The 114,224-nt window shown below is 28.5% G+C and carries 123 protein-coding genes, 1 tRNA gene and 1 other RNA gene (1 of these 125 only partly in view); 54 read left to right on the top strand and 71 right to left on the bottom strand.

Annotated features, from left to right (window positions below):
* Nucleotides 1-789, top strand: the 3' portion of a protein-coding gene (locus AABJ49_RS06425) for an aspartyl protease family protein (protein WP_338377128.1). 552 nt of this gene lie to the left of the window's left edge; the window shows 789 of its 1,341 coding nt (coding positions 553-1,341); its start codon lies beyond the left edge, outside the window; its stop codon occupies nucleotides 787-789.
* A gap of 30 nt (nucleotides 790-819) precedes the next feature.
* On the opposite strand, the gene AABJ49_RS06430 is transcribed toward AABJ49_RS06425, so the two are convergent.
* Nucleotides 820-1,245, bottom strand: a complete 426-nt coding sequence (locus AABJ49_RS06430; protein WP_338377130.1) for a DUF1573 domain-containing protein — start codon at nucleotides 1,243-1,245, stop codon at nucleotides 820-822.
* Between the two features lie 291 nt (nucleotides 1,246-1,536).
* On the opposite strand from AABJ49_RS06430, the gene AABJ49_RS06435 reads away from it, so the two are divergent.
* The gene (locus AABJ49_RS06435; protein ID WP_338377132.1) at nucleotides 1,537-4,164 is read left to right on the top strand and encodes a valine--tRNA ligase; all 2,628 of its coding nucleotides are present in this window, start codon (nucleotides 1,537-1,539) and stop codon (nucleotides 4,162-4,164) included.
* A 93-nt stretch (nucleotides 4,165-4,257) separates the two neighbouring features.
* Here the strand turns inward: AABJ49_RS06435 and AABJ49_RS06440 are convergent, their stop codons facing one another.
* Genes AABJ49_RS06440 through AABJ49_RS06450 form a run of 3 tightly spaced genes read right to left on the bottom strand, consistent with a single transcriptional unit; the run spans nucleotide 4,258 to nucleotide 5,702 of the window.
* Nucleotides 4,258-4,701 carry a sensor of ECF-type sigma factor gene (locus AABJ49_RS06440; RefSeq protein WP_338377133.1) on the bottom strand — a complete coding sequence of 148 codons (444 nt, stop codon included), beginning with the start codon at nucleotides 4,699-4,701 and terminating at the stop codon, nucleotides 4,258-4,260.
* Nucleotides 4,702-4,703: 2 nt separating this feature from the next.
* Nucleotides 4,704-5,129 carry a hypothetical protein gene (locus AABJ49_RS06445; protein ID WP_338377135.1) on the bottom strand — a complete coding sequence of 142 codons (426 nt, stop codon included), beginning with the start codon at nucleotides 5,127-5,129 and terminating at the stop codon, nucleotides 4,704-4,706.
* A gap of 30 nt (nucleotides 5,130-5,159) precedes the next feature.
* Nucleotides 5,160-5,702 carry a sigma-70 family RNA polymerase sigma factor gene (locus tag AABJ49_RS06450; protein ID WP_338377137.1) on the bottom strand — a complete coding sequence of 181 codons (543 nt, stop codon included), beginning with the start codon at nucleotides 5,700-5,702 and terminating at the stop codon, nucleotides 5,160-5,162.
* Between the two features lie 102 nt (nucleotides 5,703-5,804).
* On the opposite strand from AABJ49_RS06450, the gene AABJ49_RS06455 reads away from it, so the two are divergent.
* Complete coding sequence (locus AABJ49_RS06455; protein ID WP_338377139.1) at nucleotides 5,805-6,461, top strand: HAD family hydrolase; 657 nt, start codon at nucleotides 5,805-5,807, stop codon at nucleotides 6,459-6,461.
* Here AABJ49_RS06455 and AABJ49_RS06460 read toward each other — a convergent pair whose 3' ends face one another.
* From AABJ49_RS06460 to AABJ49_RS06470, 3 genes are read right to left on the bottom strand one after another with little or no spacing between them, the layout of a single operon-like run.
* Nucleotides 6,462-7,748 (bottom strand): deoxyribodipyrimidine photo-lyase, encoded by a 1,287-nt coding sequence (locus AABJ49_RS06460; RefSeq protein ID WP_338377141.1) that lies wholly within the window; start codon nucleotides 7,746-7,748, stop codon nucleotides 6,462-6,464.
* Nucleotides 7,749-7,799: 51 nt separating this feature from the next.
* A complete protein-coding gene (locus AABJ49_RS06465) occupies nucleotides 7,800-8,498 on the bottom strand; it encodes an SDR family oxidoreductase (RefSeq protein ID WP_338377144.1) in 699 nt (232 codons plus the stop codon).
* 4 nt (nucleotides 8,499-8,502) lie between these two features.
* Nucleotides 8,503-8,970, bottom strand: coding sequence for an SRPBCC family protein (locus AABJ49_RS06470; RefSeq protein ID WP_338377146.1), 468 nt, complete (start codon nucleotides 8,968-8,970; stop codon nucleotides 8,503-8,505).
* Between the two features lie 140 nt (nucleotides 8,971-9,110).
* On the opposite strand from AABJ49_RS06470, the gene AABJ49_RS06475 reads away from it, so the two are divergent.
* Nucleotides 9,111-9,968, top strand: a complete 858-nt coding sequence (locus tag AABJ49_RS06475; protein ID WP_338377147.1) for a DUF2911 domain-containing protein — start codon at nucleotides 9,111-9,113, stop codon at nucleotides 9,966-9,968.
* 55 nt (nucleotides 9,969-10,023) lie between these two features.
* On the opposite strand, the gene AABJ49_RS06480 is transcribed toward AABJ49_RS06475, so the two are convergent.
* The 10 genes from AABJ49_RS06480 to AABJ49_RS06525 form a co-directional block, all read right to left on the bottom strand.
* On the bottom strand, nucleotides 10,024-11,703 hold the full coding sequence (locus tag AABJ49_RS06480; protein ID WP_338377148.1) for a sodium:solute symporter: 1,680 nt from the start codon (nucleotides 11,701-11,703) through the stop codon (nucleotides 10,024-10,026).
* Nucleotides 11,704-11,881: 178 nt separating this feature from the next.
* Nucleotides 11,882-14,332, bottom strand: a complete 2,451-nt coding sequence (locus AABJ49_RS06485) for a PIG-L family deacetylase (RefSeq protein ID WP_338377150.1) — start codon at nucleotides 14,330-14,332, stop codon at nucleotides 11,882-11,884.
* Between the two features lie 185 nt (nucleotides 14,333-14,517).
* On the bottom strand, nucleotides 14,518-14,838 hold the full coding sequence (locus AABJ49_RS06490) for a hypothetical protein (protein WP_338377152.1): 321 nt from the start codon (nucleotides 14,836-14,838) through the stop codon (nucleotides 14,518-14,520).
* A 115-nt stretch (nucleotides 14,839-14,953) separates the two neighbouring features.
* On the bottom strand, nucleotides 14,954-16,786 hold the full coding sequence (locus AABJ49_RS06495) for a hypothetical protein (protein ID WP_338377154.1): 1,833 nt from the start codon (nucleotides 16,784-16,786) through the stop codon (nucleotides 14,954-14,956).
* Nucleotides 16,787-16,855: 69 nt separating this feature from the next.
* Nucleotides 16,856-18,364, bottom strand: a complete 1,509-nt coding sequence (locus AABJ49_RS06500) for a rhomboid family intramembrane serine protease (RefSeq protein WP_338377156.1) — start codon at nucleotides 18,362-18,364, stop codon at nucleotides 16,856-16,858.
* Between the two features lie 18 nt (nucleotides 18,365-18,382).
* Nucleotides 18,383-18,919 carry a mechanosensitive ion channel family protein gene (locus AABJ49_RS06505; protein WP_338377158.1) on the bottom strand — a complete coding sequence of 179 codons (537 nt, stop codon included), beginning with the start codon at nucleotides 18,917-18,919 and terminating at the stop codon, nucleotides 18,383-18,385.
* Complete coding sequence (locus tag AABJ49_RS06510) at nucleotides 18,912-19,493, bottom strand: Maf-like protein (protein ID WP_338377160.1); 582 nt, start codon at nucleotides 19,491-19,493, stop codon at nucleotides 18,912-18,914. The genes AABJ49_RS06505 and AABJ49_RS06510 overlap by 8 nt, the downstream gene beginning before the upstream one ends.
* Complete coding sequence (locus AABJ49_RS06515) at nucleotides 19,486-20,418, bottom strand: geranylgeranylglycerol-phosphate geranylgeranyltransferase (protein ID WP_338377162.1); 933 nt, start codon at nucleotides 20,416-20,418, stop codon at nucleotides 19,486-19,488. The genes AABJ49_RS06510 and AABJ49_RS06515 overlap by 8 nt, the downstream gene beginning before the upstream one ends.
* 102 nt (nucleotides 20,419-20,520) lie before the next feature.
* The gene (locus AABJ49_RS06520; RefSeq protein WP_338377164.1) at nucleotides 20,521-21,048 is read right to left on the bottom strand and encodes an HAD-IIIA family hydrolase; all 528 of its coding nucleotides are present in this window, start codon (nucleotides 21,046-21,048) and stop codon (nucleotides 20,521-20,523) included.
* Nucleotides 21,032-21,790, bottom strand: a complete 759-nt coding sequence (locus AABJ49_RS06525) for a Rossmann-like and DUF2520 domain-containing protein (protein WP_338377166.1) — start codon at nucleotides 21,788-21,790, stop codon at nucleotides 21,032-21,034. Before AABJ49_RS06525 ends, AABJ49_RS06520 begins: the two co-directional genes overlap by 17 nt.
* Nucleotides 21,791-21,870: 80 nt before the next feature.
* Between AABJ49_RS06525 and AABJ49_RS06530 the strand changes: the two genes are divergently transcribed.
* Nucleotides 21,871-22,389 (top strand): NUDIX domain-containing protein, encoded by a 519-nt coding sequence (locus tag AABJ49_RS06530; protein WP_338377168.1) that lies wholly within the window; start codon nucleotides 21,871-21,873, stop codon nucleotides 22,387-22,389.
* A 56-nt stretch (nucleotides 22,390-22,445) separates the two neighbouring features.
* Here the strand turns inward: AABJ49_RS06530 and lpxD are convergent, their stop codons facing one another.
* Together lpxD and AABJ49_RS06540 are read right to left on the bottom strand one after the other, a co-directional pair.
* Nucleotides 22,446-23,435, bottom strand: a complete 990-nt coding sequence (lpxD, locus tag AABJ49_RS06535; protein WP_338377170.1) for a UDP-3-O-(3-hydroxymyristoyl)glucosamine N-acyltransferase — start codon at nucleotides 23,433-23,435, stop codon at nucleotides 22,446-22,448.
* 226 nt (nucleotides 23,436-23,661) lie between these two features.
* A tRNA-Arg gene (locus tag AABJ49_RS06540) sits at nucleotides 23,662-23,735 on the bottom strand.
* A 69-nt stretch (nucleotides 23,736-23,804) separates the two neighbouring features.
* On the opposite strand from AABJ49_RS06540, the gene AABJ49_RS06545 reads away from it, so the two are divergent.
* Nucleotides 23,805-24,317: an adenine phosphoribosyltransferase gene (locus tag AABJ49_RS06545; RefSeq protein WP_338377172.1), complete on the top strand. Its 513-nt coding sequence runs from the start codon at nucleotides 23,805-23,807 to the stop codon at nucleotides 24,315-24,317.
* A gap of 1 nt (nucleotide 24,318) precedes the next feature.
* On the opposite strand, the gene AABJ49_RS06550 is transcribed toward AABJ49_RS06545, so the two are convergent.
* The 4 genes from AABJ49_RS06550 to AABJ49_RS06565 form a co-directional block, all read right to left on the bottom strand.
* Nucleotides 24,319-24,459, bottom strand: a complete 141-nt coding sequence (locus AABJ49_RS06550; protein ID WP_338377174.1) for an SsrA-binding protein — start codon at nucleotides 24,457-24,459, stop codon at nucleotides 24,319-24,321.
* A gap of 90 nt (nucleotides 24,460-24,549) precedes the next feature.
* Complete coding sequence (locus AABJ49_RS06555) at nucleotides 24,550-26,664, bottom strand: M56 family metallopeptidase (RefSeq protein WP_338377177.1); 2,115 nt, start codon at nucleotides 26,662-26,664, stop codon at nucleotides 24,550-24,552.
* A gap of 4 nt (nucleotides 26,665-26,668) precedes the next feature.
* Nucleotides 26,669-27,025, bottom strand: coding sequence for a BlaI/MecI/CopY family transcriptional regulator (locus tag AABJ49_RS06560; RefSeq protein WP_338377179.1), 357 nt, complete (start codon nucleotides 27,023-27,025; stop codon nucleotides 26,669-26,671).
* An 87-nt stretch (nucleotides 27,026-27,112) separates the two neighbouring features.
* Nucleotides 27,113-28,351: an MFS transporter gene (locus tag AABJ49_RS06565; RefSeq protein WP_338377181.1), complete on the bottom strand. Its 1,239-nt coding sequence runs from the start codon at nucleotides 28,349-28,351 to the stop codon at nucleotides 27,113-27,115.
* Nucleotides 28,352-28,432: 81 nt separating this feature from the next.
* Between AABJ49_RS06565 and AABJ49_RS06570 the strand changes: the two genes are divergently transcribed.
* From AABJ49_RS06570 to AABJ49_RS06580, 3 genes are read left to right on the top strand one after another with little or no spacing between them, the layout of a single operon-like run.
* The gene (locus tag AABJ49_RS06570) at nucleotides 28,433-29,029 is read left to right on the top strand and encodes a DUF1684 domain-containing protein (protein WP_338377183.1); all 597 of its coding nucleotides are present in this window, start codon (nucleotides 28,433-28,435) and stop codon (nucleotides 29,027-29,029) included.
* Complete coding sequence (locus AABJ49_RS06575) at nucleotides 29,029-29,685, top strand: TatD family hydrolase (protein ID WP_338377185.1); 657 nt, start codon at nucleotides 29,029-29,031, stop codon at nucleotides 29,683-29,685. Before AABJ49_RS06570 ends, AABJ49_RS06575 begins: the two co-directional genes overlap by 1 nt.
* 28 nt (nucleotides 29,686-29,713) lie before the next feature.
* Nucleotides 29,714-30,430: a tRNA threonylcarbamoyladenosine dehydratase gene (locus AABJ49_RS06580; protein ID WP_338377187.1), complete on the top strand. Its 717-nt coding sequence runs from the start codon at nucleotides 29,714-29,716 to the stop codon at nucleotides 30,428-30,430.
* Nucleotides 30,431-30,440: 10 nt separating this feature from the next.
* Here the strand turns inward: AABJ49_RS06580 and AABJ49_RS06585 are convergent, their stop codons facing one another.
* From AABJ49_RS06585 to AABJ49_RS06605, 5 genes are all read right to left on the bottom strand, one after another.
* Nucleotides 30,441-30,899, bottom strand: a complete 459-nt coding sequence (locus tag AABJ49_RS06585; protein ID WP_338377363.1) for an RNA methyltransferase — start codon at nucleotides 30,897-30,899, stop codon at nucleotides 30,441-30,443.
* 48 nt (nucleotides 30,900-30,947) lie between these two features.
* The gene (locus AABJ49_RS06590) at nucleotides 30,948-31,637 is read right to left on the bottom strand and encodes a DUF4339 domain-containing protein (protein WP_338377189.1); all 690 of its coding nucleotides are present in this window, start codon (nucleotides 31,635-31,637) and stop codon (nucleotides 30,948-30,950) included.
* Nucleotides 31,637-31,957 (bottom strand): hypothetical protein, encoded by a 321-nt coding sequence (locus AABJ49_RS06595; RefSeq protein WP_338377191.1) that lies wholly within the window; start codon nucleotides 31,955-31,957, stop codon nucleotides 31,637-31,639. The genes AABJ49_RS06590 and AABJ49_RS06595 overlap by 1 nt, the downstream gene beginning before the upstream one ends.
* A gap of 132 nt (nucleotides 31,958-32,089) precedes the next feature.
* A complete protein-coding gene (locus tag AABJ49_RS06600; RefSeq protein ID WP_338377194.1) occupies nucleotides 32,090-32,983 on the bottom strand; it encodes a phospholipase A in 894 nt (297 codons plus the stop codon).
* A gap of 43 nt (nucleotides 32,984-33,026) precedes the next feature.
* Nucleotides 33,027-33,698, bottom strand: coding sequence for a response regulator (locus AABJ49_RS06605; RefSeq protein ID WP_338377196.1), 672 nt, complete (start codon nucleotides 33,696-33,698; stop codon nucleotides 33,027-33,029).
* A gap of 78 nt (nucleotides 33,699-33,776) precedes the next feature.
* Here AABJ49_RS06605 and AABJ49_RS06610 point away from each other — a divergent pair, with 78 nt between their 5' ends.
* The 4 genes from AABJ49_RS06610 to AABJ49_RS06625 all read left to right on the top strand — a co-directional run bounded on the left by AABJ49_RS06610 (nucleotide 33,777) and on the right by AABJ49_RS06625 (nucleotide 37,031).
* Nucleotides 33,777-34,472, top strand: a complete 696-nt coding sequence (locus AABJ49_RS06610; protein ID WP_338377198.1) for a LytTR family DNA-binding domain-containing protein — start codon at nucleotides 33,777-33,779, stop codon at nucleotides 34,470-34,472.
* A 277-nt stretch (nucleotides 34,473-34,749) separates the two neighbouring features.
* Nucleotides 34,750-34,956, top strand: a complete 207-nt coding sequence (locus AABJ49_RS06615; RefSeq protein ID WP_338377200.1) for a hypothetical protein — start codon at nucleotides 34,750-34,752, stop codon at nucleotides 34,954-34,956.
* 47 nt (nucleotides 34,957-35,003) lie between these two features.
* Nucleotides 35,004-36,578 (top strand): ATP-binding protein, encoded by a 1,575-nt coding sequence (locus tag AABJ49_RS06620; RefSeq protein ID WP_338377202.1) that lies wholly within the window; start codon nucleotides 35,004-35,006, stop codon nucleotides 36,576-36,578.
* A 24-nt stretch (nucleotides 36,579-36,602) separates the two neighbouring features.
* Nucleotides 36,603-37,031 carry an ATP-binding protein gene (locus tag AABJ49_RS06625; protein ID WP_338377204.1) on the top strand — a complete coding sequence of 143 codons (429 nt, stop codon included), beginning with the start codon at nucleotides 36,603-36,605 and terminating at the stop codon, nucleotides 37,029-37,031.
* A 472-nt stretch (nucleotides 37,032-37,503) separates the two neighbouring features.
* On the opposite strand, the gene AABJ49_RS06630 is transcribed toward AABJ49_RS06625, so the two are convergent.
* The 3 genes from AABJ49_RS06630 to AABJ49_RS06640 all read right to left on the bottom strand — a co-directional run bounded on the left by AABJ49_RS06630 (nucleotide 37,504) and on the right by AABJ49_RS06640 (nucleotide 39,893).
* A complete protein-coding gene (locus AABJ49_RS06630) occupies nucleotides 37,504-37,932 on the bottom strand; it encodes a hypothetical protein (RefSeq protein WP_338377206.1) in 429 nt (142 codons plus the stop codon).
* Nucleotides 37,933-38,539: 607 nt separating this feature from the next.
* A complete protein-coding gene (locus AABJ49_RS06635; protein WP_338377208.1) occupies nucleotides 38,540-38,914 on the bottom strand; it encodes a hypothetical protein in 375 nt (124 codons plus the stop codon).
* 496 nt (nucleotides 38,915-39,410) lie between these two features.
* Nucleotides 39,411-39,893: a hypothetical protein gene (locus AABJ49_RS06640; RefSeq protein ID WP_338377210.1), complete on the bottom strand. Its 483-nt coding sequence runs from the start codon at nucleotides 39,891-39,893 to the stop codon at nucleotides 39,411-39,413.
* A 340-nt stretch (nucleotides 39,894-40,233) separates the two neighbouring features.
* Between AABJ49_RS06640 and AABJ49_RS06645 the strand changes: the two genes are divergently transcribed.
* The 4 genes from AABJ49_RS06645 (at nucleotide 40,234) to AABJ49_RS06660 (ending at nucleotide 45,011) form a co-directional block, all read left to right on the top strand.
* Nucleotides 40,234-41,277 carry a VapE domain-containing protein gene (locus AABJ49_RS06645; RefSeq protein WP_338377212.1) on the top strand — a complete coding sequence of 348 codons (1,044 nt, stop codon included), beginning with the start codon at nucleotides 40,234-40,236 and terminating at the stop codon, nucleotides 41,275-41,277.
* A 424-nt stretch (nucleotides 41,278-41,701) separates the two neighbouring features.
* Nucleotides 41,702-43,072, top strand: coding sequence for a DNA phosphorothioation system sulfurtransferase DndC (gene dndC, locus AABJ49_RS06650; RefSeq protein WP_338377213.1), 1,371 nt, complete (start codon nucleotides 41,702-41,704; stop codon nucleotides 43,070-43,072).
* Nucleotides 43,073-43,093: 21 nt separating this feature from the next.
* Entirely contained in the window at nucleotides 43,094-44,158 is a 1,065-nt protein-coding gene (locus AABJ49_RS06655; RefSeq protein WP_338377215.1) for an HNH endonuclease domain-containing protein, read from the top strand.
* On the top strand, nucleotides 44,151-45,011 hold the full coding sequence (locus AABJ49_RS06660; RefSeq protein WP_338377217.1) for a bifunctional class I SAM-dependent methyltransferase/HIT family protein: 861 nt from the start codon (nucleotides 44,151-44,153) through the stop codon (nucleotides 45,009-45,011). Before AABJ49_RS06655 ends, AABJ49_RS06660 begins: the two co-directional genes overlap by 8 nt.
* A 22-nt stretch (nucleotides 45,012-45,033) precedes the next feature.
* On the opposite strand, the gene AABJ49_RS06665 is transcribed toward AABJ49_RS06660, so the two are convergent.
* The 7 genes from AABJ49_RS06665 to AABJ49_RS06695 form a co-directional block, all read right to left on the bottom strand.
* Nucleotides 45,034-45,294, bottom strand: coding sequence for a hypothetical protein (locus AABJ49_RS06665; RefSeq protein ID WP_338377219.1), 261 nt, complete (start codon nucleotides 45,292-45,294; stop codon nucleotides 45,034-45,036).
* A gap of 114 nt (nucleotides 45,295-45,408) precedes the next feature.
* Nucleotides 45,409-45,681: a hypothetical protein gene (locus AABJ49_RS06670; protein WP_338377223.1), complete on the bottom strand. Its 273-nt coding sequence runs from the start codon at nucleotides 45,679-45,681 to the stop codon at nucleotides 45,409-45,411.
* A 40-nt stretch (nucleotides 45,682-45,721) separates the two neighbouring features.
* Nucleotides 45,722-45,928, bottom strand: a complete 207-nt coding sequence (locus tag AABJ49_RS06675) for a helix-turn-helix transcriptional regulator (protein WP_338377224.1) — start codon at nucleotides 45,926-45,928, stop codon at nucleotides 45,722-45,724.
* An 82-nt stretch (nucleotides 45,929-46,010) separates the two neighbouring features.
* Nucleotides 46,011-49,955 carry a DNA phosphorothioation-dependent restriction protein DptH gene (gene dptH, locus AABJ49_RS06680; RefSeq protein ID WP_338377226.1) on the bottom strand — a complete coding sequence of 1,315 codons (3,945 nt, stop codon included), beginning with the start codon at nucleotides 49,953-49,955 and terminating at the stop codon, nucleotides 46,011-46,013.
* Nucleotides 49,927-51,396 (bottom strand): DNA phosphorothioation-dependent restriction protein DptG, encoded by a 1,470-nt coding sequence (gene dptG, locus AABJ49_RS06685; RefSeq protein ID WP_338377228.1) that lies wholly within the window; start codon nucleotides 51,394-51,396, stop codon nucleotides 49,927-49,929. Before dptG ends, dptH begins: the two co-directional genes overlap by 29 nt.
* On the bottom strand, nucleotides 51,396-53,132 hold the full coding sequence (gene dptF / locus AABJ49_RS06690) for a DNA phosphorothioation-dependent restriction protein DptF (RefSeq protein WP_338377230.1): 1,737 nt from the start codon (nucleotides 53,130-53,132) through the stop codon (nucleotides 51,396-51,398). Before dptF ends, dptG begins: the two co-directional genes overlap by 1 nt.
* Before the next feature lie 21 nt (nucleotides 53,133-53,153).
* Nucleotides 53,154-53,366, bottom strand: a complete 213-nt coding sequence (locus AABJ49_RS06695) for a helix-turn-helix transcriptional regulator (RefSeq protein ID WP_338377232.1) — start codon at nucleotides 53,364-53,366, stop codon at nucleotides 53,154-53,156.
* A 267-nt stretch (nucleotides 53,367-53,633) separates the two neighbouring features.
* Between AABJ49_RS06695 and AABJ49_RS06700 the strand changes: the two genes are divergently transcribed.
* The 6 genes from AABJ49_RS06700 to AABJ49_RS06725 all read left to right on the top strand — a co-directional run bounded on the left by AABJ49_RS06700 (nucleotide 53,634) and on the right by AABJ49_RS06725 (nucleotide 62,938).
* Nucleotides 53,634-53,933, top strand: coding sequence for a helix-turn-helix domain-containing protein (locus AABJ49_RS06700; protein ID WP_338377234.1), 300 nt, complete (start codon nucleotides 53,634-53,636; stop codon nucleotides 53,931-53,933).
* Between the two features lie 361 nt (nucleotides 53,934-54,294).
* A complete protein-coding gene (locus AABJ49_RS06705) occupies nucleotides 54,295-58,443 on the top strand; it encodes an AAA domain-containing protein (protein WP_338377236.1) in 4,149 nt (1,382 codons plus the stop codon).
* A gap of 1 nt (nucleotide 58,444) precedes the next feature.
* On the top strand, nucleotides 58,445-59,806 hold the full coding sequence (locus tag AABJ49_RS06710) for a hypothetical protein (protein ID WP_338377238.1): 1,362 nt from the start codon (nucleotides 58,445-58,447) through the stop codon (nucleotides 59,804-59,806).
* Complete coding sequence (locus AABJ49_RS06715) at nucleotides 59,806-61,251, top strand: phospholipase D-like domain-containing protein (RefSeq protein WP_338377239.1); 1,446 nt, start codon at nucleotides 59,806-59,808, stop codon at nucleotides 61,249-61,251. Before AABJ49_RS06710 ends, AABJ49_RS06715 begins: the two co-directional genes overlap by 1 nt.
* The gene (locus AABJ49_RS06720; RefSeq protein WP_338377241.1) at nucleotides 61,251-61,826 is read left to right on the top strand and encodes a hypothetical protein; all 576 of its coding nucleotides are present in this window, start codon (nucleotides 61,251-61,253) and stop codon (nucleotides 61,824-61,826) included. The genes AABJ49_RS06715 and AABJ49_RS06720 overlap by 1 nt, the downstream gene beginning before the upstream one ends.
* Complete coding sequence (locus tag AABJ49_RS06725) at nucleotides 61,826-62,938, top strand: DUF1887 family CARF protein (RefSeq protein WP_338377243.1); 1,113 nt, start codon at nucleotides 61,826-61,828, stop codon at nucleotides 62,936-62,938. The genes AABJ49_RS06720 and AABJ49_RS06725 overlap by 1 nt, the downstream gene beginning before the upstream one ends.
* A 1,409-nt stretch (nucleotides 62,939-64,347) precedes the next feature.
* On the opposite strand, the gene ssrA is transcribed toward AABJ49_RS06725, so the two are convergent.
* Nucleotides 64,348-64,744: a transfer-messenger RNA gene (gene ssrA / locus AABJ49_RS06730) on the bottom strand.
* Between the two features lie 156 nt (nucleotides 64,745-64,900).
* On the opposite strand from ssrA, the gene AABJ49_RS06735 reads away from it, so the two are divergent.
* Together AABJ49_RS06735 and AABJ49_RS06740 are read left to right on the top strand one after the other, a co-directional pair.
* The gene (locus AABJ49_RS06735; protein WP_338377245.1) at nucleotides 64,901-66,103 is read left to right on the top strand and encodes an NAD(P)-dependent oxidoreductase; all 1,203 of its coding nucleotides are present in this window, start codon (nucleotides 64,901-64,903) and stop codon (nucleotides 66,101-66,103) included.
* 22 nt (nucleotides 66,104-66,125) lie between these two features.
* The gene (locus tag AABJ49_RS06740; protein ID WP_338377247.1) at nucleotides 66,126-66,707 is read left to right on the top strand and encodes a hypothetical protein; all 582 of its coding nucleotides are present in this window, start codon (nucleotides 66,126-66,128) and stop codon (nucleotides 66,705-66,707) included.
* 421 nt (nucleotides 66,708-67,128) lie between these two features.
* On the opposite strand, the gene creD is transcribed toward AABJ49_RS06740, so the two are convergent.
* Genes creD through AABJ49_RS06765 form a run of 5 tightly spaced genes read right to left on the bottom strand, consistent with a single transcriptional unit; the run spans nucleotide 67,129 to nucleotide 70,360 of the window.
* The gene (creD, locus tag AABJ49_RS06745) at nucleotides 67,129-68,481 is read right to left on the bottom strand and encodes a cell envelope integrity protein CreD (RefSeq protein ID WP_338377249.1); all 1,353 of its coding nucleotides are present in this window, start codon (nucleotides 68,479-68,481) and stop codon (nucleotides 67,129-67,131) included.
* A gap of 57 nt (nucleotides 68,482-68,538) precedes the next feature.
* On the bottom strand, nucleotides 68,539-68,841 hold the full coding sequence (locus tag AABJ49_RS06750; protein WP_338377251.1) for a hypothetical protein: 303 nt from the start codon (nucleotides 68,839-68,841) through the stop codon (nucleotides 68,539-68,541).
* Between the two features lie 19 nt (nucleotides 68,842-68,860).
* Entirely contained in the window at nucleotides 68,861-69,316 is a 456-nt protein-coding gene (locus tag AABJ49_RS06755) for a hypothetical protein (protein WP_338377253.1), read from the bottom strand.
* Nucleotides 69,317-69,371: 55 nt separating this feature from the next.
* Complete coding sequence (locus AABJ49_RS06760; RefSeq protein WP_338377255.1) at nucleotides 69,372-69,668, bottom strand: transcriptional regulator; 297 nt, start codon at nucleotides 69,666-69,668, stop codon at nucleotides 69,372-69,374.
* 56 nt (nucleotides 69,669-69,724) lie between these two features.
* A complete protein-coding gene (locus AABJ49_RS06765; protein WP_338377257.1) occupies nucleotides 69,725-70,360 on the bottom strand; it encodes a hypothetical protein in 636 nt (211 codons plus the stop codon).
* Between the two features lie 83 nt (nucleotides 70,361-70,443).
* On the opposite strand from AABJ49_RS06765, the gene AABJ49_RS06770 reads away from it, so the two are divergent.
* The 4 genes from AABJ49_RS06770 (at nucleotide 70,444) to AABJ49_RS06785 (ending at nucleotide 73,778) form a co-directional block, all read left to right on the top strand.
* A complete protein-coding gene (locus tag AABJ49_RS06770) occupies nucleotides 70,444-70,695 on the top strand; it encodes a hypothetical protein (protein WP_338377259.1) in 252 nt (83 codons plus the stop codon).
* The gene (locus tag AABJ49_RS06775; protein ID WP_338377260.1) at nucleotides 70,692-71,042 is read left to right on the top strand and encodes a DUF1801 domain-containing protein; all 351 of its coding nucleotides are present in this window, start codon (nucleotides 70,692-70,694) and stop codon (nucleotides 71,040-71,042) included. Before AABJ49_RS06770 ends, AABJ49_RS06775 begins: the two co-directional genes overlap by 4 nt.
* Before the next feature lie 57 nt (nucleotides 71,043-71,099).
* Nucleotides 71,100-72,218 (top strand): VWA domain-containing protein, encoded by a 1,119-nt coding sequence (locus AABJ49_RS06780; protein ID WP_338377262.1) that lies wholly within the window; start codon nucleotides 71,100-71,102, stop codon nucleotides 72,216-72,218.
* Nucleotides 72,219-72,314: 96 nt separating this feature from the next.
* Nucleotides 72,315-73,778 (top strand): magnesium chelatase, encoded by a 1,464-nt coding sequence (locus AABJ49_RS06785; RefSeq protein WP_338377365.1) that lies wholly within the window; start codon nucleotides 72,315-72,317, stop codon nucleotides 73,776-73,778.
* A gap of 57 nt (nucleotides 73,779-73,835) precedes the next feature.
* Here the strand turns inward: AABJ49_RS06785 and AABJ49_RS06790 are convergent, their stop codons facing one another.
* The 4 genes from AABJ49_RS06790 to AABJ49_RS06805 form a co-directional block, all read right to left on the bottom strand.
* A complete protein-coding gene (locus AABJ49_RS06790; protein WP_338377264.1) occupies nucleotides 73,836-74,681 on the bottom strand; it encodes a hypothetical protein in 846 nt (281 codons plus the stop codon).
* An 18-nt stretch (nucleotides 74,682-74,699) separates the two neighbouring features.
* A complete protein-coding gene (gene kdsA, locus AABJ49_RS06795; protein ID WP_338377266.1) occupies nucleotides 74,700-75,518 on the bottom strand; it encodes a 3-deoxy-8-phosphooctulonate synthase in 819 nt (272 codons plus the stop codon).
* A gap of 102 nt (nucleotides 75,519-75,620) precedes the next feature.
* Nucleotides 75,621-76,067, bottom strand: coding sequence for a 2-dehydro-3-deoxyphosphooctonate aldolase (locus tag AABJ49_RS06800; protein WP_338377268.1), 447 nt, complete (start codon nucleotides 76,065-76,067; stop codon nucleotides 75,621-75,623).
* Nucleotide 76,068: 1 nt separating this feature from the next.
* A complete protein-coding gene (locus AABJ49_RS06805; protein ID WP_338377270.1) occupies nucleotides 76,069-76,551 on the bottom strand; it encodes a DUF4199 domain-containing protein in 483 nt (160 codons plus the stop codon).
* A gap of 87 nt (nucleotides 76,552-76,638) precedes the next feature.
* Between AABJ49_RS06805 and AABJ49_RS06810 the strand changes: the two genes are divergently transcribed.
* The 3 genes from AABJ49_RS06810 (at nucleotide 76,639) to AABJ49_RS06820 (ending at nucleotide 78,117) form a co-directional block, all read left to right on the top strand.
* Complete coding sequence (locus AABJ49_RS06810; RefSeq protein ID WP_338377273.1) at nucleotides 76,639-77,196, top strand: YeeE/YedE thiosulfate transporter family protein; 558 nt, start codon at nucleotides 76,639-76,641, stop codon at nucleotides 77,194-77,196.
* A 1-nt stretch (nucleotide 77,197) separates the two neighbouring features.
* Entirely contained in the window at nucleotides 77,198-77,611 is a 414-nt protein-coding gene (locus tag AABJ49_RS06815) for a DUF6691 family protein (protein WP_338377275.1), read from the top strand.
* Between the two features lie 77 nt (nucleotides 77,612-77,688).
* Nucleotides 77,689-78,117, top strand: coding sequence for a lipocalin family protein (locus AABJ49_RS06820; protein ID WP_338377277.1), 429 nt, complete (start codon nucleotides 77,689-77,691; stop codon nucleotides 78,115-78,117).
* A 52-nt stretch (nucleotides 78,118-78,169) separates the two neighbouring features.
* Here AABJ49_RS06820 and AABJ49_RS06825 read toward each other — a convergent pair whose 3' ends face one another.
* Complete coding sequence (locus AABJ49_RS06825) at nucleotides 78,170-78,445, bottom strand: ATP-dependent Clp protease adaptor ClpS (protein WP_338377279.1); 276 nt, start codon at nucleotides 78,443-78,445, stop codon at nucleotides 78,170-78,172.
* 49 nt (nucleotides 78,446-78,494) lie between these two features.
* A complete protein-coding gene (gene prmA, locus AABJ49_RS06830; RefSeq protein ID WP_338377281.1) occupies nucleotides 78,495-79,328 on the bottom strand; it encodes a 50S ribosomal protein L11 methyltransferase in 834 nt (277 codons plus the stop codon).
* Nucleotides 79,329-79,439: 111 nt separating this feature from the next.
* Between prmA and AABJ49_RS06835 the strand changes: the two genes are divergently transcribed.
* On the top strand, nucleotides 79,440-80,027 hold the full coding sequence (locus tag AABJ49_RS06835; protein WP_338377283.1) for a glutathione peroxidase: 588 nt from the start codon (nucleotides 79,440-79,442) through the stop codon (nucleotides 80,025-80,027).
* Between the two features lie 16 nt (nucleotides 80,028-80,043).
* The gene (locus AABJ49_RS06840) at nucleotides 80,044-80,652 is read left to right on the top strand and encodes a hypothetical protein (RefSeq protein WP_338377285.1); all 609 of its coding nucleotides are present in this window, start codon (nucleotides 80,044-80,046) and stop codon (nucleotides 80,650-80,652) included.
* Here the strand turns inward: AABJ49_RS06840 and AABJ49_RS06845 are convergent.
* A complete protein-coding gene (locus tag AABJ49_RS06845) occupies nucleotides 80,649-81,149 on the bottom strand; it encodes an N-acetyltransferase family protein (RefSeq protein ID WP_338377287.1) in 501 nt (166 codons plus the stop codon). The two genes, AABJ49_RS06840 and AABJ49_RS06845, sit on opposite strands and share 4 nt — an antisense overlap.
* 136 nt (nucleotides 81,150-81,285) lie before the next feature.
* Between AABJ49_RS06845 and menD the strand changes: the two genes are divergently transcribed.
* Both menD and AABJ49_RS06855 read left to right on the top strand, forming a co-directional pair.
* On the top strand, nucleotides 81,286-82,938 hold the full coding sequence (menD, locus tag AABJ49_RS06850) for a 2-succinyl-5-enolpyruvyl-6-hydroxy-3-cyclohexene-1-carboxylic-acid synthase (RefSeq protein WP_338377289.1): 1,653 nt from the start codon (nucleotides 81,286-81,288) through the stop codon (nucleotides 82,936-82,938).
* A gap of 48 nt (nucleotides 82,939-82,986) precedes the next feature.
* Nucleotides 82,987-83,328, top strand: coding sequence for a DUF2853 family protein (locus tag AABJ49_RS06855; RefSeq protein ID WP_338377291.1), 342 nt, complete (start codon nucleotides 82,987-82,989; stop codon nucleotides 83,326-83,328).
* Nucleotides 83,329-83,393: 65 nt separating this feature from the next.
* Here AABJ49_RS06855 and AABJ49_RS06860 read toward each other — a convergent pair whose 3' ends face one another.
* From AABJ49_RS06860 to AABJ49_RS06875, 4 genes are all read right to left on the bottom strand, one after another.
* A complete protein-coding gene (locus tag AABJ49_RS06860; RefSeq protein WP_338377294.1) occupies nucleotides 83,394-84,155 on the bottom strand; it encodes a TIGR02757 family protein in 762 nt (253 codons plus the stop codon).
* Nucleotides 84,148-85,770 (bottom strand): hypothetical protein, encoded by a 1,623-nt coding sequence (locus tag AABJ49_RS06865; protein WP_338377295.1) that lies wholly within the window; start codon nucleotides 85,768-85,770, stop codon nucleotides 84,148-84,150. Before AABJ49_RS06865 ends, AABJ49_RS06860 begins: the two co-directional genes overlap by 8 nt.
* Nucleotides 85,770-86,432: an ABC transporter ATP-binding protein gene (locus tag AABJ49_RS06870; RefSeq protein ID WP_338377297.1), complete on the bottom strand. Its 663-nt coding sequence runs from the start codon at nucleotides 86,430-86,432 to the stop codon at nucleotides 85,770-85,772. Before AABJ49_RS06870 ends, AABJ49_RS06865 begins: the two co-directional genes overlap by 1 nt.
* Before the next feature lie 145 nt (nucleotides 86,433-86,577).
* The gene (locus tag AABJ49_RS06875) at nucleotides 86,578-86,739 is read right to left on the bottom strand and encodes a DUF1328 family protein (RefSeq protein ID WP_338377299.1); all 162 of its coding nucleotides are present in this window, start codon (nucleotides 86,737-86,739) and stop codon (nucleotides 86,578-86,580) included.
* Nucleotides 86,740-87,081: 342 nt separating this feature from the next.
* Here AABJ49_RS06875 and msrA point away from each other — a divergent pair, with 342 nt between their 5' ends.
* The gene (gene msrA, locus AABJ49_RS06880) at nucleotides 87,082-87,627 is read left to right on the top strand and encodes a peptide-methionine (S)-S-oxide reductase MsrA (protein ID WP_338377366.1); all 546 of its coding nucleotides are present in this window, start codon (nucleotides 87,082-87,084) and stop codon (nucleotides 87,625-87,627) included.
* Nucleotides 87,628-87,676: 49 nt separating this feature from the next.
* Complete coding sequence (locus AABJ49_RS06885; RefSeq protein WP_338377301.1) at nucleotides 87,677-87,985, top strand: hypothetical protein; 309 nt, start codon at nucleotides 87,677-87,679, stop codon at nucleotides 87,983-87,985.
* 35 nt (nucleotides 87,986-88,020) lie between these two features.
* Here the strand turns inward: AABJ49_RS06885 and AABJ49_RS06890 are convergent, their stop codons facing one another.
* The 5 genes from AABJ49_RS06890 to serC form a co-directional block, all read right to left on the bottom strand.
* Complete coding sequence (locus AABJ49_RS06890) at nucleotides 88,021-88,344, bottom strand: DUF6787 family protein (protein ID WP_338377303.1); 324 nt, start codon at nucleotides 88,342-88,344, stop codon at nucleotides 88,021-88,023.
* A 4-nt stretch (nucleotides 88,345-88,348) separates the two neighbouring features.
* Nucleotides 88,349-88,777, bottom strand: coding sequence for a DUF6146 family protein (locus AABJ49_RS06895; RefSeq protein ID WP_338377305.1), 429 nt, complete (start codon nucleotides 88,775-88,777; stop codon nucleotides 88,349-88,351).
* 82 nt (nucleotides 88,778-88,859) lie between these two features.
* Nucleotides 88,860-89,507, bottom strand: coding sequence for a DUF937 domain-containing protein (locus AABJ49_RS06900; protein ID WP_338377307.1), 648 nt, complete (start codon nucleotides 89,505-89,507; stop codon nucleotides 88,860-88,862).
* Nucleotides 89,508-89,548: 41 nt separating this feature from the next.
* Nucleotides 89,549-90,505, bottom strand: coding sequence for a D-2-hydroxyacid dehydrogenase (locus tag AABJ49_RS06905; protein WP_338377309.1), 957 nt, complete (start codon nucleotides 90,503-90,505; stop codon nucleotides 89,549-89,551).
* Between the two features lie 53 nt (nucleotides 90,506-90,558).
* Nucleotides 90,559-91,632: a 3-phosphoserine/phosphohydroxythreonine transaminase gene (gene serC / locus AABJ49_RS06910; protein ID WP_338377311.1), complete on the bottom strand. Its 1,074-nt coding sequence runs from the start codon at nucleotides 91,630-91,632 to the stop codon at nucleotides 90,559-90,561.
* A 228-nt stretch (nucleotides 91,633-91,860) separates the two neighbouring features.
* Between serC and AABJ49_RS06915 the strand changes: the two genes are divergently transcribed.
* Nucleotides 91,861-92,427, top strand: a complete 567-nt coding sequence (locus tag AABJ49_RS06915) for a fasciclin domain-containing protein (protein WP_338377313.1) — start codon at nucleotides 91,861-91,863, stop codon at nucleotides 92,425-92,427.
* Nucleotides 92,428-92,488: 61 nt separating this feature from the next.
* On the opposite strand, the gene AABJ49_RS06920 is transcribed toward AABJ49_RS06915, so the two are convergent.
* A complete protein-coding gene (locus AABJ49_RS06920; RefSeq protein WP_338377315.1) occupies nucleotides 92,489-93,547 on the bottom strand; it encodes an acyl-CoA reductase in 1,059 nt (352 codons plus the stop codon).
* Nucleotides 93,548-93,674: 127 nt separating this feature from the next.
* On the opposite strand from AABJ49_RS06920, the gene AABJ49_RS06925 reads away from it, so the two are divergent.
* Nucleotides 93,675-94,025, top strand: a complete 351-nt coding sequence (locus tag AABJ49_RS06925; protein ID WP_338377316.1) for a 4Fe-4S dicluster domain-containing protein — start codon at nucleotides 93,675-93,677, stop codon at nucleotides 94,023-94,025.
* A 51-nt stretch (nucleotides 94,026-94,076) separates the two neighbouring features.
* Here the strand turns inward: AABJ49_RS06925 and AABJ49_RS06930 are convergent, their stop codons facing one another.
* A complete protein-coding gene (locus AABJ49_RS06930) occupies nucleotides 94,077-94,610 on the bottom strand; it encodes a hypothetical protein (protein ID WP_338377317.1) in 534 nt (177 codons plus the stop codon).
* Nucleotides 94,611-94,863: 253 nt separating this feature from the next.
* On the opposite strand from AABJ49_RS06930, the gene AABJ49_RS06935 reads away from it, so the two are divergent.
* Both AABJ49_RS06935 and ychF read left to right on the top strand, forming a co-directional pair.
* Nucleotides 94,864-95,991: a hypothetical protein gene (locus tag AABJ49_RS06935; protein ID WP_338377318.1), complete on the top strand. Its 1,128-nt coding sequence runs from the start codon at nucleotides 94,864-94,866 to the stop codon at nucleotides 95,989-95,991.
* Nucleotides 95,992-96,076: 85 nt separating this feature from the next.
* On the top strand, nucleotides 96,077-97,171 hold the full coding sequence (ychF, locus tag AABJ49_RS06940) for a redox-regulated ATPase YchF (RefSeq protein WP_338377320.1): 1,095 nt from the start codon (nucleotides 96,077-96,079) through the stop codon (nucleotides 97,169-97,171).
* A 57-nt stretch (nucleotides 97,172-97,228) separates the two neighbouring features.
* Here the strand turns inward: ychF and AABJ49_RS06945 are convergent, their stop codons facing one another.
* Both AABJ49_RS06945 and AABJ49_RS06950 read right to left on the bottom strand, forming a co-directional pair.
* Nucleotides 97,229-98,305 carry a GyrI-like domain-containing protein gene (locus tag AABJ49_RS06945; RefSeq protein ID WP_338377322.1) on the bottom strand — a complete coding sequence of 359 codons (1,077 nt, stop codon included), beginning with the start codon at nucleotides 98,303-98,305 and terminating at the stop codon, nucleotides 97,229-97,231.
* 38 nt (nucleotides 98,306-98,343) lie between these two features.
* On the bottom strand, nucleotides 98,344-98,538 hold the full coding sequence (locus tag AABJ49_RS06950; RefSeq protein WP_338377324.1) for a hypothetical protein: 195 nt from the start codon (nucleotides 98,536-98,538) through the stop codon (nucleotides 98,344-98,346).
* A gap of 83 nt (nucleotides 98,539-98,621) precedes the next feature.
* Between AABJ49_RS06950 and AABJ49_RS06955 the strand changes: the two genes are divergently transcribed.
* Nucleotides 98,622-99,005, top strand: coding sequence for a nucleoside triphosphate pyrophosphohydrolase family protein (locus AABJ49_RS06955; RefSeq protein WP_338377326.1), 384 nt, complete (start codon nucleotides 98,622-98,624; stop codon nucleotides 99,003-99,005).
* Between the two features lie 87 nt (nucleotides 99,006-99,092).
* Here AABJ49_RS06955 and AABJ49_RS06960 read toward each other — a convergent pair whose 3' ends face one another.
* Nucleotides 99,093-100,160 carry a branched-chain amino acid aminotransferase gene (locus AABJ49_RS06960; RefSeq protein ID WP_338377328.1) on the bottom strand — a complete coding sequence of 356 codons (1,068 nt, stop codon included), beginning with the start codon at nucleotides 100,158-100,160 and terminating at the stop codon, nucleotides 99,093-99,095.
* A 168-nt stretch (nucleotides 100,161-100,328) separates the two neighbouring features.
* Between AABJ49_RS06960 and AABJ49_RS06965 the strand changes: the two genes are divergently transcribed.
* The 4 genes from AABJ49_RS06965 (at nucleotide 100,329) to AABJ49_RS06980 (ending at nucleotide 102,304) form a co-directional block, all read left to right on the top strand.
* A complete protein-coding gene (locus AABJ49_RS06965; protein WP_338377330.1) occupies nucleotides 100,329-100,826 on the top strand; it encodes a DUF4920 domain-containing protein in 498 nt (165 codons plus the stop codon).
* Between the two features lie 11 nt (nucleotides 100,827-100,837).
* Nucleotides 100,838-101,275 (top strand): hypothetical protein, encoded by a 438-nt coding sequence (locus tag AABJ49_RS06970; protein WP_338377332.1) that lies wholly within the window; start codon nucleotides 100,838-100,840, stop codon nucleotides 101,273-101,275.
* Between the two features lie 4 nt (nucleotides 101,276-101,279).
* The gene (gene mnmD / locus AABJ49_RS06975) at nucleotides 101,280-101,942 is read left to right on the top strand and encodes a tRNA (5-methylaminomethyl-2-thiouridine)(34)-methyltransferase MnmD (RefSeq protein WP_338377334.1); all 663 of its coding nucleotides are present in this window, start codon (nucleotides 101,280-101,282) and stop codon (nucleotides 101,940-101,942) included.
* 167 nt (nucleotides 101,943-102,109) lie between these two features.
* Nucleotides 102,110-102,304, top strand: coding sequence for a hypothetical protein (locus AABJ49_RS06980; protein ID WP_338377336.1), 195 nt, complete (start codon nucleotides 102,110-102,112; stop codon nucleotides 102,302-102,304).
* A 34-nt stretch (nucleotides 102,305-102,338) separates the two neighbouring features.
* Here the strand turns inward: AABJ49_RS06980 and AABJ49_RS06985 are convergent, their stop codons facing one another.
* Nucleotides 102,339-103,280: a LysR substrate-binding domain-containing protein gene (locus tag AABJ49_RS06985; RefSeq protein ID WP_338377338.1), complete on the bottom strand. Its 942-nt coding sequence runs from the start codon at nucleotides 103,278-103,280 to the stop codon at nucleotides 102,339-102,341.
* A gap of 104 nt (nucleotides 103,281-103,384) precedes the next feature.
* Here AABJ49_RS06985 and AABJ49_RS06990 point away from each other — a divergent pair, with 104 nt between their 5' ends.
* The 6 genes from AABJ49_RS06990 (at nucleotide 103,385) to can (ending at nucleotide 107,996) form a co-directional block, all read left to right on the top strand.
* Entirely contained in the window at nucleotides 103,385-103,864 is a 480-nt protein-coding gene (locus AABJ49_RS06990; protein WP_338377341.1) for a Dps family protein, read from the top strand.
* A gap of 101 nt (nucleotides 103,865-103,965) precedes the next feature.
* Nucleotides 103,966-104,244, top strand: coding sequence for a hypothetical protein (locus AABJ49_RS06995; RefSeq protein ID WP_338377343.1), 279 nt, complete (start codon nucleotides 103,966-103,968; stop codon nucleotides 104,242-104,244).
* Between the two features lie 60 nt (nucleotides 104,245-104,304).
* Complete coding sequence (locus tag AABJ49_RS07000; RefSeq protein ID WP_338377344.1) at nucleotides 104,305-105,897, top strand: SulP family inorganic anion transporter; 1,593 nt, start codon at nucleotides 104,305-104,307, stop codon at nucleotides 105,895-105,897.
* Nucleotides 105,898-105,907: 10 nt separating this feature from the next.
* Nucleotides 105,908-106,537, top strand: a complete 630-nt coding sequence (locus AABJ49_RS07005; RefSeq protein WP_338377345.1) for a carbonic anhydrase family protein — start codon at nucleotides 105,908-105,910, stop codon at nucleotides 106,535-106,537.
* Between the two features lie 11 nt (nucleotides 106,538-106,548).
* Nucleotides 106,549-107,232, top strand: coding sequence for a DUF2490 domain-containing protein (locus tag AABJ49_RS07010; RefSeq protein ID WP_338377347.1), 684 nt, complete (start codon nucleotides 106,549-106,551; stop codon nucleotides 107,230-107,232).
* A gap of 128 nt (nucleotides 107,233-107,360) precedes the next feature.
* Nucleotides 107,361-107,996: a carbonate dehydratase gene (gene can / locus AABJ49_RS07015; protein WP_338377349.1), complete on the top strand. Its 636-nt coding sequence runs from the start codon at nucleotides 107,361-107,363 to the stop codon at nucleotides 107,994-107,996.
* A 46-nt stretch (nucleotides 107,997-108,042) separates the two neighbouring features.
* On the opposite strand, the gene AABJ49_RS07020 is transcribed toward can, so the two are convergent.
* Entirely contained in the window at nucleotides 108,043-109,221 is a 1,179-nt protein-coding gene (locus AABJ49_RS07020) for an LETM1-related biofilm-associated protein (protein WP_338377351.1), read from the bottom strand.
* A 765-nt stretch (nucleotides 109,222-109,986) separates the two neighbouring features.
* Between AABJ49_RS07020 and yaaA the strand changes: the two genes are divergently transcribed.
* Nucleotides 109,987-110,745, top strand: a complete 759-nt coding sequence (gene yaaA / locus AABJ49_RS07025) for a peroxide stress protein YaaA (RefSeq protein ID WP_338377353.1) — start codon at nucleotides 109,987-109,989, stop codon at nucleotides 110,743-110,745.
* A gap of 68 nt (nucleotides 110,746-110,813) precedes the next feature.
* On the opposite strand, the gene AABJ49_RS07030 is transcribed toward yaaA, so the two are convergent.
* The 4 genes from AABJ49_RS07030 to trpA all read right to left on the bottom strand — a co-directional run bounded on the left by AABJ49_RS07030 (nucleotide 110,814) and on the right by trpA (nucleotide 114,166).
* Nucleotides 110,814-111,761: a tRNA-dihydrouridine synthase family protein gene (locus tag AABJ49_RS07030; protein WP_338377355.1), complete on the bottom strand. Its 948-nt coding sequence runs from the start codon at nucleotides 111,759-111,761 to the stop codon at nucleotides 110,814-110,816.
* 56 nt (nucleotides 111,762-111,817) lie between these two features.
* Complete coding sequence (locus tag AABJ49_RS07035) at nucleotides 111,818-112,492, bottom strand: hypothetical protein (protein ID WP_338377357.1); 675 nt, start codon at nucleotides 112,490-112,492, stop codon at nucleotides 111,818-111,820.
* 120 nt (nucleotides 112,493-112,612) lie between these two features.
* On the bottom strand, nucleotides 112,613-113,359 hold the full coding sequence (locus AABJ49_RS07040; protein WP_338377359.1) for a T9SS type A sorting domain-containing protein: 747 nt from the start codon (nucleotides 113,357-113,359) through the stop codon (nucleotides 112,613-112,615).
* Nucleotides 113,360-113,410: 51 nt separating this feature from the next.
* A complete protein-coding gene (gene trpA / locus AABJ49_RS07045; protein WP_338377361.1) occupies nucleotides 113,411-114,166 on the bottom strand; it encodes a tryptophan synthase subunit alpha in 756 nt (251 codons plus the stop codon).
* Nucleotides 114,167-114,224: the final 58 nt, after the last annotated feature.

Below are 114,224 nucleotides of genomic sequence, written 5' to 3' on the forward strand. Positions count from 1 at the left end.
AGCATAGAAGTAAAGGACGATAAGCCTTACATTAAAATTAATTCTGCAAGCAGACATAATAAACGAGAATTAAAGTTATTATTAGATACTGGTTTGAGTGATGGATTGTGGTTGTTTAATAAAAATGATATTTTCGATAAAAATCAAAAATTTATATCTGATGTTTTGGGAGTAGGATTGTCAGGAGAAATTTATGGAAAAAGATCAAGAATTGATAAATTAAACTTATCAAAATTTGATTTTAATGATGTATTAGTTGCTTATCCTGATAGCCTATCTTTTAAAAATATTAAAATTTTAGAAGACAGAGACGGGTCATTAGGGGGTGAAATTATTAAAAGATTTAATCTGTTTTTAGATTATAAGAACCATAACATCTATATAAAACCAAACAAAAATATAAACGATCCGTTCAATTATAATATGTCAGGTATAGATGTTCAACATGATGGTATTGAAGTCATAAAAGAAAAAATCACATTATATAATGGTATATATAGAGATGATACTGATTTTTTAGGTGAAAATGAAAAGTTAAAATACAATTATAGATTTGTTTTTCAACCAACATATAAAATTACACACATCAGAGAAAATTCTCCTGCAGCTTTTGTTAATTTAAAAGAAGGTGATAAAATTCTAAGTATCAATAAAAAGAGTGCTTACAATTACACTATCCAAAAAATAAACGACTTATTCCAATCTGAAGACGGAAAAAAAATAAAAATGGAAGTAGAGCGAGAAGGCAAAATAATAGAGGTAATTTTTTACCTTAAAAAAATCATATAAAAAAGCCTCAAATCCATGAGGCTTCTTTATTTATTGTTCTAAAATTGATTTCTTTTTTTCAAGAAGATTAACTTCTTTTTTCTCTACAACTGTACCTTTAATTCTCAAGGTAACCATTCCACTAGGAACATTTACAGCATTACTTTCTACAGTAATAGATTTACTAATTGGTCCAGGATTCATGTTATATTGAACTTCAATAAAATCAGATTTTCCAGGCATAATAGGAGCTGTTGGTTTTGTAGGAACCGTACAACCACAAGTTGATTTAACATTTTTGATTTCTAAAGGAGCATCACCTGTATTTGTAAACTCAAACTTACGTTTACCATCATCATCTCCTCTTGTAACTGTTCCATAATTTATTGTCTCTTCTTTAAACTCAATCTTTGGCCCTTGAGCAAAGGCAATGGTTGAAATAAACAATACTGCAACTAAATTAAGTAAATTTTTCATCATATTATTTTTTTAATTATTGTAAAATTAAACACTTTTGCAAAAAATACAAACAAATTAACTTTTTTTATTTTAGGTTATATTGTTACTTTTGCAAGTATAAATGTACAAAAACAATACCAAACTCATTTTTGCTTTTTGGAGCAATGTGGCTTGGGCATTTTTAGAAACCATTTTCCTGCTATTCATTATATCTTTTTTTTCAAAAAAGGATACCATTACTATCAGGGCTATTAATTTTTCATAAACCTTTTGTATAGTTTTAATTATAAATAAAATAACAAATCATAAATGATTCCATCTCAGTTTAATCCAAAAGAAGTAGAACAAAAATGGTACGATTACTGGATGAAAAACAACTATTTTCATTCAAAACCAGACCACAGAACTCCTTATACAATAGTAATTCCTCCACCAAACGTGACAGGAGTCTTGCATATGGGCCATATGTTGAATAATACCATACAAGATGTTCTAATTCGACGTGCTCGTTTAAAAGGATTCAATGCCTGTTGGGTTCCTGGAACAGATCATGCTTCTATAGCAACAGAAGCAAAAGTGGTTGCCAAACTAAAATCAGAAGGTATCAATAAAAGCGATTTAACACGTGATGAATTTCTAAAACATGCTTACGATTGGACTGACAAATACGGTGGAACAATTCTAGAACAACTAAAACAATTAGGTTGTTCTTGCGATTGGGATAGAACAAAATTCACCATGGATGAAGATATGTCAGCTTCTGTAATTAAATCATTTGTAGATTTATACAACAAAGGAATGATTTATCGCGGATATCGAATGGTAAATTGGGATCCAGAAGCAAAAACCACTTTGTCAGACGAAGAAGTAATTCACGAAGAACGTCAAGGAAAATTATATTACATCAACTATAAAGTAGAAGGTACAAACGATGTTTTAACTATCGCAACAACTCGTCCAGAAACAATTTTTGGAGATACTGCTATTTGTATCAATCCAAATGATGAACGTTTTTCACACTTAAAAGGTAAAAAAGCTATTGTTCCTATTTGTAATAGAGTGATTCCTATAATCGAAGATGAATACGTTGATATCGAATTTGGAACAGGATGTTTAAAAGTAACACCTGCTCACGATGTTAACGACAAAGAACTTGGAAATAAGCACAATCTTGAAATCATCGATATCTTTCATGAAGATGCTTCGTTAAACAGTTTCGGACTACAATTTGAAGGTCAAGATCGTTTCGTAGCACGTGAAAATGTTGCCAAAGAATTAGAAGAAACTGGAGTTTTAGTAAAAACTGAGATCCACATGAATAAAGTTGGAACTTCAGAAAGAACGAAAGCTGTCATCGAACCAAGACTGTCTGATCAATGGTTCTTAAAAATGGAAGAGTTGGTAAAACCTGCCATTAAAGCGGTTTTAGAAACGGAAGAAATTAAATTATATCCAAGTAAATTCAATAATACATATCGTCATTGGTTAGAAAATATCAGAGATTGGAATATTTCGCGTCAACTTTGGTGGGGACAACAAATTCCAGCTTATTTCTATGGTGACGGTAAAGAAGATTTCGTAGTTGCAGAAAACATTGAAGAGGCTTTGGTTTTAGCCAAAGAAAAAACTGCCAACTCATCACTGACCACTGAACACTTAAAGCAAGATGCTGATGCTTTAGACACTTGGTTCTCTTCATGGTTATGGCCAATGGCTGTTTTTGGTGGAATTTTAGATCCGGAAAATGAAGAGTTCAACTACTATTATCCAACAAATGATCTAGTTACTGGTCCAGATATTTTGTTTTTCTGGGTAGCTCGTATGATTATTGCAGGTTATGAATACACAGGAAAAAAACCTTTCAACAATGTATATTTAACAGGGTTGGTTAGAGATAAACAACGTCGTAAGATGTCAAAGTCACTAGGAAATTCTCCTGACCCATTAGATTTGATTGAAAAATTTGGAGCTGATGGTGTTCGTGTTGGATTATTGTTGAGTGCTTCAGCAGGAAACGACATCATGTTTGATGAAGAATTATGTAATAATGGTAAAGCTTTCGCTAATAAAATTTGGAACGCATTTCGATTAATCAAAGGTTGGGAAGTAGCTGATATTGCACAACCAGAAGCATCAAAAATTGCGATGGATTGGTACGAAGCGAAATTGCAACAAACTTTATCTGAAATTGAAGATAATTTCGAAAAATACAGATTGTCAGATGCTTTAATGAGTATTTATAAATTAGTTTGGGACGATTTCTGTTCATGGTTTTTGGAAATTATTAAGCCAGCTTATCAACAACCAATTGACAAAGTAACGTTTGACAAAGCCATTGAATTGTTAGAAGCTAATTTGAAGTTATTACATCCATTCATGCCTTTCTTAACGGAAGAAATTTGGCAATACATTGCAGAAAGAACACCAGAGCAAGCTCTGATTATTTCAGAATGGCCAACAATGAAAAATACAAATGCTGATTTAATCACTGAATTTGATTTTGCTGCTGAAGTAATTTCTGGAATTAGAACCATTCGTAAAGAGAAAAATATTGCTTTCAAAGATGTTATCGATTTAAAAGTTATCAACAACGAAAAAGTAGCGACTACTTTTGATTCGGTTATTCTTAAATTAGGAAATGTTGAAAGTTTAGAATACGTTAATGAAGCTGTTGATGGAACATTAACTTACAGAGCAAAATCGAATGAGTACTTTATTCCTATTGCCGGAAATATTGATGTAGCTGCAGAAATTGAAAAATTAGAAGCTGAATTAAAATACACTCAAGGTTTCTTAAAATCGGTTCAAGGAAAATTAAATAATGAAAAATTTGTGGCTGGTGCACCAGAACAAGTTATAGCAAATGAAAGAAATAAAGAAGCTGATGCTTTAGCTAAGATTGCTACAATTGAACAAAGTTTGGCTAGTTTGAAGTAAACAATATTTGTCATACTGAACTTGATTCAGTATCTAAAAAAATCCCGTTTAGTTGTAAAACCAAACGGGATTTTTTAAACAAACTAACCTAATTTATTTTTTATCTTTTCCTTTATATTGTTTAAAAAGAGTTCTTGTAAATTCTTCTTCTGCTTTTTTTAGTTGTAATACTTTTTTAGCACCAATGATTTCTTTTGCTTCTCTTGTGAATTTCTTTTTTAAAGCTACTAATTCTTCATCAATAGATTCCATGTCAGAAAGAATCGTTGAGGCTTCTTTATCAGATAATTTATCTAAACCATCACCTTTATATTTTTTCATGATGGTTTTCATTTTGTTATGACGTAACTCAAATTGCTTTTCGTCATAGGTATTGTAAATTGGCCAAAATTTTTCAGCTTCAGCAGTGGTTAAACTCAATTCTTTTGTAATATAAGCTACTTTTAAAGCTTTAACTTTTTCAATTTTTTCTTTGCTAGGTTGTGCAATCGACACCATCGAGAACAAAACAACTAAAAGGGTAATATACTTTTTCATTTTTATTCGTTTAAATATAAATCTACGTTTTGATAATTTTCTTCTAAATATAATTCTACCGCATCATCGTTTAATGCTAAACTTTCTTCTAATGAAGCAAAGTCCTCATTGGTCAATTCGGTTGCAATTTCATAATTTGTCATTGTTGGTTGCATTGCCAAATATGTTTCAATGGTTTCATCTTCAACAACATTTGTACTTGTGGCTGTGTCTTGCATTGAAAAATAAACAGGTAAAGCAATTGAAACTAATAATACAGCTGCTATACTTGTCATCCAAACTCTTTTATTTTTCCATAATGAAATTACTTTTGGTTCATTTGCAACCACTAATTGACTAAGCATTTTAGTTTCAAATTGTTCAAAATAACCTTCAGGAACTTTGAATCCTGATTTTATTTTTTCATTATTTAAATTAAAATCTGTCATACTATTAAGACTATTTTTTTTGTAAAAGGTTTAATTTGATTTTAAAAATTCTTCTATTTTCTTTGTTGCCAAATGATAACTTGCTTTTAAAGCACCTACAGAAGTATCGAGAATTTCAGACATTTCTTCATATTTTAATTCTTCAAAATATTTCATTTTAAAGACTAATTGTTGTTTTTCAGGTAAAATTGCAATAGCTTTTTGTAGCTTTAATTGAATTTCTTCTCCTTCAAAATACACATCACTTTCTAAATTATTAATAGCTTTACTTTGTAATTCTTCATTAGAAACACCACTTTTCTTGGCTTTTTGTTGCAAAAATGTCAAAGATTCATTAGTTGCGATCCGATACATCCAAGAATATAATTTGCTATCTCCTTTAAAATTTTTCACATTTGAAAACACTTTAATAAACGTATTTTGTAACACATCATCAGCATCATCATGGTTTAAAACGATGTTACGTATATGAAAATATAAAGGTTTCTGATATAACTCCAATAGCTTTTTGAACGCTTCGTTTTGCGTTTTAGGATTAGATAATTCCAATAAAAAAGCTTTTTCGTCTTGCAAGTTTTAAATCTTTTGTTGATAAGACTAAAGATAAGCAAAAAGGTTTAATATAATTTTTAAAAATCTTTTGTAGAATGTACCTTTGCCGCAAACAACACTACAATGATACAAACAGTAATTTTTGATATGGACGGTGTAATTGTTGATACAGAACCGGTGCATCATTACGCTTATTTTCAACATTTTAAACAGTTAAATATTGAGATTTCAGAAGAATTATATAGAACCTATACTGGAAATTCAACTCGAAATGTTTTTCAGAAAATAAAAGCTCAATTTAATTTACCCCATGAAGTTGAAGATTTAATTCAGACCAAAAGAAGTATATTCAATGATGCTTTTGATACCAAAGAGGATTTATATTTAATTGAAGGAGTAGAAGATTTAATCAAAGATTTACATGCCAACGGAATTCAATTAATTTTAGCCTCATCAGCTTCAAAAGTTACGATTGATAGAGTTTTTAATCGTTTTAATTTAAATCAATATTTCACCCATAAAGTTTCAGGAGAAGATTTTCCGAAATCAAAACCACATCCAGCTATTTTTGAACATGCAGCCAGTTTGTCTGTTGCTCCAAAAGAAAACTGTATAGTTATAGAAGACAGCACAAATGGAATTGAAGCTTCTGTTGCTGCAAATATTTATTGTATTGGCTATGATAGTTTACATTCCAAAGATCAAGATTTATCAAAAGCGAATATTTTAGTAAAACATTTTAATGAATTAAATGCTGAAATTGTAAAGAATTTGAAGTAGTTAAGCAACAGCTTCTTTATAAGTTTTCAAACAAAGTTCTCTAGCTTCTTTATGGTCAACAATTGGTTTTGGGTAATGAAGAGTTTCTAATTCTGGAACCCATTTTTTGATGTATTTTAAGTCTTTATCAAACTTCTTAATTTGTTCCGTTGGATTAAATATTCTGAAATAAGGAGCTGCATCAACACCTGATCCTGCTGCCCATTGCCAATTCCCAACATTACTCGACTGTTCATAATCTAACAGTTTTTGAGCGAAATAAGTTTCTCCCCATTTCCAATCGATTAGTAGGTGTTTGCATAGAAAACTGGCTACAACCATTCTTACGCGATTGTGCATGTGACCTGTTTTATTTAGTTCTCTCATTCCAGCGTCTACCATTGGGTAACCCGTTTTTCCTTGACACCATTTTTCAAATAATTCTTCATTATTTTTCCATTGAATGGCATCGTATTTTGGTCTAAAACTCGAATTTACAGTATAAGGAAAATGCCATAAAATTTGCATGAAAAACTCTCTCCAAATTAATTCTTTTAAAAACGTTTCATTTTGAAAAGTTGCTGCATGATTTACCATTTTTCGAATTGAAACAGCTCCAAAACGTAAATGAGCTCCAAGCATTGAAGTTCCGTTTTGAGCCGGAAAATTTCGAGTTTCTTCATAGTTTGAAATCACTTTATCGCCAATATCAAAAGGAGTTACTTTAATTTCAGAAATTTCAAAACCTATTTCTCTTACACTTAAAAAAGGGTAGGAGTGAATGGTTATTTTATTTAATTTACTTTCTGAATTATAATGCTTTAAGTTGATTTTAGAAAGAGCTTCTTTCCATTTTTTTGAATAAGGAGTGTACACTACATAGGGGTCACCATCATCTTTTACAACTTCACTTTTTTCAAAAATGACTTGATCTTTACTGGTTTTGAATTCTACATCATTGTCTTTAAATAACTGATTCATTTCCTTATCGCGTTTTCTAGCATAAGGCTCGTAATCGTGATTGGTATAAACCGTTTTTATCTTATTTTCTTGAATTAACTTTTCGAAAATTGCTTTTGGTTCACCATGAAAAACAGCTAGAGATTTTCCGTTTTCTTGCAGTTTGTTTTGAATTTTAGATAATAATTCATGTATAAATGATACACGAGCATCATCTTTTGGTAATTCGGATAATATTTTTTCGTCAAAAATAAAAATAGGTAATACTTCTTCCTTATCATTCAAAGCATGAAAAAGGCCTACATTATCTTCTACTCTTAAATCTCTTCTAAACCAAAATATATTCATATTCAATTACAATTACAAAAATCAAGCTCAATTACAATTTCAAAAATCTAATTATCCATTAACCAAAAGCGTAGACATTCCACCATCTACGTGTAAAATTTGACCACTCATCCAACTACTTTTTTCACTTAATAAAAAGCTAGCCATTTGAGCAATATCTTCGGGTTGTCCATATCGTTTTAACGGATGACGTTCTGATGACTTTTCCTTTTTCACTTCATTATTTAAGAATTTATCCGCTAAAGGTGTATCTGTTAAAGATGGAGCAATTACGTTCACTCTAATTTTCGGAGCATATTCAGCAGCTAAAGCTTTAGCAAAACCTTCAATAGCACCTTTTGAAGCCGCAACACTTGTATGAAAAGGCATTCCCATACTTGCAGCAACACTACTAAACAAAACAATACTAGAATGGTTTGAAGCTGTTAAATTAGGCAAAAGAGCTTGAATAACCTTCACCATTCCGATAAAATTGATTTGTAAATCGTTTTCAAAGACTTCAATTTTTAATCCTTTAAAGGGTCTTAAATTAATGCTTCCTGGTAAATAGACTAAACCATCTATTACTTCTGGTAATTTTGGAGTATCTAATGTATTAGATGTTACATCAAATGGAATATGAGTTACATTTAAATTTGCTAATTTTTCATTTGTTCTACTGGCCACAAATACTTTATTGTTCATTTGTAGTTCTTTGGCTAACGCTAAACCAATTCCGTATGAACCTCCAATTAATAGTATGTTTTTCATGTTTTTAATTTTTAAATTCCCCAAATAATTCTATTAATTTTTTTCTTCTGTATTCGAAGATTTCATTTAGTTTAGGTTGAACGATAAATGGATGCACCATTTGACCTAAAATTCCCATTGGGACTTTATAATCTACAATATCTTCCATTTCCACACCACCATCAATTTCTTTTAGAAAATGCTTGTGATGCCAAAGGGCATATGGTCCAAAACGTTGTTCATCTACAAAGAATTTTTTATCTACAACATGAGTGATTTCTGTTACCCATTTTGTTTTTATTCCTAAAACAGGTGTTACAATGTATTGAATTAATTGTCCAGAATACATAGGTCTATCTGCTCCAGAAAGTATTTCAAAACCCATATAATCTGGAGTTATTGTTTTTAAATTTCTAGGATTGGATAAAAAATCCCAAGCTTCTTCGATTGTAATGGGTAAGTTTTGTTTGCTGTGTAAAGTATAAATTTTCATGATTTATTTTTTGTAAAGGTAATTATTGTTTAACAAATTACGAAAATAATTAAACAAAATAATATAATTTTTAGATAGCTTTAACATAAATTTGATTGAATATTGCGTAAATTCGTGGCATTAAAAAAAAATAACCAAACATGAAAAAATTATTATTAGCTGCTATTTTTGCTTTTTCAAGCATTTTGGCTACTGCTCAAGTAAAAACACCACAGGCAAGTCCTAGTTCAAAAGTGGAACAAGTTGTCGGATTAACAACAGTTGAAGTTAATTATTCTCGTCCAAGTGCAAAAGGGAGAACGGTTTATGGAGAATTAGTTCCTTATGGTTCTGTGTGGAGAACTGGAGCTAATGCAAATACTACTGTAACATTTTCTGAAAATGTAAAAATTGAAGGAAAAGAGTTGGCAAAAGGAACTTATGCTTTATTTACAACTCCAAAAGCAGATAGTTGGGATGTGATTTTTTATAAAAATACTGATAATTGGGGAACACCTGAGAAATGGAATGATGCTGATGTAGCTGCCAAAGTTTCTGTTAAACCTGAATCAACTAACAGACACGTAGAAACATTTACTATTTCTGTCGATAATATTACCAATGATAATGCTGTTTTAAGTATCCAATGGGAAAAAACTATTGTTCCTGTTAAAATTGAAGTTCCTACAAAAGAAGTTGCAATTACAAGTATTGAAAATGCTTTAGCTGGACCAAAAGCAAGTGATTATTTTTCAGCAGCACAATATTTTTATCAATCAAACGGTGATATGAATAAGGCATTAACTTGGGTTAATAAAGCTGTAGAACTAGCAACTGCAAATGGAAAAGAAGCTCCATTTTGGTACTTACGTCAAAAATCTTTAATTCAAGCAAAATTAGGTGATAAGAAAGCGGCAATTGAAACAGCAAAAGCTTCTTTAGCAGGTGCAATTAAAGCAGGAAACAAAGACTATGAAAAAATGAATAATGATTCAATTGCAGAATGGTCGAAGAAATAAAAATGTACTTTTTAAGTAAAAATGAAAATGCCTTTCGATATTGAAAGGCATTTTTTTATTTTCTATTATTCAGAAAAGCTTGAACAGTCAAAGACAGTAGTAAGGTAAGAATTGCACCAATAAAATTCAACCAAAGGAAACTAACTATATCAATATAAAAAATGTAAAATATAGTCAGTTGACTAATACAAGCAGCAATAAAAATAGCTTTTCCTTTTACATAATGAATATAAAATCCTACAAGGAATATTCCTAAAACTGTTCCATAAAATATTGAACCGATTATGTTTACCAATTGAATTAAATTTTCAAAAAGCGAACTGATACATGCAAAACCAATAGCAACTAATCCCCAAAATAAAGTAAAATACTGAGTGGCATAAACATAGTGTTTGTCAGATTTATCACCTTTGTTTCTTTTGTAAATGTCTATTGTAGACGTTGCTGCTAATGAATTTAAACCAGAAGCACTTGAAGACATAGCTGCACTAAAAATTACAGCTAATAATAATCCTAAAATCCCTTTGGGTAAATGATGTAATATGAAATATAGAAACACATAATCTTTATCATTAGTTTCAGCTTTCGAATCTGATTTTGCGATTAAATTTTTTGCCTCTTCACGCAACTCTTTTTCTTGAGAAGTTAAGGTTTGCATTTTCTTTTTTAAGGCATTGTTATCGTAATCATAATTTAATTGCTCAATATAAATATGGTTAATGACATTTTTTTCTTCATTAATAACAGCTAATTTGTCTTCTAATTTGCTATAATCCTCTTTATATTTGGAATTTTCAATATTTGTAACATTTGTCGGATTAAAATGTAAAGGTGCACTGTTAAATTGATAAAAAACAAAGACCAAAACTCCAGTTAAAAGAATAAAAAACTGCATTGGAACTTTTAAAATTCCGTTCATAATCAAACCCATCTGACTTTCCTTGATTGACTTTCCAGAAAGATAACGTCCAACTTGTGATTGATCAGTACCAAAATAAGAAAGCATCAAGAAAAAACCACCTGTAATTCCACTCCAAAATGTGTATCGTGTTTCTGGATTATAAGAGAAATCTAGAATTTCCATTTTACCATTTGCTCCCGCTATTTTTAATACATTGAAAAAGTCTAATTGTTCAGGTAATTGGTTTAAAATAATTATAAATGTAATTACCATTCCACTAAAAATAACAAACATTTGCTGTTTTTGGGTAACATTAACGGCTTTGGTTCCACCAGTTACTGTGTAAATGATTACTAGGATTCCAATGATGATATTAAGAATAAATAGATTCCAACCTAATAAAGCTGAAAGAATAATTGCAGGTGCATAAATTGTAATTCCGGTTCCTAAACCTCTTTGAATTAAGAATAAGATTGCTGCTAATGTTCTAGTATTAATATCAAATCGTTGCTCTAAATATTCATATGCAGTGTACACTTTTAACTTATGATAAATAGGAATAAAAGTATAAGCAATCACAACCATAGCCAAAGGTAATCCAAAATAGAACTGCACAAAACCCATTCCGTCATGATAAGCTTGACCTGGTGTGGAAAGAAAGGTAATAGCACTTGCTTGTGTTGCCATTACTGAAATTCCAACAGTAAACCAAGGGGTTTCGTTGTTTCCTAAAATATAATCTTTAACGTTAGCACTTCCTTTTGTTTTTAATGCACCATAAATCACAATAAAAAGTAACGTAAACGATAGTACAATCCAATCTAAATTTGCCATATTATGTGAACATTTCCATTAATAAATAAAACACTAATATGTAAAGAGCATTGAGTACCAAAACGATACTGTAACTCATTTTCCATTTGTTTTTTTCTTTCTCCATAATTAAATATTTGCCGCTAAGGCTCAAAGTCACAAAGTTTTTTTCTGCCAACTAATAACTGAACACTGAGCACTATTCTAAACCAATCATATTTGCTAACAATCGATAAGCACCACTAACACCTTCAGGTAATTCTCTAAAGAAACTTAAACCTGTGTAAATGTAGTTTCCTTTTCCGTATTTTGCTATTAATAATGCTCCTTTTGTTGGGTTTTCTCCTTCATCGTTTGCTTGTAAAATTGGAGTAAATTCACTAGAAAATTCATCTGGATAATACAAACCTTGCTCTTGAACCCAACCTTCAAAATCTTTATTGGTAATTTTGTTTGGTGTGTTTAAGACAGGATGATTTGGAGCTAAAAACGTAACTCTTGCATTTTCATTAGTTACTCTATCTCTTGAAATTTTTAATTCAAAAGGAGCAACTTCTTCCGTTACTAAACCTCTATTAGTATTGTATTGAACGATTAAATTCCCACCATTTTTTACATATTCAAACAGAATTTTGTTCTTGAAAGCTAATTCTTCTACAACATTGAAAGCACGTATACCAATAATTATTGCATCATAATTTTGAAGTATATTAAAGGCAATTTCTGATGGATTTATTGTGGTGACTTTAAAACCTAAATTTTCTAGATTACTTGCAACTTCATCACCAGCACCTTTGATGTAACCAATGTTTTTTCCTTTGGTGTGAATATCTAATTTTACTAATTTAGAAGTTGAAGGTTGTAAAATGGTTTGTTTGGGAATATGTGGATAATTTATTTCAATAAGTTCTTGATTAAATTTTTTGCCATTCATTGATACTACAGCTTCTATTATTGAAGTTACTTCATTTTTAGGTGGAAAAATTTTAAAAGTTACAGTTCGTTCGTCATTCTTTTGAGGAATTTCAAAAGCAATTGAAGTTGGTTCAACTTTCCAATTTTTATCAACATTTAAAGATAAATTTCCTTTTGTGTTTTCCGTTTGTGAAATAATTTTTACCTGAATTTCTTTGGGCTGATTATCATTGAAAATAGATACTTTATTTACAAGGTTTGTAGTTACTTCTGGTAATACAGTAAAAGGTATATAGGTTTCTCCAAATTCGGGATCATTTTTCTTGTAGACTACATTTTTGACAAATTCAATTGTTGTTCCTTCAATATTTATAGAAAAAGTTATGGGAAATTGTAATGTTTCTTCGGGTAAAATTCTGATGGCTTTGTTAGAAACTTTGTACATTCCAACCGTTGGAGTTTCTTTTAACCAAAATAAATTGGAATAATCAAATTCAACAGCAATCTTGTTGTTTTCTAATTTTAAACTAATTTTTGAATTGTTTTTTAAAGTTACATTTTTTTCTGAAACAATCTTGTTTCCAAAGGAAACGGAATTCAATGTCATATTTGCATCACTTCGATTAATTGCTTCAATATTCAAAGAATAAATATCTGATTTCGTGACTTTTTCCGATGAACTAATAGCTTCTAAAAATAACCCAGAACAAGCTTCAATTAAACTAGAAAGTTCTTTTAATTTTATTTTTTTCCAATGGGAATCTTCTAATTTCTGCAATAATTTATAAGCTTCCACTAATTGTGGAATGTGTTTTTCAGGATTTTTAAAATTGAAATTTTCTTCGACTTTATTTAATATTTTTCCAATTGCTTCACCATCTTTTATACGATTCCAAGAAGTATCAATTCCTTCAAAAATATTATCTGAACTAGGTTTTGTTCCTTTTAAAAGTTCTAAATATTCAATTTCATCACCACGAGAACCTGTTGAACCAAACCCTTGACAACGGTGTTGACTTCGGCTTAAGGCAGCAATTTCAAAATTACTTTTTCCTAAAATAGGGAAGTAGACATTGGCATTAATTGCTACTAAATTACTTTTATCTGCTTTTTCAAAAGCTTCTTGACTTCCATAAAACCACCAAGAAGTATTGAAAAACAACCGTTGAGGTTTGTTTTTGATTAAATCATAAGCTTCCAAACTCAACATGGCACTTGCGGTGTGATGTCCATGAGTAGTTCCTGGTGAACGATGGTCAAAACGATTAATGATAATATCGGGTTGAAAAGTTTCTATAGTTTGAATTACATCGGCCAAAACTTCTTGCTTATTCCAAATCGTGAAAGTTTCTGAAGGTACTTTCGAATACCCAAAATCATTAGCCCGTGAAAAAAACTGTTGTCCTCCATCAATTCTTCGAGCGGCTAAAAGTTCTTGAGTTCTGATTGCTCCAAGTTGTTCTCTTAATTCTGGACCAATTAAATTTTGTCCACCATCACCACGAGTTAATGATAAATAGGCAGTTTGTGCATGGTAGTGATTAGAAAAATAAGAAATTAATCGTGTGTTTTCATCATCTGGATGAGCGGCTACATATAAAACAGAACCTAAAAAATTAAGTTTTTTTACTTGCTCATATATTTCTCCTGTGGAAGGTTTTTTAGGCTGTTGAGCGTTTACAACTATAAATGAAAAAAGAAATAATAGGACAAATTTGAATTGTGATTGATGCATTTTACTTTTTTATTGGCAATAGCTTCAAAAATAGTAATTATTAATTTGTCGTGATGCGTTTTCCAAAATTTTGGAATTTCTTTAACAAAAAATTAAGAGCAAAGACTTAAAAGTTTTTGCTCTTGATTAGTTAGTTAATTGTAGTTAACTAAAATGTTTATTTTCTGCATTTTGAGTTTTTGGTATTACAATAATAAAATTAAAAGTAGTATAATTATTATTATTGCACCAACAGATAAATAAACTCCATTACCGGTTGATCTTAATTCTTTTTTTATGGATCTTACTTCTTTTCTAAGCTCTTTTTTCTCAGCTCTAGTTAGATTTGATTTGTCCATTTCTTTAATTTCTTCCAAACGATCTAGCATAACTTGAACTTTTGCAGGAACTTCAGAATTTGGATTTGCGATTATTGTTTCGTTTGCGAATGTTAACGTTGGAATTAATGACATTATCAAGACCATAAATAACGTTGTAAATGACATTTTGTTGATAATAGTTTTCATAAAATATATGTATTAAGATTAGTTTTAATTTTCATTTTATTGAAGTTGTAAAGTTCAACAAAAGGAAAAAAAACACGTTACATAATTTTAAGACTTACTTATATAATTCTCATGACTATTTATATTCCACAATTCTTGGTTTAGATAAATCAAAGTTTTGAAAGCCTATATCTTCAGTTTTAAATGAATTGGTTTTAAGTATATTATTACCATCACCAGGAATACTAGGAAAAAATGAAAATGAAATTTGAAAACTGTCAAAAACTAAATAATCGTTACTAATTATTAGTCCAGCTCCAAATTGAGAATACATTTTGCTTTTGGTAAAGTGATCATTTTCATCACTGATCATTCCGAAAGTGTAACTTAAAAAAGGATTTAGACGAAAACCCCAAAGACTCCAAGGTGAATATCCTTGTGTTTGAAAAGTTATAAGTGCTTTCTTTGTTCCATACAGTATATCACTTCTAAAACCTCTAATTCCGTCGTTGTCATTTAATGTAACTCTATCGAATCTGGAATCAATTCTGTTGGTTCCAATTGTTAGTTCAGGTTTAATAAATTGTCTAAATTTCCATTTCCTACCTTCAATTAAATTAGTAAAATAAATTAGTTTAAGAGAAAGAGCTGTCTGTTCAGATGAGTTTCTATAGAAAGTTCCATATTCTAAATTAGAACTCAAATAGCCCCAATTATAAAATTTTCCTAAACTAAATCGACCCGCAAAATAATAGCGATATGCATTATTTTTACGTTGGTAACCACCTGTTATCCCATAGACAATTCCGGTTGGCACATCTTCAATAATTCCATAGTTGAAAATATATCTTTTTTGTTCAAATTGTCGAGATGCAATTCCAAAACCTATTAAATATAATTGTTCATCTGAAAAAAAATCAGCAGTATCATATAAAGGTGAAGCTTTTTCTAAATAATTTGTTCGGTAAAATCGAGCTGATGAAATGAAATTAGTAGTTCTATCTTTTTCGGTATCATTACCAAAAATTTGGAACGACCTTCCTAACCAAAAGTCTTGATTGTTGTATTTAAAATTTTGTTTATCGCTAATAAATGTTGTGTCAATAGGAATTTCGCTTCTAAAGAGTTGGCCAATTTTTATTCCACCAGCCCATTTTGTGAAGGCAGAAATAAATGGTCGCTCAATGTTGATATGCTTATCATAATTTTTATCTAAATCAATATCATAACTCAAAGTTGTACTGATATAAGTGTTTTTGAAATTGGGAACTATATAGTCAACACTATAAGCACTTTCATTATTAGTCAAACTTTTTTGGTATGAGTTCTTTAATTGGTGACCGAAACCTAAAAAATTGTATTCATTTAATTTAAATGTTGATCTATTTGTTGTAGTTGAAAAATCAGGAACTGTACTCCAAGCATCTAATACTTTAATATGAATATCAACAGAGTCTGATTTTTCGGCAATTAAAACGGCATCAATTTCAACTCTTCTAACATATTTTTGACTTCTAATAATACGTTTTGAATCTTTTAATAATAAAGTGTCTAGAGGTTTGTTTTTCTTAAAGAGTAATAAATTTTTAATGGTCCAATTACTTGTTTTATCATGAATCTTATTTCCTGTTCGCTCTACAAAATTATTTGGTTTTTGAGTACTATCTGTAACTGAAAACCCAAAAGGATCCATTACTTCAATGGTTATGTTTCTAACAATTTTACCATCATAACTCGAATAGTTTTTTTCAATTTGTTTTGTAATTACAGAGTTACCTTTATATCCTTTTTTTGTAGGTTCAAAAATGAGTTTGTGTAAAAACTTTGTAAAACCTCTTTTTTTGGAATAATCTTCAATATTTCGGTACATTTTGACCGTATCTTTCTCTTTAGGATTAGTTTGAGAAAAACCAATAGTACATAACAAAAACACCAAGAAAAAAAGTAATAAGTTTTTTTTACTATTCATTTTTCAAATTCGAATGATACTTGTTTCTAAAATTACTCATGTTTTAATGAAGACGTTATTTTTTATCTATTATTGTAATGAAAAAAGAATATTATCAATTTCTTGTTGTACTTCTATTAAATCTTTTTTATATCGTTCGGTTTCGAGATTGATGGTGTTATATAACATATCATTTTGCTTAATTCTAAGAATCACATATTTTTTGACTAATTTATTATGATCTAAAATTTCTTTTGGCAAACTATATTTTTCAATTTTTCTAACAATTTCTAAGTTTTCTTTCCAAAAATATAAACTTCTGTCTTTTATCTGATAGAGATAACTTTCTTTATTGTTTCCTTGAAAAGTAAACATCTCCATTGCCATAACTTCATTAGCTTCAAAATCTTTCATTTGAGTTTCATAAAGTTTAAAATATTTTAGGCCTGGTTCTTCAGTACTTGTTGATTCTTCTTCAAACTGGTAGTATTTTAATGGATTAGGAATAGACTCAATGACTAAAAACGAAGTTGAAACTCCTAGAAAGGATACGATTCCTAAAATCCAATAATTTAGGTCTCTATTTTCTTTATTTAACATGCCATAATAATATACATATCCAATCACAAATCCAGAAACTAAACCACCTAAATGCGCAGCCGCATCAATTCCTTCTTTTAATCCATTTATTAAATTTATTCCAATATATATTGAGATATAAATTAGCATAGGTTTTTTTACAGATTTTTCTATATGAGTAGTTGTTAAAAGTGCTAAAAACACACCAAATAAGCCAAAAATAGCTCCTGAGGCACCAGCACTTATTGCAAATGTATTCCAGTATAAACTTGCTGTGCTTGCAATAAATCCAGTTATTAGATAAGCAACGATAAACCTATTTTTGCCAATTAGAGGTTCCAACAACATTCCAATAAATATTAAGGCATATAAATTCATTAAAAGATGCAAGATTCCAATATGTATAAACATACATGAAACTAATCTCCACCATTCTCCATTGATTGTAAGCTCTCTAACATTTGCTCCCCAAAAAATTAATTTTTCTCCTTGAGGTTCTATTATGTTAGTTCCATCTATTGCCATAATTACAAAAAATAAAATATTTGCAATTATTAATAACGGTGTAAATATATAATCTTTGGTTGGGATGAAAATTGTAAAGAAATCTTTGAGAGACTTTTCTTTTTTTAGGCTATTGATTTTTAAATTGTCTTCTTTGAAATTTTCTGAATTTTCAGTTTCTAAATTATTAGAACTAATATTAATTTCGGTTTTTAAAAACTCAATTTTTTGAATTAAAAGTTCAACGTTTTCTTTGTTTTTGCCCCAATCTAATATTTGGTTACCAATACATTTGCTTGAAACTATTGCTTTGTTATCTAATAATGTAATATCAATTTGTTCACTCCAAGAGGATAAACTCATTGTGGTTGTTGCTTTGATATGGTTAGAGTTGATTTCTCCTATATTCCAGTTTAAATCTAAAATTGCTTTTGAGAAAAGCATTTGATAATAGGATTTAGCATCTATCGAATATTCAAATTCAATAATATACTCAGGCAGTAATTTATTATTCATAAGAAAATGAAAATAACGTTAATCAGTAAATTCTTGGTGCTCAGAATGGTTGTTTAGAACTGAAATCCCTTTTTGCATTAAAAGGTTATTTGGATAAGTAATATATTCATTATCTTCAGTTTTCAATAAAACATAGAACGCTTTTATATCTATTATTTCACCAGAAATAGGAAAATCTTTATCCAAAATTTTTATATGATCTCCAATTTTAAAAGGAAAAGAAAAAAATAATATTATTCCAGCTGTGATATTACTTAATAATGACCACTGTGCAAAAGCAGCTACACCAACAATGGTAAAAATGGATGAAGTGAATAGAAATAATTGGTCTTTTTTAACACCCCAAATTACTACAATAGTTATAATCGCTAATAAACTCAAAAGAATATTTACATACTTGATAACTAAATTTGTTCGATGTTCTAACGATTCATTTGACCTAGCATACTTGCTAATTCCTTTGGCTAAAAAATAGCGAAGAAGCAAAAACACAACTATAACTACAATGGTCGAAATTTCTTCGTGTAGATATTTATTTTGAATTGTATCAAACATATTCTTTTAATTTAGCATAAAGTTTATCAACGGGTAACCCTACAACATTTGGATAGGAACCTTCAATTTTTGAAATTCCAATTAAACCAATCCATTCTTGTATTCCATAAGCACCAGCTTTGTCAAATGGTTTGTAATTGGTAATGTAATAATCAATTTCCTCTTTGGTTAAATTTATAAAAGTTACTTTAGTAATGCTGTGAAAAACCTCTGATTTTAATTTTGTTTTAATACAAACAGACGTAATAACTTCATGGGTTTTTCCACTCATTGAATGTATCATTTCAAAAGCTTCTTGGTAATATTTTGGTTTACCTAAAGCTTTATTTTCATGCCAAACAATGGTGTCACTCGTAATTAAGATTTCGTTTTCAGCTAATTCGTTTTCAAAAGCATTGGCTTTTAATTCGGCTAAGAAATCAGTAATTTGATGATGCGTTAAATGTTCAGGATAAATTTCTTCGACTTCTTTTAATTGAATCGAAAAATCCAAGCCTAATTCTTTGCAATATTGTTGTCTTCTTGGTGAACCAGAAGCTAAAATGATTTTTTTATTTGATAGAAAATTATCCAAGAGTTGCTAAGTTATTTAAGTTATACGTAATTACAATTATCGATAATATTCCAGTAATCATTATGAATTTTAGAACTGTACTTAAATGATTGAAGTCTTTTTGGGTTTTAGCAGGCCAAAGTTTTACAATAAAATAAAGCATGGGAGCTACAACTAATCCTAAAACATAATAAATAACATATTCTAAATGAGTGAAATTTTCATTTAAATAATAGAGTAGTGCTAATAATGGAATGAAACTAATTCCAAAAATGACTTTTTGTGTTTTTTCTTTTCCTAATACAATTGGTAATGTATTCATTCCTGTTTTTAAATCTCCTTCATAATCTTCTATGTCTTTAACAACTTCTCTTATAAAAGTCAATAGAAATGCAAAAAGAGCATAATCGAGTATAATTTGAAAAAGTACATTCAAAAACTGACGATTTTCAACAGTAATCACTGGGTATAAATCAAAAACACCTACTAATATAATACTAAAAGCCACTAAAAATGAAACTAGAAAATTTCCAGCCAATAGACTCTGTTTAAATTGCGTTGCATACAAATACAATACAAACGAAACTACTATAAAAATAGCCGCAAAACTTTCTTTAAAAATAATATTAGCTAAAAAAAAGCCAAGAATAACACCAACAATATTAAAAGCTAAGTAATAATTGTAAGCTGTTTTTTCTGAAATATGTTTGCCAACAATGACTTTTTCAGGCTTTGAAATGGCATCTGTTTCTTGATCCACAATATTATTGATAATGTAACCAGCTGCAGCAATACAAACTGTTGCAAGTATTAATAATACAAATTCAATATCATTTAAAGCAAGTAGTAATTCGTCTTGTTGTTTTAAAAATCCAAAGTGAAAAACCGCTTGAACTAGTGCGATAATTAGTAGGTTTTGGTAACGTATTAGTTTTAGGAAATTCATTTTTTGTTATTAGAGTTTAGGGAATAGTTAAAAGGGATAAGTAATTCGGATTAAACATATTTAACTTATGCCTTATCCCTTATTACTTTTTACTAAATAAAATCAATCAAACTTCGCATCAAAATGCTCCATCCATTTGCCTTGCACTTTCATCACTTGCTCGATTACGTCTCTTACGCAACCTTTTCCACCGTTGATGTGCGAAATGTATTTACTTATGTTTTTGATTTCGGGAACAGCGTTTTGTGGACAGGTTGGTAATCCGACTAATTTCATCACATGAAAATCTGGAATATCATCACCCATGTATAAAACTTGTTCAGGTTTGATGTTGTATAATTCAGTGAATTCTTTGAAAGTTTCTACTTTATTGGGAACACCTAAATGAATATCTGTGATACCTAAATTGCGTAAACGAATACGAACACCTTCATTACTTCCACCAGAAATGATGCAAACCGTGTAGCCATTTTCTACAGCAGCTTTCATAGCGTATCCATCACGAATGTGCATATGACGAAGCATTTCTCCAGTTTGTGTAACGTGAATGGTTCCATCGGTTAAAACACCATCTACATCTAAAATAAATGTAGTGATATCGTTCATTAATTCTTTATAGCTTTTTGACATTTTGTATGGATAATGTTAGTTGTCTGTATAATTCTCTATAAGTTGGATTTTCTAAAGCTTCCAAATGTTTCTGAATCGTTGGTTCATCATTTCTAATGGCTGGACCAGTTTGTGCATCAGTTGGAGTTAGCGTTTTTATCTTATTAGCTGTTTCTTCAATTAAAGGCTGCAAGATAGCAAAAGGAACGTTATTTTCCTCACAAAGGGCATTGCCAATTTGATACATATGATTGACAAAATTAGAGACAAAAACAGCTGAAATATGTAAACTTTTTCGTTGTTCTCCATTGATTCGATAAACCGAATTGGATAAGCTTTTCGCTAAATTTTCTAAAAATTCGAAATCTTCTTCATGTTCAGTTTCTAGGCAAAAAGGAACCGATTTCATATCCACTTCTTTACTCTTTGAAAACGTTTGTAAAGGATAAAAAACACCACGTTTGTTTTTAGGATGCATCACTCTAAAATCCATTGTGCCAGAAGTATGCACCACTAATTTATCAGTAAACGGAATTTGATTAGAAACTTCTTCAATAGCTTTATCACTAACCGAAATTACATAAACATCAGCTTTTTTTAAATCAGCAAATGAAGTTGTGATTTTAGAGGAATCAATTAAGTTTTCAAGTGATTTTTTGGAACGAGCAAATACTTGAACTAAATCAATAGCACCATTGGCTTCTATTGCTTTTATAAGATGTGAAGCTACATTTCCTGAACCTAAAAGGACTACTTTAATCATTTGGCTAAATTACGTTAAAATTAAAAAACTAAGAATCTTATTAATCTAAAAATGTTATTTTTGATTAAATTAATTAAAAAATGTCAAAATCCTTTTTCAATTTTTGTCCAAATTGCAAATCAGAAGACTTTTCTTTTGAAAATGATTTCAAGTTTCATTGTAATTCTTGCGACTTTGTGTTGTATCATAACATCGCGGCTGCTGTAGCCGTAATTATTAAACACTATGAAAAAATTCTATTCACAGTCAGAAACGTTGACCCAGACAAAGGAAAATGGGATTTACCAGGTGGTTTTATAGATCCAAACGAAAATGCCGAAGAAGCTGCTTGTCGCGAATTAAAAGAAGAATTGGGAATTGATTTAACTCCTAAAGATTTAAAATACATCACAACTTCACCAAATAACTATTTATACAGAAATGTTCCTTATCGAACTATGGATATTTTTTATGAATATGAAGTCAATTCCGATCAAATAAGCATTACTGCTGAAGATGAAATTAACGAATTGATTTGGGTTACAAAAGAAAAAATCCAATTGGATAAAATTGGATTTGTTTCTATTCGAAAAGTTATTAAAGATAATTATGAATTGTAAATTATGAGTTATGAATTAGAAGAAGAAACTCATAATTTACAATTCATAATTCATAATTAACTCGTTGCCATTCTTTTTAAAATTGCCCATTGTTTCAAAGCAGTTCTAGCTTCCACTGCAGGATAACCCAACATGGTTACTTTAGCAGGAACGTCAGCAGTTACACCAGAACCAGCACCAATAATAGCACCATCACCAACAGTGATATGATCTTTTAGTGAAGCACTTCCTCCAATGATTACACCATTTCCTAAAGTCACAGAACCAGCTAAACTGCTATTTCCAGCCATTATACAGAATTTACCCATTTTTGAGTTGTGTCCAATTTGGACTAAATTATCAATTTTACAACCATCACCAATTACTGTTGAACTAAATTTTCCTCTATCAACACAAGAATTTGCACCAATTTCTACATAATTTCCAATTACTACATTTCCAATTTGAGGAATTTTAGCTAAACCTCTTTCCGGACAAGGTCTAAAACCAAATCCATCAGCACCAATTGTAGCATTTGGATGAAAAATACAATGACTTCCTATTTGACAACGCTCTCTAATTACGGTTCCAGACCAAATAGTGGTATTGTTTCCAACAGTACATTCATCTAAAATAGTAACGTTTGGATATAAAATTACATTTTCACCAATTACAGTATTTGGTCCAACATAACAATTTGCACCAATTTTTGTTCCTTTTCCAATTGTAGCCGAAGCATCAATGGTTGCTGTTGGATGAATTTCTTGGTGAAATAGTGGTGGAGCAGGAGCAAAGAGTTCCAAAACCTGCGACATAGCTAAATCAGCATTCTTAACTTTAATAAACGCTTTGTTTTCACCAGGTTCTATAGAAATATCTTCATTTACAACAGCAACAGAAGCATTTGATGTTTCCCAAAGTTTTTCATATTTTTTATGACCTATAAAAGTAATTTCGTTTTCTTTGGCAACTTCAATTTGTTCAGGAGCTGTAAGTATTAGGTTTGAGTTTCCTACTATTGTTCCTTTAAGTGCTTCGTTAATTTCTGCTAAGGAGATATTTTTCATTAAAATTTGAATTGGTTAGTTAGTTTTTCAAAAGTAATGAAATAAAAATTAAGTTTTCAATTGAATTTGAAATGGACACAAATTACTGTAATTAATGTTTTTATAATATTTCACGACCTGGATTTTGCTTCGCAGCATCCATCAAAGCTCCGCTTTGAAAACAGTATATAAAAGAAAAATCGCTCAAGTGAACTTGGCGATTTTTCTTTTATATACTGTTTATTCGTGACCTCGACTGGATTCAAACCAGTAACCTTCTGAGCCGTAATCAGATGCGCTATTCAGTTGCGCCACGAGGCCTTTTTTGTGGGTGCAAATATAAGTATATTTGTGTAACTTGCAAACCAAATTAAAAAAAATAATAAAGAAATGAATTTTGAAAACTATATAAGAAACATTCAAGATTTTCCTAAAAAGGGCATTAATTTTAAGGATATAACTCCTTTGCTACAAAATGCTGAAGCTACTCAGGCATGTTTAGATTTGTTAGTCAGTTCTTTAGAAGGAAAAAAGATTGATAAAGTCGTTGGAGTGGAAAGTCGTGGTTTCTTTTTTGGAATGCTTTTAGCGCAAAGATTAGGTGTTGGATTTATTCCTGTTCGTAAACCAAAAAAATTACCTTTTGAGACAATATCAGCTTCATATGAACTAGAATATGGTTCTGATGTGTTAGAAATGCATACCGATGCGATTGCAAAAGGAGAAAATATCCTAATTCATGATGATGTTTTAGCAACGGGTGGAACAATAAAAGCTGTTTGCCAACTGGTAGAACAATTAGGTGGAAATATAGTACAATGTAATTTCTTAATGGAAATTGCTTTCTTAAATGGTAGAGAAAAGATTTCTGAGTATGAAATTTTTGCAGCTTTGAAGTATTAGTTTAATCCAAACTTTTAACTGTTATAAAATAACGATAAGCCAATAAAGCTTTTTGCCATTTTTTAGCTTTTGTAATATCCAAACCACTTTTAGTCAGACTGGGTAAGATGAGCTTGTTAAGTTTAGCTAATAATTTATACATTTCTTTTTTTACAAATATAGGAAAAAACAAAACCACAAATCTTAACAAATTAATAAAGATTTGTGGTTTGGGTTTAGACTTTAAATAGAATTATTTTTTCTTTCTAATGATTATTTCGTTATTTTCTGTTCCAATAAAGTACTTGTCAATTGGTTCATCAGATTTTATTTTTAATTCTATATTTTCTAATCCTCTTTGTAAATATAACGATATTGTAACGATTTCATTTTTACTATTTCTTTTTATGTTTTTGTAAGAAAATTTAATATCGCTTTTTTCCAATGTATTTTTATAGAAAAGTAAATCTTCTTCTCTAGAATTTTTAGATATGATAAATCCTGAATTATTGTTTTCTAATTTAAAATCTACCTCTTTGTTTTTTGTTTCATTAACTAAAATTGGTGTTTCAGTATTTATAATAATTACTCCATCTTTTGCTTCTTGACCATACTTTTGAATAATTTTTTCGTTACCACTTAAAGAAATTATTTGCTTAATGCTATTTGATTCAATTTGGTCTAGTTCTTCATAAGTAATTTTTTTGTTATTCAAGAGTAGTAAAGCTTTTTTAAAGTCTATTGAGTTGTCTTCTTTTATTCTTGAAATATTTTCATCAGATGAATAGGTCTCTGTTTCATAAGTTAATCCAAAACCTGTTTGTGCTTTTTTTTCTTTGGTATTCTTTTTTTGAACTTCAGATATTTTTTTAGCTTCATCCCAACTAATACCCACTGTTTTTACAGTTTCAACTTCATAATAATATTTATTAGGATCTGCTTTTTTATTATATTTTTTTTCGAATTCAGTAGGAGTTAGTTCATTCATATCGCCTAATTCTTCATTTAACGGAATTTTTACTTTTTCAGTAGCTCCTTTTATTTTTCCGTTAATGATTAAGACAACTTCTTTCCCATTCTTAGTCATGTTATCCATGCTCCAATATTCTTGAGATGTTTTGGAAAAACCATTTACATTAATAGCATTTTCGTCTAAAACCTCTACATAAGCTGCTTTATTGTCAACTTCAATAAACCCACAAGTAATAGTATTATTGTTGTCTGAATTAACATAAATTTTAATATCCTTTATAGGTTCGGATGATTTTCGCTCTAAAATTTGATTGTATGTTTTTCCAGAATCAAAAGTTAGTTTTATTTCAATGATTTCACCCTTTTTATTGCGTTTTACTTTCGAAATAGCAAGCTTCTGATTTTCATTAGAAAACGTTTCTTCAAGCTCTTTAAGTTCTCTATCTGTTGTGTTTTTTGTAAGTATAGATGAATAATTTGAAGAAATAGCATAATTGGTTTCTTTGGCTACTTGTTCTTTAACTTGTGCCACAGTTTCTACTTGAAAAAGCAACATAAAAGCACTTAAAACAGGAAGTATTAAAGCATACTTCCACGAATTTTTTTGATGGGATGGATTGGTGTTTAACATAACGATTCGTTTTTTGATTAATGATTGATAAAATTGATTGGTAATACTTAGTTGGTGTTGATTAGTCACCACTTTTAATAAGGTTTTTTGATAATTTATTTTGTCTTGAGTTATTACTGAAGCTTTGGCATCTGCAATATATTCTAGATTTTGAAGCATTTCTTTCTGATAAAACCACATAATTGGGTTAGCCCAAAACAAAGCACAGAATATTTTTGAAACTAGTACATCAATAGAATGCTTTTCTTTTACGTGAATCTTTTCATGAGAAATAATATGTTGTAATTCTTCTTCAGTAAACATTCTCCTATTAAAAACAATATGATTAAAAAATGAAAAAGGATTTGCATTAGACTCGTTATCAATTAATAAAGCTTCATTTGTTTTGGTTCTATTTCCAAATTTTATAATTCTGAAAAAAGAAAGTATTTCGATTAAAATCTTAACCATAAATACTACTGAAATTCCTAAATAAACATAAAATAGAATTGAAATCCAGTCAATTGGTTCTTCAATAACTTTATTTTCTATTATGTAGGGAACAAAGTCAGTGGTAACAGTTTCATAAATAACCGGACTTGGATCAACCCAAATTGTTTTGGTAAAAGTGATTAAGGGTAAAACTAAAGAAGCAAATAATCCTAACAACAAAAACCATCTGTTCTTATTGAAAAAAGTCTCTTTTCGCAATAAAAAATAATAGGCCAAAAAGAAGGTTAACAGTAAACCATTGACTTTTATAAAGTAGGTGAATAATGCTTCCATAAGCTTATTTTTTTTCGATTAAATCTAAAATTTCACGAAGTTCTTTGGCTGAAATTTTTTGTTCTTCAGCAAAAAACGAAACCATATTTTTGTACGAATTATTGAAATAATTTTCAATAGCTGTATTCATAAATTCTTTGCGATAAGCTTCTTTGGTAACAATAGGGTAGTACTGATGTGTGTTTCCATAAGCTGTATAGGAAACATATCCCTTTTCTTCCAAATTCCGGATAATAGTTGATAAAGTATTGTAGTGAGGTTTATCTTCTACGATTTCAGCCAATACATCTTTTACGAACGCTTTTTTAAGGTTCCATAAAATGTGCATTATTTCTTCTTCTTTATTGGTAAGTTTTTGCATAGTCATAGTTTTTGTCTTACTGAGCCTGTCGAAGTACAAATGTATAACTATTTTTTTAGTTACGCAACTATTTTTATAGTTATCTAACTACTTTTTAAGTTGAAACTTTGTTTTTGTTTCTTTTTTAACCAATTTGAGTGCATAATAACCTAGTAAAACACCAATTAATCCTAAGCTTCCCATAAAAAACCAATTGGTTTGAAAATTAAAGCTGTCAATTAATTGCATACCCATTCTTGCACTTAAGATGTGAGCCATACTATAACTCATGGTAAAAATTGCCATATATCTTCCTTCATGACCTTTTGGTGCTCTTCCCATGGCAAATGAATTGGCAAAAGGAAACGCAAACATTTCTCCAAATGTCATGAACAACATCATAACAATTAAGATCCCAGACCAATAATTAACCATCATTAAAAACATACTTATTGCCATTGCCAAGCACCCATAAACCACAATTTTTAATCGATTTAGGTTGTGTTTTTCTATATAACTCACAATGGGCATTTCTAAGAAGAAGACTAAAACACCGTTTAATGTTAGTAGTAATCCGGTTTGTAATTCAGTTAAATTAAATTGTTCCTTATGATAAATTGGAATAGTTGTGAATAATTGAAAAAATAGAATTCCTGTAATTAAACACATTCCTAGAAAAACCCAAAATACATGGTCTTTAAAAACTGAAGCTCGCAAAACTTCACCAGGATGCTCTTTATCTTGATAAGGTGATTTCGCTTTTTCTTTTACCAAAAGGGCAAAAATAATGATTGCTAAAATGCAAGTTGTACCATCAACCCAAAATAAACCTTTATAACCCACATAAAGAATGATTAAACCACCTAATGCTGGTCCAGCAGCAAAACCTAAATTGATAGCTAATCTTACTAAAGTTAAAGCTCTTGTTCTGTTTTCGGGTTTTGCATAAGCTCCTAAGGAAACAAACATGGCTGGTCTAAACATATCCGCAACTGTCATGATAAGAAACATGGCAATTAATAATCCAACATAACTGGTAATAAATTGTAAACCAAAAAACATCAATCCACTAGTAAATAGACTAAAAATCATTATTTTATAAAAACCAATTTTGTCTGATAATTTTCCACCTAGCCACGAACCTGCCATTGAGCCAACTCCAAAACTTACTAAAACCCAACTTATTTGTTTTAAAGAAAAATGCAAGTCTTCTTTTAAATATAAAGATAGAAAAGGCAATACCATAGTTCCAGCTCTATTTATAAAAGTAACTAAGGTTAATATCCAAATTTCTCTAGAAAATCCTCTAAAATTATCAATATATTTATGGAAAGCTTTTTGTATCATATCTTTTGAAAGTACAAAAATACAAAAGCCGAAAAGAAATGAATGTAATTTAAAATATATATTTTTGTAAAAAATAATGAAATGAAAAAAATAATCTGCTTGTTTTTTATATGTACTTTAAATCTTTTTGCTCAAGAAGATAAAGTACAAACTAGTAAGGAATATCAAGAATCATTGAATCGTTCTTTTGCAGATTCATTGCATAGTCCGTTAACAGAAGAAGATAGATTGCATTTTGAAGGTTTAGATTTTTTTCCAATTGATGAAAAGTTTATTGTAAAAGCTAAATTTATCAAGCTAAAAAGACAAAAACCTTTTGAAATGCCTACTACAACAGCAAGAAAACCAAAATATATCAAATATGGAGAACTGCATTTTAGGATAGATTCAAAAGAATTGGTTTTAACGGTTTATAAGAATATTGATTTATCGAAAAGAAAAGGATTTAAAGATTATTTGTTTTTACCTTTTTTAGATGAAACAAACGGAATTGAAACCTATGGTGGTGGACGTTATTTGGATATGAGAATTCCAACTTCAGATGAGGTTATCATCGATTTTAACAAAGCTTACAATCCTTATTGTGCTTACAATCCTGAGTACTCTTGTCCGATTGTTCCTTTAGAAAATGAATTAGCAGTAAAAATAAACGCTGGAGTTAAAAAGTTTCACGATTAATGGAATTCATCAATTTACATACTCATTCTTATTCAAAAGAAAATTCAATTTTAGAAGTTGTCAATCAATATCCATGGGAATTTGATGATGCAATTCCGAATTATTCAATCGGAATTCATCCCTGGCATATTGACGAAAACAGATTGAATGATGACTTAAAATCAATCGATGAGAAATTAAAACTTTCAGAATGTTTAGCTTTAGGTGAATGTGGTTTAGATAAACGAATTGAAATTCCATTTGAAAAACAAACAACAGTTTTTCAGCAACAAATTGAATTAGTTAATAATACATCTAAACCAATAATTATACATTGTGTAGCTGCTTTTCAAGAAGTAATTTCGATTAAAAAAGAAATGAATGTTGAAAATCCAATGATCATTCACGGTTTTTCTAAAAACAAACAAGTGGCCAATTCACTTTTAGATAATGACTTTTACTTGTCTTTTGGGAAATATTTATTGCGAAATCCAGAATTGTCAGAAGTTTTTGACTACGTTCCAAATGATAGATTTTTTCTCGAAACAGATACTATAGAAGAAACAATTATCGATGTATATCAAAAAGCATCAAACATAAAAAATATAAAAATTGAAGAGTTAAAAGAAGTTATCAAAACTAATTTTAATCAAGTTTTCAATCAATTAAACAAATAAACAGTTAAACAATTCAACATATATAAAAATGGCAAAGTGGCAAGAAAGAGCAGAATTACTCTTTAAAGAAGAAGGAATCAATAAATTACAAAATTCCAACATATTAGTTGTCGGATTAGGTGGAGTAGGTAGTTTCGCAGCTGAATTTTTAGTAAGAGCAGGAATAGGAAAAATGACAATTGTTGATGGTGATACGGTTGATATTACAAACATAAATAGACAATTACCTGCTTTGCATTCGACGGTTGGACAACCTAAAGTTGAAATTGTAGCAAACCGATTATTAGATATAAATCCTGAATTAAGCTTAACTAAAATTGAAGAATTTCTTTCTCCTGAAAGGGCTTTAGAAGTTGTTACACCAGAATTTGATTATGTTTTAGATTGTATTGATAGTATAACTCCAAAACTAAATTTGATTATCGCTGCAAAACGTAAAAAGGTTAAAGTGGTTAGTTGTTTAGGTGCTGGTGGAAAATACGACTCTAGCAAAGTAATGGTTAAAGATATTAGCAAAACAAAAGTTTGTCCTTTGGCAAAGAATGTTAGAAAAAGGCTTAAAAATGCTAACATCAATAAAGGTGTAAAAGCTGTTTTTTCTGTTGAAGCACCTGATACGACTAGTATAAAAATGACTGATGGGAGTAACTTCAAAAAATCATTTTATGGTACAAATAGTTGGATGCCAGCACAATTTGGTTTACAAGCTGCAGAAACAGTAGTAAGGCATTTATTAGATAAATAATAGTTTCAATTTATGACCTTGGTTTATTTATTCCTCGGTCATAAAGAACAATGCTTCCGGCAACAGCTACATTTAAACTTTTTTCAGATTTAAACTTGACTAATGAATGACACTTTTCAATAGCTTTTTTAGACATGCCATGATCTTCTGCACCTAATAAATAAACACATCTTCTCGGATGATGAAAAGTTTCTAAGTTTTCAGCAGTTTCATCTAATTCTACACCGACTAATCGAGCACCTTTGGGTAAATTTTTATAAAAATCTTCAAAGGTCTCGTAATGAAAATAGGGCAGTGCTTTAACAACATCGTGGGTATCACAGGATTGTTTAGCATATCGATTTCCAATGGTAAAAATAAAACTAGCTCCTAAATTTTGAGCAGAACGCCAAAGAACCCCAAGGTTTTCTGGAGTTTTACCATTTTGGATTCCAATACCAAAGTACTCATTAGTGAAATTATCATTCATAAAGCAAAAATACAATGCCAGCAATTAAAGGGCAAGACTTTTTTAAGATTATTGATTTAAACGAATTTCAATTTCTCTTTTTTCTAGCTTTAAAAGTTCAATTTTGCGTTTCCAAATTTCAATTTCGTACTCTGCTTCGTTGATTTGTTGCTCTTTTTTCTTAGCGGAACGGAAGATTCTGTATCCTTTTGCTTTTTCTAAATCTTGTTTTGCTTCTTCCAATCCACTATAACTATTAGAAATTGCACTTAATATCTCTTTATAGGTTTCTTCATCAGCTTTTCTTCTTCCAGAATTGAAGCGTTCTTTTTCAAGTTGTTCTTTCTCAGTTAAGACTTTACTTTGTTCTTGTATTTTTAGCTTTTGTTTTTCAATCTCTTTTAAGTAATTTTCTTTTTGAATTTCCTTATTCGTTTTTTCAATGTCGATTATTTTCTGAGATTGATAATTCATCAATGTCAAAGTAATTAATAAAATCAGAAAAGCAGCCAAAACGACCAAGACACCTTTTCTGTTAAAACCTAGAAAAGTATTTTTTGGAACAGTAGTTAATTGTTCAGTTGGTGAAGGTAATTCAGTAACAATAGGTTTTAATTCTTCAATTTCTCCAGCGATTTTCCAGTTTTCAAAACCTTCACACCAAATAGGTGTAAAAGAAGTGATTTTTTTTTCTTTTAACTCTTCAATACTAAATGGACCAATGTTAACATTGTTTTCATGTAAGTAATAGATTTTCATTATGTTTTGTTTTTCTGAATGATAATTTGTTCTTCTTTTGTGGCAATTATTTCGGGTAAACCTTTATACATTTTTACAATTCCTGTTATGCAAACTGTTTTGTTTTTCAAGAATATAGCAGGGTCATATTTAAAATTTATCAAGTCCTTTTCAAAAATAACAACTACAAATTTGTGATTTGGATAGGGTTTTCCAAAATTAATAAACGTAGTTTTCTTTGATTTATTGGATACAAAAACACCTTGTACTTTTGCACAAACAGTTACTTTTTTACCTTCATAATACTGTAAGCTATCTATAGAAACAGTCTGTGATTCCATTAAATTGGTCACAAAAATAAAAAGTAATGTAAAAAAGGCTTTTTTCATTTCTAAAAGCAAATTGAATTTAAAAATAGTAAAATCTGATTAATTAAAATTGATTTTCGTTTAAATTTATAGATGTTTTTTATATTACCAATTTGCAAAAGATATACCAATTCCTATTGTAGTTTGTTTGTGATTGTAATCTAACAAAGTTTCTCCATAACCATGAAAAAATTGAGCTTGACCTCTAATATGCCCTTTAATTGGAAAGACATAATTTAGTTGAATTCCTCCTTTTTTAAAGGAAGTTAAAGGATGTGTTGCAATAGCATAAAATTCATGTTTTAAATAATGATATCCTACATAAAGTTCTGTGTCACCAATGTATTTAATGATTTCAGGATTTTCATCATCTTCATCTTTTAATCGAATCCAGGGTTTGAAATTTACAATCCAATCATCACTTTCATAACCAATATTAAAAATAATTCTATTCCAACTCCTGGAGTTTGGTAAATCTTTTCCGTTTGATTGATGATTTAAAGCAAAACCAACATTTCTGATATTTCCTGTAAACAGTTTTGTTTTTAGTGGAAAGTTAAAAATGATTTCGGGTTCATAATTAAGCTCTCTAAAAGCTCTTGAGAATTTTTTATTATAAACTTGCCAATGTGCTTTTTGGGTATAACCAACCCAAACATCACCTAACCCAAAAAAAGCTGATTGAAGAATTTTTGTTTTAAAACTAATTTGAAATTTTGCTTCATATTTATTATAATCATCAATTTCTGTAGCCGAATAATCTGGATTTTCGCTAAAAGGCAAGACATTTGGCTTGTTTGTCCATCTTCCTGCAGTAACATAAATAGGCTTATATGAAACTAATTTAAAGGTTCCTTTTTTATCGATACTGTCAAGTTCCCAGTCTTGAGATAAAGTTTTTTTAATAATTAAATTATCCAAAATACTTTGTCCGAAAAGCCCTTGAAGACTAAATATAAATACGATCAGCGAGAAAAAGAAATGATGAAGTTTAGACATTATTTTATCTTAAAATTTAAGAATTCAAAATTAGTTAATTTAATTATACTAAATTTAAGTTTTTTGCCACTTCAATTAGTTCACTATCAGTTCCTTTTTTTGCTAAAAGTTGGAGCTTTATATTGGCTTTTCTTTTTTCAATTGTACTTAATGATAAATCTATATATTTAGGTAATTCTTTCGTTTTAATTCCTTTTTTTAGTAACAACATAATTTGACTATCATATTCGTCCCAATTGATATTTTGTTTAAATAAAGTAACTAAAGACTCATAAATTGTTTTACTAATATATTGTTTGCTATTCAATATAGTAGAAAACATAGCTGGAAATGTTTGAAAATCAATATCATTTTTAGATAAAAAGCCTTCTGGATTTATTGTTTTGAAAATATCATTTAACAATAACGCTTCATGATGCATTGTAAGTATTATTATTTTACAAGATTTAAATTTCTCCCTTATCAACTTAGCAATATCTGTTCCTGAAGTAATTTTTTCATCACTAAAAGGAGGTAATCCGATGTCAATTATTGCTATATCTAAAGAATGTCCAATATTTGACATTTGTTCAATTTTTTTAAATGCGGTTTCGCAATCAATAGCCTTTTCAAAATTGAAATGCAAATCTTGTTTTGAAGTGGTAATTAAGTTTATATAAGCATCAGTCGTCATGGGATGATCATCAACAACAAGTATGTTTAGAGTTTTTGACATAAACCGTAAGTTTTTCACGAATAAACCGTAACGAATATTCACCAAAGGCTATTAATTTTGTATAAAATTAATCAAATAGTGCTAAATTCCTATATTATTATTGATTCAACTCAAACAGTTGAAAATCACATGTCTGATTTTCAGCAATTTGTTGATTTTGTTTGTTTAGGTATTTACACTGATTTTGAATCTGCCCTTAATGCAATAATTGAAAAAAAACCACAACTTGTTTTTTTTCATTTCACTGAGGATATTCCTCTTCATTTTCTTTTAGAATTACAACGTTATATTGAAGATGTGCCTTATGTAATAGCAATTAATAAAGAAGATAAAAATGCCTATAAAGCCATAAAATATGGAGTAATGGATTACATTTTATTGCCTTTAACTACAATTGAAATTAGGAAAGCCTTTATGAAATATAGTATGTTTTCTAAAAAAACAGTTCAAGAAAATTTATGTATTAAAACCAATAGCGACTACTATTTTATTCCTTTTGAAGATATAATGTATTTAATGGCTGATAATAATACGACAGATTTTTATTTAAAAAACGGTAAAGTAGTTTCAGGTTTTAAAACTTTAAAATTCTTTCAAGCCCAATTACCCTTTTATTTCTTTAGAATTCACAACAGCTATGTAGTCAATATTAATTATGTAAGCAGAATAAATACTAGTAAATCAGATTGTTATTTGTTTAATAATGAATACAAATTACCTTATTCTAGAACTTACAAAGACAATATTGAGACAATCATTAGACGAATTGGATAGTTCCAATTTGTCAGTTACATTAAAATAGATGCTACTTACTTAATCTGCTCTGTGACTTACTAACTAGAGCTGCTTTTCTTCTTTTGTTTACAGGAGCTTTTATAATTTTGGACTATCAAAACGATGAATATTTGATGATTCAAGTAGATATTAAGGAAAGGGAATTCTTTAATTTCATATATAAAAGTTTCCCTGCTTTTATATTGCTATTTGCTTCTAAGAATGAGTTTTGATATCCAAAAACAAAAAACAACAAACAAATCTTAAATTACCTATTATGAAGAAAATTTTAACATTAGCAGCTATTGCATCTGGATTATTTTTAGTATCATGTACAGCAGAAACTGAGTCAATTGAACCAATCCAAAATTTAGAAATCAACCAAAATATTGATGAGTCTTTATTTTCAAGAGGAGGAGACTCTATCGGAAACACAACAGATCCTAATGAAGGGGAGCCAATAATCAAAAAAGATAAGGACTAATTTATATTTGTTTCAATTAGATTTTATATATTTGATAAAAAGCAAAATTGAGACAAAAAACAATATCATTTATAATATTAGTATTACTTGTTTTTTTGAGCTCTTGTTCAAAAAATAAGAAAAATAATGATCTAATTGCCTATTTAGATTCAGAAAAATATGCTTTGTCTTCTAAGGAAGGCAAAGTATTTTTTTTAGATTCTATATCTCAAAAAATAGATAATATGCCACAAGATTCTTTAACAAGAAAGTTGGCATTCAAAGTATCCGCTGAATATTATTATTTGAAAGATAATGATAAGTCTTTCAAGTTAAGCAAAATAGCATATAATTTAGCCCATGAGCAATCAGATTCAATAGCTATGGGTAGAGCATTATACTATATGGGTGATTGTTATGAATTTACTCAAAAAGATAGTGCTTACTATTATTACAAAGAAGCAGAGAAAATTTTTAGATTAATTAATAATGAAGAACGCTTAGCAAAAGTATATTTCAATAAAGCCTATTTATTGTTCTACGAAGGCAACTTTGTTGAAAGTGAATTTGAAGTAATAAAGGCACTTAAAAATTTAAAAAATTCAACAAACTATAAACTAAAATATTCTTGTTATACGTTGCAAGGGTCTGTTCATAATGAATTAGAAGAATATGATAAAGCTTTAGAGTATTTTGTCTTAGCGGAGGAATCTTATTTCAATTTAGTTAAATATAATAATAGTGATGAATCCTTCTATGATTATTATGTTTTGAACCTAATAAATTTATCCAATGTTTATGATAACAAAGGTGAGTATAAAAAATCGATCACTGAGTTATCAAAAATAAATTTAACTTATTTAAAAGAGAATTGGCCTAATTTATATCCACAAATAATTGGAAATTTAGCCTATTCTAAAATGAAAAACGGTAATTTAACCGAAGCAAAAAAGTTACTTGAAGAAGCTATAAATTTAACTAAAACAAATAAATTAGACAGAGGTTATTTGTATAGGATGTTACATTACGGGGAACTTAATCTCATAACTAAAGATACATTAAAAGCCAGAGAAAACTTTACTGAAGCTTTGGCATTATCTAAAAAAATTAAAAATGGAAAAGAAATTCTGAAATCATTAGATTTCTTATCCAAAGCAGATGCTAAAAATAGTGCTTATTATAAAAGCGAATACATAAAAGTAAGTGATAGTATCATTAAAGCCCAAAGATCGAGTAGCAATAAATTTGCTAGAATTGAATATGAAACTAATAAGCTGGAAGATGCGAATGAACTTTTAACAAAAAGTAATTTTTATCTCTTTATTATAGGATCAATATTAATCATTACTTTTTTAATCATTTTAGGTTTCAGACATAGAAAAGCAAAGAAGAGAGAGATTGAATTTTTAGAATTAAGAAAAGCAGCAGACAATGAACTGTTTGATTTGATTAAAGATTACCAAATTCAATTGGTCAAAATGAAAGAAAATGTTCAAACTAGAATTGCAAAAGAATTGCATGATGGTGTAATGAATAATATTTATAGTGTACGATTAAATTTAGGATTTTTAAACAGTTCAGATGATGAAGAAATGAAAGAAAAACGTCTTCTATACATTACTGAACTACAAAAAATAGAATAAGAAATTAGAGAACTTTCGCATGATTTGAATCATGAAACTGATTTCAATCAAGCAGATTATAGATACTTGCTGCATAATTTAGTGCAATCTATTGATGAAGTTTCTCAAACAAACTATACTTGCACTATAGATTCTTCTATTGAATGGGACAGTTATTCATCTGTAACTAAAATCAATGTTTATAGAGTTTTACAAGAACTTTTTTCCAATGTAAATAAATATGCTCAAGCAGAAAAATGTAATGCTAAAATTAGTATTGAAGGTGATTTATTATTAATTACAGTTGTTGACGATGGAGTTGGATTTGACACTGCTCAAACTCCAAATGGTATTGGAATGAAAAACATTAAGGAGAGGATAAAAACTGTTAAAGGAAAAATAAATATAAAAAGCGTAATTGGTGAAGGAACATTAGTGTATATAGAAATCCCTCAAAAGAAGAAAACTAAGTAGAGTAGGTATTGCATATTAGCTTTTATGTAGAATAGATGAAAGCGTATGAATCCATTCATAATTGTATTAAATGGATTTGTGAAATTTAGAGCTATAATAATAACTTTTACCCGAAATTTGTAGTACTGTGATTTAAGCTTTATAATACACTTTTAATACTTTATCTATACCTTTGACCTACTTTTGATTTTCCAAATGACACTTCCTAAATTAACCATATAGATTATTAACTAAATCTTACTATAGTTAAACAGCTATGATGGCTAATCCTAAAATTTATTTTACAAGTGTTTTTTCATGGTAAAACTTTTTTTAAAGTTCTTCCATCTTTTGTTTAATTGTGGGCTATAAACAAATGTTGAAAATAATAGATGGTACTAAAATATGTAAAATAAGTGCTAATGCATAAGCACCTATTTTACAATAAAATAATACTAAGCTTTATTCAAAAACTCTACTATAGCCTTTATATTTAATTTACTATTATTGAACTCGTTGTCATTGTTCCTTTCTTTAAATCAACTGAGTAATGAGAAACACTTTTCCAAGTGTAACCTGTACTATTTTGAACAAATGCTTCAAAATAATATTTTGTTGGCGTTGTACTCGTTATCATTGTATTTAAATCAAAATAAACCAAACCATTGGCATCAGTTGTAACTTGCTTTTTTATTTCGGGTAAAGCAGTTGTAGATGTTATGGGTTGATCAAACATCATTATTATGTAATTTGGTTTAACCACTCCTGAAGAAGTAATCGCAGTTAATTTGACCCAAGTGGTAGTAGTTGATGTTGAATTACTACTACTTTCGGTTGAACTTGATTCATCGTCTTTGGAACAAGAAATTGTAAAAATTGCAACTAACATTAGCATCGTTACTTTAAAAAATTTTGTTTTCATTAATAGTATTTATTGTTGCTTACTTTATTGTATGCTTTTTTGGTGTAAAAAGTCATTTATGGCGTTTGGTTTTTCAGCTAATTTCCCACCATTAATTAAATTATAAGATTAAAATTTTTTCAATTCAGTTTTACAATAATTTCGAAACTAAACCTGCAGAAGTTTGAGAGCTATTAAAAATTGCTAAAATTTTTAGTTTCCATTAGTTGTTTTTAGCTATTTATTTTTTTTGCGCTATTCATAAAACAAATTCTTAACCTATTAATCACTATAACAATTTTCATTAGAGATAGCTTTTCTTTTTTCCTATAAGTATTAAAATATCTGCAATGGGATAACCCAAGGCCACTATTATTCCAAATACAGCATGGGCTATTTTTCCCTCGGGCAAGAAAAAGGTTATAGAAATCCATAAAATAAAAAGACAAAAAGGATAGATTTGAAGTCTTGTAATAACTTTTCTTAAAGACCACTGATGTAACTTTTCATTATTTAATTCTACTTTCTGCTTATTGGAGATTTTAATATTTTGCTCTCGTCCAATATTTTCTATCGCTTCTTTAAGTTCATAAGTTAAATTTTTTGTTTCATATTTCTTAGCCTCAGACTATACTAAATGTAATAATGTTCCTAGAACAAAAATACCGATGATGCCAAGAATTGCAGTCTTAAATTCGGCAGTACATAATAGTAGTATAAACAGCACATTAATACATCCAACTGTTAAATAATCCAGAAGTTTGTGATTTGGATTTTTTTTAATTTCTATTTTTTTTAGCACTCCATTTTGGTGAAAGGTTAAGTGAAAAATAGGATAGGCTCCTCTTAAATGAGCAGAGGATCTCCAAAGTAATAGTTCATCTGCTTTTATTTCTCCACTATATTTCGTGGTGTGATAAAAAAAAGCATCCTTCCAATGATTGATCAGCGTACTTTTTTTATGCTGTGTGATTAATTTTTCGATGAATTTCTTTTCTACCATGCAGTTTGGATTAAATTATAGCTAGTTAGCATACACTCGCGACGTTCTTTATAACTTTTAACTTTTGCCTCTTTGGGACTAGATGGATGTAGACTATTACTTCTTTTTTTAAATCCAAGAAGAACTTGTAGCTGAATTATTAAAATTATAGGAATTCGAATAAGAGAATAATGTTATTGAAAAATTAGGACTTACTTCTTTGTTTATTTAAATTATTAATTTGATTAACTTTTTATAGCGACCAAAAATAGAATCAAAATATTGAGGTGTTTTACGGTTTCCCGTAATTTTAGAATTTTTTATAAAGTTTTTTTTTAAAACTCCCAAAGACAGAGTATAGAGGGGTAGTGGGGTAGGTTAACGTTAGTTCGCTTGTGGTAGTTACGTAAATTTATAACAAAAGTTTACAAATATAAAACTACTGATAGAATTTTCGGAGAAAATTCTGAACATAAGTCGAGCCTACCAATGGGCACAAACGGTGGTTAGCAGCTTTTTATTTCTTAATGTTATTTTTTTTAATGCTTTCAATTTGTTTCTTTTTTTTATCTAATATTTGATTATCTATATGCATTAGAGTTCCTCCAAAACAATTGTTTTCACCAGTTAAAATTCCACGATTAAAAAGAGAGTGAGCATAAAGAAGCATAGTTTTGTCATCTGATAAAAACATGTTCCATTTTTTATTTTTTATGGAGTTTGCAATAGAATCAATATTATGTTTTTTTTCAAACTTTTGTAAATCTTCTACTGAATATTTATGGATTCCAAGGTTGTTTATGGCAGTAGTGTCTTTAAATTCAAAATACCTTTCTTTGTTTTCAAGCATTACTTTATAAAGTTTTGTTGCGTCTTTTTCATTAAAATCTAAATTATATTCTTTATGCAAAGCTCCAGATAAAAAGTTCCCTTTTGTGCAAATTTCCCTAACATTCCCGGTATTTAAATCTTTAACTTTAACTACAAGAAAATATTGCAAGTGCTTTCATTGTCAATAGAAGTCATGTAGTTTATGTAACTTATTGAATCTGAAAAAGAGCTAAATTTCTTTTCATTTGTTTTTAAATCTTTTAAATTGGACTGTTTACATGAAAACAATCCTAATAAGATAATATTTATAAAGAAGATAGACTTTTTTACCATACAGTTATGTTAAATAGCTGCTAATGTTAAGCCGCTTGTGGCAGTTGCGTAAATTTAAGACAAAAGTTTGCGAGTACAAAACTACTTATACAATTTTCAGAGTATAAAGAAAGACCATGTCCAGTAATTGCTTTAAACCTCTGTTTCAATATTTCGGTAAAAAAAAATGGCATGTAATGAACGATTTTATAGAAAACTCAATGCTTCGCGAATGTTTAAAAGGAAGAATCAAAACAAACCTTTCTTCTTTGCGAAACCTATTGTATTCCGATTTCTGTGAATTATACAATCCGTTCGAAGATTACTTTTATAATTTACCATCGTATGATGAAAAAACAGACTATATTTTAGAATTGGCAAACACCATAACCACCACAAAACAAGAACTTTGGCAAGAGTGTTTTAAAAAATGGATGGTAGCAATGGTAGGTTGTGTTTTAGATGACAAAGTAATCAATCACACCGTAATTGTGTTCAGTGGAAAACAAGGATTAGGAAAAACCACTTGGGTAGAAAAACTTGTACCTAAAAAGTTAAAAGAATATTTGTTTTCAGGAACCATAAACCCAAACAACAAAGACACTTTAGTGCAACTTTCAGAATGTATGTTAATCAACCTGGACGAATTAGAAAACCTAAACCGTTCCGAAATTGGAAGCTTAAAAGAAATCATTACAAAGACACAAATCAGAATGAGAAAAGCCTACGGACACAACAATGAAACCATGCCAAGACGCGCATCATTTGCCGGAAGTGTCAACACAGCACAATTCTTAAACGACAGTACAGGAAGCAGACGATTCCTTTGTTTTGAAGTGGAAAACATCCAATACCAACACGAAATCAACATTGACAATGTATTATCACAAGCCTTGTATTTATTTAAAACAGGATTCAGACATTGGTTCGACCAAGAAGAAATCAAAAACATCACCGAAAACAACGAACAATACCAACTACGAAGCCCAGAAGAAGAATTGCTTTTAACATGGTTTGAACCTTGCGATAGAGAAAAGGCAAATGCATTTTTAAACGCCTCGCAAATAGCTACAAAACTAGCCGAAAGAGCAAAAATCAATATCAATGATGGAACTATAAACAAACTCGGCAAAGCATTAAAAAAGCATAATTTTTTAAGGTTAAAAAAAGGAGGTATTTACGTTTATGCTTTACTTGAAAAATCCTATGAAGAAGTAGATAGTAATAATAAGTTAGTTTGATTTTTTCAATCCTTTTTTTGAAAAAAAGATTGATTTAAAATTTGGTAAGTTGGGTAAGCAAATTTTCAAACAACTTTTCTGTTTTTTTTATTAAAATAAAGTTGAGCGATTAATTTTATATTCAAAGCATTTTAATGAAGTTATAGTTTTTAATTGCACCAGATTGTCCAGTTAAATCCAAAAGTTAAGATTTTGAGATTCAAAGTAATACTTGTAATGATTTAATCTTACCTTGCTTACCCTAATGATTAATTAAATTAATAATATGGTGTTAAAACATATAATTAAATCTTAACGAATTGATATTTATGATTTTAATATTGTAATGTAAAAACTTATATCTAGTTAATATTTTAAAATTAAATACTAAATTTGCCAATAGCATAAAAAAGTTTAGTATTTGCTAAAAACTATTCAGAAAATAATGATTATAAAAAATAAAAAAGTCGAAGGAATAATAGCAGAGATAATAGATCAATATGCTTATGCTGATAAATCTGATAGGCCTTGGATTATAGGATTCAGTGGTGGTAAAGATTCTACTGTGCTTTTAATGTTAGTTTGGATTGCACTTCAAAGAATCCGACAAGATATGCCATTTCCTTTTCAATTAAAAAGAAAAGTGTATGTTGTTTGTAATGATACTATGGTGGAAAATCCAATTATTGCAAACTATGTAGAAGATGTTTTAGCTAAAATTACAGAAGCTGCAAGAGACCAAGATTTACCGATATTTGTACAAAAAACAACTCCTAAATTAGAAGAAACTTTTTGGACTAATGTTATTGGGAAAGGTTATCCAGTTCCAAATAACGCTTTTAGATGGTGTACTGATAAATTAAAAATTAGACCAACTTCAAACTTTTTAGTGGAACAAATTGATGAAAAAGGCGAAGCAATTGTTTTATTAGGAACTCGTTATGACGAAAGTGCTACTAGAGAGCGTTCTATAAGAAAACATGAAGTTACAGGAAGTAGATTATCGAAACATCAAACTACCGTAAATACCTATGTTTATGCTCCAATTAAAGAAATGATTGTTGATGAAATTTGGTATATCATTAATGCTGTTCCTTCTCCATGGGGTTTTGACAATTCCATTCTTTTCAAAATATATGCTGATGCAAGTGCTGACGATTATGAATGTCCAACTGTAGTAGTTAATAGAGAACATAATTCATGTGGTCAAAGTCGTTTCGGATGTTGGACTTGTACAGTTGTAAAAAACGATAAATCAATGTCATCATTGGTTAATAATGGTCAAAACTGGATGGAACCTTTACTGGCATTTAGAAATAGATTAGTTGAAGGTAGAAATATTTCAGAAAATCGTTCGGACACTAGAAGAAATGGTCAAGAAGCAGTTAGAGAAGATGGAACTTTTAATGGAAATTATACCTTTGAATATCGTTATCAAATACTTAAAGATTTATTATTAGTTCAAAAAGAAATACAACTAGAAAGACCACACATCACTTTAATTAATAATCAAGAATTAATTGCTATTCAAGTAACTTGGAATAGAGATGGTTATTTTGATCATACGGTTGGAGATTTGTATAAAGAAATTTACAATAAAGAAATAAGCACTAACAACATTAAGTCATTGGATGATACAGAACGTAGAATCTTGAGAGACGTTTGTGAAGAAGAGCCAGGGTATTATCATTTAATTGATAACTTAATTGCTTTACAAGAAACCAAAACATTGATGATTTCAAAATACGGTCTTCACAATGATGTAGAAAAACGAATTGAAAGCTTTGTAAATGAAAAAATGTTTTCCGTTGCTTAATTGAAATAACTTCAAACTTTGATGAATTTACCTTTTTCAGATAATTTACCAACCAATAAATTAGCATCTTCATTTGCTAATACTTCTGCGACGTATAAGTTTTATTGGTTAATTGCAATTATTGAATTGGTTGAAAATGGTCAAAAAAAAATCAAAAAAAGAGATGTTTTTTCAAGAATGATCAGTAATTCTTGGTACACCGTAAATTATTTCAAAGTGTCATTCGGAAAGCAAGATTTGATACAAAAAGCTGTTGAAGATATTTTAAAATTTGAAGATTTAAATAAAGACATCAAAAAAGACAATCTGATTTCAATTTTAGAAAATTCTAATAAAAATGAAACAAAAAAATCACTTGAACATTTTAATTTAAATGTACCACATTGGTTTTTATCGCCTTGGTTTCCAAAACTGAAAGAAGAAAACAATTCTAATTATAAAAAACGAATTTATTCATCTTCTCAAAAGTTTGAAAATAATTGTCTTTATGGGTTACACAATGAATTCATTGAAATAAATCCATTGTGGATAAATTACATAAAATCAAACGCTAAAATTCTCAAAGATTTCTGTTATTGGAATTTATCATTATTTCTTCAATCAAGAAATCCAAATGTACCAGATATTCCAAATAAATTAATTAAACCTGCTGTTAGGAATGGTTTATCAAAACAAACAAATCAATATTGGAAAATTGTGTTTAAGGAATTGGGCTTTATTGAATGTATTTTTTCTGGAACCAAATTATATTTTGATGAAAAGAATTTTGCCATTGACCATTTTATACCACACGCATTTGTTTCTCATGATTTGATTTGGAATTTAATTCCAATAGAAAAAATTACTAATTCAAAGAAAAGTGATAATCTTCCAATTTTTAATCAACATTTTGACAAATTTTATGATTTGCAAAAAGAAGCTTTTGAAATCAATAAATATTATAACTCAAAAAGTAAGTATATGGATGAATATCTTTCTATTTTTCCAAATATTGATAGTTTTGAAAAAGAAAAATTTTCAAATACAATTCAGCCATTAATAACAATTGCTAGTAATAACGGTTTTTTGTTTATGAAAAATGAATAGTCAAAATCTAAATAGTCATTTGACTGCAATAGAAAGAACTTCTCTTTCATATCCAGCAAGAATTATATTAAATCAAAATAAAATTATTGGTAAAGTTCTTGATTTTGGTTGTGGAATTGGTAAAGATGTTGAATTATTGCAATCTAAAGGGATTGAAATTATAGGATATGATCCTTTTTATTTTCCAGAATTTCCAACAGAAAAATTTGATACAATTTTGTGCTTTTATGTTTTAAATGTTTTGCTTCCAGAGGAACAAGCAGAAGTTTTAATGAATGTTTCAAATCTTTTAAAACCAAACGGAAAAGCATATTTTGCTGTTCGCAGAGATATTCAATACGAAGGATTTAGAATTCATAAAATTCATAAGAAAGAAACTTATCAATGTTTAATTAAATTACCCTATTTGTCCGTTTTTAAGAACGAAAACTGTGAAGTTTACGAATATGAACATTACACAACTTTAAATAAGGGAAACGTAGATTTAAGCCCATTTTTAATTGGAGAAGAAACTAGAGAATTAATAGTTGAAACGGCAACTGTATTTTCTTTTTATGATAAATTCCCAGTTTCAAAAGGTCATTCTTTGATTGTTCCAAAAAGATTAGTTCCAAATTATTTTGATTTGACTTTAAAAGAGCAAACCGCTTGTTGGATTGTTGCCAATAAAGTAAAAACCATTCTTCAAGAAAAATACAATCCTGCTGGTTTTAATGTTGGAATAAACATAAATGAAGATGCTGGACAAACTATTTGGCATAGTCACATTCATATTATTCCAAGATATAAAGGAGATGTCGAAAATCCAAAAGGAGGAATTCGTGGCGTTATTCCAAGTAAAAAAGAATATTGATAATGTTGAAATTTTTCCAGTTTTAGAAAAACTTTACTTTTGATAATTTATTTTTAAATTTACTTTTCCCAAAAACATCTGTTTTAAAAAATCTTGTGATGGTAAAATACAATTTAATAACTTTTGACACATCATTATAAAAGGGTTGCATTTCCCAGATTACTCCATTTTTTATAACATCATTATTAACATCATATGGATTTCCTAAGTAAATGTTGCCACCATAGAGTCCAATAACATTGTAAATTTTACCATTTATCTTAATTAATTTTAATTTTTTCATAATGTTTTATTTCAAAAAATTAATTTGCTAGGTTAAGCAATTGTTTCCAACAAAGTTTCCCAATCCATTGTAAAAACATTGGTGGGTTTGATTTTGAATAGTTTCTAATAAATTTTATCTTAAATTTATACCAAAGGTATATTCTGCTAATTCGCGCAATTCATTAATTTTATTTTTCCTTGCTATAATTTTATTAGTTTCAGCTTCTACAATATTTAAATAATCCACATTTTCGATAATTACTGCTTTACTTTTCTTTATAAATTCTCTGTGTTTTTCTATTCTAAAATTAATAGAGTTTTTAATTTCATCAATAATTATTGCATTGTTATTTTTAAATAAAATTTTTAGATTGTTATCAATGTCAATTAGACTTGTATCTTCCATATTTATATTTTTAAAAGAGTTTTTAATATAATGCGGATTGTTAATCAAATAATTGGTCAATTTTAATTTCAAATGCCATTGCAAGTTTATTAATAATTTCTAAGGAAACTTCTGTTTTTCCAGTTTCGATTTTAGAAATGTATGATTTATTAATCGCCGCTAAATTTGCTAATTGTTCTTGAGAATATTTTTTTTGTTTCCTCAACTCTTTAATTTTTAATCCAAATGTTACTTTAATATTTTCCATATTCTGTAAAAATAATCTTTATTAATTGTTTTTAAAATAATTATAAACTCTCATGTATTTGATTTATAGCAAATGAGTTAAATTAAAATTTGTAAATAGTTCTTAAACTTTCAGGTCTTATTGCCAAGTTTAAATTATTCTTGCGGTATTTATATTTTTTTCTAGTATCAAAAGCTTTTATGCTTTCAGTGTAAAAACTTAAAAGGTCTTCTACACATTGAAAGAAATTGTCTCCATCTTTTTCTTGTAAATCAACACACATATAATCGTCGTAAATTGTTATTTTTTTCTTATATTCTACATTTCCAAAATGAATTAAACCAAAAGTTCCAATAGTAGTATTTAATCGATTACTGATTGTGAAATTATTGTTTAATAAATCACTACGATAATCTGTAGTAATAACATTCCAATTTTGAGAATCCCAAACATGAAAAAGTTTCATTTTTTCAGCATTGGTTAAAGCGATTTTAGCAAAAAAGTTTTTATAAAACTCACATAAAAACCCTTCTTTGTTCAAATATTCATTTAATAAATGAGCAGTTCGTTTTCCTTGGTCAATACCTTTTTTTACAATACCTAAGCCACCAATCTTTAATTCAACTGGGTACAAGTGCATTAATAATTGTCCTTCAAATTGTTCTAATCCAATAAATAATAAGTCATCACTAAAAGAGCCTATTGCTCCAAGATTTTTAGTAGAAAACAATCCTTCTCCCATATTCAGACCAGCATTTCCAGAAACTCTTAAGATTTCTTCTAAGGATATTGGAATCCAAACAATATTGGGATGATGTAAAAACGTTAATGATGATTTAATTCCTGATAAAAGACTAAGTTTTTCTCTAGGAAATTGGCTGTGTTGTCTGATTAGTTTTAGCAACCATTCACCATTAATTGCATTGAAAAAATTAATTATATTTATGGTGTCAGATTCAGCATCAAATTGTACTTGATGTTTTTCTAAAAATTCTTTAACAACAAATTCGTATTGACTTGTTTTACGGCTAACTGTTATAGCATCATATCCATTGGAATTATTGTATTGGTCGCTGTAATGAATAATTACCAACTCTTTATTTTCTTTAAAAAAATCTAAATCAACTTTTGGGTCAATATAGGTTACCCATTGAGAATCATAATATAACTTTTCTAGTTGTTCCTTAATATCGTAATTGATTGTTGTACAAAGCGCCTTATTACGTTCATAAGGGTCACCATTGGCTGCAACTCTAGTTAAAGCATTATACAAACAAGACAATTTAGTTAAATCGTTTTGGTTTTCGGGTAAATCTTTCATTCCAAAACCAGTCCTGTAATTTTGAACTCTTGGTGTAGAAGCAACATCAGCCATTAAACCATTAAAGGAAATACCAGTTTTCACCAAACTCATTTCATCATAGGACTTTTCAGTTTTAGTTACATCAAACTGATAAAAAGTAATATGAGCATATTCATAATTCTCTGATTTATTTGGTTGCTTCTTTGAATAGAATTTAACTTTATCTAAAAAAACATTCAAAAGGTCTTCCTTTTCAAAATTTTTAGTTTTTAAATCTATTCCCAAATATTTTTCAATATCTTCAACTCTTTCGTGAAAAGTTAATTCTTCAAATTTGGTTACCAATTTATCAGACCCATAAATACTTATTTCTATAGGTAATAAATCGATCAAACGCTTGTTCAGATTACTATTTAAATATTTTCTATAATATTCAAAAACTCCTTCAACAACTTCTTTACAATCTCCAAGATTAATAACATTAATTTTTATTGGAGATTTTTTAGATTGGTCAAAAAGAAACTCAAAATTAGTAGTGAAATCTTTGATTTTATCAGTTATTAAATCCGAAACAAAACTTTTTGGTACAGCTTGTTTAGAATTCAAATATACAGTGTAATACAACCATTCTGGTGAATGGCTTGATTCAATAGGAATATAGATTTCATTTGGCTTTCCTTCAATGTAAGGAATCAAATTATAAGGACTTAATCGTTTCAAAACAGCATTATACACTTCTTCATTTTTTAAATCTTCATTTAGTTGAAGTTGATAAGCTAAATTAAGTGGGTGTAATGGACTAAATTTAATTTTTTCTTCACCCATACGCTCTTTAACAACACCTAACCATAATAGATTTTTTTGTTGATGGGTTAAAGGCTTGTTTTCTTCAAATTGCTCTAATTTGTTAATAAAACAGGTTATAAAAGTTAATGCAATTTGCTTTAACTCTTCATTTAAATAAGCCAAACTAGGTTGTGTTTGTTTGTCTTTAAAATAAGTTCTTAATTGATCAAAAGCAATTTTTATGTCAGCGTCTAATTCAATATCATTATTGGAAATACTATTTTCATTACCTAAAAACCAGGAATAGCCATCAGAATTGATAAGTTGTTCTTCTTGAATTAGATTATTTCTAAATTCATCTCTTACTGTTTTCTCATTGTTTTTAAACAATAATTTTATAGTTGTTCCTTCTTTTATATACTTAAAATCAAGTTGATTAACTCTTTTTTCTTTCCAAACATCTATTCCAGTTATTGGTTTTGGAAGTTCAAAATCAGTTTTAATGGCTATTGGAAGTACAACATCAAATAAATTAATATTAAAATGAATTAAATCTTCTTGAGCCAAGGAATAATCATAATTTATAATAAGTTTTTGCTCTTCATTAACTCTAAAAGTAGTGTCTAAACTTAAAATATCATTGATAGGTATTTGCCCATCAGGGTTAAAAACTAATGTTGGACTTTCTTTAATTTGTAAGTAAGAGTATGATTTTTGAACGTTCAATTGAAAGTTACCTTCAAATTGTGAAATAACATTTGGGTTAAAAGGTAAATGCAATATTTTGATAACGTACCTTTTATCAGTTTCAGAATCGCGATACTCAATTAGACTAAACAAATTATCAGCATCAAACTCCTTAAATTCAACAATTAAATTATGACCACTATTTGTAGCATTGATACTCTTAGAACCTTGTTTTATATTGATTCCTTCTTTCTTAATAAATTGGTCATATTTGACGTTTATTTTGAAAGGAAGCTCAAGAGACGGATTAAAAACAATTAAGTTCACATTTCTTTTTTTAGAAACTGATTCTCCATCTGTTCTATACCAAAGTGTTTGAAGTAAATTATCACCTTCAATCGATTCAAAAATTGGTGGAGCTTTTTCTTTCTCCTTATCCATCCATTTTACTAACTCGGAATAGTCAAATTCATGCCAATCTTCTTTAATTAAACGAGTAAGTGCTGAACTTGGTAAGTCTTGTTCTAAATCTGTTGCTGGATTTCCATTTAAAAATATATTTTCAAATTTATCATAAAGAGTAAAATTACTACTCAAATCTTTTGATAAATCACCCGATTTACTACTTAATTCTTCTTGAGGGAAAAGACCTAAAGACTTATAGTCTTGTTTTTCAATAGTTCCTTTCTCAAGTGAGTTGATTACTTGCTCATAATCAAAAATGGAATTATTATCTTCAACAACACTCTTAGTTTTTTTATCTAAAACTGCTTTTAGAATAACTTTTTCATGTTTTTTTAAAACTTTAGTATGTTCTATATCATTTTCAATTTTACTTTTAAATCGAGAATAATGTAATGGCATTCCTTCTTTAATTAAACTACCACTACCACCCAATAAACTGTCTAGTTTTCCACTAAATAAAATTAAAATGGCAGTGCCTTCAAATTCATCGTTTTGTTCAGCCACTTTATTTCTAAGCATAGTAAAATAGTCTTCAGAAGCAAATGTACTGGAAGCAATAATTACCTTAGTGCCTTCAATCAATAAACTAAAAGTAGAATAAGCTTGACCTCCTTCGGGATGGGTGTATGAAAAGGGCTCAATAGAAACTATTGAGTTTTTGTTCAACGAATTATATAGAGAATCAATATGATCTATATCTTCAAGATACAGATTATAACGATCTCCTGCTTGAATTTTTTGTGAAACAAAAAACTCAATGATTAAATTCGAAACGTATTTATATAGTTGACTTGACGTATTGTGCATCTCCGCTATCACTTTTTTTCTCTATTAAATTAATTTTTTCAAACAATTTGGTAATTTCTAATTTTGTGGTCTCATCAAAGACAATTCCTCTATCTTTAAATTTATCCCATAATGTTTTTAATCTGATTTTTTCTTCACTTCCAATACAAATTCTAGTTAGGAAAAGTAAAAGCTCCTGAGATAAAACCATGGTATTTCCTAAACGACCTCTTTGTTTAGTATAGTTTAAACTTACAAATCGAGAAAACCATTTTCCATATTTTACATCTGCATTTTTACGATCAGTATTACTAAATTGGTAATTTATTACATACCATAGGTAATAAATTTCTTTAGTTATTGGATTGTCAAATTTCTTTGTTAAAATGTTTAAATTAAATTGTTCTCTACATTCATCCCAGCTACCAGTTTTTAGAGTTATACTTTCAGTGTAAAATGAAATAATTTCATTTATGCAATTATTAAGTTTCTCTCTTTCTTTAACATTTAAGCTTTCAAATACTGATACAATATCATTATAGTACCCTATTGGTCTATCATCAATATATATATAATTTAATAATTCTAAGGTGTTTGCATGTGCAAAAATAGATGGAGAATAATTGTTTAATTGTTTCCAAGTAATTGTGTGGCTTAACAATCTTGATTCTGATAATGTTTCCCAATCCATTGTGAAATAAATGGGTCTTATTTTTTTTACACCATTTCCAAAGCTATTAAAATTCATTACCAATTGACTTAAATATTGAAAATAGTAATATTTGAAAAAATCTTCAACATGTTTTAGTAAATATGAATCATTTGCAATTAAAAAAGTGAAATCTTTAAGGAATAAATCTTTTAATTCAGGAAAAATATTAGAATAATTCGAAACCTTTGGTTTTGAGTCTAAATCCGGTAATTTAGGTAAACTTTGAAGTATTAACTGATGTAATAAATTTTCATTATTGATTTCTTCATTAAAGCTATCATGATTAAAGTTTTCAGGCAAAAAAACATCATTTATAAATTTTGAGACCTCTTTTATAGCATTGTCAGAATTAATAAAATTCATATATGACAAAGTTTTGATATTGAATTTTATTAGACTATTTTCCTCTTCAAAAAATAGTTTTGCTAGCATGTTTTTTAGTTCTTCAACGTTATCAGTTTCAACTTTATCAAGAGCATTTTTTAGTATCTTTTCTTTTAGATTTATTTTAAACAATCCATTAGATTTGTCTGATCCAATTTGTTGTTTAGAATTAAAAAACCTGAATAATTCACCTATAACTCCTTGAAAAGATATAAAATCATCAGTAAAATTATCACCGCTAGGATTAGTTTTAAACGGTAATAATTTTATTTGATTCCCTGTGTAATGACCTCTAAATTCACTATTCTTACTTAGATAAATAGAATCTAAACTATTAGCTCCGTTTCTTTTTAATTCTATTTTCATTATATCACTTGAAATTTATAACCACTGAAAGTGTCTTTTGAAAACTTGTAATCAACTGCTTTACCAACATTAACTTCGTCGATATACAATGGTGCTTTACTATTATTTTGATTAATTAAGGTATTTATAGAATTTACAAAATACACATAATTATTATTATCTTTTTTATTAGGTCTGTAGCCTTTTGAAATCATCTTTAAGATTTTAAATAGACTAAAATCGACATGTATTTTTATAGATTCTGTTTCATTATTTATTTTAAAAGAAAGACTAAACTCTTGTGTAAATTTATTTATCTGAACATCAAACTTCTCTTTTGAAATGTCAACATCTGGTAGTACCTCAAAATCTTTAAACACTCTAAATTGAGTTTGCTTTTTACCAACATTAATAATTACTTTACCGTTTGTTTTAGCGTCTCCATTCCAATTTCTTGCTGCATTTTCAACTAGTTCATATATTTTTTTTATATAATTTGAATTATGATTGTTATAATGAAATAACCAAACTAAATACTCATCAAAATCAACATCTGAGAGATGTTTTTGTTCAAGGTAATTACTAAAATAATTAAGCCTAATAAACAATTTAGAAAGTTCAGTTTTATGATTACTAGATTCAACTATTTTTGATTCTATTTTATCTAAATAACTATTATTTATATGTTTTGAAAAGATGGAAAATATTTGCTCAGCGTTTATTAAAGTTAATAAAATGTCGTCTGTCTCCGAGTTTCTGTTAGTACATGGATCTAAACTTTCAATTTTTTCAAATAAGCTAGATAATTCAGGATGTTCAAATAAATAATTTGGAATTAAATTAGAAAAGAAATCAACTCCATTCATTTTATCAATTACCTTAAAGTAGTCAGCTTGGCTAATATTGGAAAGATCAACAGGAACCAGAATGTCATATATAAAATTTAATAAGGTTCGCACTGATACAATTTCTTTACTCTTTATTATTGCTTTAATAATAAGTTGAGAAACTATTGCTCTGTTATTTTTATTAAAAAGAAATTCGTAGTTGTACAGTATAGGGCAACATATTTTATCACCTACATTTACTTTATATTCTTGATATGCCTTGTAAATTGTATTTGCTTCATTTTCACAAACTATCTTTTCGAGTAGAGTAGTAATTATGTCAGATACAGCTCCATTTTCAGTTAATGAATAAATATGATAATCTGTAAAGTTAACATGATGAAAATTACTCGTAGAATCAAACTCATCATTATGAATTAAATCCGTATCTAATATTTTACTTGAGTTTATATACTCTTTAAGAGTCATAAATTCATTTCCAAATTCTTCAATGAATTTACTTAAAGTACCAAGATTTATAGCAAGTATGACTTTGTCTTTCGATTCTTTTAATTTTTCATCTTTGAATCCTTCTAATAATTTGTATAAAGTTTCATTAGAAGACTCATTAGGGTTATGTGATTCTGTTGCATCATTATGAATGATAAACTGAGATATAACATTTTTTAATTCATCATGTAAATGGGAAAGTATATGAGATTTACCATCACCTACATTTCCACAAACTAATAAAAGTTGCGATTTATTATTTTCTGATGCATTCGTGATTATTGTTCTTAATTTTTTCTCTACATCTCGTTCTATGTGTAAATACTTTTTAAAGCCATTAAGGTTTGAATAAGTACCTTGTGCAACAGCATATTTTGATGATTCTCTTAACTTCTTTAACTCATCAAGTAATGGATTCATTGTCATAAGTTAGTAATGTTTTTAGAGTTTATTTAAAAGTTCAGAGATTGAAATAGTAAATGCTTTTGCTATTTTTTCTACAACAACTAATGATACATTTCTTTTTCCTGCTTCAATACCAGGAATATAAGTTCTATCTAAATCAGAGATTTCAGCTAATTTTTCTTGAGAATATCCTTTTGATAATCTCAATTCTTTAACTCTTTGTCCGAATTTTACTTTAATATTTTCCATTTTACGAAGATGTGATTTAGTAGACAATTGTACAATAGACGACTGTCGACTTATTGCGTAATTTAAAGTTTATTAGTGTATTTTGAGGAAATTATATCTTATACCATATTCTCAATAATAATATATATACATATATTTAAATTACCTCATTCACCTGCACAAAAACCGTCTTTAGTCCAGGTACTCCTAAAGCCGCTTCTTTGTTTGCTTCATTTCGTTAATTTTACTAAAACTAAAAACTTTTGATTATGGAAAATTGAGTTAATAATGGAAAGATTAGATAGAATTGAAAAAGCAATATCCAATCTAAAAACAGAAAATAGTATTGTTGCAGAATCCAAACCAATGAATTTGAAAGAAGTGGTTGCTTATATGGGTACTTCTACATCTGCAATTTATAAGTTAACATCAACTGCAGAAATCCCACATTACAAATTAGGTAAAAAGCTATTTTTTAAAAAAGAAGAGATAGATGAATGGATATATGCAAATAAAGTCAAAACAAGACAAGACATAGAAAATGAAGCCAATGAATACATTGCTCGAAAACGAAATCCTTTCAGATAAAAGAATAAAAATATTAATATTATATTAATATAGATAAATTAAAATCTTTCTTTTTATTACAAAATAATAGTCTTTAAATATAAAAGCTTCTGACCAAAATAAATTCATTTAGTGCAAATTTTAATATGAACTTTGTAATGTTGTTAACAAGAATTGTTAATATTTTTGATTCAAAATGAGGTTTTCCTCATTTTTCATTCATTTGCTTTATATATTTTTATATACTGAATCGTAAATACGATTGGTTTTATATTTTTTAACTAAAAATCACAAAATTAAACTCGTATTTATTCTTAACAATTGAAATAATCATTTTCATGCTATGATTCTTTTTTGTTGTTTTTATTAAAATTTAATTTCAATGGCTGAAGAAAGAGTAATTCGTATTAATAAAGTTTTAAGAGAGCTAAATTTATCATTAGATAGAGCTGTAGATTTTTTAAAAGAAAAGGATATTCATATTGAAAGCAGCCCTAATGCAAAAATTTCTCAATCTGAGTACGATTTACTGTGTTATCAATTTTCATATGATAACAGAAAAAAGGAAGTTTCAAAGGAAGTAATAAACCGTTTAGTTAAAAATGGATTAGTCTTAAATAAAATTAGAAGCGAAATCCAAGAAAAAGAAGCTCAAAAAAAAATTAAAAATGATAAAAGATTATTTACTATTGGTAATGTAGTAGATGTTTCAATAACAAAAATAATAGCCCCTTCTCAAATTGTAACTTCTTATGTAGGAGGATTCGTTGGAAGACTATCGGTTTTAGATATTTCTTGGTCATTACCACAAGGAGAAGAAGTATTTAAAAAATATAAAATTGGCTCCAATATACAAGCAGTTATTTTAAAAGTTGATGAAAAGAAAAAGCAAATCATTCTATCTCAAAAACATTTAGTAAAACCTTTAAATCAAACAGCTAAATGGGAAAAAATAACAAGAGGAGAAGAAGTTAATTTAGAAATTGTACAAAATCTACACAAAAATTACATAGTAAAAACAAATAACTTATTATTTGGTTTACTAAATAAAAATGTTGGTAAAGACACTATAAAAAATGAGAATTTTAGGATAAATGCTAAACTAAATGATGCATATTTATTAGAATTCATTCCTATAGTTCATCAGGAATTAGATGAGTCTAAATATGAAAAACTAATTGAAGAACATGCAAGTTTTATTGAACCTGAACTAAGAACATTTTCAAATTTTAAACAATCAATTTTAGGCAACACAGCTTCTAAAGAACAGTTAAAAGGTATTGAAAAAGGTTTTGAAATAGATAATAATATTTTTAGTAAAGAAATTGATACTGGAGTAACATTTTACATTCAATTTAGAATGAGTGATGCTTCTTATGAAAATAATTTTAAATCTCAAGCCATACCTTATTTTTTAAATGGTGAAAAGTATAACGATAAAAATGAAAAAATACTATTAGATAAATTGTCTAATGAAAAATATTGGTTCAAATTAAATACACGAATCGACAAAAAAAACAATAAAGAGAACAAACCTAATGAGATAATAGAGTTTACTTTATATAATAATGAAATTAATTTTTACGGTGAGGTTATTAAAGATAACAAAGGTAAAGATGTCAAGTTTTTGATTAAGAATTTCAGTTTTGGCCAATCATTTCAATTTGCTTCTGTAGCAAAAAAGAATAATGAAAAATATGGCTCATTTCTTTTAAATAATAAAGTAAAGTTGGTAGCACCAAATGGTATAATTCCATTTGACGATTCTCAAAGTAAATTTTTAAATTATTGTGTTACAAAAACAGAATGTTTTGAAATTTATCAAAATCTAAAAATAGAATCAGGGGAAATTTTAAAACAAGAAGGAAGAACATTAGGAATCATCGACAAATTTTTAGAGTATCAAATTGATCTATTAAAAAAAGACAAAGCAAATAGTATAGAAATTAAAGATTTCAGAAGAGTAAAAAGTAATAAAGGTAATAGTGCTATTCAAATTCCTCAGGTAGTAGGAGATAGATTAGAATTAGCAGAGGATAATATTGTTAACATCAGAGTAGTAAAAGACCAAAAAAAACAAAAAGTAAGTGAAGGTGTAATTTCAATAATAAATGACGAATATCAAATTGATTTTATTAATGAAATAAATTTAACAAATTTAGAAAATGGTTTTTACATTGATGTTAAAGTATCAACGAGACAATTTGATATTCAAAGAGAAATCATCAAAGATTTCTTAGAAAGAAAAATTAAAATTGACCATATAGAATCATTGTTGGTGAACCCTGATGTCAAAAATCCAATAAAAAAACAGGTTACCTTTATTAATGAAGATTTACAAAGAACAAAAGAAGAACAACCGGATAACAATCAAATCAAAGCTGTTGAAAAAGCTATTGGTAATCAAAATGTATTTTTAATACAAGGTCCTCCAGGCACAGGGAAAACAACTGTTATTGCGGAAATCATTGAGCAATTAACTAAAAAAGGAGAAAAAATTTTAGTAACAGGTCAAAATCACGTGGCAGTTGATAATGTTCTTGAAAAAATCTCAAGAAAGCCAAATTTAAATCTTTTGAGAGTAGGAAATATTGAGAGAATTGATGAAAGTTTGGTGAAATATTGTTATGAGAATTTGGTTGAAGAGTATAAATTGGATTTCAAAAAATTTATAACTAATCAAAAAGAGTTAACAAAGTTATTACTAGCATTTAATGAAAATAATACAGAATCTACAGAACAAAGAAATAGCTTTAAAGATAAAGTTTATCAACTAGCCGAAAACTATAATTCACAAAAGGAAACATTTATACAAAAGCATTTTCTTTTACGAGACAATATATCAAATCTTTCTGAGCAAGAGTTAATTGAAACCATTACAATACTTGAAAACTGGGAAAATTCATTTAGTAAGGAATACGAAATTTTATTACAACCATTTATTTACAATTCTGTAGACGTTGTATTTGCTACTTGTATTGGAATAAAAGGGGATAAGATTTTTAGGGAAACTAATTTCAAATTTGATACGGTTATTATTGATGAAGCAGGTAAAGCAAATATAGCAGAATCATTAGTAGCAATGGAGTTAGGTAAGAAAATAATCCTTGTTGGAGATCAAATGCAATTACCACCATATATGGATAGTTCACTTTTGGATAAAAATGATAAAAATAGCTTTCCAAATTCAATATATGGCTATGGTTTCACCGAAGATGAAATTGCTCATGCTTTAAAGACATCTTTTTTTGAATTTATAGTAAATCGTATTGATGTAGATTTGTTTCCCAAAGACAATAAAGAAATGTTGAATTATCAACATAGAATGCATCCAAATATTGGAAAATTTGTATCAGAATCATTTTATGGTGCTGAAGTAGAAATGGGAAGTAGAACACATCTAAATAGATTAAATTTACCTGCTCCATTTGATAAAGAAATCATATTCTTTGACACTTCTAACACCTCAAATCCTTATGAAATAAAAAGCGAGAATGCTGTAAAAAATGATACTGAAGCAGAATATATATCTGAATTTATTTTGCCTGAATTGTTCAAAAACGAAATTGATAAAAAAAATATTGCGATAATAGCGCCATATAAATTTCAAGTTTCAAATATTAAGAACTTTATAAAGAAATCAACGTTATGCCAACAAAAAAATATTGATGTGGCTACACTAGATTCCTTCCAAGGTAAAGAATATGATATCATTATTTTTAGTTTTACAAGAGCATCAAACTTTTTAAAACCAACAATTGTAAATGGTAAGAAAGTTTCAAATAAAGTTGGCTTTTTAGACGATGCAAGAAGATTGAATGTAGCGTTTAGTAGAGCAAAGAAAAAATTAATTTTAGTTGGAAATGCGACAACATTAACCGATAAACGTTCACACTTCGACCTTCTTTTTAATTATACAGATTTATTTAAAAAGTTAGTAAAGCTAAGTAGGAAGACAGAAATAGGAAACTTCATAAATATTGCCAATTATAATAACAAGATAAAACCATTTGAAGATTTTTATAAAAAGTATAAAACAGGTGATATTGTAGAAACAAAATTTGATAACATAGGTAAAACAAATGAAAAAATGTTTGGAGCTTTCTTTTATATTGATGGTGTAAAAGCTTTATTGCCAAAATCACATATCCCAAATCATCAATTAAAATATTTTGAAGGTTTGGAGAAAGGGCAAACTATCAAATTATCGATATATAAAATAGATAAAGATCAAGAAAGAATAACGTTAATATTACCATTATCAAAAAAGGAAAGAGATAATATTGCTTTGAGTAAGAGAAATAAGTATTTGGATTCAATAAAAGATAATCTTTCTGTAGACAAAACTATTAAAGCAATAATTACAAAGAAAGTCGAATTTGGTTATTTTGTCAAATTAGATAACATTTTTGATGCATTACTTCACAATCGACAAATTCCAGAGAATTACATTGTGAATATAAATGATGAAATTGAAGTCAAAATCCATGAAATAGATTACAATAAAAAACAAATTGCAGTAAAAATATAATATGGGTTTATTTAGCTTAGATATAGAGAAAATTTACAAGGAACTTTCAGTAAAAGGTGAAAAGATTCTTGGTATGTTTTGTATACAATATCCAATATATTGTATTCATACAAATATTCTAGACAGTTCAATTGATAGTTTAGACAGTTTAGACCAATTAATAATAGATTGTTTAAATATAAAATCAAATTATTCACAATTACAACTAGCAGCTATTTTAGGTACTTCAAAAAAACTAATAGAATACCGCATTGATAAATTGATTGTAGATAATCATTTAGAAAAAAAAGAAAATGATTTTATCATTACAGAGTTAGGTAAAGAAGTTTTTATTCATAAAACTTTAAAACGACTTCATAAAAAATCATATGACTTTTATTTAGATGGTATTAATTTAAACCCTTTAAGTGACGATTTTTACAAATTCTATAAAGCCAATTTTTTTAGTGAGTATGATATTGAATATTATACAAATAACAAAGGAAAAACTAGTATTAATAGACCATTTGCTCCAGATATTGTCCACACTCCAATTACAAAAGAAACTTTAGTAAATAAAATAATGGATATCCCTGAACTAGAAAGAGAAAACTATGCAATTCCATTAGGCTTAGTTGAAATTGAAGATATATCTTTTACAAAACTTTCATTACCAGTTCTAATTAAAGTTTCTAAAAGTGTAAATGGAATAAAAAAAGAATTAATTGATGGCTTTGTATTTCATGCTTTTGATAGTGAAAATTCATACTATGATGAAGCACGCAAAAATGTTATAGGATTTGAAAAGAATTGTATAGAAAGAATCAAAAATTTACAATTTAAAATTATAATACCTAAAAAAGGGGAGGAAGTAAATACAGATAAAAAACCACTTATTACTTCTAATTGGAATGAAATTGACAAATACAAAGAAAGTAATCAAAAATGTTTTATTTTCAGTAAAGAAGACCTAAAAGAAGTAGTTGAAAAGCTTTATAACTTAAAAAATGTTGAAATAGAAAATTTGATTAATGAAGAATCTGAAATTGGTATCAACATCACAAAAAAAATGTTGTTTGCTTCAAATGATAGAAAGACATTAATATCAAATTTATTGAGGGAAAGAGACTATACAATAGTAAATACTTATAACAATGTATTCATGCTCTATTTGTATTATAAATCCACAGATGAATTTGTTAATAAAGTAATCAAGTTTAAAAAAATCATTGATGAATATACAAAAAACAAGAAAGATTTTCAAACCATTGTGTTTTTTCATCCAGAGTATAAATACGATTTTAGAGAATGTCTAATAGCAGCCGGAGAATTTGAAGTTTTAGAAAGTATAGATATTTTTAATCACATGATATTACCTAATTAATGAGTTTCGAAGTTAAACATACTGATGTCCTCAATCAAGGAGCATTTATAAGCATAGAGAGCCAACAATCTACTTATAATTTTTATGATTATGAATCCATTTATTGTACTCATAAAGAAGATAAAAGACTTAAAAATGAGATAATTGAAATTATCGATTCGGCAGAAACAGTACTTAAAATTTGTAGTTTTATAATTACTGATAATGAAATTTTTGAAGTATTAATAGACAAGGCAACATCAACCGATGTTGTTATATTCATATTAACTCAGTTTGATGCTAAAAAAATGACAAGTAGAAGTGATAATTTAGATTTTATCACAGAGGAGGAAATAGCAGAAAAACCAGAAGTAAAACATTTATCAAATATCAAAAAATTATATGATGTAGGTGTTCATGTCAGAGCTTCTGAATCTGCTCATGCAAAGTTTATTATTTCCGATAGAGATAAAGGTTTTATTACTAGCGCAAACCTCACAACTCCATCATTAAATGAAAATATGGAATCTGGGGTGTATATGGATGAAGAGAGTAGTCAAGAATTAGATAAGTTATTTGATATTATCTATCAAAAAGGCACTAATTATACAAAGTTTTTAGATTCTTCTAGTTCAAATAAAATGTTTGTAATAAGTTCAGATGTTGATGATACTTTCGAAAATTTACCTGCCCCTGAGGATTCAAGCCTCAGATACACTTTTACGGAAAATCACACAAATCTTTTAGAACAAATAATTAAATGTATTGATGAAGCAAATGATTTTATTTATTTATCAACTTACAGTATTGTAGGTTTGCAGAATATTCAGGAATTTGTGGAAGCAATTAAAAAAGCAAATCAAAGAGATGTACTTGTGAATATATTTTGTAGAGGAATGAATTATCGTAACGATCATATTGTTGCTTCTCAGTTTTTAGCAGAATTAGGATGTGATATTTTTGCAAATTATGACAATCACTCAAAAGGTATTGTTACAGAAAATGAGGCAATGATTTTTACAGCTAATATTGATGGGAATCATGGTTTAACAAATGGTTTTGAAATTGGATACAAATTAGATGAAATGCAAAGAAAAAATTTTCTAGATTTTCATAAATATTTAATCAATAACAGTAATTATAAATTTATTCTATCACCTCAAAGAATTGATTTAATCAAAACTTATATTAATTATGAAAAGTATAAAAAGATTTCTCCACCATTATTACCACAAGACCTCATTGTAAAAGTTAGCACAAGCATCAATGTTGAAAAGGACGATTTTGTAAAACTTCCAATTTTTTATGGAATATCAGATAAGAATGCTCATTTAACAGTTGGTAATTATACATATGATTGTGTTTTTGAAGGCAATACCTTTACAATCATTAAAAAGCAATACTTTCAATTTAATAGAGAAAAATATTTTCTTAAATTTTTTAATTTAACATTAGAAATACTATAATGAAAAAGCAAATTCCATATTTAAACGAATGGCTAGAATTAGCTAAATCAGGAAATTTTAATAGAGCTCAAGAGCTTTATTATGAAAATCTTTTTGAAGCAGTAATTGATAATTTTAAAAGTAATTATAAAGAAAGTATTCCTTCGGGTGGTGTCCTATTTTCAATTTTAGGTTTTTCTCCAGAACCAATTATTTTAACTGCTAAAGCCATTGAACCTGAAAAGCATATTATTTTTACAACAAACAATAAAAGTGACGGAAATGATTACTTAGAAAAGTTTTTAGATACAAATTATGAAATGATATATATTGAAGATGAAAATTTCAACACTTTGTATAAGGCTTTAAAAGAATCTTTGATTTTGAATCCAAGCTCAAATATAACTCTTGATATTACGGGTGGAAAAAAATCCATGGTAGCTGCAGCAAGTATCTTTGGAAAAGATTATGGTTGTAAGATAGTTTATGTAGATTTTGCTGAATATTTAAAAGAATTACGAAAACCTTTACCAGGATCAGAGATTCTGAATATAGTTTACGATCCTTTAATCAATCAACCTGAATTATTCATATAATGAAACATCAAATTTCACTTGTTGGAGGTCAATTGTTACCAATATATGTAGGTATTAAAGAATTTAATCCTGACAAAATACACTTTATTGTTTCAAAAGAATCGGTTGCAAGTTTAAACAACTTAAAACCAATTATTAAAGGTATTCCGTTTAATGGATATCAATGTAATCCTTTTGACTTTTATGAAATTAAATCCATTTGTGAAAAGATAATTCATAAATTAAATCCAAACGACATCATTGAATTCAATCTTACAGGTGGAACTAAAATTATGGTATTAGCTTGTCAAGCTATTATACACGAAAAAGAGTTAAAAGGATTCTACATTAATCAAGATGATTCTTATTTGGAATTACCTTCATACGAAAGGAAAAATATTAGTTTGGAGTTAACCGTAAATGAATTTTTTGATTTAAGTGGACATAAAACTTACAATTATAAAACAATTAAAGATTTTAAAGAAGAAGATATAAAAACTGCTGAGAAAATTAAAAATTTTGCTAATAATGACAATAGGTATAAAGTAATTATCGGATATTTTAGAAAAAAATATCTGAATAATAATAATCCATTGCCTTTATCTGGTAATGAATCAATTAATAATAATCTCAAAGTGATTTGGAATCAATCAGTTTTAAAAATAGAATCTAATAATAAAGTCTTATTGAATATAAATTCTCTCATATTACAGGACTTGTTTTTTAAAGCAGTATGGTGGGAATTATTAATTGCTAATGAAATTGCTAAAACAATAAAATTTAAAGAATTATTTTTAGGTTTTGAGCTAAATTTCAAATCAGATAAGAATACAACAAAAAACGAAATTGATATTTTAATAAACACAGGAAAAAAGTTGATTTTTATTGAATGTAAATCAGGTTTAGTAAAACAAGAAGATATCAATAAAATGAAGATTGTAAAACAAACATATGGAGGAGCTATTGCAAAATCAATTTTAGTATCAAGGGAATTGCCTAATTCATCTATAATTGAAAAATGTAAGGAATTAGACATTGAATTATTTTATACTAATGCATTAAATAAAGAAGTAAACTCATTAAATAAATTAAATAAACTTATTAATGAAGTAGAAAGAAAAGCTTCTATGTAATTTGATGTTAATTATTAAAATAGGAACGCTTCGCTGAAGTAGTTTCACCCACCCAGTCTTAGTTTATCCTGAGCTTGCCGAAGGGCTCCCCAACGCACTAGTGGTATTTTATGTGTTTTTAGCACTTGTTTTACCCAAAGTAAGTCAATAAAATAAGGCTCCCTGTTTTCAACTAAAAATCAAAATTCCGTTAACCGTCATCCTGAGCTTGTCGAAGGGCCCTCGCACACAGTCCACCTTTTTTTATCCACATACACCCAATCCAAAAAACAAACGATAAAAACACACAACAACCACTCCCAAACTATTATTACATAATTAACCTTCTAGTGCATAACAGCTTTGTGTATTGAAATCGGGTTTGTCACGCACAATAAGATGACATTATATTAAACATCCGTTCACCCCACACTCGAGGCAGTGGCTCCAGGACAGCATTTTTTGCAGCTCCCATCGCATTACCCAGCTACAAAAAACACCGTCCTTCGCCACTGCCTTAAACAACGTTCTGCTTTCCATAGGAATAAGTACACTTATAAATTTTCTAAAGAATTTTTACGGTAACGGTCTTTATATACTTTGTGCAGACATCGGTAGCATTTGCATTGCTTATTATGCGTTTCTTCACTTTTCCAAAACACCTATAACTACAAATTAAAATCTCCCACCTGTTCAATACTTAAGAAACCCACAAAATCAAAAATCCCAGCATAAGTATTATTTTTCATTTGCCACAACTACCAGGTCCATTACTTTCACAATAGCTGATGCCATAGCATTTCTAAACCACAAATTACTGAACACTAATAGTGGCATCAACTATTCATAATAGCAATCACAAATATCCCACAAAGCAAATCAAAAAATAACACCCATGCTTGAGCTACTGCACCATCGCACCCGACAGGTTAATGCATTGTTTTTACAATTGCTTCTCATTTTCCTCTACATTTAATACCTTATTAATTGTCAATTCCACAACCAACAGATTAGCAATTCTACACTTAATAAATATGCTTTTTTATAAAGTTTCATTTCAGTAAATTAAAATCATGAATCTCATTTTTCACCATTATTAGATAATCCCAGATAAAGTGGATATTATGTGCGCTGGGTTTAATAGATAAGAAATGGTTATTAGTAGAACAAATTCCCTAAACAGGCAAAAAATACATTACTACTATAATAGAGTTGAGATCGCTTTAGATTAAAAATATTGTTTTGTCCTATACATATCCCATATAAACCCCATAGATGCTAGGTGGTTCTAGTACCTAATAATTAAATAAATAGCAGTTAAGAAGATTATATTAAAACCAAAATTAACCAATTGTTGGTCATCAATAGAGTAGTAAAATCGAATATAAAAAAACCGTAATCACTTAATTATAAGTAAATTACGGTTATTTAAGTGGAGTCGGAGAGAATCGAACTCTCGTCCAAACAAGCAATCAAAAAGCTTTCTTCACGCTTAGTTTCTAATTGAATTTTCGACAAAAAGCTAGGTTAGAAACAACCACTCTTTGCTTAACTTTACCAGTTCAAAACGGATTTAAAGTTTTACCGTTTCTAGGTTTACTTTTACGGTTCCCAAAATCCAAACGCCATAAACCAAGGCTTTTGTTGAGAATCTAGCTTTCCTACCTTGTAGGAACTAGGCAAATCGTACTATAATTCGGATTAAGCAGCTAAAGCGTAATTATTTTCGCCGTGTAAAATGTTGTACGTTTGGATTTACGAGCAAAACATACAATGCTCGACGTGCTTACTAGTTAATTCCACTCGCTGTCAAAACCAGTCGACCCCTTTTTTAATTTAGAATTTAGAATTCTGAAAACTTCTAACTTCTAAAACTATGCCAAAATTACTACTATTTTATCAATTAAAAAATCTTTTGCGAATAGATATTCAAAAGCTATATTTGTGTACTTTAAATTAATGTGCGTAACTAAACAATATAAAATGAAATTCGGAATAATTAAAGAACGTAAAAACCCACCTGATAGAAGAGTTGTTTTTTCTCCTTTCAGACTTGAAGCTTTTAAAAATGAATTTCCACAAGCAGAAATTAAGGTTGAATCTTCCGATGTTCGTATCTTTTCAGATGAACAATACCAAGAAAAAGGTTTAGATGTAGTTACTGATATGACTGATTGTGACGTGTTGATTGGTGTTAAAGAAGTTCCTTTAGATGCTTTGATTCCTAATAAAAAGTATTTTTTCTTTTCCCATACCATCAAAAAGCAACCGTATAATCGTAGTTTGCTTCTAGCCATATTAGAAAAAAATATCGAATTATACGACCATGAAACTATTGTTAATCAAGAAAATCATCGCTTAATTGGTTTTGGTCGTTATGCCGGAATTGTTGGTGCTTACAACGGAATTAGAGCTTTTGGTATGAAATATGAATTGTTTAATCTAGCTAAAGCAGAAACGTTACCTGATCAAAAAACTCTGATTGAACGATTAAGAAGAAATCAATTACCTAACATAAAAATTGTTCTTACTGGAAGTGGTAAAGTAGCTCATGGTGCCAAAGAAATGCTTGATGCCATGAAAATGAAAGAAGTATCCGTTGAAAATTATTTGAACAAAAAATATGATGTCCCTGTTTATACTCATATTGATGTTTTAGACTATAATAAAAGAAAAGATGGTCAAGTATTAGATAAATTTGATTTTTATTCAAATCCATCTGAATATGAATCAGATTTTGAAAAGTTTACCCATGTGTCCGATATTTTTATGGCAGGACATTTTTATGGAAATGGTGCACCAATTATCTTAAGTAAAGAAATGTTGAAATCTCCAAAATGCAAACTAAAAGTTGTGGCAGATATTTCGTGCGATATTGATGGACCAGTGGCTTGTACTATTCGACCTAGTACCATTGCTGAACCTTTATATGGTTATTTAGCTAGTGAAGATAAAGAAGTGCCTTTTACTCATCCATCTGCTGTTGTAGTTATGGCTGTAGATAATTTGCCATGTGAGTTGCCAAAAGATGCTAGTGAAGGTTTTGGTGAAGTGTTTTTAGAAAGAGTAATTCCAGCTTTTTTTAATGAGGATAAAGATGGTGTTTTAGCAAGAGCTAAAGTAACAGAAAACGGCAAATTAACTGAACGTTTTGCATATTTGCAGGATTATGTTGATGGAAAATAGTAATTTGAAGTAAATATAATTTATGAAGAAGTTAAAATTTTTATTAGGAATTTTGTTTTTATTGTCATTAAACTCTTGTTCTTCTGATGATGATAGTTCTGAAGCAATTAGTATAGTTGGAAAAATGGCAGTTAATGGTGTAGAATATGACCTTACAAAAGGTTTTATTATTCCAAATCCAGATGGCTCTGATCCTAATTTTAATCCCAGAAGATTTTATTTCATTTTAGCAAACGGTAATGTCACTTATGCAAATGATGAATTTGTTTATTCAGATGAAATTACTCAATTGATAGATTTTAATATGTATACTTCAATTCAAAGTTCAGGAAATGTTGAGAATACTACTTATCCAATTTTGAATACAAATGATCCGAATTTTAGTTTGAACAATGCTTATATTGATCATTCAGGAATAAATACAAATGTTGTCATTCAAAATCAAGTTTATATTTCTTCTAACTCTTTGAGTTCAGATGATATGACTCAAGGGCAAGCAACAATTAACTTAGTAAATGGAGTTTATACTATAACTTTTTCATTTTCAAATAATAATAATGTTATTACAGGTAATTTTACAGGAACAATGACAAATTTAAATTGATTTTTTATTTTTTTAAATAGAAATGAATAATTTAGATATAAAATTACAAGAGCATTTTAAATTAAATATTTTATTCAAAGATAAAATTCTATTTGAAAAGTTATTGATAGAAAACAATATTCCTTTTTACAAAAACGATTTAACAATTGATTCACTATAATTTTATTAGATAAAGACAGAATTAAAATCAATGAATTGTTAATTAAAAACGAAATCATTGCAGGTACAGAAACTATTCCTACTTACGATTATAGAGTACAAAAAAAGGTTCATAAGTTATATTTTAAAATTTTATTAATTGTGACTTTAATAACTGTAATTGCCATTTTTTTTATGGATTTGTTCAAATAGAAAAACCACAAATCCAAAGATTAAAATCTGTGAATCTGTGGTTTTAAACTATCAACTGTTAACTAAAAAACTAATTATTCCAATCTATTTTCTTAGAGAAATACATCACAGCTCCTAAAATCAAGAATAAGCCAATACTTCCTACCAATAAAGCATAATCTTCTAGTTGAATTATGACAAATATAAAGCTATAAAGAGCTGCTAATGAAATTCCAATAAAAGTTGGGAATTTTTTATTCTTTAAAATTGAAATCGAATAAAGGACAATCATTACAATAACAGCTAAAGACGCAATCATATAAGCAATACTAAACGTAGAATGTTCTGTAATAGAAATCAATAAGGTATAAAACATAACTAATGCCAAACCAATCATAGTATATTGAAAAATATGAATGTTGATTTTGCTAATCGATTGAATCAAAAAGAAGACTAAAAACGTCAATCCAATTACCAAGAAACCATATTTGGAAGCTCTTTCATTTTGTTGGTATTGATCCACAGTTTCTAATAATTTTACACCAAATAAATATTCGTTTAAATTTGGAACACTTTCTTCATATTGTTGTGAAAAAGGTCTGTTAATTTCTAGTAATTTCCATTCTGCGTGAAAACCCGTGCTATCTACTTTTTTATTTTCTTCATTGGCTGCAAAAGTTCCCATTAAACTTGGTGATTTCCAATCGGAATCAATTTTTACATTGGTAGTTTTTCCAATAGGAATAAATTGTACACTTTCACTACCATTAAATTTCATTTGAAACTTAAAATTGATTTTATCATTGTTTTGCAATGTATTATAATCAAAAATACTTGAAGCCAAAACACCATAATTAGAACGTTCATTCGCTTTAGATTCAAAAGAGAAAAGTTGGTTGTTCAAACTTATATTCAAATCACTTTTTATGCTTTTTAAATTGGTCGTGTTTACAATTACAGAAGCTTTTTCCCAAATAGCAGCTTCAGGATTGATATTCAGTTTTTCAAAATTGGGTTTTTCAAAGTTACCCTCAAAATCCATAGTAGAAGTAAAAACCACATTTTCGTACAAACCTCTTTTTAAAGGCTTACTCTTTTTAATGACAGAATTGTTATTTAGTTTTTCAGGAAAAAAATAAGCATTTTTAATTACTTTTTTAGTTTGTGTTGTACGTTGCGAATTGGCATCAACTACCTCAATAGTTTCAAAACTATAATAAGGAATGCTCAATATTGGACCATAAAATTTAATGTCTGAGCCCCAAAGCGTATTGACTTCTTGAGTCATTTCTTTTTTGCGTTGTGAACGTTCTGAAATCAATCCTTTGACTAATTCTAAAGGAATTAATAAGAATAAACAAAGTAATCCAACCATAATCATTTTAGCTGTGTTAGATTGAAAAAACGAAGGTTTTTGTTGCGGGTTTTGTGTTTGATTTTCCATGATGTTTTTTTTAATGGTTAAAAGGTTATGTGTTTAAAAGTTTATAAGGTTTTGTGGTTAATGTATTACGTTAAAAACTAAATACATATAAAAAAGAGTTATTGGAATGTTGCATAAAGTAATTCCAATTCTTGTCAAAGTTTCTTGGCTATTTCTTTTTTCAATAAAATGTTGAGTAACCACTGCAAGTAGGTAACAACTATTAGCAAAAAGGGCAAAATAAACATAGAATAGCCCTATAAGCGGTAAGAAATCAATTTTAGTTATTGCATATAAAAGCAATAGAATTGTTCCTATTGTAAAGGATAAAATAGGAATATAATTTTTTTGATAAAATGGGTTTTTAACTATTTCTTCCATGATTTTTATTGATTTATTGTTATTGAATATTAAAAGTTGATTTAATGTTTGCCAATGGAACAGGAAGCATCTTCAAAAAATCCAAATGATAAAATTGATGGGCTTGTTTTCCTTTTCTATAAAATTCTAAATAGGTTTTTATCCTGAAAGGGTAGAAGACTAATCCAGTTGCAATTACCATAAAAACAAAAGGTGATTTTTTTCCATTGCCTAATAAATAAAATTGCATGTTAATTTCATCTGTTACTAAAACTCCTGTATCAGTCAATACATGATAAATGTCGTGTTCTTCTAATCTAGGTTGAGGTTCCAAATTATATTTCAATAGAAAACAACCCAAATGAAACCCTAAACTTTCTTCAGGTAGATTAATGCAGTCAGAAATAGTAACATTCCATGCTTTTTGATTTTTAAATAAAAACTCATAAGGAACTTTTACAATTTTGTACAATTTTTCGATGATGATTTCTTTCATGATTTATAGATTAAAAGTACTTTGAATTTCAAAGTAAATGAATAAAAAAAAGGTTCTATGATTTTGAGATTAATTTTTCAAGCGCGTCAATATGGTTTTTAAAAGCAATTCTTCCTTCTTTAGTTGCAATGTAACTGGTATTGGGTTTTTTACCAATAAATTGTTTTTCCACAGTTATGTAATTTTCATTTTCCAAAGCTTTAGCATGACTGGCCAAATTTCCATCGGTTACACCAAGTAATTCCTTTAAAGTAGAAAAATCAGCACTTTCATTTACCATCAATACAGACATAATCCCAAGACGAATCCTGTGATCAAAAGCTTTGTTTATGTTTTGTATGATGTTTTTCATTTTATGCTGAACTTGTTTCAGTATTTTTTTTGTTCTAATATTCTGTTCTAAATATCTTATTTCCTATCATATTTTCGATACATCACATATCCATAACCAATGTGACACAATCCAAAACCAATGGCCCAAAAGAATAAGCCATAACCCACAAAAAACGTTGAAATTAATCCTAAAACAATCATCGTTAATCCCAAATATTTTACATCACCTAAAGTATATTTACTAGCATTCACACAAGCTAAACCATAAAAAATCAAAGTAACAGGAGCAATCAAGCCATAATAACCTTGATAGAGTAGTGCCAAAGCAAATAATCCACCACTAATTAATGGAATAGAAAACTGAACAACCAATCGTTTGGAAGAAACATCCCAAAGATTCTCACCTAATTTTTTGGCTTTTGTCGAACTCAAAACAATTCCAGTTATAATGGATAAAATTACAACAACTGCTGCAATAATAAACAATTGTTTTATAGCATTTTCCGTTGATTGCGGATTCATTTTACCTCTAACAATAACATATCTCGAGTCATAAGTATATTTGATAATGTTATTTGCCATAAAAGCTCCAACTAGCGCATAAAATCCAGCTAAAATACCAGATAAACCACTTAGCGATAAAAAACGAGATGATTTGTTCATCATGTTTTTAATTTCAGCAATGTCTTGAAGATATTTTTCGTTTTCCATTTTAAAGTACTTTGAATTGCAAAGTAAATAAATATTTTTCAATGATGAACTATTTTTTTGATTATTTTTGAAAAAAAGTAATTATGAAGATTCTAGGATATATCTTAAAAGGAATGAGTTTGTATATTTTTGTAGCAATTGTAAGAACTATTTACAGTATAATTACAGGAAGTGTTCCCGTTGAAATTAAAAATAAAGGTGAAGAAACTCAATATATTTTGGGTCAAGTTTTTATTATTTTACTCGCTGGATTTTTGGCATATAAATTATATCAATATAGTGAAAAAATGATTCGAAAATCGTCTAAAAACACTAACGATAGTATTAAAAAATGAAACCAGCAGAGCAACACATTCTCAATCAACCTGAACATTTTCAAGCGATCATGTTGCACCTTTGTGCGGTTATTGAGCAAGTTGCTCCAGAATCTGAATTACTTTTCAAATGGAAATTACCTTTCTATTACCACAAGAAAAAACCGTTTTGTTATCTAAATGTCTTAAAAAAAGAAAACGCAGTTGATTTGTGCTTTATGAAAGGACATCTTCTAAAAAAGCATAGAAATTTAATGATTGACAAAGACAGAAAGTTGGTTGCTTCTCTTCGTTTTGATGACTTAAGTAAAGTAGATAATAAAGTCTTGAACGAAGTTTTAATTGAATTAAAGTCTTTATACCTTTAACTAAATATTAATACTCGTTATAATTTTCTTTAGTCATTTATTCTTAATTTTATAACTATGAATAAAGTGAATAAATCAGGTTTTTATTTTAAGAATTACGAAGCACCTTACGAGTCACCTTTTGATAAGTTGTTTACGATTTTTAAAGAATTAATTACACATACTTCTGGAGATTTTGATGAAGCCATAGATTGGTTACGTCAGCTAGATGTTGAATATAAACTAACTACACCAGAATATACAATAGATGATTTTATTGAAGATTTAAAGAAAAAAGGGTACATCAGAGAAGAAATTAAACCTGATGGAACTGGTGGAATGGGAATTACATCTAAAACCGAAAGAGCCATTCGTCAGGCTGCTTTAGATCAAATTTTTGGAAACCTTAAAAAAGCTTCTTCAGGAAATCATAAATCAAAACATATTGGAAAAGGTGATGAACAAACAGGAGATTTTCGAGAATTTCACTTTGGTGATTCAGTAGAGCAAATTTCATTAACCGAAAGTCTTAAAAATGCTCAAGTGAACAATGGAGTAGGCGAGTTTATGCTAACTGAACGTGATTTGATTGTTGAGGAAAGTCATCATAAATCACAAATGAGTACGGTTTTGATGATTGATATTTCACACAGTATGATTCTTTATGGTGAAGACAGAATTACACCAGCCAAAAAAGTTGCAATGGCATTAGCCGAATTAATCACGACGCGTTATCCAAAAGATACATTAGATATTTTAGTATTTGGAAACGATGCTTGGACAATCAAAATCAAAGATTTACCTTATTTACAAGTTGGACCTTATCATACCAATACTGTTGCAGGTTTGCAATTAGCAATGGATATTTTGAGAAGAAAACGAAACACCAACAAACAAATTTTCATGATTACTGATGGGAAACCCAGTTGTGTTCGCGAAAAAAACGGTGAATATTACATGAATAGTAACGGTTTAGATCAATATATAGTTGATAAGTGCTGTAATCAAGCAGCTCAAGCTCGAAAATTACATATTCCTATCACCACTTTTATGATTGCACGTGATCCTTATTTACAGCAATTTGTAAATCATTTCACTGAAGCCAATCAAGGAAAAGCATTTTACACAGGCTTAAAAGGTTTAGGAGAAATGATTTTTCAAGATTATGAAGCAAATAGAAAGAAAAAAATAAAATGAATTGCCATTAGCTTCAGCCAATGGATAATAAATAGCAAAAACAAATTTTAAAGATTATTTAAATTTCTTTAATCTGTGTTCCAAAAAAAATAAAAAATTGAAATGAAAGAAATAAAAACATTAGGCGAATTAAAAAAATCAGGATACAAATCCCAAAACATAAAAGACGAGTTAAGAACTAATTTACGAAACAAAATAAAAGCAGGTGAAACTACTTTTGATGGAGTTCATGGTTTTGAAAACACCGTAATTCCTGAATTGGAACGAGCAATTTTATCTAGACATAATATTAATTTATTGGGACTTCGTGGTCAAGCTAAAACCCGTTTGGCTCGTAAAATGATAGAACTTTTAGATGAATATATTCCAGTAGTTGAAGGTTCAGAAATTAATGACGATCCTTTAAATCCGATTTCTAGATTTGCTAAAGATTCAATTGAAGAAAAAGGAGATAATACTCCAATAACTTGGTTACATAGAAGTGAACGTTTCTTTGAAAAATTAGCAACTCCAGATGTTACTGTTGCGGATTTAATTGGTGATGTTGACCCCATAAAAGCAGCTAATTTGAAATTGAACTATGCTGACGAACGAGTAATTCATTTTGGAATGATTCCAAGAGCCAATCGTTGTATTTTTGTAATAAACGAATTACCCGATTTGCAAGCTCGTATTCAAGTAGCGTTGTTTAATATTCTTCAAGAAGGTGATATTCAAATTCGTGGTTTTAAATTGAGAATGCCTTTAGATTTGCAATTTATTTTTACTGCAAATCCTGAAGATTATACCAATAGAGGAAGTATTGTAACACCTTTGAAAGACAGAATTGGTTCACAAATCTTAACACATTATCCTGAAAGTATTGGAATTGCTCGAACCATTACTCAACAAGAATCAAAACTGGATAAAGATCAATCCGAAACAGTTTATGTGCCAAGTTTAGCCAAAGATTTATTAGAGCAAATTGCTTTTGAAGCTAGAGATAGCGAATTTATTGACGCTAAAAGTGGTGTTTCAGCTCGTATGAGTATTACAGCTTATGAAAACTTAATTTCTACCGCAGAACGAAGAGCTTTATTAGCAGGTGAAGACAAAACTACAGTAAGATTGTCCGACTTTTTGGGAATTACTCCAGCCATTACTGGAAAAGTAGAATTGGTTTATGAAGGAGAACAAGAAGGTGCAGCAACAGTTGCTCAATACCTTATTGGTGATGCCATTCATACTTTATTTTCAGGATATTTTCCAAAGATTGAAAAGTTAGAAAAAGAAAATGAAAAAAATGCTTACACTGATTTATTAGAATGGTTTTTCAATGAAAGTGGTTTTGAATTATTAGATGATGAAAGTAATGCTGAATATCAAAAAATACTAGACGAAGTAAAACCTTTAGATGATTTAGTCAAAAAATACCAACCTGAAACAGCAAAAGAAGATATTTACTTTATGAAAGAATTCATTCTTTGGGCTTTAGTGGAATATAAAAAACTTACTAAAAACAGAGTGGATTCGGGTTATCAGTATAAAGATTTGTATAGTAATTTTATCAGTAAATTGTAAGAATTAAAGAAGTCGCTTTTAGCAAATAAAGCGACTTCTTTTTTATGTTTAAAAGAATTAAATTCTAAATATTCCTCCCAAGGCAATATTTCTTTGTAGAAAAAGAAAATGTTGCTCTGCTTTGTCACTACTAGAAGCAGTTGTTCTAATATCATTCATATTAATATAACCACCTTTTAATTCGGTTTGAATAAAAAAGTGTTTAAAAAAGGTAAAGTTTAAACCAACTTTTAGAGAAGTTCCAAAACCAGATACATGAAAATCATCATGACGATCCATGTTTAGTACTTTTGCATTTGTTTTTGGAAATAATAATCCTACACCAACAGCTCCAACGGTGTTTATTTGAAATTTATCAATATTAGGAAGTCTAAATAGTTTTGAAATGTCATCAACACGAGCAATTTCCGTATTGACATAATTCAACCCATCAGTATGTTCAAAGGTTAAAAATTGTTCGTCTAACGTTAATTGATTTGCAGTTGGGTTTTCATTATAAGTTCCAGGATTTGGATAATAACCTGAATAATTCACAGTTTTATTTTGATACATTACATATTTCATATGATCTACACCTATTGAAATATTGTAATGGTCATTTATAAAATATCCAATTCTTAGATTAGTTTGAGGAATTGTCATTCTTCCTGGATTGATATAATCTACATGCCATCCTTTTGGTTTGTCATGAGCTTCTACGTCATACAATGTAAAATCATAATCAGCTCCTTTAAAACGAATGTCTGATTTGGAAAAACTTTCCCTATTTCCACCCCAATAAACATAAAATTTACCTTTGTTGTGAGCCGTGTATTTTTCAGGATTTTCGACTGTTTCTTGCGAAAAGCTGTACTGTGAAAAAACACAAAAAGTTAGTACAACCATTAAAAATGATTGTTTCATTTGTAGTATTAAAAAAAATTAAAATTGATTTACAGTTTTACGAATGGCAACTAATTTAGTCATCAATGCTTCAAAGTAATCTAAATGCAACATGTTAGCTCCATCACTTTTAGCATTAGCTGGATCAAAATGAGTCTCTATGAAAATTCCGTCTACACCAACCGCTATACCTGCTTTAGCTATAGTTTCAATCATCTCAGGACGTCCACCAGTAACACCCGCTGTTTGATTTGGTTGTTGTAACGAATGTGTTACATCCAAAACTGTAGTAGCAAATTGTTGCATTGTTGGAATTCCTCTAAAATCCACAATCATGTCTTGATAACCAAACATTGTTCCTCTATCAGTTGCCATTACATTTTCATTTTGGCAATCTAATACTTTTTGAACGGCATGTTTCATACTTTCTGGACTCATGAATTGGCCTTTTTTCAAGTTCACTGTTTTTCCAGTTTTTGCAGCAGCCACAACTAAATCAGTTTGACGTACTAAAAAAGCTGGAATTTGAAGAACATCAACATATTCAGCAGCCATAGGTGCATCTTCGTTAGTATGAATGTCTGTTACCGTTGGAACTCCAAATTCTTTAGAGACTTTTTGTAAAATTTTCAATGCTTTTTCGTCTCCAATACCAGAAAAACTATCAATTCTTGAACGATTTGCTTTTTTGAATGAACCTTTAAAAACGTATGGTATTTCTAATTTATCAGTAATTGCAACTAGTTTTTCTGCAATTCTCATAGCCATTTCCTCACTTTCAATGGCACATGGACCCGCTAAAAGAAAAAAATTACCACTAGAAGTATGTTTTATTTGTGGAATATTATTTATATTCATAATTAGTTATTTTTTGAAGTGGCAAAGATAAAAAGAAAAACCTTCTAAACCGAAGTTTAAAAGGTTACTTATGTTACAGATAAGAATAATTTAATACTTATTTTATTTTTTTATTGAAAAACCTTTTGGACAAACTACTTTTCCTTTCTCATAAATATTAAAATAGAAAATTTGTTTTTTTGTGTAACCTTCAAAGTTAACCTCATAGAGAGATAATAAACCAACTCCCATATTTGAATGTTCTGTAGGAAAAGGACAGCAAGTTTCTGTTTTTTTAAATTCAATTTTTTCTCCATTTGGACCTTGTAAACCATTAAAGAAGTAGCCAATTAATACCTCTTCAGATTGAAAATTAGAAGGACCAATATTCACAGGATAATCGGCATCCATTCCATATTTTGAATCTGTAGCATATTCAGTAAATATAAACATACCGTTCTTGACATTAGGTCTTATTGCGTCGTTATCAATATTTTTTATAGTAGATTTTGTACTGATACAAGAGGAAGTACTTACAATAATTATTAAGATGAGCAGTAACTTTTTCATATTACTTAGTTTTTGTTTTTATGAAAAATGAAATGATGGCACTGAGAACAATTCCATTGGATAAAGTAGAAAAAGTATTAGTGTAAATATAATTTGAAAATGAAAAATATTTTTCAGCATCCTCAACAGACATTTTTGAGTTTTCAACTTTATACTTGATGATGTTTGAGAAAAAATCGGGTGAAATAAATTCAAAAGTAAAAAACAACACTAAAGGAGTTAAAACAGCAATAAATAACGAAAGTATGGCACCTGATAAGAAACCTTGTTTCCAATCTATTTGATTATTAAAATAATCTTTTTTCTTATTAAAAAGAGCTAATACATATATAGCAATCGATACGAGTCCAAAAAACATTGTATATATTGGTTGAAATTTTATTTTTTCACTGTGCCAACCCATTGTTTTTTCAAAATACATCCAAACGAATAAGCAGATTGAATATATAATTGCCCATTTTAATTCGATTTTAAATTTTTCCATTTTATTTTTTTAAATTAAAAACGCTATAAAAGTAATAAATGTTTACCAAATTGAATACATTAATTATATTTGCCTAAAATTATAAATATGGATTTTATATATGGGACTTGGCATTGGTCAATTTCTGGATTTTTAATTGGAATGATAATGCTTTTATTGGTTTATTTTGGTAAATCATTTGGTATGTCTTCTAATTTGAGAACACTATGTACTATAGGTGGAGCAAAACGATTTAGTGATTTTTTTGATTTTGATTGGAGAGAACAAAAGTGGAATTTAGCTATGGTTCTTGGTGCAATTTTAGGAGGATATTTTGCTACTCAATTTTTAAGTAGTCCAGATATTGCGCAAATAAATCCAAAAACCATTGAGCAGTTGGGTTCCTTAAATATAGATGCACCCGAAGGTAAAATTGTTCCTGACGCTTTATTTAGTTTGGAAGCAATACAAACACCCAAAGGGTTTTCCATATTGTTAATTGGTGGTTTATTAATTGGATTTGGAACACCTTATGCTGGTGGATGTACTTCTGGACATGCAATTTCTGGGTTAAGTAATTTACAATTACCTTCTTTAATAGCCGTTATAGGTTTTTTTATTGGAGGATTAATCACTTCTTATTTCATAATTCCTTTATTATTTTAAAATGAAATTATTCAGATTTATATTTGTTGGAGTTATATTTGGTATAGTTTTAACTAAAACGGAAGCTATTTCTTGGTATAGAATATATGAAATGTTTCACTTTCAATCTTTTCATATGTATGGTGTAATTTTTACTGCAATTATAACAGGAGTATTAGGCATTCGCTTCTTAAAGAAAAAAGACATTAAAGATTATAAAGGTCATTCTATCGAAATTTTGGATAAAGAATTAACACCATTTCGTTATATAATTGGTGGAATTATGTTTGGTTTAGGCTGGGCTTTAGTAGGTTGCTGTCCAGGGCCAATATTTGTACTGTTAGGAGCAGGAATAACACCAATTTTAATTGTCCTATTTGGGGCTCTTTTAGGAAATTTTATTTATGGAATTTTAAAAGATAAATTACCACATTAAAATAATTACATAATTTATTTGTCATGTAAGAAAAAAGTCTATTTTTGTTTTAATTAACTTATAAAAAACAGATAAAAATGAAAAAATTAAAACAATTAGTACTACTTTTTTTAGTAGCATCAGTTACGTTAGTATCTTGTAACAAAGACGATGATGGAGATTCAGCATCTATTGAGGGTTCTTGGGAATTTTCTAAAGTAGGTACGATTGTATCTGGACAAGAATTTTTGGTTGACTATGATCATACTACTGGTTGCAATAAAGACTATACAGAAATTATTGCAGGTGGAACACTAAAAGACCATTATTTTGAAGATTTTGGAAGTGGATGTGAAGAAGATATTGATAATGGATCTTGGTTAAGAAGTGGAAATACTATTACTGTAAATTTTAGTGGTGATGTAACTACAGCAGAAATTTTAGAATTGTCAAATACTACTTTAAAATTAAAATTTACTGATCCAGATACTGCTGAAGTATATTTTAGTGTATTAACAAGAAAATAATATTTTCTTTACTTGAATAAAATAATCCCTTTCAAATTTGAAAGGGATTATTTTATTGTATTTCAGCACTTAAACCTGCATCTAATAATGATGAGCATTGTGGTTTTAGTTCATCATAACTTCCTGTTTTTACGGTACACCTACCTTTGTAGTGAACTAAAATAGCACATTGCTCGGCTTGCTCGTTAGTATGTTCACAAACTCTTATTAATGTGTCAATTACATGATCAAAAGTGTTTACATCATCATTGTACAAAACAATTTCATTGTTGTTTGAAATCTCTTCTAAGACATCAACTTCTTCTTGTATTTTTTCTCTAGTACTCATTTCTTTTTTTGGTAATGGGTTATGGGTAATAGGTTATTAGTTTATAATGCTAATTTACATATTTTAAAGAAACCCAATTGTTTCTTTCAAACTTTTTAACAAATGTCAAACCTTTGCTAGTACAAGATTCATCAATAAACGGAATATCTTCAGTATAAAAACCACTAAACAAAATAATTCCTTTTGGGTTTAAACAATCAACATATTGCTGCATATCATTCAATAAAATATTTCTATTGATATTAGCAATGATTAAATCGTATTTTTTTCCTTTTAAAAGAGAAGCATCACCTTCATAAACCGTAATTTCTTTGCAATTGTTTCGTTCTGCGTTTTCAATTGAATTTAAGTAACACCAATTATCAATATCAATAGCATCAATTGGTTTTGCTCCTTTCATTTCTGCTAAAATGGCTAAAATGGCTGTTCCGCAACCCATGTCAAGCGTTTTCATATTAGTAACATCAGTTTCTAATAAATGTTGAATCATCATGTGAGTTGTTTCATGATGACCTGTTCCAAAACTCATTTTAGGTTCAATTACAATATCAAACTCAGCTTCAGTCATTGAATGAAAAGGAGCTCTAACATGACATTTTCCATCTACATCAATAGGCTCAAAGTTTTTTTCCCACTCTTCATTCCAATTTACTTGTTCAATTTCTTCAATTTTGTATGAAATTTGGAATTCATTATTTTCTAAAATTGAAACATCATTCAAAATATCTTCTGACCATAATTCTTTTTGAACATAAGCCGAAATTCCTTCTTCAGTTTCCATATAACTTTCAAAAGCTTTATCTCCTAATTCAGCTACAAGTATTTCGCTACCTAGCTCTTTAGGACTAATTGTAAAATGATATCCTATATAATTGTTTGACATAAAATTATTTTTTGCAAAGGTAAACAAAGCATTCGTTTTTTTGAATAATTTATGGTTTGTTAACAACCAAAAAGCTTTTGATTGTGTATATTTGATAAAAAAAGAAAAATTATGAAAAAATCATTTATTACAATTCTCTTGGCAACACTTTTATTTAGTTGTCAAAATAAAGCACAAAATCACGTAACTTCAGTTGCAACTAATAACTCAATTATGGCAAAAGAAACCATTCATCAATTTAAAGTAACCGATTTATATGGAGATGAGTTTGATTTTTCAAGCTTAAAAGGAAAGAAAATCATGGTTGTTAATACAGCTTCAGAATGTGGATTGACACCTCAGTACAAAGATTTAGAAGCTCTTTACGAAAAATACAAAGACAAAAATTTTGTGATTGTTGGTTTTCCTGCAAATAATTTTGGCTCTCAAGAACCAGGTACTAATAAAGAAATTGCAGCTTTTTGCGAAAAAAACTATGGAGTCACTTTCCCTATGATGTCTAAAATTTCTGTCAAAGGAGATGATATGCACGAAATTTATCAATTTTTAACCAAAAAAAGTAAAAATGGATTAGAAGACAGTGAAGTGCAATGGAATTTCCAAAAATATTTAATTAACGAAAAAGGTGAGTTAGAAAAAGTTATTGCACCTAGAACGTTGCCAACTGATGATTCAGTAATAAAATGGATTGAAGGATAATTTAAAATTTAAATATATGATTAGAATAAGTAAACTTTTGTTTTTTTTAGTTTTAGTTTCGATTACTACATCATGTGCTAGAAAGTATGTTGAAGAATTAAAAAAACCTTCTGCACCTATTGCAGATGCTTCAAAATCTGTTGTAGTGATTTCTAAAGATGAAGTAATTTTATATGAATTTGATAAAGAATTTTCTAAACAATTTAAAGATAAAAAAGAATTTTCTGATTATTACGTTAACAATTTTAATCAACTTGTAAGTGCTGATAAAATTTTTAAAGAAGTACTACCTTCAAATGGTACTTTAGACATTGAAACTATTTTTTCAAATGATAAAGTTGACTATATAATTTCAATTGAAGATTTAAAAATTGCAGCTTTTTATGAAAGTTCACAAAACAATAGTTATGCTGTTAATTTAGGAAACTCAGATAAAAAAAAGAGTTCTGTTAGAACAAGAATAAAGGTTTATGATAAAGCATCTAAAAAAGCTTTTGCCGAGTTTTATGTAACGGGTGAATCTGATTATTCTGAAAGAGACTATAAAAAAATTGTTGAGAGAGCTTCTATTAAAGCCATTGAAAATACAATAGAATATTTAAAAACAGGAGAAGTAAAATTTTAATTTTCAAGTATCAATTGCATAAAAACAGTGTCTAGCCATTTATCAAATTTATAGGCAGATTCTTTTATTAAACCTACAGTTTCAAAACCAAACTGTTTATGAAATTCCACACTTTTTTGATTTTCGGCATCAATAACCGCAATCATGGTGTGGAGTTTTTGTTTTTTAGCCAATTCAATCATTTCTGCTAATAGCAATTTTCCCAAACCTTTTCCTTGATGGTTAATTGAAACATATACCGAATGTTCAACCGTAAATTTATATCCTTCTTTGAAACGAAAAGTTCCATACGTTCCAAAACCAGCAACTTCACCATCAACTTCAATAACAATTATAGGTAAATTGGCTTTAACTTTATCATCAAAAATTGCTTTTTGTTGGGCTAAAGTTCTAGGTTCATAATCATAAATTGAAGTAGTGTTCAAAATATTATAATTCACAATTTCTAAAATGGCTTCTAAATCTTTTTCGGTAGCTTTTCGAATGATATATTTCATTTTTTATAGTTTCAGAGTTTCAAAGTTACAAAGTTTAAGAATGAAAATTACAAATTGCTAATCACTATTTACTAATCACTCAAATTCGTATATTTGTGCTTCAGAAAATTAGATACTGAAATAAATTCAGCATAGCATGATTTACCCAAAAATACCTTTAGCTCAAAGTTTAATTGAAATTTTTAAAGCCAAAGGAATTCATCATATCGTAATTTCTCCTGGTTCGAGAAATGCACCCTTAACCTTAGGTTTTTCCAATCAACAAAATGTTTTTAAATGTTTTAGTATTGCAGACGAGCGTTGTGCAGGTTTTTTTGCTTTAGGAATGGCTCAACAGTTAAACCAACCTGTAGCTTTGGTTTGCACTTCAGGTTCAGCTTTATTGAATTATTATCCAGCTGTTGCTGAAGCTTTTTACAGTCAAATTCCTTTGATTGTTGTAAGTGCAGATAGACCACAAAACAAGATTGATATTGGAGATGGACAAACCATTCGACAAGAAAATGTTTTTACAAATCATTGTTTGTACAATGCTAATTTAACGGAATATGCTTCCAATGATAATGATATAAAAATCAATGTTGCTATTCATGAAGCGATTGTAAAAAAAGGTCCAACTCACATTAATGTTCCGTTTGAAGAACCTTTGTATGATTTAGTTACCGAACTTTCAGTAGCACCCAAACTTCTAACTTATGAAAATGAAGTCCATGATTTTACGGTTGAAGAAAAGTTTATTCAGCAATGGAATTTGGCTAAAAAGAAATTGATTTTGGTAGGTGAATTAAAACCAAATGCTATTGAAAATTCAATTATTGATGTATTGGCAAAAGACAACTCTGTAGTAGTTTTAACTGAAAAAACGTCTAATTTACACCATGATACTTTTATAGATACCATTGACACATTAATTACACCTTTTACCCATGAAGATTTTAAAAATTTTCAACCTGAAATTCTAATTACTTTTGGTGGAATGGTTGTTTCAAAACGAATAAAAGCATTTTTGAGAAAATATAAACCCCAACAGCATTGGCATATTGATACGTTAAGAGCTTACGATACTTATGGAAGTTTAACAGAACATTTTAAAACACATCCGAATAATTTTTTTACACAATTGTTGAATGGTAGATTTTCTGTAGATAGTGCTTATAAAAAAGTTTATTCAGAAATAATTCAACATAGAAAAGAAAAGCATACTAAATACGTTAATGAAATTCCATTTTCAGATTTTAAAGTGTTTGAATTTGTAAGTCAAAATTTACCAAAAGATATTCAATTGCAGGTTAGTAATAGTTCAGCAATTCGTTATTTGCAATTGGTTACTATTGACAAAAGCATTGAAGTTTTTTGTAATCGTGGCACAAGTGGAATAGATGGTTCAACTTCAACAGCAATAGGAGCAGCTCTAAAATCTAATAAACCAACTATTTTTATTACAGGTGACGTTAGTTTCTTTTATGATAGCAACGCTTTGTGGAACAATTATATACCTAAAAACTTCAAAATTATATTGATAAACAACTCTGGTGGTGGCATTTTTAGAATTTTACCAGGTCATCAAGAAACGGAAGTTTTTAATACTTTTTTTGAAACTACACATGATTTAAATGCATCACATTTAGCCAAAATGTATGGTTTTAATTATTTTGAAGCCAGCGATGAAAAAAACCTTGAAGACGGATGGCAATCATTTATAAATCAAAATGATAAGCCATCTATTTTTGAAATTTTTACTCCAGAAAAAATTAATAATAAAATATTGATTAACTATTTTAAATCTTAATATTTTTAACTAAATTTGGTATCTATAATTAATAAAAACTATATAAAAATGAGTAAAAGAGACGAATTAATTACTAAATACGCTGCAGATTTAAAAGATAAATGTGGTGTAACTCCAAACATGGATTTACTAACGAAAGTTACAATTGGATGTGGTCCATCAATTTATAATGCAGATTCAGCAACTGTTGCAGGTTCTGATGAAAAAGAATTAGCTACTGTAAAAAACAATTTCTTAATCAAAAAATTAGGTCTTAAAGATGGTGCTGAGTTAGATAAAGGTATTGATGCAGTAATGGAAAAATACGGAAGATCAAACAAAAGCAAATATAGAGCAGTAGTTTATTATTTATTAACTGTTCACTTCAAAAAAGAATCTGTTTACAAATAAGATTCAAATAACCAAACCAACCAAACTATTTTAAAAAATCCTAATTCGTTTAGGATTTTTTTATGCTAAAATCCTTCAAAAACACCTAAACCAAATAAAGCAAAATCATATTTTACTGGATCATTTTTATCTAGTTTCCTTAAAGCTAAATCTAATTCTGCTAAAGCTTTTCCATCATTTTGTTTTCTTTTGAGCAGTCCAAGTTTTCGAGCTACATTACCCGAATGAACATCTAAAGGACAAGATAATTTAGAGGTAGGAATGGATTTCCAAATTCCAAAATCAACTTTGTTATCGTTGCGAACCATCCAACGCAAATACATGTTGATTCTTTTGGCTGCACTATTGTTTAAAGGATCTGAAACGTGTTTTTGAGTTCGTTGTAAATGTTCAATTTCAAAAAATACTTTCTTAAACTCATGAATGCTTTTTTGCATACTATGTTCTTCTTGATGTTTTGAAAAAATAGCTTCTAAACCATCATGATTTTTGTAGATATTTTGCAAGCTTTTCATAAATGTTTTTGCGTCAAGTGAATTGAAAGTTCTGTGAACGAAATCATCAAAGGCATCTAAATTATCTTGTGAATGATTCATCACAAAATCATAAGGAGAATTTCCCATAATTTCCATTAACTTTTTGGAGTTATTGATAATCATTTTTCGGTTTCCCCAAGCAAGTGTTGCACTCAAAAATCCAGCAATTTCAATATCTTCTTTTAATGAAAATGAATGAGGAATTTGAATAGGATCACTTTCAATAAAATCAAAATGATTGTATTGAATTACTTTTTCGTCTAAAAAATCTTTAAGTTCTGATTTATTCATGTTTTATTTCTTTTGCATAAAAACCATCTCTTATATCGTTGGTTCGTTGTTGTGGAATATAGTTATAGAAATGAAATAATTCTTCGTTAACACAAGGTAAATTTCCGTTTGAAGTTTCATGTAGATTATAAAGTTTTGGATCATAAAATTTAAAATTATCAATTCTTTTTAGTTCAAAATAAATGTTTTTGTACTTAGTTATTGGTTGTGGAATAAGTAATTGGCTGAATGAAAATAGATTACTATTTGAAATATTTTTTACATCAATAAATAAGTTCACACAAATAAAAATTAAAGATACTGCAACAATACTGTTCTTAATTGAAAATTTTAAATAGATTGAAATCTCATAGATAATTATAGTGGAAAATAAAATGAATGTTGGTAAGAAAAAGCGATACTGAGGAGAAATTGATAGTAAAATTAAAAAATGCGTCAATAAAATAAAGTACAGTACTTTAAAATTTGTATTTTTTTTAAAAAATTGAGAAAAAGGAATAAGAACAAACAACAGTAGAATGCCTTTGTTAAACAAAGCATTTATTCCGTCAAGATTTATCCATAGATGTACTTTTTCAAAAAGTGTTAGGTTTTTAGTATTAATAAGGTTTTCAGAATAGCCCGCATCTATAGTAATTTGCGCTATCTTATTCAAAACAAATTGGCTCATTTTCCAATCATAATTGGTTTCTAGAAATGATAAAGGAAAGAAAGGATAACCAGTGATTATGCTATTTTTAGCTATCCAAATACTTCCAAAAAGAGAAGAAATAATTACAAAAAATGCAGTAGTATTTTTATTTTTTAACAAATAAATAATAGTAATTAATAGAATAGGAGCAATGGTAACTTTTAAAAATAGCATGTAAACAATCAAAATCATAATTGCTTTTACATCTTTAGTTTCTTCAATAAATTCATTAAAAACTATAGCAGAAAAGATAAGAATAGGTAAATCAGGAGAAGGAGCATCAATAAATTGATAGTAGAAAACAAGAAATAGTATTCCAAAAAAAGACCAATTGAAACCAAAAATATTATGTTTTTCAATGAAATAATAAATTCCAATTATTAAAAGAAAACCATTAATGTCATTGAATTGTAAAGGAACATAAGATACTGAAATAAATTCAGCATTAAATCCACTTTGTAATACATGCCAAAAAGAAAATTGTCCCAAAAATGGATGAACATTGGCAACACCTTTTACAAAACCATATTCATTAAGCCATTTAATCGTTTGAATATAATAACTTTCGTTGTCAAAAACGGAAGGCAATTGTACAGATTTTAAGGCAACAAAAATTGTTAAGGCAATAAATAAATAAATTTGTTTTTTGGAAAAAGATTTAAAAAAATTTTTAAAGAATGATAAAAATTCGGATTTATATTTAAAGAAAAATAGTAATTGAATAGAACAGTTTACAATAAAAACTTCAATATTTATTCGAAAAAAGAAAGCACAAAGACTCAAAAAAAGAGTTTGAAAAATAATTCCAAATAGTAAAGTAAATGAAGTATTAGTTTTAGAAAGTCCAAATATATTCTGAAATGCAATTCCTGATAAAGAAGCAAATAAAAATAAAATGAACCAATAAACTAAAAGTACAAGCATTAAACCATGATATTTCCGTCTTTCATAACTAATTTTCTGTCAGCCATATCAGCTAATTCTTCGTTATGGGTTACGATTACAAAAGTTTGTCCAAATTCATCACGCAATTTAAAGAACAATTGATGCAAATGTTCAGCAGATTGTGTGTCCAAATTTCCAGAAGGTTCATCAGCAAAAATGATTTTCGGTTTGTTAATCAATGCTCTTGCCACAGCAACTCTTTGTTGTTCACCACCAGAAAGCTCACTAGGTTTGTGATGAATTCTGTCTTTTAATCCTAAATATTCTAATAAACGTTTAGCTTCAGTTTCTGTTTCAGCTTTGTTTTTATTAGCTATAAATGCTGGAATACATACATTTTCTAATGCAGTAAATTCGGGTAATAACTGATGAAATTGGAAAATAAATCCGAAATTCAGATTTCTAAACTTTGATAATTCTTTATCATTTAATTTTAAAATATCTGTTCCATCAATCGAAAGTGAAGAATCATTTTGCATGGTTGGTTTGTCCAAAGTACCTAAAAGTTGTAACAAAGTTGTTTTTCCGGCACCTGAAGCACCAACAAATGAAACGATTTCACCAGATTTGATATGAAGATTTACACCTTTTAATACTTGTAAATCACCATAATATTTATGTAAATTAGTAACTCTTATCATTTTTGACTATTTGTACAAAGAAACAAAGATTTTTTGTGATTTGTAAAACAGCATGTCATTATTTATAGAAATGAATTATAAAAAAAATGTGTAAGTCAATTTAAAAATTAAATCAACTTACACAAGTTACTAAAATATTCATCCTTTAAATACGTTTTCTACCACTAATAAGTGATAAAATAAATAGTACTATAAAAATAAAGAATAATACTTTAGCTATTCCGGCTGCACCAGCAGCAATTCCTCCGAATCCTAAAACTCCAGCAATTATTGCTAGAATAATAAATATAATTGTCCATCTTAACATAATAAATAGTTTTTAGTTAACATTAGTTTTTAGTTTTGCAATGCAAAAGAATAATGCTTTAACATTACTATACAAATCTAGAAATCTTGTATTTAATTTATTTACAATATTTTAGCTTAATGTTATAGCATTACCATTTGGATCTATTTTTGTATATAAAACTGCTTTGGTATTATTTTCGTAGATAGAATAGTGTAAGCTAAACAACAGTTTATTAAACAATTTTGACTTAATTTTGAAAAAATAATTATTATGAAAACTATATTTTTATCCTTAATTTTAATATCTTCTTGTGAAGGAAAAATGAAAAACAAAAATCAAGAATTTAAAGAACCTATCAAAATGAATATACAAGACGGAAAAGAAATAGCTACTTTTGCAGGAGGATGTTTTTGGTGTACAGAAGCGATTTTTTTAGAACTAAAAGGAGTTGAAGAAGTTGTTTCTGGTTACATAGGAGGGACAGTTAAAAATCCATCTTATAGAGAAGTAAGTGCAGGCACTACAGGTCATGCAGAAGCCATTCAAATTACTTTTGATCCAAAATTAATTGCTTATGAAGATTTATTGGAGATTTTCTTTAGTACACATAATCCAACTACATTAAATAGACAAGGAGCTGATGTAGGTACTCAATATAGAAGTGAAATTTTTTACCATTCAGAAGAGCAGAAGAAAGCAGCAGAAGATTACATTGCTTTAATAGAAAAAGAAAAACTATATGATACTCCTATAGTTACGAAAGTTTCATCAGCTGTAGTTTTTTATAAAGCAGAAGACTATCATCAGGATTATTATAATCAAAACAAATCGCAAGGATATTGTCAAATGGTGATTGCTCCGAAATTAGACAAATTGCGCAAGTATTATAAATCTAAATTGAAATAAAAATGGCATCTTATTTGTATATTCGTAATTGAATTTAAAAACACAATGAATGTCAAATCAACAAGTTGAAATGATTCAACCCAAAACAAAAAGCGATAAAAAAACGAAGTTAATTCTCGGAATAGCCTTTGATTTAATTGGAATGCTATCCTATATTGTTCCTGTTTTTGCAGAAGTTACAGATATTGTCTGGGCTCCAATTTCAGGTTTTTTAATGATGGCAATGTACAAGGGAACAACTGGTAAAATTGCTGGTACAATTAGTTTTATTGAAGAGGCTTTTCCCTTTATTGATTTTATTCCAACGTTTACTTTAACATGGATTTATAAATATTTAATTAAAAAAGAAAAAGATTAAGAAAACAAAAAGACATATTGAAAAATATGTCTTTTTTATTTAATGAATTTATCTACGTAATTAGCGATAAAACCAAGTTTCATTCTAATTAACATTTTTTTTTCAAATTCCCAAAAGAAGTTAAATTGACCAAATATTGCACCAATTAAAACTAACATTACTTGATAAATTGGAAATATGACCAATAACCTAATTGGCCAATAAAGCCATAATGAAATTGATTCTTTATGTAATCCTATAAAATTAGTAAAAGGCTTTGAAAGATATGCTGCAGTAGAACCGGTGATTGCGAAAACAATAAAAATAATAATTAGTTGCCAATTTGAATTAATATTCCAGCGTTGTTTGAGTTTGTTCATTCTTTTATAGTCGAGCAGGAAAACCTCCTAATTGTTGTTTATTTGTTAATTGAAAATAGGTTAAATAATTGTATATCATATAATTAGCTTCAAATCCGTAATCAATACCACTTTGATAGTTTATGGGCATTTCATATAAGTTAGAATTATATATAGAAGGTGAATTAGCCCTTCTATTCCATTCTAAAACCCAAAGACGATTTCTAGCTTCAAGAAAACTCTGCGTATAAAAACTTCTTGGTCTTGCATAAGCATTGAACCAATAAGTAAAACCCCCATCAATGATTATAACTTCGTACTCAATTTCATCATTGGCAATGCGAACAGTATCACTTTCAAGTTTCGGCTTATCATTACTTACCATCTCTTTACTTGAATTGCAACTGAGCAACATAACAAAAACTATAGTTAAAATAGAAATATACGTTTTCATAGTAAGATGAATTTAGACTATAAAGATAAAAAAAAGCACCGACTTAGCCGATGCTTTTAACATTAGTATAAGTTTTGGTGTATTATTTTTTTCCAAATAGACCTCCTAAAAGTCCTCCTAATCCTCCTTTTTTCTTTCCATTTCCACTTATTGCAGACATAGCATCACTAACATCTAGTTTTCCATCACCATTTTGGTCTAAAACTGAAGTTAATAATGAACCTCCTAGTGAACTACCATTATCTGAACTATTTCCACCTCCAAGAAGACCACCTAATAGTCCACCTAAATCAGGTGATGAGGTTACACCACTATCTTTTGTTTGTTTTCCTAAATACCCCATTATAATAGGAGCTAACATAGGTAATATTTTTGAAATTATACTCGAATCAACACCAGTTTTGGCACTTAATCCTTGAACCATTGTATCTTGTTTGTTTCCAGCAACATGTTTTAAAATTCTTTCACCATCAGAAAAATCTCCGCCTTGTAAAAATCCACCTAAGTTATGTAAAATGCTTCCATCATGTTTTCCACTTGTTAAAGCACTTAGTAATCCAGTAGCACCTTCTCCAGAAAGCACGTTGTTTTGCATTTGTCCTAACAAAGCAGGTACACTTGATGATACAACATCACCAGCTTGAGCAGGATTAATTCCCGTTTTTTCTGAAATACTTTTTACAAGTTGTTTTCCTATTTCGCTATTTAGTAAGTCTGATATTCCTGACATATTTTTTAAAATTTTGGTTAGTAGTTAAAGATACAAAAAAATTAATTATTTTTTAATAAACTTATAATTTGTTCAGCAAGTTCGGTTCCAATTCGATCTTGAGCTTCATCAGTAGCAGCACCAATATGAGGAGTTAAAGATATTTTAGGATGCATCAATATACGCATTTCTGGTGTAGGTTCATTTTCAAAAACGTCTAAACCTGCAAATAATACTTTTCCTTCGTCTAGAGCTTCAATTAAAGCAACTTCGTCTATCACACCACCACGTGCAGCATTTACAATGCCAACATTTTCTTTCATCATTTTTAATTCTTCTCTACCAATAACATAACCATCTTGCGCAGGCACATGTAAAGTGATAAAATCAGAGTGCTTAAATAAATCTTGTAAAGGTTCGGTTACAATATCAACATTAATGAATTGTCCGTTATAAAAGTCAACACGAATTACAGCTTCGCCAACATATTTATCAGAAGCAATAACTTTCATGCCTAAACCTAAAGCTATTTTTGCTACTGCTTGACCTATTCGACCAAAACCAATAATACCAATTGTTTTTCCTCTAAGCTCCATTCCGTTTGCATAGGCTTTCTTTAAACCATTAAAATTGGTATCTCCTTCTAATGGCATATTTCTATTTGAGTCGTGTAAAAAACGAACTCCACTAAATAAATGTGCAAAAACTAATTCGGCAACAGATTCAGAAGATGAAGCGGGTGTATTGATTACATGTAAACCTTTACTACGTGCATAATTAACATCAATATTATCCATTCCAACACCACCACGACCAATAATTTTTAAACTTGGGCAATTATCAATAATATCTTTTCTAACTTTTGTAGCACTTCTAACTAAAATAACATCAATTTTGTGCTTATTGATATAGTTTTCAACTTGTTCTTGGGCTACTTTTGTTGTAATTACTTCAAAACCAGATTTTTCTAAGGCTTTTATTCCACTATCTGAAATTCCGTCGTTGGCTAATACTTTCATTTTATGCTTATTTTTATTTCTTTTATTGGTTTAAATTGCTAAACTAATATTATTTAACTAAATTTTTTTTCCAGTTCTTTCATCACATCCACTAAAACCTGAACACTTTCTATTGGTAATGCATTATACATTGAAGCTCTATAACCACCTACAGAACGATGTCCATTTAATCCTGAAATTCCAGCAGCTTTCCACATAGTATCAAAAGTTTCTTGATGTTCCGTGTTTTTTAATGTGAAAGTTGCGTTCATAATACTCCTATCTTTTGTATTCACAACTCCGTTAAAAAGAGGATTTCTATCAATTTCAGCATATAATAAAGCTGCTTTAGCTTCATTTTCTTTTTCAATTGCCGTAATTCCTCCTTTGTTTTTTAACCATTGCAAGGTAAGTAAAGATGTATAAACTGCAAAAACAGGTGGCGTATTATACATACTTTCTTTGGCTATATGTTGTTCGTAATTTAAGATGTTAGGAATATTTCTTTCTGTTTTACCTAAAATTTCTTCTTTTATAACTACTAAAGTTGCTCCAGCTGGACCCATATTTTTTTGAGCACCTGCATAAATCAAATCAAATTTTGAAAAATCTAAAGTTCTTGAAAAAATATCTGAACTCATATCACAAACTAAGGGTACATTCGTAACAGGAAAAGATTTAATTTGAGTTCCAAAGATAGTATTGTTTGATGTACAATGAAAATAATCAGCATCTGAAGGAATACTATAATCCGTTGGAATAAGAGTATAATTACTTTCTTTTGATGAAGCTACAATAACAGTTTCACCAAAAGATTTGGCTTCTTTAATGGCAGCACTTGCCCAAGTACCTGTATCTAAATATGTTGCTTTACCATTAATTTTCAATAAGTTATTAGGAACTCTTAGAAACTCCATACTTGCACCACCTTGAAGAAATAATGCTTGATACCCCTTTCCTTCCAAACCTAATAATTCCAATACTAATGCTCTTGCTTCATCCATTACAGCTACAAAATCTTTACTTCTGTGAGAAATTTCTAATATGGATAACCCTGAATTATTAAAATTTAATACAGCTTGTGATGCTTTTTCAAAAACTTCTTGTGGTAAAATACAGGGACCAGCGCTATAGTTGTGTTTTTTCATTTTATATGAGAGTAAGTAGTTAATTGTATTAGGCAAATTTCGGAAATTGCTACTAATTGAAGGTAATAAATTAGCAATAAAAAGCCTTTCTTATTAACGATAACGATATAGTTGCGATGAAAATTGATTTTTTTTTAATTTAATATGTTAAATATGGAAATTAAGATCTTTTTTAAATCCAAAGTTAAATTCCTTTCGTAAATGACAATATAACCAATAAAAAGAATTATGAAAACTAGAAGAATTTTATCAGCAGCATTACTTGCATTTACTTTGATTTTATCTGGAAATGCTTTTGCTCAAAAAGAAAAAAGTGTTACTGTTGGAGGTGCCCCAATGTATCCATCAAAAAATATTGTTGAAAATGCAGTTAACTCAAAAGATCACACCACTTTAGTTGCAGCTGTAAAAGCAGCAGATTTAGTTGAAACATTAATGTCAGAAGGACCATTCACCGTTTTTGCCCCAACAAATGCAGCGTTTGAAAAATTACCAGCTGGAACAGTAGAAGCTTTATTAAAACCTGAAAACAAGAAATTGTTACAAACCGTGTTAACCTATCACGTAGTTGCTGGAAAAATGAATGCTAAAGATTTAATGGCAGTCATCAAAAAAGGAGATGGAAAAGCTACTCTATTAACTGTAAGTGGTGGAACACTAACCGCTTGGATGAAAGGAAAAGACATCTATTTAACTGATGAAAATGGAATGTCAGCGAAAATTACCATCTCAGATGTAAACCAATCAAATGGGGTAATACATGTAATTGATGCAGTTATTACACCAAAGGCATAGTTTTAGTTTAGATTTGTTTTTTGTTAGAGAAGAGTTTTCCGAAAGGAGGCTCTTTTCTTTTTTATATACTATTTAGAAATTCAATTGTGTCAACATTATCCGCATAATCCCAGAGCATTGGTTTTTGAGTTTGACCAAATGCTATACTATTTTCAATTAAATTATTGGAAACGATGCATTGAATTTGATCTTCATCTGTTTTTAAACGCAATTTTACGTCTTCTAAATCATCATAAAATTCATAAAAAACACTTGAAATTGGTGAGGAATAACTCGTATCTTCTTTTAATGTTAAAAATTCATTATCAAGTAAATTATAAAGACTCATTAAGAAAACAGCTTTATTATAGTCATAGTTGTTAGCGTATTTTTCATAAAAAATCACATCTTTATAGGCAAAAATAGCTTCAAAAAAAGCTTTGAAATCATACCCTTTTGGAACAAATAATTTAGAAACATTTCTGCAACCTAAACCAAAATATCTAAAAATATCTTCACCTAAATTAAATAAATCTTCATCAGTTTCTTTTCCATTTAAAACAGCAACCGAATTTCTATTTTTTCTAATGATGTTGGGAACATTTTTAAAATAATAATCAAAATATCTTGATGTATTATTACTACCTGTGGCTATAACAGCATCAAAACCTTCTAATTTTCCTTCTACGAAAAAAATTTTTGATAAAAATCGTTCGTCTAAAGCAATTAAATAGTTGGCTATAAACTTTACTAAATGTTGATCATTAGAAGATGTTTTTACCAAAACATCATTTCCTGTAATTAAAACCGTTAAAAAATCATGAAAACCAACCAAAGGAATGTTTCCTGCTAAAATTAAACCAATTTTTTTTGGTTCATTTGGTTTGAAATTATATGCAGACAACCATTTGGTTAAATTTTCTTCCGTTAAAGCATTTGCCCAAGATTGAATTGAAAAATATACTTGTTCTGGAGTGAACCAGCCGTTATGTGATTGCGATAAAATTATTAAATCCACAAATGGTTCAAAAAAAGCATCATTGTTTTTAACAGTTTTATTACGAGTACTTTCTTCTAAAGAAAATTGATTTAAGAACTTACCTAACTCAATAAAACAATCTTTTATTTCATTTTTTGACATTTGTAACATTTGTAACTTGTTTTTAAATAGATAACATTGTAATTTTGTGCAAAAATAAGCAATAAAGTTGGAAGGCTAAGATGTAAATAAAAATACTTCAGCGTTCTAATTTCTAAATTTTAATAAGATGGCAATTATAATAACGGATGAATGTATAAATTGTGGTGCTTGTGAGCCTGAATGTCCAAATACAGCAATTTATGAAGGTGCAGATGATTGGAGATATAAGGATGGAACAAGTTTATCGGGAAAAGTTATTTTACCTGATGGAACAGAGGTAGATGCAGAAGCCGCACAAACACCAATTTCAGATGACTTGTATTATATTGTTCCTGGGAAGTGTACAGAGTGTAAAGGTTTTCACGAAGAGCCACAATGTGCTGCTGTTTGTCCAGTAGATTGTTGTGTTCCTGATGATAATCATGTTGAAAGTGAAGAAACACTTTTGAACCGACAAGCATTTTTGCATAATGAATAAAAAAAAACCTGAAAATTATTTCAGGTTTTTTTTGGTTAAGTTTGTGGTTCATTATTTTACCACTAAATATTTATCAACAATCATAACATCGTTTTTGTCATCATAAGTTTCAATAATTAGGTTTCCTTCATTATCAAAATATCCTACTGAAACTTTATTTTTTGTTACATATAAGTAACTATCACTTGAGGTTTTTCTAAGTAAACCTAAATTTTTACCATCTGTATTTTTGATGCTGTATCCAGATTTGTCTACGGCAACTTCATATTTTTTCCCATCTAAATTATAATAAGCAGAACGATCAATATCGATAGAGCGAGTTACACCATCAACGCTTACTTCTGTTTTTGATTCCACTTTAACAGGAGTTGATTTTACATCTTTGTTTAATGCTTTACTGTTTTCATTTTCAAATTCAATATTCTGAACTTCTTTAATTTCTTCAGTCTTGACGATTTTTTTCTCACCATCAGAATCTTTGATAGTTTTTACTGTTGTCTTTTCTTCAGCTTGTACGTTTTTGTTTTGAGCAAATCCATAAGTTGTACATAAAATTAAGGATAAAGTTACTATTAGATTTTTCATATTTTTTTGTTTTTAAATGATTATGGTACAAAATTACTTGAAGTTGAGTTGTTTATGTTTTAATATTTTGAAGATTATTTATATAATTACCATATTGATTGTTAATTACTTAGTAGTTTCTTGTTAAAAAGTCTTTGCATAATTTCTATATAATCTATTAATTTGTAATAAATTAGCTAAGAATTATAAAAGTCTACTTTAATTGGAACATCTAGAAAAACATATCAAAAGATTTTTAGTTCTAATTTTTCTATTGTGCTCTATAATAAGTTATTCTCAAGCAGAAATTACTGTTATTTTAAAAGATGCTGATACAGATTTACCTATTGAGGATGCTATCATTACAGTTTTAAGAACCAATCAAGGTTTAATAAGTAATGCAGAAGGTGTTTTTAAACTAAGTCTAACCAGAGCTTCCACCATTGAAATTTCACATACTTCGTACAAAAAATTGCTGGTTAAGTCTAGTACTTTAATTGAAGAAGGAACAAATATTATCACACTTGAGAAAGATACTGAACTACTCCAAGAAGTTATTTTAACTGATAGACATCCACAAGATATTTTGAAGGATTTGATTAAAAATTCATTAAAAAGGTTAACAGTTCCAGCAAATTTGCGTGTTTTTACTCGAGAATTTTTCAAGCGAGATAATCTATATTCATTCTATAATGATGGATTGGTAAACTTTCAAATCTTAGATAATAAAAGAACCATTAAAACTGATATTTTGGTTGAACAAAATAGAACAATAGGTTTAGTGGACGAATTTGATAAAGATTTATTAGGTTATAACTTAAATAATTTAATGGAAAATTATTATCAATTTAAATATTTAGAAAAGATTTTAGATTCTAGGGCTAAAAAGAAATATGATTTTCAATTGTTAACCTATCCTCAAAATCAAAACTATTTATTGATTAGAGTAAAACCATATACAACCATTGAAGGGTTTATGTCTGAATATTCTATTTTATATGATAGTAAGAAAAAAATAATATTAGAAGTTACTTCATTTTTGCCAGAAGATAGAGCCCAAAATAATGCCACCTTTTTAGATTTTAAAAACAGAAAAATTTATAAATCAGTTTTTAAAAACACTTATAGACTTGAAACTAGAGACTATTATTTAGCAAATTCCAAAGAAGAAATCGGTTTTATAACCGAAAAAAACAAAATTGAAACTAAGTTTGAAGTAACTAATTATCTAATCACTACAGAGTTTAGAACTAATATTTTCAAATACCAAGATGCTGAAATTTTTAAAGATAAAACTCTCTTGAACAAAACAGATAGTGTTTTGACTGAATATTGGGAAATTGATACTGGAGTTTTGTTGACACAAACCGAAAAAGATATCATCAATAACTTGAAAAAGTAAATTTACATTTTCTATATTTGCACACTTTTATTTCAAAAAAGATTTAAAACTGTTAACTGCCAAATGTTAACTGAAAACTAAAAATATGAAAGCAGGAATTGTAGGATTACCAAACGTAGGAAAATCAACCTTATTTAATTGTTTATCAAATGCAAAAGCGCAAAGTGCAAACTTTCCTTTTTGTACTATAGAGCCAAATATTGGAGTAGTAAATGTACCAGATCCAAGAATTGCAAAGTTAGAAGAATTAGTAAAACCAGAACGTGTGCAAATGGCAACCGTTGATATTGTAGATATTGCAGGTTTGGTGAAAGGAGCAAGTAAAGGAGAAGGATTAGGAAATCAATTCTTAGGAAATATTAGAGAATGTAACGCTATTATTCATGTTCTTCGTTGTTTTGATAATGATAATATTGTACATGTTGATGGCAATGTAAATCCAATTCGTGATAAAGAAACTATTGATATAGAATTGCAATTAAAAGATTTAGAAACGGTTGAAAAACGTTTAGAAAAAACAAATCGTGCAGCCAAAACAGGAAATAAAGAAGCACAAGTTGAAAAAGCATTATTAGATAGAATTAAAGAAGCTCTTTTACAAGCAAAATCAGCAAGAACAGTTGTTCCTCAAAATAATGACGAAGAAGCTTTGATGGAAGAATTTCAATTGATTACTACAAAACCAGTTCTGTATGTTTGCAATGTTGATGAAAGTTCTGCTGTGAACGGAAATAAATATGTGGATCAAGTTCGTGAATTAGTTAAAGATGAAAATGCAGAAGTTATTGTTCTTTCTGTAGGAGCAGAAGCTGATATAACAGAATTAGAAAGCTACGAAGAACGTCAAGTATTCTTAGAAGACATGGGATTGACTGAACCAGGTTCAGCAGTTTTAATTCGTGCGGCATACAAATTATTAAACCTACAAACATATTTTACAGCTGGAGTTAAAGAAGTTCGTGCTTGGACTATTAACATTGGAGACACTGCTCCACAAGCAGCTGGTGTAATCCATACAGATTTTGAAAAAGGATTCATTCGTGCAGAAGTTATAGCATACGATGATTATGTAACTTATGGTACAGAAGCTAAAGTAAAAGAAGCAGGAAAACTAAGAGTAGAAGGTAAAGAATATATCGTTAAAGATGGTGATGTAATGCATTTTCGTTTTAATGTGTAATTTCTACTCTAATAAAATATATACAAAAAAAATCCGAATTGATAATTCGGATTTTTTTTATTCTGTCGGTTGATTTTCTTCTATAATTGGTTCAACACTAACATTTGTAGTAGGTGTTTTTTTAGGAATAACTTCCGATTTAATAGGAATATAAATTTCGGTTACCCATTTTGAAGGTTGACTTTCATTGGAAGCAGAAACTTTATAAGATTCTATATAACTTCCTTTTGTGTCTTCAACTAATTTATTTTTTTCAATGTATTTTAAAGCTTCATCCCAAGCTTTTTTTAGGTGCGAATAATCACCAATAAGTGTTACTTTAACAGCTCTAAATTCAAACAATTCTCCACCTAAAACGTCACTTCCTTCTGAAGTAATGATTTCTTCCTTTACAGGTAGACAAATTGAAAATTTTGTTTTATCATTTTTGGTATCCCAATAATCAAATATAACAAATGGGTTTTCCGTGTAATTTATTGAGTTTTCTTTTGCAAAATTCAGAAGATTAGGGATTCTACTTCTTACAATCGAATTATATGTTTTAATAGAACTACTATCAATTTGTTTGATAAAAAGAGTTCCTTCTTTAGTAACCAAACCATTAATCTTAATGTTAAAGTTATTTAATTGGTTGGTTAAATATTTTTCAATATTTATCAGGTTTTTTTCAAGGTCATCACCAAGATAATTTTGAGCACCACCTTGTAAAACAGAAAAAACTTTTTGTTTTAAAGTCATGTTACCTTTCATTTCGCAAGAAACTAAGGTTCCTTTTTGAGTGGTTGTAAATTTCCAAACTAAATCATGTGTTAGATTGTTTTGAGTTAGTTTTTGAACAATAGAATCTGAATTATATTGAGCTATAGTTTCATATACAATTGATTCATTGCCATTTGTAATAGTGTAAGTTTTTGAATCTTCAGAAAATAACTCTTTAGAAGAAGTTGAATCAATATTTACGTTCCATAAATTCCAATTTTGATACTCATTTACAAAATCAAAAACAACTTCTTTAGAAACGTTGATTTCTTTGCTTTTTGTGATAGTATATTCACCCGGTTGTGTTGCTATAAACACAAAACCAGCAATTCCACAAAGGAGAAGAAGTAAAAAGATATACTTCAGTATTTTCATTAAAAAGCAACTTTATTCATTAATATTTATCAAATATATTAATTATTTTTCAAATAAAATTTTAAAACAAATAAAATTGCTACAAAAGATAAAAATCCGAGTAAAACCCATAAACTACTGCCTTTATAAAACGTTTTATGAATTTTTAAATCTCTTTTATAAACCCCTATCATTGCAATTACAAAAGCAATCACAAAAAATATTGCAAAATATATTTGACCTGTTGAAAACATACTGATAAATTTTGTTGCAAAAATAGGTATTATAGCACTAAAAAAGATAATTTGCATTAACAAAAATCAAATATATTTTACAGATGAAAAGACAATTAGAAGCTGTTGCAGCATTTCATACTTCTTTTGGATTAGGAGTTTCCAATGAAATGAAAGCTGATTTAGGAAAAAATAAGAATGAATTGCGTTTTAACCTAATGAAAGAAGAAAACGAAGAATATTTAGAAGCCGTTCAAAACAACGATTTAACTGAAACCGCTGATGCTCTTGGAGATATGTTGTATATTTTATGTGGAACTATTTTAGAACACGGTTTACAACATAAAATTGAAGAAGTTTTTGAAGAAATTCAAAGAAGCAATATGAGTAAACTGAATCATGATGGAAAACCTATCTATAGAGAAGATGGGAAAGTGATGAAAGGTCCAAACTACTTTAAACCCAATTTTGAAGTTATACTAAAATAGTTCTAATATTACAGAAAAAACAACTAATAATAAAAAAGCGATTTTCAATTTGAAAATCGCTTTTTGTATAATTTTGAACAATGAACATTATATCTTAACTGTCCAACCAAAAGTATCTTCGGCAAGTTTATTTTGAATATTAGTAAGCGTTTGTTTGATATGCATTGCAAATGAATTCTCAATTTTAGGCAATTCAAAATACTCTTCTTTATATGAAAATCCTACAATTGGACTGATTACTGCAGCTGTTCCTGCTCCGAAAATTTCTTTCAATGAACCATTTCTAGCTGCTTCAACTAATTCTTCCACCAAAACCGAACGAACTTCGATGTTTAAATTGTCTCTTTTTGCGATATCAATAACACTTTTACGAGTGATACCATCTAAAATTCTTTCACTTGTTGGTGCAGTGTATAAGGTATCATTAATTCTAAAGAACACATTCATTGTTCCGGCTTCCTCTAATTTAGTATGAGTAGCATCGTCTGTCCATATGATTTGTTGGAATCCTTTTTCATTAGCTAATTTTGTTGGATAAAATTGAGCCGAATAATTTCCAGCCGCTTTTGCTGCACCAATTCCACCATTAGCAGCTCTACTAAAATGTTCAGCAATAATTACTTTAACTTCTCCTGAATAGTAAGATTTTGCTGGAGAAAGTATAATCATAAATCTATATTCTTGAGAAGGAGCAGCAATAACACCGGCTCCAGTTGCAATCATAAAAGGTCTTAAGTATAACGAATTTCCTAATCCTTTTTGTACCCAATCTTTTTCTAAATTGATAAGTTGTTTTAAACCTTCCATAAAAACATATTCAGGAACTTCAGGCATCGCCATTCTAGTAGCACTTTTATTAAAACGCTCATAATTTTGGTCAGGTCTAAAAAGCCAAATGTCATCACTTTCATCTTTATAGGCTTTCATCCCTTCAAAAATTGCTTGACCATAATGAAAAACTTTTGCAGATGGTTCCATCATAAAGGGTGCATAAGGTTTTATTACAGGTTTTTCCCATTGTCCATTTTTATAATCACAAACTAACATATGATCGGTAAAAATATTTCCAAAGGTTAAATTTTGAAAATCTACTGATTCAATTTTAGAAGTTGATGATTTAATAATTTCAATCTCATTTAGGGTGTTTGTAGTCATTTTGAGTATTTTAATAATGAAGCGAAAACGTTTTCATTTTTTGCAAATTTAAGAATTAGAATGGGTTTTTATTAAGATTTCTTTAAAATATATAAATAATATTATTAACAAAAATTCGTGTTTTAAACAAAAGTGTCTATTTTTGTTTAAATTAAAAAAAAGACAATAATGAAAAAAATAGTTTTGGCAGCAGCCGTTTTAGTATCGCTAGTGAGTTGTAAAAAAGAAACAGAAAAGGAAGTTGTAGCAACTGAACCTCAAGTAGAATATTCAGTATTTGGAGATTCGATCAGTGCTGAAGGTGCTTTGAGTTTTGAAGAAATGACTTCTAAATTTGGAGATTTAAAAGAAGGTGATACAGTAGATTTAAAGTTTAGTTCTACGATTAAAGATATTTGTCAAAAGAAAGGTTGCTGGATGAATGTAGCTTTGGCAGATGATAAAGAAACTTTTGTAAAGTTCAAAGATTATGAATTTTTTGTTCCAATGAATGCAGAAAACAAAGAAGTTGTAGTTAGTGGAAAAGCTTACATAAGTGAAGAAAGTGTTGCTGACTTGAAGCATTACGCACAAGATGCAGGAAAATCACAAGCTTCTATAGATAGTATAATTGCACCAAAGAAGAAATTTTTATTTATGGCTGATGGCGTTTTAATAAAAAAATAAGTCATTATAAAATGAAAAATTTACTTTACATTTTAGTAGTTGTTTTTTTATTTTCATGTAAAAATGAAGAAAAAGAAACTAAAACAACCGAAGTAATTAAAGAAGAAGAAAGCTTTAAAATGTATGAAATGTCAGAAATGGCAGCTTTAATGGAACAAATGTATGTAGATAACCAACGTTTGAAAGACAAAATCATTAAAGGCGATACAATAGGAAAATTTCCTCAGCATTTTTTAAAAATTCACGAGTCAGTTATGACAGATGAGAAAGATAAAGATGCATTTTTTGATGAACAAGCCAAAAAATTTATTGAAGCACAAGAATTGATTTACAATGATCCAGCTAATGCTAAAAAACATTTTAACGATGGAGTAGATGCATGTATTTCTTGTCATCAGCAAAAATGTAGTGGACCAATTCCTAGAATTAAAAAATTATATATTGAATAATAAATTGAAAAAAGAAATAATCCTTACAAAAGATGGTTCATCTTCTATTTTCTTACCCGAATTAAACGAAACTTATCATTCAACATTTGGAGCTATTCAAGAAGCAAAACATGTATTTATTAAAAACGGACTTTCATTACTAAATGACAAGTCCGTTTCTATTTTGGAAATTGGTTTTGGAACAGGTCTAAATACCTTCATTACTTTTTTAGAAGCCCAAAAAAGAGATCAACATATTCAGTATGTTGGTATAGAAGCATATCCAGTGGAGTTATATATAATTTCAAGTCTAAATTATGTTACCGAATTAAATGCCAACGAACAACAAAGTGTATTTGATAAAATGCATGAATGTGCTTGGGAAGTTGAAAATGAAATTGATCCAAACTTCCATTTAACCAAAAGACAACAAAAGTTTGAAGTGATAACTGATTTAAACACATATAATCTTATTTATTTTGATGCTTTCGGTTTTGATGTTCAACCTGAATTATGGAATGAAGAAATTTTTAAAATAATGTATAATTCTTTGCTGCCAAAGGGAATTTTAGTTACTTATGCTTGCAGAACTGTCATTAAAAAAGCAATGATTGAAGCTGGTTTTAAAGTTGAAAAATTACCTGGAGCACCTGGAAAGAGAGAGATGTTGAGAGGCTTTAAAGAATAAATTATATTTTTCCATTTTTTACTGTTTTAATAATTTGAAAACCAGTAAATTATAAAATTTATGATTTTTATAACAATAAATTCACATACGAAAACGTTATAGTAATGGTTTATTCAGTAAATTTACCACACGTTCAAGAGAAATATTAACGCTTAATTTTTTGTATTATGCCCACAAGAATGTTTACGTATACGAAGTCAATTTTAGAGCGAGTAAGTTTTGACCCAATACTATTTTGCAAAGAGTTTGAAAAAGCTTTAAAAGTGCTTTTACCATATGAAATAGAGCAATTAAAAGATTGGGTAATGCAGTTTACAATTGAAAAACCAGAATTAAGACAATGTTTGATACTGATAGAATAAAAATAAAAAAAGGTACGTATTCACGTACCTTTTTTTATGCTTGTTTTTTTGGGCTGATGATTTCTACGTCACTAAAGGCAATTGCACCTCTTACGACACCAGAAATAACAGTTCTCAAAGCATCGATAATATGTATTTTTAATTCATTTTTTGGATATATTAAACTCACTTCTCGTGCTGGTTTTGGATTTTTAAAGTGTTTTAATTTATGTTTATTCTTTTCATTTAAGTCTAAAGTATGCAGATAAGGTAATAAAGTTGTGCCTAAACCTTCATCTGCTAATTTTATTAAAGTTTCAAAACTGCCACTTTCGATTTGGAAATGATTTTCATTTAAGTATTTATTATTTTTACATAGATTTAAAATGCCATCTCTAAAACAGTGTCCGTCTTGAAGTAAAAGAATATTTTCAATATCTAAATCGTTGATTTCAATTTCATTTTTATCTGAAATAGAATGTCCCTCTGGAATATAGGCAACAAATGGCTCATAGTATAAAACAATCTCCTTCAAGTTTTCTTCTTCCAAAGGAGTTGCTGCTATGGCACAATCCAAATGCCCGTTTTTTAATCGTTTTATAATTTCTTCTGTAGGTTGTTCTTCAATAATTAAATTAACTTTTGGATATTTTTTAATAAAATTACTTAAAAACATAGGTAAAAGCGTTGGCATCACAGTTGGAATTATTCCGACTTTAAACTCTCCTCCAATATATCCTTTTTGTTGTTCAACTATGTCTGTTATTCTACCTGCTTCATTAACAATATTTTTAGCTTGAGTTACTATTTTAACTCCAATTTCAGTCAGTTGAATAGGTTTTTTGGTTCTGTCAAAAATTTGAATTTTTAGTTCTTCCTCTAATTTCTGAATTTGCATGCTCAATGTAGGTTGAGTAACAAAGCATTTTTCAGCAGCTAATGTAAAATTTTTATGTTCAGCTACAGCTAAAACATAATGTAATTGAGTAATAGTCATTGTATAGTTATTTTCGATAAAAATATAAAAACTATCAATATTACTTATACTTAAAATTGTTAAAATTTGGGTAAATTTGAATATTAAATAAAAACAAAGAAAATATGAAAATCAATAGTTTAGGATTACCAGTTAAAGAGACAGAAGAATTAGTTAATGAATTAAACATACTTTTATCAAATTTTCAAATATATTATCAGAATCTAAGAGGTTTACATTGGAATATTAGAGGAAAACGATTTTTTGATTTGCATATCAAGTTTGAAGAGTTATATAATGATTCTCAATTGAAAATTGATTTAATTGCAGAAAGAGTTTTAACTTTAGGAGCTTCACCTTTACATACTTTTTCAGATTATATAGAAAACAGTAAATTAAAAGTCGGAAAAAATATTTCAAAAGATACAGAAGCTGTTCAATTAGTTAGTGATTCTTTAGTTGAGTTACTTAAAATTGAAAGACTTATATTAGAAAAGTCAGGAGAAATAAATGATGAGGGTACAAGTTCAATGATGAGTGATTTCATTGTGGAGCAAGAAAAAACGATTTGGATGCTGAGAGCATGGATGGAAGAAGAAATTTAAGATTTAAAAAACCACTTTAATTAGTGGTTTTTTTATGTTTTATTTAAGGTTTATCTGTTTAATTTTTTAACAAAAAATAGTATATTTGCAATATGAAGTCAATGTGTAAAATAGTATTATTTATTTTTGTTTTGTTTTTAGCAACACCAACAATTGTGTCTGCTATCGATAAAACTATAGATACCTCTTACTTTTTTAACATGAGTGAAGAAGAAAGTCATTCGTCATTTAATGAAGTTAAATCTATGCCAATGATTTATTCTATTCCATTGATTATTGATTTTGAAGGTTTTCAAAGAGCTAAGTATTCTGTATTGAATGATAGGAAAGTAAACTCTTTAAAACCAAAAGTTTTTTTACCACCTCCAGAATTAGTTTAATTTTTCAAAAGCTTCATTGGTTTGAAGTGTAAAAATTTTATATAATTCAAAAAATCATTTATGTTTAAGACATTAAAGAATGACTTACCAGCGAGTATAGTCGTATTTTTCGTGGCATTACCTTTGTGTTTAGGTATTGCATTAGCAAGTGGGGCACCATTATTTTCGGGTTTAATTGCAGGTATTATTGGTGGAGTAGTAGTAGGAGCTTTAAGCGGTTCAAAATTAGGAGTTAGTGGTCCAGCTGCTGGTTTAGCTGCAATTGTATTAACTGCAATCGGCAGTTTAGGTGGATATGAAAATTTTCTTTTAGCTGTTGTTTTGGGAGGATTAATTCAAATAATTTTTGGGGTTTTAAAAGCAGGAATTATTGGATATTATTTTCCGTCTTCAGTAATAAAGGGAATGCTTACTGGAATTGGAATTATAATAATTCTTAAGCAAATCCCACATTTTTTTGGGTATGATGCTGAAGCTGAAGGAGCTGATAGTTTTATTGAGCAATCGGGAGAAAATACTTTCTCTGCTATAGCAAATATTTCAGATAATATTATTTTAGGTTCGCTTTTAATGGGTATAATTGGGTTAGGTATTTTGTTGCTTTGGGACAATGTTTTGTCTAAGAAAGGGAAAATATTTTCAATAATTCAAGGTCCTTTAGTAGCTGTAGTAGTAGGAATAATTTTTTACCAGATTACTAAAGACGATAGTACATTAGGCATTGCTAAATCACATCTTGTAAGTGTACCAGTTCCAGATAGTTTTAATTCGTTTATCGGACAGTTTAGTATGCCCAATTTTGGAGCAATAACAAATATCGATATTTGGGTAGTAGCATTTACAATTGCTTTAGTAGCTAGTTTAGAAACCCTATTATGTGTAGAGGCAACTGATAAATTGGATCCAGATAAAAATGTTACACCCACAAATAGAGAATTATTTGCGCAAGGAACGGGAAATATTATTTCTGGTTTAATAGGAGGTTTACCTATTACTCAAGTAATTGTTAGAAGTTCTGCCAATATTCAATCTGGTGGTAAATCTAAACTATCAGCTATTATACACGGTTTATTACTTTTAATATCAGTTATTGTTATTCCAAATTTACTAAACATGATACCATTGTCAGTTTTGGCTGCAATTCTTTTAATAGTAGGGTATAAGTTAGCAAAACCAGCATTATTTAAAAAAATGTATTTATTAGGTTGGAAACAATTTCTGCCATTTATTGTTACTGTTTTAGGAATTATATTTACAGATCTGTTAATGGGAATAGGATTAGGATTGGCTATTGGAATTATAATAATTTTAATAAAGAGTTATCAAAATTCTCATTTCTTACATAAAGAAAATGTGACTAATGGAACAAATAAAATTAAAATGACCTTAGCAGAAGAAGTTACATTCTTTAACAAAGGTGCAATTTTAAAAGAATTAGAACGAATCCCTAACAATACAAATTTAGAATTAGACGTTAGAAAAACTAGATATTTAGATTTTGATATTATAGAAATTTTAGACGATTTTGCTTTTAAGGCTAAAGCAAGAAATATTGATATCAAACTTATTTCAGAACGCGGTGTGATTGAAAACCCACCAAGTTATATAGAATTTTTTCAACTAAGACCAATAGAAGAACAATTTACAAATTAAAAAAAATATAATGAAAGCACATACAAGAGAAACTCAAGCAACAATGACACCTGCAAAGTCATTACAGTATTTAAAAGAAGGAAACGAAAGATTTCAAAATAATTTAAAGGCAAATAGAAACTTATTAGAGCAAGTAAATGATACTAGTGATGGACAATTTCCTTTTGCAACTATTTTGAGTTGTATAGATTCTAGAGTTTCAGCCGAATTGGTATTTGACCAAGGTTTAGGAGATATTTTTAGCGTGAGAATTGCAGGAAACTTTGTAAATGAAGATATTTTAGGAAGTATGGAATTTGCTTGTAAACTTGCTGGAACAAAATTAATTGTGGTTTTAGGACACACAGCTTGTGGAGCAGTAAAAGGAGCTTGTGATGGGGCTAAAATGGGAAATTTAACCAAACTTATTGAAAAAATTACACCGGCTGTAGAAGCTGTTAAAGAACCATCTGATGTTTCAAAAAGAAACTCAAAAAATACTGAGTTTGTGGATGAAGTTGCTAAGACAAATGTGCAATTAACAATTGATAGAATTCATGCAGAAAGTCCAATTTTATCAGAAATGGAAAAAAACGGTGAAATTAAAATTGTAGGAGCTATGTATGATATCAATACAGGAGCTGTAACATTTTTTGAATAAAAATATCATTAATGAATTATTTTCAACTGAAAAGTAAAAAAATAAAGGCAATAGTAATAATTACGTTACTATTGCCTTTTTGGTTATTTAGTCAAAATAGCGATTTAGGAAATTGGTTAATATATATTGGAAATAAAAAATTAGATAAAGGTTTTGACATTCACAATGAAGTTCAATATCGAAATTACAATGCTATTGGCGATTTAGAGCAGCTTTTGATTCGTACAGGTCTAGGCTATAATTTAACTGAAAATAACAATAATATTCTTTTAGGTTATGGTTATATATTATCCAAGAATTATATAGATGAAACTGATGATAAAACTTCTGTGGAAGAACATCGAATTTTTCAACAATTTACTACAAAACAGAGTATGGGTAAGGTTGGATTAAGTCACCGTTATCGTTTAGAAGAACGATTTGTGGAAAGTGATTTTAAAATGAGATTTAGATACTTTTTAGGATTAAAAATTCCATTACAAAGTAAAGAAGATGGTACAAATTCTTTTTATTTAGCAGCTTATAATGAGATTTTTTTAAACACAAAATCTGCTGTTTTTGATAGAAACCGAATTTATGGAGGTTTTGGCTATCAATTTTCAAAAGATTTGAGATTTGAATTAGGTTATATGAATCAAATTTTTGAAACTTCTAGTCGGGATCAGCTTAATATTATGGCATTCGTAAATTTCTAAAATAAAGCATTTTTATATTTGCTTATATGACCAAATTACCTGTATTTTTTTGTAAATTGGCATCATATAAAAAATGTATTCAGTACATACTAAAACATCTTAACAGCTGTAAACAAAGAAAAAACGAAATGAGCGAATTCTATAAAAAAATATTAGAAAACAATAAAAAGTGGGTGGAAGAGAAACTTCAAATTAGTCCAGATTATTTCAATAATTTAGCTGAAGGACAAAATCCACCATTGTTATGGATTGGATGTTCAGATAGTCGCGTTCCTGCAAACGAAATTATCGGTGCAGAACCAGGAGAAGTTTTTGTACATAGAAATATTGCCAATATGGTTGTACACTCTGACATGAATATGTTGAGTGTATTAGATTATGCCGTAAATGTACTAAAAGTAAAACATGTTATTGTTTGTGGACATTATGGTTGTGGTGGTGTAAAAGCTGCAATGGGTAACAGTTCTATTGGAATTATTGATAACTGGATTCGTCATATTAAAAATGAATACCGTTTGCATCAAGAAGAACTAAATGCCATAAAGGATGATAACGAACGTTTCAATCGATTTGTAGAAATTAATGTTTACGAACAAGTTTTCAATTTAGCCAAAACATCAATAGTGCAATCAGCATGGAATGCCGGTCAAGAATTAGGAATACACGGTTGGGTTTATGGTTTAAATTCTGGATATGTTACTGATTTAGGTTATAATTTAAATAGTAACGATGATTTAGATGCTGTTTACCAAATGGAATTTTAGAAAACAAATCTCGTTTTTTGGAATTTGGAATTTTTAAATTGGAATTTTAATCTTCTAAATTTTCATTAAAAGCAGAAGGTAATAATTGAGGAATATATTTTATCAAAATCGGTAAAAGTATTCCTCCACCAGGAAGTAAAAAGATAGTTAATGAAGGTATAGATTTACAAATATCCAACAACTGTTTTTTTACTTTCTTTTTTTCTTCTTTGTCCAAATCAGTTGTCGTTGATTTGGCTAAGAGACGAACTAATTCCTTACTTTCTCTTATTTCTTTAGTTAATCGTTTTCCGTTTCTGGTAATTAACTTTGTAACGGTTTTATTCGATTGTTCGTAAAAATGTTTAACGGGATTCGAATAATTAAAATACGGAATTTCATTTCTATATTGCTTGATATAGGCATCTATATTTTGCAGACTAATTGCATATTCCGTTTCTCCAATCTTTAATTCAGCACAAAGAGTCAGCAAATAATCTTTTTCAATAGTTGTTAGTTCATCATCGCTCCACATAGCCATTGTAGCTAAATCCAACAAATATAATTTTTCTAAAATCGAATCGTATTTTTCAAATTGTTCAAAATCAGAAACTTCTAATTGTTTTCTGTAGAATTTGGTATAACGCAAAGAGTTTTCAAATAGCTTTACCAACAAATTGTCATATTGCGAAGGATTTTCCTTTACAGACAAAGCATTGGAAACCAAAACAATCGTACTTTCTTCTACCTTTTTTAAATAATTAACAGGATTTTCAAAAGTCTCTAAATACTTTTTGAAAGCCAAAATATCCATAAAAAGCAAAGCATTTGTAATGATATGCGAAAAATTACGAGCAAAGATATTTTCATTCGTTTGAATTCTTGTAGCAATACATTCTTCTAAATTGGGTTTAGATTTAGAAAAAAGCAAATTTCCTTTTTGATGTAAAAATGTATAAAAATCGATTGCTTTTTCCACAAAATCTTTTTCATTATCAGACTTCGTAATAATTTTATAAATTGAAAAAAGTGAATTCAACAAAGCTATTTTGGTAATCTCATCACTAGAAAGCTCTTTAGTATCTATGGGGTTGATAAGATTAATTCGAATAACATGACCATAAATAAAACCAGAAGTTCTTACATCATGATAAAAAGCTAGTAAATCGTTATTATAATTGTTATAATTCGATTTATTTTCAGAGAAAAACTTATTTATCCAACCGTTTGCTGATGGGTTAATCATGGTGTTTTTGTAAAATACAGATGCAAAGATATAAAAAGTAGTTGTTACATATTAATTAAAGTTTGGACTATATTTTTCATATTTAAAGTTTAAATTTTCTTTAATAAAATTTTTAGTCAATTCATTAAATTCTTCACTTTGTAATACGATTATTTTCTTTTTGTATGTGTGATTTTCATTTAATAAATTTATTTCAAAAGTTTGATAAGAGTATTGCATTGATTGATCAATATTTCTTGTAAGAATAGGTCGTATTCCAATAAAATAGGCATAATTAGGGCTTTTATTAAATTTCAAAGTTGAAAAAATAGTTAAGCTTTCTAAATTTATTTTCTTTTGAAAAACTTTAAATTTAAATAAGAAATAACAATAAAATAATTCACTATTTTTAATAGATAACCCTTTTTTTAAAAATAAAAGTGAAAATAAACTAATTAGAATAAGTGCAAATAGTGATTGAATTAATATAATTTTTGAACTAATTTTAAAATTAAAAATTCCGAGAAAAATAAGTAATAAGGAAATATTCAATATTAATAAATTTTTTCTTTGTCTGAACTCAAGTTGATTATCTAAAATTATTTGCATTTACAATTTTATTTCAATTCAAATATAATATTTTTTCAATAAAGTTAAAGAAAATCACGAGCAACTCTGTGCCACCAAAACAATAAATTTCCCTTATACCAAAATCGCTACAAACCATTTTAACGTATATGATTTTAGAAAAGGAATTTGTAAATTTGGGTTCAATAAAATAAAACTATGAAAATCGTTATATCACCAGCCAAGTCACTAAATTTTGAAAGTGAATTACCAACCAAAAAACATACAGAAGCACAGTTTTTGAAACAAGCCAATACCATTCAAAAAACGTTGAAAAAGAAAAAGCCAAAACAGTTAATGGATTTGATGTCTATTTCTGAAAAGTTGGCTGATTTGAACTGGGAACGCAACCAAGTTTGGGAAACGCCATTTACACCAGAAAATGCTCGACCAGCTGTTTATGCTTTTGATGGTGATGTGTACACAGGTTTGGATGCATATACAATTCCAGTTGAGAAATTGGATGACTTACAAGATAAATTGAGAATTCTTTCAGGGTTGTATGGTTTGTTGAAGCCTTTAGACTTGATGCAAGCTTATCGTTTGGAAATGGGAACTTCGATAAAAATTGGAACCAAAAAAAACTTATACGAATTTTGGAAAAAAACAATAACCAAAACCTTAAATGACGAACTAAAAAAAGACGAATTATTCTTGAATTTAGCGAGTAACGAATATTTCAGCGCTGTAGATACCAAAACTTTAAAAGTACCAGTAATCACTCCAGAATTCAAAGATTATAAAGACGGAAAATTGAAAATGATTAGTTTCTTTGCCAAAAAAGCAAGAGGTTTAATGGTTCGTTACATTATTGATAACAATGCAGAAACCATTGAGGATTTAAAAGGATTCAATTATGAAGGTTACGCTTTTGATGCGAATTTGAGTAAGGGAAATACTTTGGTGTTTACTAGATAATTATTTTTTAATAGCATCATTTGATAGTATCAATAGTTATATTAATAAAAATTTAATAGATTTTCAAACTACTTCTCACTTTTAAAAATTTCCTTCACAGCTTCTTGGTAAGCTCTTGGGCTTTGGGCTTTTTTAATCTTTTTAAACGTTTTTTGTGGGTTGGAAAACGAAGTAGAAAAGTACTCCCAAAAACCTAACATTTTCATTTTTATAGGAGTTGGTCCAGAAAGAGCCGCATCGTATTCTTGGTAAATGGTGTCGTGGAATTCGTTGAAGATTTTCCATCTATCCTTTGGGTATTCTGTCGTGTCGTTTTTAATCATGCTTGGTAAAAAAGGATCAGCAATTAAGCCACGACCAATCATAAAATGATCAATACTTGGAAAACGATCTTGCATTTCTTTATACTTGGCTACAGAAGTAATATCACCATTATAATATAATTTATGTTTGGTATTTTTTGTACATCGCTCAAAAGCTTCTAAATTGACATCACCTTTATACAATTGTTTACCAATTCGAGCATGAATAACAATATTCTTCAAAGGATAGTTATCCAAAATCGGAAAAACATCTAAAATTTCTTCTGGATTTTCATAACCCATTCGCATTTTCATAGAAACAATTACATCAGTTTTATTATGTACACGATTTAAAATGTGGTCAATTTTTGTCGGTTCGCAAATTAAACCAGAACCCATTCCTTTTTTGGTCACCATAGGATAAGGACAACCTAAATTCCAATTCAGTTCCTTGTAACCCAATTCTTGAATGTATTTTACCACAAACAAGAACTCATCCGCATCATTAGTCATCACTTGTGGAATCAACTCTGAGACAGTGTTGTTTTCAGGTTGTAAATCACGTTGGTACGAATTTTTAATCACCAATTTTCCATCCAAACGAATGTAAGGAGCATAAAAAGTATCAATGCCACCAAAGTATTTGTGAAACGCATTTCTAAATCGGAAATCGGTAAAACCTTGTAAAGGTGATGATAGTAGGGTAGGACTCATATATAAAATTGAATCGCAAAGATAAGAGAATACAAGTTTATAATATCCAATTAAATTTAAAGTAGTGTAAGGGAATAATTTTCAAAAATTTCAACAGATTCTCCTTTATAGATAGCTGGTTTATATTTTATATTAGTTTTTAATATTTTTTCTAAATCATTTTTAATTAGATTAATTTCAGTATTATCATAATCAAAACTATCGATTTTACCAATAAAATTTCCTCTTTCATCAATTTTAACATCAATTTCAATATATTTCATTAAGTAGTCAGGCAGATATTTCTTTCCTTTGGTGTAGTATTTAATAGCATCAATATAAATTGGATTTATAACATTATTTTCAATTAGATTATGATAAACACTTTGGTATAAAAATTTCGGAGGACTATCAACTTGTTGTAATAATTTTACTTTACCATTTTTATAAGTTTGGCATTTACTTTCGATAAGTTCTACAGCTTCTTTATCATTTAATATTGCTGCATTATATAAACATTCACATGCGTTTTCAATATTGTCTGTAATGAAATATAAATTTGCCAAGTTAAAAAGAAAGTCAGGATTGAATTTATAATTATCCGATAATTCTTTATAAATAGCTATTGCTTTTTTGTATTCTTTATTTTCAATTGCTTTTTCAGCAGTTAAAATAGAATTATTGATTTCATCTGTTTGTGCATAAGTACGAACTGTAAACAGAAAGAATAAAATGTAAAATAAGGACTTCATTTCAATACTAATTTTAGTAATCAAATTTAATTAAAATATTTAAATTTATACATTTTGATAAAAAAAATCCCAAAAACCTGAATAGGAATTTGGGATGTACTATTTGCAGTATTAATTCTTTTAATTTGAAATTATAATCATTTTAGAAGTACTTTTATTGTTTATATCTTCAATTTTTACTAGATAAGTTCCTTTTTGAAAATTGGAAACTGTTAAATCATAAGTATTAATAGGACTATCGAATGATTTTGAAAGTAATAATTTACCGTCAATGCTATATAAATTAATGTTTTTGAATGAATTAACTTTGTTTTCTATATGTAATATATCTTGAACAGGATTTGGATAAACCACTAAATTATTATTTTGAAAATTTTCAGTGGTTAATGCAGAAGAACCATAAAATTCAATTTCAGTAATACTATTCCAATCAGATCCTGCCGTTTGACCATTTCCAACAATTTTAACATATCTAGCTTGATTGGTAACGGGATAGCAACTAAAAGAAGTTAAATTATTACTTCCATTAAGTTTTACCAATGTACTTGTTCCTGTACAATCAAATTTAAAACCTTCTAAAATGATGTGTGCAGCTTTATTAAATATAAATTTTGAACTACCAGTTAAAGTTACACCACCAACAGTTTCAGCTTTTACAGTTATTGGATTTGTTGCATTGGCAATTGCAGTAAAAGTAGCACTAAAGTTGTTGTAAGTTCCATTTGGAATTATAAAAACAGAACCTGGTGCAGCTGCATTTACTTGCGTTTGAAGACTGTTACCAGTTGTTACATAAATTTGTGCTTCTACTAGTGAAGTAGAAAAAAAACTGATTAAGATAAATGCAAAACTTAATTGGTTAACCAAAAATATGTAAAAAAGAATTAATAATTACATAAAATTATATTTTTTTTAACTTTATTTAATGAATTTGATAAAATTATTAAGATTTTTATTTGCATTTAAATATGTAATAAAAGCACTTCCAATAATCGCTCCTTTTTGATATTTTGTGGCTTGAGTGAATGTTTCATTGTCTTTAATTCCGAAGCCAACGATTTGTGGATTTTTTAGGTTTAAATCTGAAATTCTTTTGAAATAATCCATTTGTTCGTTTCCAAAATCAGTCTGACTTCCAGTAACTGCAGCGGAACTAACCATATAAATGAAACTATCTGAAATAGCATCAATTTGATCAATGCGTTCGTTAGAAGTTTGTGGTGTGATTAAGAAAATGTTTTTCAAATTATATTTTTCGAAAATCGTTTTGTATTGAGTTTCATAAATATGTAACGGTAAATCGGGAATGATTAAACCGTCAATACCAACTTCTGCACATTTTTGACAAAATTGATTCATTCCAAATTGCATCATCGGATTGAAATATCCCATTATAATTAAAGGGATTTGAACGGTTTTACGAATGTCTTTCAGTTGCTCAAATAGGAGCGAAGTCGTCATTCCATTTTCAATAGCAATAGTCGAACTTTCCTGAATGGTTGGTCCATCGGCTAAAGGATCAGAAAAAGGCAAGCCAATTTCAATCATATCAACACCATTTTTTTCCAATTCTTGAATAATGGAAACCGTATCGTTTATTTTAGGATAACCTGCTGTAAAATAGATAGAAAGCAGTTTTTTATCTTCTTGAAGTTTTTTATTTATTCTGTTCATTGTTTTTGTTTTAAAATTTAAGCTATTTTTCACTAATCACTAATCACTAATCACTAAT

It is taken from the genome of uncultured Flavobacterium sp. (assembly GCF_963922255.1).
GTDB lineage: Bacteria > Bacteroidota > Bacteroidia > Flavobacteriales > Flavobacteriaceae > Flavobacterium.

Bases quoted from the DNA above. Each gene is read 5' to 3' on its own strand.
- AABJ49_RS06430 (WP_338377130.1), bottom strand. From the start codon at position 1,245: ATGAAAAATTTACTTAATTTAGTTGCAGTATTGTTTATTTCAACCATT.
- AABJ49_RS06435 (WP_338377132.1), top strand. From the start codon at position 1,537: ATGATTCCATCTCAGTTTAATCCAAAAGAAGTAGAACAAAAATGGTAC.
- AABJ49_RS06440 (WP_338377133.1), bottom strand. From the start codon at position 4,701: ATGAAAAAGTATATTACCCTTTTAGTTGTTTTGTTCTCGATGGTGTCG.
- AABJ49_RS06445 (WP_338377135.1), bottom strand. From the start codon at position 5,129: ATGACAGATTTTAATTTAAATAATGAAAAAATAAAATCAGGATTCAAA.
- AABJ49_RS06455 (WP_338377139.1), top strand. From the start codon at position 5,805: ATGATACAAACAGTAATTTTTGATATGGACGGTGTAATTGTTGATACA.
- AABJ49_RS06460 (WP_338377141.1), bottom strand. From the start codon at position 7,748: ATGAATATATTTTGGTTTAGAAGAGATTTAAGAGTAGAAGATAATGTA.
- AABJ49_RS06465 (WP_338377144.1), bottom strand. From the start codon at position 8,498: ATGAAAAACATACTATTAATTGGAGGTTCATACGGAATTGGTTTAGCG.
- AABJ49_RS06470 (WP_338377146.1), bottom strand. From the start codon at position 8,970: ATGAAAATTTATACTTTACACAGCAAACAAAACTTACCCATTACAATC.
- AABJ49_RS06475 (WP_338377147.1), top strand. From the start codon at position 9,111: ATGAAAAAATTATTATTAGCTGCTATTTTTGCTTTTTCAAGCATTTTG.
- AABJ49_RS06480 (WP_338377148.1), bottom strand. From the start codon at position 11,703: ATGGCAAATTTAGATTGGATTGTACTATCGTTTACGTTACTTTTTATT.
- AABJ49_RS06485 (WP_338377150.1), bottom strand. From the start codon at position 14,332: ATGCATCAATCACAATTCAAATTTGTCCTATTATTTCTTTTTTCATTT.
- AABJ49_RS06490 (WP_338377152.1), bottom strand. From the start codon at position 14,838: ATGAAAACTATTATCAACAAAATGTCATTTACAACGTTATTTATGGTC.
- AABJ49_RS06495 (WP_338377154.1), bottom strand. From the start codon at position 16,786: ATGAATAGTAAAAAAAACTTATTACTTTTTTTCTTGGTGTTTTTGTTA.
- AABJ49_RS06500 (WP_338377156.1), bottom strand. From the start codon at position 18,364: ATGAATAATAAATTACTGCCTGAGTATATTATTGAATTTGAATATTCG.
- AABJ49_RS06505 (WP_338377158.1), bottom strand. From the start codon at position 18,919: ATGTTTGATACAATTCAAAATAAATATCTACACGAAGAAATTTCGACC.
- AABJ49_RS06515 (WP_338377162.1), bottom strand. From the start codon at position 20,418: ATGAATTTCCTAAAACTAATACGTTACCAAAACCTACTAATTATCGCA.
- AABJ49_RS06520 (WP_338377164.1), bottom strand. From the start codon at position 21,048: ATGTCAAAAAGCTATAAAGAATTAATGAACGATATCACTACATTTATT.
- AABJ49_RS06525 (WP_338377166.1), bottom strand. From the start codon at position 21,790: ATGATTAAAGTAGTCCTTTTAGGTTCAGGAAATGTAGCTTCACATCTT.
- AABJ49_RS06530 (WP_338377168.1), top strand. From the start codon at position 21,871: ATGTCAAAATCCTTTTTCAATTTTTGTCCAAATTGCAAATCAGAAGAC.
- lpxD (WP_338377170.1), bottom strand. From the start codon at position 23,435: ATGAAAAATATCTCCTTAGCAGAAATTAACGAAGCACTTAAAGGAACA.
- AABJ49_RS06545 (WP_338377172.1), top strand. From the start codon at position 23,805: ATGAATTTTGAAAACTATATAAGAAACATTCAAGATTTTCCTAAAAAG.
- AABJ49_RS06550 (WP_338377174.1), bottom strand. From the start codon at position 24,459: ATGTATAAATTATTAGCTAAACTTAACAAGCTCATCTTACCCAGTCTG.
- AABJ49_RS06555 (WP_338377177.1), bottom strand. From the start codon at position 26,664: ATGGAAGCATTATTCACCTACTTTATAAAAGTCAATGGTTTACTGTTA.
- AABJ49_RS06560 (WP_338377179.1), bottom strand. From the start codon at position 27,025: ATGCAAAAACTTACCAATAAAGAAGAAGAAATAATGCACATTTTATGG.
- AABJ49_RS06565 (WP_338377181.1), bottom strand. From the start codon at position 28,351: ATGATACAAAAAGCTTTCCATAAATATATTGATAATTTTAGAGGATTT.
- AABJ49_RS06570 (WP_338377183.1), top strand. From the start codon at position 28,433: ATGAAAAAAATAATCTGCTTGTTTTTTATATGTACTTTAAATCTTTTT.
- AABJ49_RS06575 (WP_338377185.1), top strand. From the start codon at position 29,029: ATGGAATTCATCAATTTACATACTCATTCTTATTCAAAAGAAAATTCA.
- AABJ49_RS06580 (WP_338377187.1), top strand. From the start codon at position 29,714: ATGGCAAAGTGGCAAGAAAGAGCAGAATTACTCTTTAAAGAAGAAGGA.
- AABJ49_RS06585 (WP_338377363.1), bottom strand. From the start codon at position 30,899: ATGAATGATAATTTCACTAATGAGTACTTTGGTATTGGAATCCAAAAT.
- AABJ49_RS06590 (WP_338377189.1), bottom strand. From the start codon at position 31,637: ATGAAAATCTATTACTTACATGAAAACAATGTTAACATTGGTCCATTT.
- AABJ49_RS06595 (WP_338377191.1), bottom strand. From the start codon at position 31,957: ATGGAATCACAGACTGTTTCTATAGATAGCTTACAGTATTATGAAGGT.
- AABJ49_RS06600 (WP_338377194.1), bottom strand. From the start codon at position 32,983: ATGTCTAAACTTCATCATTTCTTTTTCTCGCTGATCGTATTTATATTT.
- AABJ49_RS06605 (WP_338377196.1), bottom strand. From the start codon at position 33,698: ATGTCAAAAACTCTAAACATACTTGTTGTTGATGATCATCCCATGACG.
- AABJ49_RS06615 (WP_338377200.1), top strand. From the start codon at position 34,750: ATGAAGAAAATTTTAACATTAGCAGCTATTGCATCTGGATTATTTTTA.
- AABJ49_RS06630 (WP_338377206.1), bottom strand. From the start codon at position 37,932: ATGAAAACAAAATTTTTTAAAGTAACGATGCTAATGTTAGTTGCAATT.
- AABJ49_RS06635 (WP_338377208.1), bottom strand. From the start codon at position 38,914: ATGGTAGAAAAGAAATTCATCGAAAAATTAATCACACAGCATAAAAAA.
- AABJ49_RS06645 (WP_338377212.1), top strand. From the start codon at position 40,234: ATGAACGATTTTATAGAAAACTCAATGCTTCGCGAATGTTTAAAAGGA.
- dndC (WP_338377213.1), top strand. From the start codon at position 41,702: ATGATTATAAAAAATAAAAAAGTCGAAGGAATAATAGCAGAGATAATA.
- AABJ49_RS06655 (WP_338377215.1), top strand. From the start codon at position 43,094: ATGAATTTACCTTTTTCAGATAATTTACCAACCAATAAATTAGCATCT.
- AABJ49_RS06660 (WP_338377217.1), top strand. From the start codon at position 44,151: ATGAATAGTCAAAATCTAAATAGTCATTTGACTGCAATAGAAAGAACT.
- AABJ49_RS06665 (WP_338377219.1), bottom strand. From the start codon at position 45,294: ATGAAAAAATTAAAATTAATTAAGATAAATGGTAAAATTTACAATGTT.
- AABJ49_RS06670 (WP_338377223.1), bottom strand. From the start codon at position 45,681: ATGGAAGATACAAGTCTAATTGACATTGATAACAATCTAAAAATTTTA.
- AABJ49_RS06675 (WP_338377224.1), bottom strand. From the start codon at position 45,928: ATGGAAAATATTAAAGTAACATTTGGATTAAAAATTAAAGAGTTGAGG.
- dptH (WP_338377226.1), bottom strand. From the start codon at position 49,955: ATGCACAATACGTCAAGTCAACTATATAAATACGTTTCGAATTTAATC.
- dptG (WP_338377228.1), bottom strand. From the start codon at position 51,396: ATGAAAATAGAATTAAAAAGAAACGGAGCTAATAGTTTAGATTCTATT.
- dptF (WP_338377230.1), bottom strand. From the start codon at position 53,132: ATGAATCCATTACTTGATGAGTTAAAGAAGTTAAGAGAATCATCAAAA.
- AABJ49_RS06695 (WP_338377232.1), bottom strand. From the start codon at position 53,366: ATGGAAAATATTAAAGTAAAATTCGGACAAAGAGTTAAAGAATTGAGA.
- AABJ49_RS06700 (WP_338377234.1), top strand. From the start codon at position 53,634: ATGGAAAGATTAGATAGAATTGAAAAAGCAATATCCAATCTAAAAACA.
- AABJ49_RS06705 (WP_338377236.1), top strand. From the start codon at position 54,295: ATGGCTGAAGAAAGAGTAATTCGTATTAATAAAGTTTTAAGAGAGCTA.
- AABJ49_RS06710 (WP_338377238.1), top strand. From the start codon at position 58,445: ATGGGTTTATTTAGCTTAGATATAGAGAAAATTTACAAGGAACTTTCA.
- AABJ49_RS06715 (WP_338377239.1), top strand. From the start codon at position 59,806: ATGAGTTTCGAAGTTAAACATACTGATGTCCTCAATCAAGGAGCATTT.
- AABJ49_RS06720 (WP_338377241.1), top strand. From the start codon at position 61,251: ATGAAAAAGCAAATTCCATATTTAAACGAATGGCTAGAATTAGCTAAA.
- AABJ49_RS06725 (WP_338377243.1), top strand. From the start codon at position 61,826: ATGAAACATCAAATTTCACTTGTTGGAGGTCAATTGTTACCAATATAT.
- AABJ49_RS06735 (WP_338377245.1), top strand. From the start codon at position 64,901: ATGAAATTCGGAATAATTAAAGAACGTAAAAACCCACCTGATAGAAGA.
- AABJ49_RS06740 (WP_338377247.1), top strand. From the start codon at position 66,126: ATGAAGAAGTTAAAATTTTTATTAGGAATTTTGTTTTTATTGTCATTA.
- creD (WP_338377249.1), bottom strand. From the start codon at position 68,481: ATGGAAAATCAAACACAAAACCCGCAACAAAAACCTTCGTTTTTTCAA.
- AABJ49_RS06750 (WP_338377251.1), bottom strand. From the start codon at position 68,841: ATGGAAGAAATAGTTAAAAACCCATTTTATCAAAAAAATTATATTCCT.
- AABJ49_RS06755 (WP_338377253.1), bottom strand. From the start codon at position 69,316: ATGAAAGAAATCATCATCGAAAAATTGTACAAAATTGTAAAAGTTCCT.
- AABJ49_RS06760 (WP_338377255.1), bottom strand. From the start codon at position 69,668: ATGAAAAACATCATACAAAACATAAACAAAGCTTTTGATCACAGGATT.
- AABJ49_RS06765 (WP_338377257.1), bottom strand. From the start codon at position 70,360: ATGGAAAACGAAAAATATCTTCAAGACATTGCTGAAATTAAAAACATG.
- AABJ49_RS06770 (WP_338377259.1), top strand. From the start codon at position 70,444: ATGAAGATTCTAGGATATATCTTAAAAGGAATGAGTTTGTATATTTTT.
- AABJ49_RS06775 (WP_338377260.1), top strand. From the start codon at position 70,692: ATGAAACCAGCAGAGCAACACATTCTCAATCAACCTGAACATTTTCAA.
- AABJ49_RS06780 (WP_338377262.1), top strand. From the start codon at position 71,100: ATGAATAAAGTGAATAAATCAGGTTTTTATTTTAAGAATTACGAAGCA.
- AABJ49_RS06790 (WP_338377264.1), bottom strand. From the start codon at position 74,681: ATGAAACAATCATTTTTAATGGTTGTACTAACTTTTTGTGTTTTTTCA.
- kdsA (WP_338377266.1), bottom strand. From the start codon at position 75,518: ATGAATATAAATAATATTCCACAAATAAAACATACTTCTAGTGGTAAT.
- AABJ49_RS06800 (WP_338377268.1), bottom strand. From the start codon at position 76,067: ATGAAAAAGTTACTGCTCATCTTAATAATTATTGTAAGTACTTCCTCT.
- AABJ49_RS06805 (WP_338377270.1), bottom strand. From the start codon at position 76,551: ATGGAAAAATTTAAAATCGAATTAAAATGGGCAATTATATATTCAATC.
- AABJ49_RS06810 (WP_338377273.1), top strand. From the start codon at position 76,639: ATGGATTTTATATATGGGACTTGGCATTGGTCAATTTCTGGATTTTTA.
- AABJ49_RS06815 (WP_338377275.1), top strand. From the start codon at position 77,198: ATGAAATTATTCAGATTTATATTTGTTGGAGTTATATTTGGTATAGTT.
- AABJ49_RS06820 (WP_338377277.1), top strand. From the start codon at position 77,689: ATGAAAAAATTAAAACAATTAGTACTACTTTTTTTAGTAGCATCAGTT.
- AABJ49_RS06825 (WP_338377279.1), bottom strand. From the start codon at position 78,445: ATGAGTACTAGAGAAAAAATACAAGAAGAAGTTGATGTCTTAGAAGAG.
- prmA (WP_338377281.1), bottom strand. From the start codon at position 79,328: ATGTCAAACAATTATATAGGATATCATTTTACAATTAGTCCTAAAGAG.
- AABJ49_RS06835 (WP_338377283.1), top strand. From the start codon at position 79,440: ATGAAAAAATCATTTATTACAATTCTCTTGGCAACACTTTTATTTAGT.
- AABJ49_RS06840 (WP_338377285.1), top strand. From the start codon at position 80,044: ATGATTAGAATAAGTAAACTTTTGTTTTTTTTAGTTTTAGTTTCGATT.
- AABJ49_RS06845 (WP_338377287.1), bottom strand. From the start codon at position 81,149: ATGAAATATATCATTCGAAAAGCTACCGAAAAAGATTTAGAAGCCATT.
- menD (WP_338377289.1), top strand. From the start codon at position 81,286: ATGATTTACCCAAAAATACCTTTAGCTCAAAGTTTAATTGAAATTTTT.
- AABJ49_RS06855 (WP_338377291.1), top strand. From the start codon at position 82,987: ATGAGTAAAAGAGACGAATTAATTACTAAATACGCTGCAGATTTAAAA.
- AABJ49_RS06860 (WP_338377294.1), bottom strand. From the start codon at position 84,155: ATGAATAAATCAGAACTTAAAGATTTTTTAGACGAAAAAGTAATTCAA.
- AABJ49_RS06865 (WP_338377295.1), bottom strand. From the start codon at position 85,770: ATGCTTGTACTTTTAGTTTATTGGTTCATTTTATTTTTATTTGCTTCT.
- AABJ49_RS06870 (WP_338377297.1), bottom strand. From the start codon at position 86,432: ATGATAAGAGTTACTAATTTACATAAATATTATGGTGATTTACAAGTA.
- AABJ49_RS06875 (WP_338377299.1), bottom strand. From the start codon at position 86,739: ATGTTAAGATGGACAATTATATTTATTATTCTAGCAATAATTGCTGGA.
- msrA (WP_338377366.1), top strand. From the start codon at position 87,082: ATGAATATACAAGACGGAAAAGAAATAGCTACTTTTGCAGGAGGATGT.
- AABJ49_RS06885 (WP_338377301.1), top strand. From the start codon at position 87,677: ATGTCAAATCAACAAGTTGAAATGATTCAACCCAAAACAAAAAGCGAT.
- AABJ49_RS06890 (WP_338377303.1), bottom strand. From the start codon at position 88,344: ATGAACAAACTCAAACAACGCTGGAATATTAATTCAAATTGGCAACTA.
- AABJ49_RS06895 (WP_338377305.1), bottom strand. From the start codon at position 88,777: ATGAAAACGTATATTTCTATTTTAACTATAGTTTTTGTTATGTTGCTC.
- AABJ49_RS06900 (WP_338377307.1), bottom strand. From the start codon at position 89,507: ATGTCAGGAATATCAGACTTACTAAATAGCGAAATAGGAAAACAACTT.
- AABJ49_RS06905 (WP_338377309.1), bottom strand. From the start codon at position 90,505: ATGAAAGTATTAGCCAACGACGGAATTTCAGATAGTGGAATAAAAGCC.
- serC (WP_338377311.1), bottom strand. From the start codon at position 91,632: ATGAAAAAACACAACTATAGCGCTGGTCCCTGTATTTTACCACAAGAA.
- AABJ49_RS06915 (WP_338377313.1), top strand. From the start codon at position 91,861: ATGAAAACTAGAAGAATTTTATCAGCAGCATTACTTGCATTTACTTTG.
- AABJ49_RS06920 (WP_338377315.1), bottom strand. From the start codon at position 93,547: ATGTCAAAAAATGAAATAAAAGATTGTTTTATTGAGTTAGGTAAGTTC.
- AABJ49_RS06925 (WP_338377316.1), top strand. From the start codon at position 93,675: ATGGCAATTATAATAACGGATGAATGTATAAATTGTGGTGCTTGTGAG.
- AABJ49_RS06930 (WP_338377317.1), bottom strand. From the start codon at position 94,610: ATGAAAAATCTAATAGTAACTTTATCCTTAATTTTATGTACAACTTAT.
- ychF (WP_338377320.1), top strand. From the start codon at position 96,077: ATGAAAGCAGGAATTGTAGGATTACCAAACGTAGGAAAATCAACCTTA.
- AABJ49_RS06945 (WP_338377322.1), bottom strand. From the start codon at position 98,305: ATGAAAATACTGAAGTATATCTTTTTACTTCTTCTCCTTTGTGGAATT.
- AABJ49_RS06950 (WP_338377324.1), bottom strand. From the start codon at position 98,538: ATGTTTTCAACAGGTCAAATATATTTTGCAATATTTTTTGTGATTGCT.
- AABJ49_RS06955 (WP_338377326.1), top strand. From the start codon at position 98,622: ATGAAAAGACAATTAGAAGCTGTTGCAGCATTTCATACTTCTTTTGGA.
- AABJ49_RS06960 (WP_338377328.1), bottom strand. From the start codon at position 100,160: ATGACTACAAACACCCTAAATGAGATTGAAATTATTAAATCATCAACT.
- AABJ49_RS06965 (WP_338377330.1), top strand. From the start codon at position 100,329: ATGAAAAAAATAGTTTTGGCAGCAGCCGTTTTAGTATCGCTAGTGAGT.
- AABJ49_RS06970 (WP_338377332.1), top strand. From the start codon at position 100,838: ATGAAAAATTTACTTTACATTTTAGTAGTTGTTTTTTTATTTTCATGT.
- AABJ49_RS06980 (WP_338377336.1), top strand. From the start codon at position 102,110: ATGCCCACAAGAATGTTTACGTATACGAAGTCAATTTTAGAGCGAGTA.
- AABJ49_RS06985 (WP_338377338.1), bottom strand. From the start codon at position 103,280: ATGACTATTACTCAATTACATTATGTTTTAGCTGTAGCTGAACATAAA.
- AABJ49_RS06990 (WP_338377341.1), top strand. From the start codon at position 103,385: ATGAAAATCAATAGTTTAGGATTACCAGTTAAAGAGACAGAAGAATTA.
- AABJ49_RS06995 (WP_338377343.1), top strand. From the start codon at position 103,966: ATGTGTAAAATAGTATTATTTATTTTTGTTTTGTTTTTAGCAACACCA.
- AABJ49_RS07000 (WP_338377344.1), top strand. From the start codon at position 104,305: ATGTTTAAGACATTAAAGAATGACTTACCAGCGAGTATAGTCGTATTT.
- AABJ49_RS07005 (WP_338377345.1), top strand. From the start codon at position 105,908: ATGAAAGCACATACAAGAGAAACTCAAGCAACAATGACACCTGCAAAG.
- AABJ49_RS07010 (WP_338377347.1), top strand. From the start codon at position 106,549: ATGAATTATTTTCAACTGAAAAGTAAAAAAATAAAGGCAATAGTAATA.
- can (WP_338377349.1), top strand. From the start codon at position 107,361: ATGAGCGAATTCTATAAAAAAATATTAGAAAACAATAAAAAGTGGGTG.
- AABJ49_RS07020 (WP_338377351.1), bottom strand. From the start codon at position 109,221: ATGATTAACCCATCAGCAAACGGTTGGATAAATAAGTTTTTCTCTGAA.
- yaaA (WP_338377353.1), top strand. From the start codon at position 109,987: ATGAAAATCGTTATATCACCAGCCAAGTCACTAAATTTTGAAAGTGAA.
- AABJ49_RS07030 (WP_338377355.1), bottom strand. From the start codon at position 111,761: ATGAGTCCTACCCTACTATCATCACCTTTACAAGGTTTTACCGATTTC.
- AABJ49_RS07035 (WP_338377357.1), bottom strand. From the start codon at position 112,492: ATGAAGTCCTTATTTTACATTTTATTCTTTCTGTTTACAGTTCGTACT.
- trpA (WP_338377361.1), bottom strand. From the start codon at position 114,166: ATGAACAGAATAAATAAAAAACTTCAAGAAGATAAAAAACTGCTTTCT.